The following is a 111451-nucleotide window of genomic DNA, read 5'->3' as shown; positions in this document are numbered from 1 at the left end:
CCCGTCGGATCGAGCAGATCATCAAGAACACCCAATTGACCTGGAAACCGGCTGATTCCATCGAGCTGCCGCCGCCCGAGCCTTGCTCAGCGTGCGATGGCAGCGGCATCGTGTACTGGGTGGACTGCGACGATTGCTGCGGCGATGGGGAGTTCTTGAAAGGCAGACACTACTACCGCTGCAAGGAGTGCGATGGTAAAGGCTACTTCGTAGCCAAGCATGCCAGTCACGGGGCACGCGCGCAGCCGTGCCGCATCTGCGAGGGCAGCGGCGCCAGCATCCAGCCGGTGACCGTCGGTGAGGTGCGCGTGCAGCGCAGATACCTCGCAGCCATTGCCCAGCTGCCGGGCGCACAAGTCGCCCCGAGCCACGAAGGGACACTGTTCTTCGTCTTCGATGGTGGCGGATGGGGCGCTCTGGCCCCCTTGCGATGAGGTGAGCGAGATGCCAACAGCAAAGGCCGACCTCATCGACTTCTTCACCCCCGGCGCACGCCTGGCGCTGGAGCTGGAGTGCCTGCTGATGGACACGCGCAATGACGCCGCGCAGTCGCGCTGGTGGGACTCGGCCCACGAGGCGCTGGAGCAGTGGCGGCAAGCGGTCCGGGCCATGGAAGCGTCAATCGACGCAGTGCAGCCCGAGGCATCCACCACGCTTGAGCAGGCAGATGACCATGCGCATATCTGCGGCAAGTTGGCCGAGCAGCACAAAAGCGACCCCTTGTTGTTCGCAGCGCTCACGGACGCTGCGGCCATCATCCGCGACCTGCTGCGCGACCGGCTCAGCGCAAGCGCCGCTGGCGCTGGTCAAGCGGGCCAGCCCAGCTACTCCGAACTCCTTGCGCAGAGGGATGAGCTGATGCGTCTTCTTGACCGCGCAGCCGAGTGGGCTAAAGACGCCAACTACAACGTCTACCGTGACGCCCGCGCCGCCCTCTCTCGCATCAAAGGAGCATGATATGAACCGAGACATCGCCGACTTCCCGCTGCTGACGGATCGGGAAATTGACAAGCTGCTTGAGCAATGCGCCTACGGCCTTTACTTGCGTGAGGAAGAGCATGACACCGAAGTAGCCATGGCGCGGGCTATCGAATACGCCGTCCGCGCCACGTTCCTGGCAGAGATTGAGCGGCTGCGTGAGGAATTGGCATGCGTGCGGGAAGCGCTGCCTGAGGAGTGGCGCAACAGCAAACTATCCGTTGCTGTCACGACGCTGGCAGCCGAAAACGATGCGATGCAAGCAAGGGTGGCAGAGCTGGAGAGGGTGCAGTCGCGCTGGTGGGACTCGGCCCACGAAGCGCTGGAGCAATGGCGGCAAGCGGTCCGGGCCATGGAGGCGTCAATCGACGCAGTGCAGCCCGAGGCGTCCACTACGCTCAAGGAGGCCGAAAGCCACGCACGCATCTGCGCCAAATTGGCCGAGGAGCACAAGGACGACGTGCTGGTTTGCGTGGCCCTGACCGACGCCGCGGCCATCATCCGCGACCTGCTGCGCGACCGGCTCAGCGCAAGCGCCACTGGCGCCGGTCAAGCGGACAGTGCGCGCGCCCTGCGCCTGGCCGACGACGCGGCCGAGAGCGCGATCTACGGGGAGGCGATGCGCGGCAACGCGGGCGTATGGACGCTCACGCAGGCGCAGATCGCCGCCGATCCCTATCTGGAAGACGCACTCGCACACCTGCAGTGGCGAGGCCTGGCCGATGTGGAGCGGGCGAGCGATGGCGTCACCGTGATCTTGAAGACGAGGTGAGCATGATTGCCCAAGTCGAGCTGATCGGGCGCTCCGGATGCGCCCACTTCTGGACCCTCGTCACCCGCATCCAGGTGACAAAACGGCCAGACGGGATGCCCAACCTTGAGGAACCGCAGCGCATCGCCTACGTGTGCCTGCTGTGCAGCGCCTTCCGGGAGGCCGGCTGATTTTACGGGAGTCAACATGGATTTCGTAACCCACCCTGAGACAGAGCTGATGGTGGCCACCATCACCCACGTGGGCCGCCGCTGGATGCTGATGCTGTACGACGGCCAGGGGGACCATGTCGGCACCGAGTGGCACCCGAGCCGCGAGGCCGCCCGCGACGGCATGCGCCGGCACATGCACGCCCTTGGATTGACCGCGACAGGGGATGAGCCGTGAAGATGACCAAGCAGGTGCGCGCCCGCGAGTGGGCACGCAAAGAGGTCGAGTTCTGGACGGACTCGTCGGGCCATCTCACACAGACGCCGCAGGAGATGGCCGAGCTGGGGTGGAAAGCCGGCTTCGAAGCCGGACGGCGCGAGGCTGCCGCTGCACGGAAGCAAGCGGCCCAGGCGCTGCATGCGCTGACGCGCCTGGTCGAGATCGCCGACACCGACCCCTTCGCATCAATCGGCCATGTCCTCGAGCATGTGACTCCAGAAGTCAGGGCCTTGGTGACGCAAGGAGATGCCCGTGCCTCGCAAGCTTGACCTCACCGGCCAAGACTTCGGCCGCTTGACCGTGATCGACCTGCACGGCCTCGATTCCCAGGGTCGTATCCGCTGGGAATGCCTGTGCGACTGCGGCCAACTCACGCGCGTGATGACGTGGGATTTGGTGCGGGGTCACACGCGCTCGTGCGGCTGCCTGAAGTCCGACGTGCTGCGCGAGCGCGGCCGAAGGCGTCAGACGCCCGTGAGCATCGGCAGCCGGCATGGCCTGCTGACTGTGACCGGCGAGGCCGGACGCGACCACGCCGGCCGCCTGCTGGTCACCGCAAGCTGCGACTGCGGCGGCCACACGGTGGCCCGCTGGAACAACCTGCTCACCGGCGTGACGCGCTCCTGCGGTTGCCGCAAGCGCGCAGGTCGGCGGCTGCATCGATCAGCGCAGACGGTTCTCGAAAATCGCCAGGAGTGGCGCGAAGAAGAGATGGAAGAGGAAGAGTCATGAGCCTGCTGACACAAGCCTACCTGTTGGAGAAGTACGGGCCCCGGCTGAACATGGAGCAGCTTGGCGAGGCATTGGGAATCGCCGTCTCCACGCTGCACAAGCGCATCGGTGCCCGGGACATCGACCTGCCGACCTACATCGACGGCAAGATGCGGTTTGCTGACGCCGCCGACGTGGCTGAGTACCTGGACCGCAAGCGCAAGGAAGCGCGGCTAGCGGCCTGATGGGCCTTTATGCAAATCCTCGGGGCGCAGGTTCGTGTAACGCTTCAGGTGCTGCCAGCTGCGGTGCCCAGATACCAGCGCCACCTGCTCAATCCGAAAGCCTCGCTCGAACAGCAAGCTGATGGCGTGGTGCCGCAGGTCGTGAAAGTGGAGGTCAGGGATCGCCAAGGCCCTGCAGGTCCACGTGAAGTACTTCGTGAGCGTCTGCTCGTGAATGGGAAAGATGCGGTCTGAAGTGCGCGGCTGGCGCTGCACCAGCGCCCACATGTCACCCATCGCCGTGCCTGCCAGCAGCGGCACCCACTGGTCGTTGCCGGCCTTCTGCCGTGGGTCTTTCCGGTCGCGCACCAGGATCAGGCGGCGCTTTTCGTCGATGTCTGCCCAAGTGACGCGCACGATCTCGCCCCGGCGCATGGCGGTGCCCACAGCGAAGCGCACGGCGTCGGCATACACCAGCCCGTAGGTCGCTTCCATGTGGGCGATCACTCGGGCCAGCTCGTCATCCGTGGGCCGGCGCTCGCGACGCCCACCACCCCCGATGAGCTTCAGGTGATTGAGCAGGGGGCGGGCCTGCTGCACCACGTCTGGCAGCGTCATGTGCTTGAGCGACGCCACCATCCGCATGACCGTCCCCAGCTTGGAGATTTCGGTGTTGACGGTATAGGGGCCCGCGCCCTCGTCGGCTCGACGCTGGGCGTAGCCCACCAGGTCCTCAGGCCTGAGCCTGGATGCGTCCAGATCGCCCAGGTACCCGGCCAGCCGGACGAGGTTGTAGTGCTCCGTGCTGGTATCGCGCACCGGCCGCGATGCCTCCCGCAAGCGCCGGTAGTCCTCGATCATCGCTGCTACCGTGTAGCTACCGCCGGCCACAGCGGTAGCACTGGGCCTCAGCCCCCGCTCGATGTCGGCCTCGACCTGCCGCGCCCACCGCTCGGCCTGCGCCTTGGTGTCCCAGGTCTTTGTGTAGACTGGGAAGCCCTTGCGTCGCACCTGCGCTCGCCACTTCCCCCTGTGCTGGATGATGCTAGCCATGACTGAGTGCTACCGGTAGCAGTTGGTAGCAGCAGAATAGCAAAGCATCGGATCACATCAGAGGGAATCAAGAGGCGTACAATGAGGCGTTGTCTAGGCACCCCGCCGTAGTTCAATGGATAGAACGAGCGCCTCCTAAGCGCTAGATGTGGGTTCGATTCCCGCCGGGGGGACCAGCCCCTGCCCCCGTTCAGGGTTCGGCCCCGGGCTTGCGCTTGCCCGCCGACGACGCGGTGCGGGCCCACCACTCCCCCTCGAACTGGCCCTGCAGCCACTCGATGAACCGGCTCACCTTGGCCGGCACCATGCGCGGCGAGGGGTAGACCGCGTGGATTTCCTGCTGGGGCAGTTGCCACCCCTCCAGCACAGTCTTCAGCGCCCCGGTCCGCACGGACTCGTGGGCCACATAGCGCGGCAGCGCCGCCACGCCAAAGCCCTCGCGCGCCGCCGCCAGCAGCATCGACAGGTTGTTCGAGCGCAGATTGCCGCGCACCTCGACCGACACCGCCTGGCCGCGCGCGCCGGTGAAATGCCAGCGCGCATCGCCCTGCACCGTGCTGTAGATCAGCGCGCGGTGCTGGCGCAGATCGCGCGGAGTCCTGGGCAGGCCATGCTCGTCGAGGTAGGCGGGCGAGGCCACCACCACCCAGGGGTTCAGGCCGAGATAGCGCGCGCCCAGCGTGGAGTCGGCCAGGCGGCCCATGCGGATGGCCACGTCCACGCCCAGCTCCACCAGGTCCACGTACCGGTCGTCGCAGCTCAGGTCGACGAGCAGCTGGGGGTTCATGCGCATGAACTGCATCACCAGCGGCGCCAGCACACGCCGGCCGAAGGCCACCGAGGTGTTGATGCGCAAGGCGCCCTGCACCTGCGTCTGCAGCAGGGTGGCCACCGATTCGGCTTCCTCGATGTGGTGGGCGATGAGCTTGCACTTCTCGTAGTAGAGCAGCCCGATCTCCGTGGGCGTGACGCCATGGGTCGAGCGGTGCAGCAGCCGGGCACCGAGCTGGGCCTCCATGCGCCGAACCTGCTTGGTCGCGGCCGGCTGGCCGATGCCCAGTTCGGCCGCGGCCTTGCTGAACGAGCCGAGATCGACCACACGCACGAAGAGCCGGATGGCTTGCAGACGTTCCATGCCTGCCATTCCACCATGGAATAAGCGAAATGCGCCAGTGCCGCCTTCCGGGACGCAGCCATGCAGGCCAACATCGACGCCAGTTGCAAGCCCCTTCGATCACAGGAGATCGACATGCCCAAGATGAAAGCGGCGATGGCCGCCGTGCTGGTGATGGAAAAGGAAGGCGTCACGCAGGCCTTCGGTGTGCCCGGCGCCGCCATCAACCCCTTGTATGCCCAGCTGCGCGAGCGCGGCACCATCGGGCACATCCTCGCGCGCCATGTGGAAGGCGCATCGCACATGGCCGAGGGCTACACCCGCGCCGCCCCGGGCCACATCGGGGTGTGCATCGGCACCTCGGGCCCGGCCGGCACCGACATGATCACTGGCCTGTATTCGGCCCAGGCCGATTCCATCCCCATCCTGTGCATCACCGGCCAGGCGCCGCGGGCCCGCCTGCACAAGGAAGACTTCCAGGCCGTGGATATCGCCTCGATCGCGCGGCCCGTCACCAAGTGGGCCACCACGGTGCTGGAGCCCGCCCAAGTGCCGCGCGCCTTCCAGCAGGCCTTCCACCTGATGCGTTCGGGCCGACCCGGGCCGGTGCTGATCGACCTGCCCTTCGACGTGATGCAGGCCGAGATCGAGTTCGACATCGACACCTACGAGCCGCTGCCCGTCTACAAGCCCGCGGCCACGCGCCGGCAGATCGAGAAGGCCCTGGAGATGCTGGACAGCGCAGAGCGCCCGCTGATCGTGGCCGGCGGCGGCATCATCAATGCCGACGCCTCGGACCTGCTGGTGGCCTTTGCCGAGCTCACCGGCATCCCGGTGATCCCCACGCTGATGGGCTGGGGCAGCATCCCGGACGACCATCCGCTGATGGCCGGCATGTGCGGCCTGCAGACCAGCCATCGCTACGGCAACGCCAACCTGCTGGCCAGCGACTTCGTGCTGGGCATCGGCAACCGCTGGGCCAACCGCCACACCGGCTCGCCCGAGGTCTATTGCAAGGGCCGCCGCTTCATCCACGTGGACATCGAGCCCACCCAGATCGGTCGCGTCTTTGCGCCCGACTACGGCATCGTCTCCGACGCCCGGGCCGCGCTTACGCTTTTCGTGGACGTCGCGCGCGAATGGCGGGCCGCCGGCCGCTTGAAGGACCGCTCGGCCTGGGCCGCTGAATGCCGGGCCCGCAAGGCCTCACTGGCCTATTTGCGCAAGACGAACTTCGACCACGTGCCGATGAAGCCCCAGCGCGTGTACCAGTGCATGAACGAAGTCTTCGGCCGGGACGTGACCTACGTCTCCACCATCGGACTGAGCCAGATCGCCGGCGCGCAGTTCCTGCACGTCTACGGCCCGCGCCAGTGGATCAACTGCGGCCAGGCCGGGCCGCTGGGCTGGACCGTGCCAGCCGCCCTGGGCGTGCGAGCCGCCGACCCCAAGCGCCCCATCGTGGCCTTGTCGGGCGATTACGACTTCCAGTTCATGATCGAGGAGCTGGCCGTGGGCGCGCAGTTCAAGCTGCCGTACCTGCACATCCTGGTCAACAACAGCTACCTGGGGTTGATCCGCCAGGCGCAGCGCGGGTTCGACATGGACTACTGCGTGCAGCTCGGCTTCGAGAACATCAATGCCCCTGTCGGCGAGGCTGCCGCCCAAGGCTATGGGGTGGACCACGTCAAGGTGGTCGAGGGCCTGGGCTGCAAGGCGCTGCGTGTGCACCGCGCCGAGGAACTCGCCCCCGCCATCCGGCAGGCGCAGGACTGGATGACACAGCACCAGGTGCCGGTGGTCATCGAGGTGATCCTCGAACGCGTCACCAACATCGCCATGGGCACCGAGATCGACAACATCGTCGAGTTCGAGGATCTGGCCGCGGACAAGGCCGACGTGCCCACCGCCGTGGCTCTGCTGGACTGAAGGAGAGACCGACATGCCCCGTTTCGCGGCCAACCTCAGCATGCTCTTCACCGAGCATGCCTTCCTCGACCGCTTCGAAGCTGCCGCCCGCGCGGGCTTCCGCGCGGTGGAGTTCCTCTTCCCCTATGCCTACGATGTGCAGGAGATCTGTGCGCGGCTGCGGGCCCACCGCCTGGAGCTGGTGCTGCACAACCTGCCCGCAGGAAACTGGGACGCCGGCGAACGTGGTATCGCCTGCCACCCCGACCGCGTGGCCGAGTTCCGCGACGGCGTGGAACGCGCACTGGACTGCGCCCGCGTGCTGGGCGTGCGCCAGCTCAACTGCCTGGCGGGCAAGGGCCCGGCCGGCGTGGACGAGGCGGTGCTGCGCCGCACCCTGGTGGACAACCTGCGCCACGCCGCGCAGCGCCTGCGCACTGCCGGGCTGCGGCTGCTCGTCGAGCCCATCAACACCTACGACATCCCCGGCTTCTACCTGAACCGCACGTCGCAGGCGCTGGACCTGATCGACGAGGTCGGCGCGGACAACCTCTACCTCCAATACGACCTCTATCACGCCCAGCGCAGCGAAGGGGAGCTGGCCGCCACGCTGCAGCGCCACCTGCCGCGCATCGCGCACATCCAGGTGGCCGACAACCCCGGCCGCCACGAGCCCGGCAGCGGCGAGATCGCCTACGGCTTCCTCTTCGAACACCTCGACCGCATCGGCTATGACGGCTGGGTGGGCTGCGAATACAAGCCGGCTGCCACCACCGAGGCCGGCCTGGGCTGGATGGCCGCCCTCGCCCGCTGAACCCTCGACATTTCCCCTTCATCGACCCAGGAGCACCACATGACTTCCCACCCCTTGCGCATCGGCTTCATCGGCCTGGGCATCATGGGCACGCCCATGGCTGGCCACCTCATCAAGGCCGGGCACCAGCTGTTCGTCTACACCCACGGCAAGATGCCGGCCGAGATCGCTGCCAGCTCGGCCACCCAGTGCCTGAATGCGCGCGGCGTGGCCGAGCGCGCCGACATCATCATCACGATGGTGCCCGACACGCCCGACGTGGCCGACGTGCTCTTTGCCGAGCAGGGCGTGGCCATGGGCCTGAGCCCGGGCAAGATCGTCGTGGACATGTCCTCGATCTCGCCGGTGGAGACCAAGGACTTCGCCCGCCGCATCGAGGCCCTGGGCTGCGAGTACCTCGACGCGCCCGTCTCCGGCGGCGACGTGGGCGCGCGCAACGCCACGCTGTCCATCATGGTAGGCGGCAAGCCCGAGGTCTTCGAGCGCGTGCGGCCGGTGTTCGAGGTGCTGGGCAAGAACATCACGCTCGTAGGCGGACATGGCGACGGCCAGACCTGCAAGGTGGCCAACCAGATCGTGGTGGCGCTCACCATCCATGCCGTGGCCGAGGGCTTGCTGTTTGCGGCGCGCGCCGGCGCCGACCCGGCCAAGGTGCGACAGGCCCTGATGGGCGGGCTGGCCACCTCGCGCATCCTGGAGGTACACGGCGAACGCATGATCCAGCGCCGCTTCGACCCGGGCTTCCGCATCGCCTTGCACCAGAAAGACCTGAACCTCGCGCTGAACGCCGCGAAGTCGCTGGGCCTGGCCCTGCCGGCCACGGCCACGGCCCAGCAGCTCTTCAGCGCCTGCGTGGCCCACGGCGGCGCGGGCTGGGACCATTCGGCCCTGGTGCGTGCGCTGGAGCAGCTCAACCACTTCGAGATCGGCGGCCAGCCCGGCTGACGCCTCCCCTTCGACGAGGCTCCGATGTCCCTTGCCCCGCCCCATCCCCTGCTGCGGCGCCTGTTCGACGCCGCCGTCGCCTCGGCCCAGCCTGCGCTGTGCGTGCCGCCCCACCTGCCTGCACCCGGTTCGCTGGGACGCGGACGCCTGATCGTCGTGGGGGCCGGCAAGGCCTCGGCCGCGATGGCCCAGTCCGTCGAACGCCACTGGGACGGCGCGCTGTCGGGCCTGGTCGTCACGCGCTACGGCCACGCCGTGCCCTGCGAGCGCATCGAGATCGTCGAGGCTGCCCACCCGGTGCCCGACGCGGCGGGCCTGGCGGCCGCACAGCGCATCCTGCAACGGGTGCAGGACCTGAGCGAGGACGATCTCGTGCTGTGCCTGATCTCCGGCGGCGGTTCGGCCCTGCTGCCCCTGCCGCTGCCGGGCTTGACGCTGGCCGACAAGCAAGCCGTCCACCGCGCCCTGCTGGCCAGTGGCGCCAGCATCGGCGAGATGAACTGCGTGCGCCGGCACCTGTCGGCCCTCAAGGGCGGGCGGCTTGCCGCCGCCTGCCACCCCGCCCGGGTGCTCACCCTCTTGCTGTCGGACGTGCCGGGCGACCATCCCATCGACATCGCCTCCGGCCCCACCGTAGCCGACCCCACCACCTGCGAGGACGCGCTGGCCATCGTGCGCCGCCACGGCATCGCGCTGCCGCCGGCCGTGCGCGAGGTGCTGGAAAGCGGCGCCGGCGAATCGATCAAGCCCGGCGACCCGCGTCTGGTGCGCGCGCAGACCCGTCTCGTGGCCGCACCGCAGCAGGCCCTGGAAGCCGCCGCCGCCGTGGCCCGAAAGGCCGGCTACGCGGTGCACATCCTGGGCGATGCCCTCGAGGGTGAGGCCCGCGACGTCGGCAAGGTGCTGGGCGGCATCGCACGGCAGGTGGCCGAGCGCGGCCAGCCCTTCACCCCACCGTGCGTGCTGCTGTCCGGCGGCGAGACCACCGTGACGGTACGCGGCGACGGACGCGGCGGCCGCAACGTCGAATGCCTGCTTTCACTGGCCCTGGCCGTGCAGGGCCATCCGCGCATCCACGCGCTGATGGCCGACACCGACGGCGTGGACGGCCAGGAGGAGATCGCCGGCGCGACCCTCGGCCCAGACACGCTGACGCGCGCCTGGGCCGCCGGCCTACGGCCGGCCGACCACCTGGCCCGCAACGACGGCCACGGCTTCTTCGAGGCCCTGGGCGACGAGATCCGCACCGGCCCCACGCTCACCAACGTCAACGACTTCCGCGCCATCCTCATCGAGGCGGCAGACCCAAGCCCTCCATGACCCTGCACCGCACGCGACGCGCCAAGATCGTCGCCACCCTGGGGCCGGCCAGCGCCGAGCCCGACACCATCGCCCGGCTCTTCGAGGCCGGCGCCGATGTCTTCCGTCTCAACTTCAGCCATGGCGAGCCGGCCGACCATGCGACACGCGTGGCCGTGCTGCGCGAGCTGGAGGCAGGCAGCGGCCGCCCGATCGGCATCCTGGCCGACCTGCAGGGCCCCAAGCTGCGTGTGGGCCGCTTCGAGGCCGGCGCCGTCACCCTGGAGCCGGGCCAGGCCTTCCGCCTCGACCTCGACCCCGCCCCGGGAGATGCCCGCCGCGCGAACCTGCCCCATCCGGAGATCTTCGCCGCGCTGGTGGAAGGCACCGAGCTGCTACTGGACGACGGCAAGCTGCGCCTGGTGGTGCAGCGCTGCGACGCCCGCTCGGCCGACACGCGCGTGGCGGTGGGCGGTCGCCTGTCCGACCGCAAGGGCGTGAACGTGCCCAACGTGGTGCTGCCGATCTCCGCCCTCACCCCCAAGGACCGGCGGGATCTGGACACCGCGCTGTCGCTGGGTGTGGACTGGATCGCGCTGTCTTTCGTGCAGCGGCCCGAGGACGTGCACGAGGCGCGCTCGCTGATCGGCGGGCGTGCCGGCATCGTCGCCAAGCTGGAGAAGCCCGCGGCCATCGAGCGGCTCGACGAGATCCTCGCGGCCGCCGATGCGGCGATGGTCGCGCGCGGCGATCTGGGCGTGGAACTGCCCGCCGAGCGCGTGCCGGCGCTGCAAAAGCGCATCGTGCGCGGCTGCCGCCGCCTGGGCAAGCCGGTGATCGTGGCCACGCAGATGCTGGAGTCGATGATCGAGCAGCCCGTGCCCACCCGCGCCGAAGCCTCGGACGTGGCCACCGCGATCTACGACGGCGCCGATGCGGTGATGCTGTCGGCCGAGTCGGCCGCGGGCCGGCACCCGGTGGCCGCGGTCGCGATGATGGACCGCATCATTGCGGGCACGGAGTCCGATCCGCTGTACCGGCAGCTCCTGGAGGCTGCGCACAGCCCGGCCGTGGCCGGCCAGGCCGATGCGGCGCAGGCCGTGTGCTGCGCCATGCGCCGCGCCGCCGGCCTCGTGCGGGCCGCCGCCATCGTCTGCCACACCAGCTCGGGCCACACCAGCCTGCGCGCCGCGCGGGAACGCCCGGACGCGCCCATCCTGAGCCTCACCCCCAGCCGCACGGCGGCACGCCGGCTCACCCTGGCCTGGGGCGTGCACTCGGTGCACCTCGACGACGTGCCGCAGGCCTCGCAGATGACCGAGCTGGCCTGCGAATGGGCCCGCCGCGAAGGCCTGGCCCGCCAAGGCGAGCCCCTGGTGATGATCGCCGGCCTGCCCTTCGGAGAAAGCGGCAGCACCAACCTGCTGCGCATCGCCGTGGCCTGAGAGCGCGGCCCGGACCGGGCCCCGTGAGGCTCAGTGCGCCTCGGCGGTCTTGGCCGCCTCGATCGCACCGGCCGTGTCGCCCCGCGCGCCGTTGAAGAAGAGGTTCAGCGTCACCGCGACGATGGCGGTGAGCAAGATGCCGCTTTCCAGCAGCGGATGCAGGCCATGGGCCATCTGCTGCGTCCAGCGCGGGGCCACGAGCGGGATCAGGCCGAAGCCGATGGACAGCGCCACGATGTAGAGGTTGTTGCGGCTGGTCCGGTAGTCCACCGTCGAGAGGATGCGGATGCCGGTGGCCGCCACCATGCCGAACATCACCAGGCCCGCCCCGCCCAGCACGAAGCTGGGAATGGATTCGACGAAGGCCGCCATCTTGGGCAACATGCCCAGCACGATCATGATGAGGCCGCCGGCCACGCACACCCAGCGGCTCTTGACGCCGGTGACACCCACCAGGCCCACATTCTGCGAAAAGCTCGTGTAGGGAAAAGTGTTGAAGAGGCCGCCAATCAGCGTGCCCAGGCCGTCGGTGCGCAATCCGGCGGCCAGCTCGGTCTGGCTGATGCGCCGGCCGGTGATCTCCGACAGGGCCAGGAACATGCCGGTGGATTCGATCATCACGACGATCATCACCAGCGTCATGGTCAGGATCATGACCCCATCGAAAGTCGGCATCCCGAACGCCAAAGGGGTGACGACATCGAACCAATGCGCTTGGGCCACCTTGTCGAAATTCATCTTGCCCAGGGCGATGGCGATGGCGCAGCCGGCCACGATGCCCAGCAGCACCGAGATGTTGGCCACGAAGCCGCGCGTGTACTTCACCAGCAGCAAGATGAACACCAGCACCGCGCCGGCGATCGCCAGGTTGTCCAGCGCGCCGTAGTTCGGGTTGTCCTTCATCGGGATGGGCCCGGGCAGACGGGTCAGCTCGGTGCCGGTCTGCTCGGCTGCTGCGCGGGCGCTGTCGACCATCGCCGCCAGCTGGGGCACATCCACACTCTGCGCCATCGACGCCGGCCCGCCCATCGCCCAGCCCACGCCCACGCGCATCAGGCTGATGCCGATGATGGCAATGATGCTGCCCGTGACCACCGGCGGAAAAAAACGCAGCAGCTTGCTCACCATCGGCGCCAGGATCATCGAGACAATGCCCGCACCGATGATGGCGCCGAAGATCGCGCGCGCACCGTCCACCCCGGGCATGGCCTGGGCAAAGGCCACCATCGGGCCCACGGCAGCAAAGGTCACGCCCATCATCACCGGCAGGCGGATGCCGAACCAGCGCGTCACGCCCAGGCTCTGGATCAGCGTCACCACGCCGCAGCAGAACAGGTCGGCCGAGATCAGCATCGCCACCTGCTCCGGGCTGAGCTGCAGCGCGCGTCCCACGATCAGGGGCACGGCCACGGCCCCGGCATACATCACCAGCACATGCTGCAGGCCCAGCGCGGCCAGCCGGCCGGCGGGTAGCTTCTCGTCCACGGGGTGGACCTTCGTCGTCTCGCTCATGCGTGTCTCCTTTGAGGGTGGATGACAGCGGGAGCGGAAACATGGTCCGCCCCTCGTTGTGGCGGTACCGGTCAGTGGGCGGCTGCGCCCTGCTCGAACCAGCGCTTGATGAGCGCGCGCTCGTCCTCGGTGATCTGCGTGGCGTTGTTCAGCGGCATGAGCCGCAGCACCACGGTCTGCTGATAGATGGCCTGGGCGTGCTGCCGGACCAGCTCGGGGGTGTGCAGCGCCACGTTCTTACTCTGCAGCGCTGCGTTGTGGCACATCGCGCAGCGCTGCTCGATGACCTGCTGTACATGGCCGAAGTGCACCGGCTCCGCGCCGGGCGCCTGCGCAGCCTGGGCCGCGGGCGGCGGAGCCTGCCACGCCACCAGGCCAAGCAGCAGCAGCGTGCCCGCCACCGCATGCTCCCAGGGCGTGCGCCGGCCCAGCACCTGCGCCCGATGCCGCGCCACGAAACTGTGCCGGATCAGCGCACCGGCCAGCATCAAGCCCACCAGCACCAGCCAGTTGTGCTCACCCTGATACAGCCACCCGTAGTGGTTGGACAGCATCGCCACGATCACCGGCAGCGTGAAGTAGGTGTTGTGCACGCTGCGCTGCTTGCCCCGCTTGCCGTGCATCGGGTCGGGCGCCTGGCCCGCGCGCAGCGCCGCCACCACCTTGCGCTGCCCCGGAATGATCCAGAAGAACACGTTGGCGCTCATCGCCGTGGCCAGCATCGCACCCACGAGAAGGAAGGCCGCCCGCCCAGCAAAGAGCTGGCACGCCAGCCACGAGGCGAACACGACCAAGACGAACACCAACACACCAACGACAAGGTCGCCGTTCTGCCGCTGGCCCCACGTGCGGCAGATCCCGTCGTACACCAGCCAAAAACCCACCAGGAAACCCAGCGCCGCCGCCGCGGCCACCGCTGGAGAGGACCAGGCGTACACGTTGCGGTCGATCAAAAAGGTGTGCGCCTGCCACAGATACATCAGTGCAAACAGTGCAAACCCCGTCAGCCAGGTGGAATAGCTCTCCCAGTACGACCAGTGGAGTTTGTCGGGCAGCGGCAGCCAGCGCGGAGCCACCAGGTACTTGTTGGAGTGGTAAAAGCCCCCTCCGTGCACGGCCCACATCTCGCCGTCCACGCCCTTGGCCTTCAGATCCTCGTGCTGCGGCGCGCTCAGGCTGTTGTCCAGCATCACGAAGTAAAACGACGCGCCGATCCAGGCCATCGCCGTCACCACGTGCGCCCAGCGCAGCAGCAGGCTCACCCAGTCCAGTACGTAGCTGTCCATCGATTCCTCACAGATAGGTGCACACAGCCCCGGGGCTGTGCAGGCACCTCACCACGGCGGGCTCTGTGAGGACGACAACGTCGCGACCGGCGCCAACCTCAGGGGTTGGCCAAACGGGCTCCGCGGCGACGTTCAGAAAGTGTATACAAACCAGAATACAGTCAGCCTGGGAATTTCCCTAGACCGGCAGCCTCAGGAGCCGCGGTAGGTGCCATAGGACCAGGGGCTCACGAGCAGGGGCACGTGGTAGCGCCCCGCCGCGTCGGCGATCCCGAAATCGATGGGCACCACGTCGATGAAGGCCGGCTCGGGCAGCGTCACGCCTTTGGCGCGGAAATAGTCGGCCACCTCGAAGCTCAGCCGGTAGCGGCCCACGGCCATGGTGGCCGCGTCGAGCAGCGGACCGCCGTCGTTGCGGCCGTCGTGGTTGAGCGTGAAGGTCTTCAAGGTCTGTGCGCCGCGATCGGTGATGCGCTGCAGCGTGACCTTCATGCCGGCGGCCGGACAGCCGTGCATGGTGTCGAGAACGTGGGTGCTCAGATGGCCCATGGGTGTCTCCAGGAACGAGGTGGACGGGAACAGGGAAACCGGCTTGCGCCTTCGCATTTTTTGTATACACTTTAGCACACACTTTGCGCCATCCCACCCCGCCTTGCGGCCCCCCGCCTGCCCCACACGAGTCTTGCGATGAACCCACCGTCCTCCCGCTACCCCCGAGATCTGCGCGGCCATGGCCGCCACCCGCCCCACCCCCGCTGGCCCGGCCACGCGCGCGTGGCGGTGCAATTCGTCCTCAACTACGAGGAGGGCGGCGAGAACTCGGTGCTGCACGGCGACGCCGGCAGCGAGCAGTTCCTGTCCGAGATGTTCAACCCCGCTGCCTACCCGGCCCGCCACCTGAGCATGGAGGGCATCTACGAGTACGGTTCGCGCGTGGGCGTGTGGCGCATCCTGCGCGAGTTCGAGCGGCGGGGCCTACCGCTCACCGTCTTCGGCGTGGGCATGGCCATGCAGCGCTGCCCCGAGGTGAGCGCCGCCTTCAAGGAACTCGGGCACGAAGTGGCCTGCCACGGCTGGCGCTGGATCCACTACCAGAATGTGGACGAGGCCACCGAACGCGAGCACATGCGGCTGGGGATGCAGGCCATTGAGCGCCTGCTGGGCGAGCGGCCCCTGGGCTGGTACACCGGCCGCGACAGCCCGAACACGCGGCGCCTGGTGGCCGATTTCGGCGGCTTCGAGTACGACAGCGATTACTACGGCGACGACCTGCCCTTCTGGCTGCAGGTGCGCCGCACCGACGGCTCGCTGGCGCCGCACCTGGTGGTGCCCTACACGCTGGACTGCAACGACATGCGCTTTGCGCTGCCCCAGGGCTTCAGCCATGGCGACGAGTTCTTCGAGTACCTGCGCGATGCCTTCGACGTGCACTACGCCGAAGGCGAAGACCGCCCGGCCATGATGAGCATCGGCATGCACTGCCGGCTGCTGGGCCGGCCCGGGCGCATGCGCTCGCTGCAGCGCTTCCTCGACCACATCGAGAAGCACGACCGGGTGTGGGTAACGCGGCGCATCGACATCGCACGCCACTGGAAGGCCACGCACCCCTTCGACCCCGCCACCGCCTTCCTGTGGGAGTGAGCGCCATGCCCTTGACCCTGGACCAACTCAACGCGGCCAGCCCGGCCGGATTCGTCGCGCTGCTGGACGGCACCTACGAGCACTCGCCCTGGATCGCCGAGCGCGCGGCCGCGCGGCGGCCTTTCGCCACGCTGGCCCAGCTCAAGCGCGCGCTGGTCGAGGTGGTGCGCGAGGCCGGCCGGGACGCCCAGCTCCAGCTCATCCGTGCCCACCCCGAACTGGCCGGCAAAGCCATGGTGGCCCGCGCCCTGACGGCCGAATCGACGAACGAACAGGGCCAGGCGGGCCTGACGCAGTGCACGCCCGAGGAATTCGAGACCCTGCAGCGCCTGAACGCCGAGTACAGCGCCAAGTTCGGCTTCCCCTTCATCCTGGCCGTGCGCGGCCCGCGCGGCACCGGCCTGGGCAAGGCCGAGATCATCGCCACCTTCGCGCGCCGGCTGGACAACCCGCCCGACGTCGAACTCGCCGAGGCCCTGCGCCAGATCCACCGCATCGCCGAGATCCGCCTGAACGACAAGTTCGGCATCGAGCCGGCGCTGGGCCACCTCGTGTGGGACTGGGCCGAGCGCCTGGCCGAGCACAGCGAACCGGACTATGCCGAGCGCGGCGAGCTCACCGTGACCTACCTGACCGACGCGCACCGGGCCTGTGCCCAACGCATCGCACACTGGATGAAGGCCGATTGCGGCTTCGACGAGGTGGAGATCGATGCCGTGGGCAACGTGGTCGGCCGCTATCACCCCTCGCCGGGGGCCTCGACCCGGTACCTGTTGACCGGCAGCCACTACGACACCGTGCGCAACGGTGGCAAGTACGACGGCCGGCTGGGCATCTTCGTGCCGATGGCCTGCGTGCGCGAGCTCTCGCGCCAGGGCCGGCGGCTGCCTTACGGCCTGGAGGTGGTGGCCTTCTCCGAAGAAGAAGGCCAGCGCTACAAGGCCGTCTTCCTGGGCTCGGGTGCGCTGGTGGGCCAGTTCGACATGCGCTGGCTCGACCAGGCCGATGCCGACGGCATCACGATGCGCGAGGCCATGCAGCACGCCGGCCTGTGCATCGACGACATCCCCAAGCTGCGGCGTGACCCCGAGCGCTATCTCGGCTTCGTGGAAGTCCACATCGAGCAAGGCCCGGTGCTCAACGAGCTCGACCTGCCGCTGGGCGTGGTCACCTCGATCAACGGCGGCGTGCGCTACGTGGGCGAGATCCTCGGCATGGCCAGCCACGCCGGCACCACCCCGATGGGCCTGCGCCGTGACGCCGCCGTCGCCGTGGCCGAGCTGGCGCTCTTCCTCGAAAAGCGCGCTGCCGCCGTGCCCGACCTGGTGGGCACCATGGGCATCCTGGAGGTGCCCAACGGCTCGATCAACGTGGTGCCGGGGCGCTGCCGCTTCAGCCTGGACATCCGCGCCACCACCGACCCGGTGCGCGACGACTGCGCCGCCGAGGTGCTGGCCGAGCTCGGCCGCATATGCCAGCGCCGAGGCCTGCGCTACCGCATCGAGCAGACCATGCGCGCCGCGGCCGCCCCCTCGGACCCCACCTGGCAGCGGCGTTGGGAGCAGGCCGTACAGGCCCTGGGCCTGCCGGTGCACCGCATGCCCAGCGGGGCCGGCCACGACGCGATGAAGCTGCATGAGATCCTGCCCCAGGCCATGCTCTTCCTGCGCGGCCAGAACGCCGGCATCAGCCACAACCCGCTCGAATCCATCACCAGCGACGACGCCGACCTGTGCGTGCGCGCCTTCCAGCACCTGCTCGACCACCTCTGCGCGGAACTCTCATGACCTCTCCTGCCCTGTACCAGGCCCTGGACGCCTGGATCGACGCCCATTTCGACGAGCAGGTGCGCTTCCTGCAGGAACTGGTGCGCGTGCCTACCGACACTCCGCCGGGCCACAACGCGCCGCATGCCGAACGCACGGCCGATCTGCTCGCCGGCTTCGGCCTTCCCGCCGAGAAGCACCCGGTGCCCGCCGACGAGGTGCGCGCCTACGGTCTGCAATCGCTCACCAACCTGATCGTGCGCCGCCGCTACGGCGAGGGCCCGACGATCGCACTGAACGCCCACGGCGACGTCGTCCCGCCCGGCGAGGGCTGGACCCACGACCCCTACGGCGGCGAGATCGTCGATGGCCGGCTCTACGGCCGTGCCGCCGCGGTGAGCAAAAGCGACTTCAGCACCTACACCTTCGCGGTGCGCGCGCTGGAATCGCTGGGCCGGCCCCTCAAGGGCGGCGTCGAGCTGATCTTCACCTACGACGAGGAGTTCGGCGGTGAACTCGGCCCGGGTTGGCTGCTGCGCCAGGGGCTGACGCGCCCCGACTACCTGCTGGCCGCCGGCTTCAGCTACCAGGTGGTCACGGCCCACAACGGCTGCCTGCAGATGGAGGTGACCGTGCACGGCGTGATGGCCCATGCCGCCATCCCCGACACCGGCGTCGATGCGCTGCAAGGCGCCGTGCGCATCCTCAATGCGCTGTACGCCCAGAACGAGCGCTACAAGGCCCTGCGCTCGCAGGTGCCGGGCATCAACCACCCCTACCTCAACGTCGGCCGCATCGAAGGCGGCACCAACACCAATGTCGTGCCCGGCAAGGTCGTGCTGCGACTCGACCGGCGCATGATCCCCGAGGAAAACCCGGTCGAGGTCGAGGCCGAGATCCGCCGCGTCATCACCCAGGCGGCGGCCGCCGTCCCCGGCCTCACGGTCGAGATCAAGCGCCTGCTGCTGGCCGAAGCCTGGAAGCCCGACGCGCGCAACGCCCCACTCGTGCAGGCGCTGCAACGGCATGGGGAGATGGTGTTCGGCGAACCCATCCCCACCTCGGGCACGCCGCTGTACACCGATGTGCGCCTATTCGGCGCCCAGGGCATCCCGGCGGCCATCTACGGCGCGGGCCCGCGCACCGTGCGCGAGAGCAACGCCAAGCGCGCCGACGAGCACATCGTGCTGGAGGACCTGCGCCGTGCCACCCAGGTGGTGGCGCGCACGCTGCTGGATCTGCTGGGCTGAACCGGCCAGCCAGACCAACGACGTGCAGATGCCACACGGCGCGGCCCGCTTCCGGATTCTCCACGGGTTGCAGCCACCGCAGCCAAACTCCCGTCCGAACCCAGCGGTGGCCCCCAAAAATTAACAGGCCGTTGAAAAATCCCCCTCCGACGCTGGCGTGGGCCAGTACGATCTGAAGCCATCGGCGAACGACCCCGACAAGGACGATGAGAGGCAACCCAGATTTCCAGGGGGCGATGTTCAGCTACATCAGCCTTGAAGAGCGCGTGCCGCAGACACACCCGCTGCGCAAACTGCGCGCCATGGTCGATGCGCTGCTGGCGACGATGAACCGCGAGTTGGGGGCGGTGCAGATAAATTCAAGTGCACAAGGGCCGAATCAATAGGATCCTGGCGGCAGGACCGGTTCCCAACGGCTCGCCTTGCGGATCAAGGCCTCGAACGCCTGGGCCGTCATCGGCCGGCCCAGGTAGTAACCCTGAGCTTCGTGGCAACCGTGCTCGCGCAGAAAGTCGAACTGCTCGCGCGTCTCCACCCCCTCGGCCACCAAGCCCACCTGCAGGGTGTGAGCCATCGCGATCACCGCGGCCGTCAGCCGCGTGTCGCTCGCCGACCCAGGCACTGCGCTCAGGAAGGAACGGTCGATCTTGAACTTGTCCACCGGCAGGTCGCGCAGGTAGGCCAGGCTCGAGTAGCCGATGCCGAAGTCGTCGATCGCGATCGAGATGCCCAGGGCCCGCAGCCGCGCCAGCACGGTGGCCGTCGACAACGTGTCGCGCACGATCGCGCTTTCGGTGATCTCCATCTCCAGCCGCGAGGCCGGCAGCGCTGCCGCCTCCAGGGCAAGCGAGACCGTGCTCAGCAGGTCATCGGCCTCGAGCTGGCGCGGCGAGAGGTTCACCGCCACGCGCAGCCGCTCGCCGGTGGTGTCCTCCCAGCGGCGCAGTTGCATGCAGGCCTCGCGCAGCACCCAGGCCCCGATCGGCACGATCAATCCCGTGTCCTCGGCCAGCACCACGAACTCACCCGGCGGCACCAGGCCCTGGCCGGGGCGCTCCCAGCGCAGCAGGGCCTCGGCCCCCACCAACGCCCCGCTGGCACAGTCGAACTGCGGCTGGTAGTACACCCGCATTTCGCCGCGGTCGAGGGCTTCGTGCAGGTCGTTTTCCATGCGCAACCGGTCGGCCGAATCGCGCGTCATGCTCTCGTCGTAGAGCTTGAAGTTGTTCCGCCCCGCCGCCTTGGCGTGGTACATCGCCGCGTCGGCCGCACGCATCAGCGTGGCCGGGTCGCTGCCCGCCTCGGGGAACGTCGCCACGCCGATGGAGGGCGTGACCCGCAGCACGTGCGGGCCCACCTGCATCGGGTCGCCCAGCGCCGCGATCATCTTGCGCGCCACCAGCTCGCAGTCGCCCACGTGCGAGACCTTGGGTAGCAGCACGACGAACTCGTCGCCGCCCATGCGTGCCACCGTGTCCGACGCTCGCACCGTAGCGTGCAGCCGCTCGGCCACGATTCTCAGAATGCCGTCGCCCACATGGTGGCCGAGCGAGTCGTTGATGTTCTTGAAGCGGTCCAGGTCGATGAACATCAGCGCCACGCAGTCGTTCTCGCGGCGCGCCCGCGTGAGGGCCGCACTCAGGCGCTCCTGCAGCAGCACGCGGTTGGGCAGGCCGGTCAGCGCGTCGTGGTGCGCCATGTGGCGGATGTGCTCCTCGGCACGTTTGCGCTCGGTCACGTCATAGGAGATGCCCAGGTAGCCCGCCGGTTCGCCGGCCTCGTTGCTCAGCGTGGTCATCACCAGGATCACCGGCGTGCGACGCCCGTCCTTGCGGATGCAGGTCCATTCGCGCTCATCGGGACGTCCCCGCCGCGCTCGGGCCATGAACACCTCCACGCCGGCGGGCACCGGCTCGCCCAGCTCGGCGCTGAGCTGGGCCGCTCGCAGCGTCATCTCCTGGGGATCGTGGTAGATGGCCGGCGTGGCCCGCCCGACCAGCTCATCGGCGCTGTAACCCAGCAGCATCTCGGCCGCCGGGTTCATCGCCTGGATCACGCCGCGCAGGTCCAGCGCCACGATCGCAAAGGGGGCGCTGTCGTAGATCGTGCGCCGCAGCGCGTCGGCGCGGCGCAACTGGCGCTGCGACTCCTCGATCGCCAACTCGGTGGCACGCCGCTCGCTGATGTCGCGCAGCATCGCCACGCTGTGTGGCTGACCATCGAGCTGCACGTCGCTGACGGCCAGCTCCAGCGGGAAGAGCAGCCCGTCGCGTCGCAGACCGGTCACCTCGCGCACCGGACCGGCCGCCCAGGCCAGCGCCGGGCCCGCCCCCTCGCGGGCCGTCTCGGCCGGTGGCAGCAACTCGTTGACACTGGCACCGCGCAGCTCGGCCTCGGTGGCCCCGAACATGCGCGCCGCCGCCGCGTTGACGTCGACGATGCGGCCCTCGCGATCGAAGGTGATGATGCCGTCGATGGTGCCGTCGATCACGTTGCGCAGCCGCGCCTCGCTCTCCTTGGCCTGGCGGCTCAGATGCTGGGCCAGCGCGGTGGCCCGCGTGTAGCGCCCGGCAAACACGCGCAGGGCCATCCACAGCATGATCGAACCGGCCAGCCCGCCAAGCAGCACGGTGAGCGGATAGGCCTCGGCACGCGGGTCCGTCGGCCGGCGCGTGATCACCACCTCCCACATCCGCCCGCCCACGGCCTTCACGTTGATGCGCTGATCCTCGGGATTCACGTTCTCGGGCAGCTCATAGGGATAGGACCAGACCTCGTGGCCCTGCAGCACCATCGAGCGTTCCTCCACCGGCTGCCCGCTGCGATAGCCTTCGTCTCCGATGTCAGTGATGCGCACGTGGTAGCGGCTCGCATCGTGCTCGACCAGCGCATAGCGCAGCAGGTCGGCCGAACGCAGCACGATGCTGAGCTGCCCCGTGTGGACCGGCTCGCGCGCAGCGCCGCCCGGTTCCTCTGCGGGGGCGAACAGCGCCGAGCGGATCACGAAACCGCGGGTGGGCACCGCCCCTTGCAGCAGCGTCAGCGGGGCCGACAGGGCGGGTCGGCGCGTGTCACGGGCCCGCTCGAGCGCCGCGCGCCGTGCCGGCTCGGCCGCCTGGTCGTGGCCGAACACGGTCTCGTTGCCTTCCATCGGCTCGTTGTAGAGCACCGGGAAGTACTCCTCCCGGTCGCCCGGCGGGTGGATGCGGAAGTCCGGATACCCCTGGGGCCGCAGGCTGGTGTCGGCACGCACCGAGGCCTCGAAGCGCTCCCGATCCGCGCGGGTCACGCGCGGGGCGTACTGCACCGCCTGAAGCGCCGGGTAGCGGTCCAGCGCCCGCAGCGAACGGAAATGCTCGTGGAACTCACGCCGGCTCACATGGTGGCTGGCCTCGAACAGCGCCGACAGGCTGCCGGCCAGGTCCATGTAGCGCTCCAACGAGTCCACGATGCGCGCCACCTTCTCGCTGGCCAGCGCGTCGAAGCGGCGGTCCTGGGCCTCGCGCAGGGCCTCGGCGCTCTGATGCCAGCCGTAGACGCTGGCAGCCATGCCCAGCACCAGCACCACGTCGGCCAGGCGCCGGTACAGCAACGGGCGCTCGGGTGGGTGGGGCAGGGAGAGATCCATCGGTCGGGTGTGTGGGGCAGGCTGCGCATGCTACCGTGCCTGCCCGCATCGCGCGCGCCCGCCGCCCCGAGTCCGTCGGCTTCGAGACCTTTCAACCACGCTGGCGCAGCGCGCGCGACAGCAGGATCACCGGCACCAGCCCCACCAGCACGATGGCCAGCGAGGGCAAGGCCGCCTCGCCCAGGCGCTCGTCCTTGGCCATCTGATAGGCGATCACCGCCAGAGTGTCGCTGTTGAAAGGCCGCAACACATAAGTGGCCGGCAGCTCCTTCATCACATCGACGAAGACCAGCAGCGCCGCCGCCAGCGCCGAGCGCCGCAGCAGCGGCAGGTGCACCCGGCCCAGCAGCCGCCAGCGGGTGGCCCCCAGCATGCGCGCCGACTCGTCCAGCGTCCCCGGAATGCGGGCGTAGCCCGACTCCACCGACTGCAGCGCTACCGCCGAGAAGCGCACGAGATAGGCATAGAGCAGCCCCAGCGCCGTGCCGGTGACCAGGGCCGTGGCCCCGGTGTCGGGCCAGCGCGCCTGCACCCAGCCGGCCGGCAGCAGGATGCCCACGGCGATCACCGCCCCGGGCACGGCATAGCCCAGCGACACCACCCGGGCCGCGGCCCGCAGACCGGGGCCGGGCCGCTCACGCAGCGCAAAGGCCAGCGCCAGCGCCAGCCCCACGGCCACCAAGGCCGCCCAGGCGGCCAGCCGCAAGCTCGTCCAGCCCCATTGCGCGAAGCGCGCCCAAGGGATCCCCACGTCGGCATAGCGCGCTTCCTGCCACAGCAGGTGCAGCAGCACCAGCACAGGCAGCACGAAACCCAGCAGCACGGGCAGCGCACACACGGCCCAGGCCAGGGCGGCGCGGCCGCCGCGCAACGCGATCGGGCGGGCCTCCTGCCCCTGGGCCGCCCCCGGCCGGGCGGTGGCAAAGCGCAGCCGCCGCTGGGCCCGGTGCTCTAGCCACAGCAGCACGGCCACCACCAGCAGCAGCACGGTGGCCAACTGGGCCGCCGCCACCCGATCGCCCATCGACAGCCAGGCCCGGTAGATGCCCGTGGTGAAGGTGTGTAGGCCAAAGTAGGACACCACGCCGAAATCGGCCAGGGTCTCCATGAGCGCCAAAGCGACGCCGGCGGCCAGGGCCGGACGGGCCAGCGGCAGGGCCACGGTGCGCACCCGCCGGGCCACCCCGGCCCCCAGCAGGCGAGCTGCCTCCATCAGCTGCACCCCGCGTTCGGCCAGCGCCGCGCGCGTCAGGAGATAGACATACGGGTACAGGCAGAAGACAAACATGAGCACCGCACCCCACAGGCTGCGCACATCGGGCAACAAGCGCTGCGTCGAGCCGCTCCAGGCCCGCCAGGCGGTCTCCAGCGGCCCGCCGTACTGCAGGAAGTCGGTGTAGGCATAGGCCAGCACATAGGCGGGCATCGCCAGCGGCAGCAGCAGGGCCCACTCGAACGTGCGCCGGCCCGGAAAGTCGAAGAGCGTCACGGCCGCCGCCGTGAGCCCGCCCACCGCCGCCACCCCGGCCGCCACCAGCAGCGACAGCCACAGCGAGGTCCAGGCATAGCCGGGCAGGACGGTGGCCGCCTGGTGCCGCAGCACCTCGAGGCTGGCGGCGTCGAAGCCCAGCCAGGAGCCGAAGATCGCCAGCACCGGCAGGGCCAGCACCAGGGTCACGAAGGTCAGCAGTCGCATGGCAGGAGGCGCAGGCCGGGCCGGCCGGGCCGAGCCCGCCGACGGTCCTGACCTGCGTCAGGCCGGAATGCGAAAGGGAATCATTTGTTTTGCAGGCTCTATCATAGGGGCTGTCCGGCCCGACCCTTGTGCCCTCCCGGCCAGCCCTCGCGACGCCGTCCGCCAACCCCATGTTTCTCGACATCCAGCAGCTTTGCGTGCGCTATGCCGGCGCACAGGCCTCCCATCCTGCCGTGCACGAGGTCAGCCTGGCCCTGCCGCAGGGGGAGATCGGCGCCCTGATCGGCCCCTCGGGCTGCGGCAAGACCTCGATGCTGCGCGCCATCGCAGGGCTGGAGCGCATCGCCGGCGGGCGCATCGCCATCGGCGAGCAGGTGCTCAGCGCCGCCCAGCCCGGACAGCCCGAGGTCCACCTGCCGCCCGAGCAGCGGCGCATCGGCATGGTGTTCCAGGACTACGCCCTCTTTCCCCACCTCAGCGTGAGCGAGAACGTGGCTTTCGGGATCGCCCACCGCCCGCGCCGCGAACGCGAGGCCCGTGTGGCCGAGATGCTGGAACTCGTCGGGCTGGGCCCGGTGGCCGCGCGCTACCCCCACCAGCTCTCGGGCGGCCAGCAGCAACGCATCGCGCTGGCCCGGGCGCTGGCCCCCGCCCCGCGCCTGCTGCTGCTGGACGAGCCCTTCTCGAACCTGGACATCGACCTGCGCGAACGCCTCGCCCAGGAGGTGCGTGCCATCTTGAAGCGCTCCGGTACCACCGCCTTGCTCGTCACCCATGACCAGATGGAGGCCTTCGCGGTGGCCGACCTGATCGGCGTGATGCACCAAGGCCGGCTCGAGCAGTGGGACACCGCCTATCAGCTCTACCATCGTCCAGCCACCCGCTTCGTGGCCGACTTCATCGGCCACGGCGTGTTCACCCCGGCCCGCATCGTCCTGCGGCCCGACGGCCCCGTGGTGCGCACCCCGCTGGGCGACCTGGTCGACTTGGAAGAGTGCCCCCTGCCCAATGCCTATCCGGGCGGCGAATGCGACGTGCTGCTGCGCGCCGACGACATCGTCCACGACGACGACGCCCCGGTGAAGGCGCGCATCGAGCGCAAGGCCTTTCGCGGCTCGGAATTCCTCTACACCCTCAGGCTGGCCAGCGGAGAGACCATCCTGGCCCACGTGCCGTCGCACCACGACCACGCCATAGGCGACTGGGTGGGCATCCGCCCCGAGGTCGACCATGTCGTGACCTTTCCCCGCCAAACTTGAGGGAATCCGAGGGATTTGCACCTGCAACTTTCCTGACCCTGCGAGCGTCGAAGCCGACGGGCTCACCCTATACTGAACGTTGGTGATGCCGCATGCCGGCAGCACCGTTTCGCCGGAAAGGACCACGTACGTCATGGGTGCCAAATTCAAGATCGCAGGCTGGGTGGCCATCGGTGCCCTGGCCGGTGCCCTCACCACCCTGCAGCTGCAGGCCACGGCGCGCAACTCACTCGCGCCGCTGCCGCTGGAAGAGATGCAGCAGCTCGCCGCCGTGTTTGGGATGATCAAGTCGGACTATGTTGAGCCGGTCGACGAGAAGAAGCTCATCACCGACGCCATTGGCGGCATGGTCTCCGGCCTGGACCCGCACTCCCAGTACTTCGACAAGAAGAGCTTCAAGGAATTCCGCGAGGGCACGAGCGGCCGCTTCGTGGGCGTAGGCATCGAGATCGGCATGGAAGACGGCCTGGTTCGCGTGGTCTCGCCGATCGAGGGCTCGCCCGCCTTCCGCGCCGGCCTGAAGACCGGGGATCTGATCACCCGCATCGACGACACCCCGGTCAAGGGCATGACCATCGACCAGGCCGTCAAGCGCATCCGCGGCGAACCCAACACCAAGGTGATCCTGACGATCTTCCGTAAAAGCGAAAGCCGCACCTTCCCGGTGACGATCACTCGCGAGGAAATCCGCGTGCAAAGCGTGCGCGGGCGCATCGTCGAGCCTGGCTACGCTTGGCTTCGCATCAGCCAATTCCAAGACCGCACCATTGAAGACTTCGCCCGCAAGCTCGAAGAGCTATTCAAGGCCGAGCCGAACATGAAGGGTCTGGTGCTCGACCTGCGCAACGATCCGGGCGGCCTGCTCGAAGGAGCCGTCGCGGTGTCGGCGGCCTTCCTGCCACGCGATGCCATCGTGGTCACCACCAACGGTCAGATCCCCGAGTCCAAGGCCACCTTCAAGGCCAGCCCGGAGTACTACGTCCGCCGCGGGGGCCACGACCCGCTGCGCCGCCTGCCCGAGGCGGTCAAGTCCGTGCCGCTGGTGGTGTTGGTCAATGAAGGCTCGGCCTCGGCCAGCGAGATCGTCGCCGGCGCCCTGCAAGACCACAAACGCGCGATCATCATGGGCTCTCAGACCTTCGGAAAAGGCTCGGTGCAGACGGTGCGCCAGCTCACGGCGGACACTGCGCTCAAGCTCACGACCGCGCGCTACTACACCCCAGCGGGCCGCTCCATCCAGGCCACAGGCATCGTCCCCGACCTGATGATCGACGAGACCGCCGAGGGCAACGTGTTCAGCGCCCTGCGCACCCGGGAGGCCGACCTCACGCGCCATCTCGAAAACGGCAACGGCGACAAGGATCCGGCGCGCGCCAAGGCCCGCGAGGAAGCGCTCAAGCGCCTGGAGGAGGAAGCCGCCAAGCAAGGCCAGACGCCTCAGCGGACGCTGCCCGAATTCGGCAGCGCCGAGGACTTCCAGCTCCAGCAGGCCCTCAATCGCCTCAAGGGGCAGCCGGTGAGGGTGTCCAAGACCCTGACAGAGCGCAAGCCCGAGGAAGCCAAGGCCAACTGAGCCCTCTCGAAGCACCGCGCACGCGGGGGCAGCCCGACGTCGCCTTGCGCACGCTGCAGCGCCCCTTCCCCCCCAGCCCGCCACCCGCGGGCGTTATCCCCTTATGCTGGCTGCATGAATGACGACCAGCTCCTGCGCTACAGCCGCCACATCCTGCTCGACGAGCTCGGCGTGGAAGGCCAACGGCGCCTGCTCGACAGCCATGCGCTGGTGATCGGCGCGGGCGGTCTGGGCTCGCCGGTGGCCTACTACCTGGGCACGGCCGGCGTGGGCCGCCTCACCGTGGTCGACCACGACACCGTGGATCTCACCAACCTGCAGCGCCAGATCATTCACGACCTTTCCCGCCTGGGACAGCCCAAAGCGACGTCGGCGGCGCAGCGCATCGCGGCGATCAATCCCGAGGTGCAGGTGCAGGCCCTGTGCGAGCGTGCCGACGAAGCGCGCCTGCACCAACTCGTCGCCACCGCCGACGTGGTGCTCGACTGCTCCGACAATTTCGCCACCCGCCACGCCCTCAACCGGGCCTGCGTCGCCCATGGCAAGCCGTTGGTGGCCGGGGCGGCCATCCGCTTCGACGGCCAGATCTCGGTGTATGACCCGCGCGATGCAGCCAGCCCCTGCTATGCCTGCGTGTTCCCGCCCGAGCACTCCTTCGAGGAAGTGCGCTGCGCCACGATGGGGGTGTTCGCGCCGCTGGTGGGCATCATCGGCAGCATGCAGGCGGCCGAGGCGCTCAAGCTGCTGGCCGGGGTGGGACGCTCACTGGCCGGGCGCCTGCAAATGCTCGATGCCCGTCGCATGGAATGGACCGAGATCCACATCGCGCGCCACCCCGACTGCCCCGTGTGCCGTGCGCGGCCAACGGGGTCATTGCCCGCAGCCGGGGCGGGCATCGGCTAAGCTGTCGGGCCCTTTGTCCCACGAGACCAGACGAGCCCGGCATGGACGACAAGCGCCAGGAACTCACCGCCCGCAACTTCCCCACGGCCCACGACGATGCCGCTGCGGCCGCCAGCTTGCCTCGTTACGGAGGCCCCCAAAGCGCGTACCGCCTGGCCTTCACCGACGAAGATTTCCTGCTGCGCGAAGAATTGCGCCCGGTGCGCATGCAGCTCGAGCTGCTCAAACCCGAACTGGTCCAGAAGCAGCACGGCATCGAATCGACGATCGTCATCTTCGGCAGTGCCCGCATCTTGCCCGCCGAGGCGGCCCAGCAAGCTCTGGAACAGGCCCAGCGCAGCGGGGAGCCTCACGCCGTCGCGCGTGCCCAGTCGCGGCTGCGCATGTCGCGCTACTACGAAGAGGCCCGCCGCTTCGCCGCGCTCGTCACCGAAGCCTCCCGTCGCCTGGATCCGCCGATCTATGTCGTTACCGGGGGCGGCCCCGGCATCATGGAGGCCGGCAACCGCGGAGCCCACGAAGCCGGCGGCAAGAGCATCGGCCTGAACATCGTGCTGCCGCACGAGCAGGAGCCCAACCCCTACATCACCCCCGAACTGTGCTTTCTGTTCCACTACTTTGGCCTGCGCAAGATGCACTTCTTGATGCGTGCCATCGCGCTGGTGTGCTTCCCGGGCGGCTTCGGCACCTTGGATGAGCTCTTCGAGGTGCTGACCCTGGTGCAAACGCGCAAGAGCCGCAAGCGCCCGGTGCTGCTGTTCGGCCGGGAGTTTTGGAGCCGCCTCATCAACTTCGACGTGCTCGTCGAGGAAGGCATGATTGCGCCCGAGGACATGCACTTGTTTCAGTACGTAGAGACGGCCGAAGAAGCCTGGCAGGCCATCGCCGACGCCTACGCCTTGGATGCGCCGCAAAGCACCAGCGGTGCTTATGCTGACGATTTCTGATTCGACCATGCAGCGTTCGCCCATCCCCGTGAGCCTCATCGGCGCCCCCACCGACGTGGGCGCCGGCATGCGCGGAGCCTCCATGGGCCCCGAAGCCCTGCGCGTGGCCCAATTGCAACCGGTGCTCGAGGCACAGGGCTGTGAAGTCGTCGACCGGGGCAACCTGGCCGGCCCGCCCAACCCTTGGCAGCCCCCGGTGGACGGCTACCGGCATCTCGACGAGGTGGTCGCCTGGAACCAGGCCGTGCATGAAGCCGTACATGCCGAGTTGCGGCAGGGCCGCCTGCCCATCTTGCTGGGGGGGGATCACTGCCTGGGCATCGGCTCGATCAGTGCGGTGGCGAGGCACTGCCGTGAGGCAGGCAAGAAGCTGCGCGTGCTCTGGCTCGACGCGCACGCCGACTTCAATACCAACACGCTCACGCCCACCGGCAACGTGCACGGCATGCCCGTGGCCGTGCTGTGCGGCCACGGGCCGCAAGCCCTCACCCATCTGGGCGGCCAGTGCCCGGCCATCCGCCCGCAGATGGTGCGCCAGATTGGCATCCGCAGCGTAGACGCTGGTGAAAAGCACTTCGTGCACGCCGAGAACCTCGAAGTCTTCGACATGCGCTACATCGACGAGATGGGCATGCGCCACACGATGGAGATGGCCCTGGCCCTGCTCGATGCGCAGACCCACCTGCACGTGAGCTTCGATGTCGACTTCCTCGACCCCGACGTCGCTCCGGGGGTGGGTACCACCGTGCGCGGCGGTCCCAGCTACCGCGAGGCTCAGTTGTGCATGGAAATGATCGCCGACACCGGCCGGCTGGGATCCCTCGACGTGGTGGAGCTCAACCCGGCGCTCGATGTGCGCAACCAGACGGCCGAGGTGGCCGTCGAGCTCATCGCTAGCCTGTTCGGCAAGTCCACGCTGATGCGGCGTTGAGCCCGGGGCTCGCTCCACCGGCGCCCCCGCTGCGAACTCCAGCCCCTGCGCGGATGCGCCAGTGTAAGCACCGCTCCCATGCCGTCGCCAATGGTGTATACAGTAGCGTGCACGCCACCGTTTCACCATGTCACGCACCCCTACCGCTCCGCTTGCCTCCCGTCGTCGCCCGGCGCGACGGACGGCGCCTTTGACGGACGCGCCGCTGGACCTGCTGGCCCCGGCCGCACCGGCCCGCCCACAGCGTCGGCCTGGCCGGGCCGACGCCGCAGCTGGCAATGCCACCGAACGCATCGTCACCGCCATCACGGCCGCGATCGTCGAACGCCGGCTCATGCCCGGCACCAAGCTGGCCGAGCAGAAGATCGCCGACATCTTCCAGGTCTCGCGCACCCTGGTGCGCCAGGCCCTCAACCAGCTCAGCCGCGACAAGCTCGTCACCCTGGAGCCTGCCCGGGGCGCCTTCGTGGCCCAGCCCAGCGTCCAGGAGGCCCGCCAGGTCTTCGAGGTCCGCCAGATGATCGAGTCGGCCATGATCAAACGGCTGGCCGCCTCGATCACGCCGGCCCAGGTCGCTGAGTTGCGCGAGCACCTGAAGGCCGAACAAGCCGCTGTACAACGCACCGACGTGCCCGGGCGCACCCATCTGCTGGCCGACTTCCACGTGGTGCTGGCGCGCATGCTCGGCAACGAGGTGCTGGCCGAGATGCTGCGCGACCTGGTCTCGCGCAGCTCGCTGATCTCACTGATGTACCAGTCCTCCCTGTCGGCCGAACAGTCGCAGGCCGAGCACGTGGCCATCGTCGATGCCCTGGAGCGCGGCGATGCCCGGGCCGCCACGAAGCTGATGCTCGAGCACCTGGACAGCGTGGAGCGCAACCTGAGGCTGCATCCGCGTGTGGACGACCTGGCCACCGCGCTGCGGCCGCTCGCGACCAACCCATGAATGCCCCGATGCAGGGATCCGCACCGATCCTTAAGCTGTGCACGAAACTTGCTCCAGCCGTCCCACCCTCTAGTCGGAGACCCCCCCCATGACCCCACGCCATCCCTGCATCATCAAGCGCCGCTTCCTGGGTACCGTCGCCGCCCTGACGCTGGCAGCGGCCGCCCCGTTCGTCCAGGCCCAGGACACCCCCATCAAGTTCCAGCTCGACTGGCGCTTCGAGGGCCCCTCGGCCTTCTTCCTGTGGCCGGTGGCCAAGGGGCACTTCAAGGCTGAGAAGCTCAACGTCACCATCGATGCCGGCAACGGCTCGGGCAATGCCGTCAACCGCGTGGCCTCAGGCACCTACGACATGGGCTTTGCCGACATCGCCGCGCTGATGGAATTCCATGCCAACAACCCCACCGCCCCGAACAAGCCGGTGGCGGTGATGATGGTCTACAACAACACCCCGGCGGCGGTGTTCTCGTTGAAGAAGACCGGTATCAAGACCCCGGGCGACCTGACCGGCAAGAAACTCGGCGCCCCGGTGTTCGACGCCGGCCGCCGTGCCTTCCCCATCTTCCAGAAGGCCAACCAGGTCGGCAGCGTCAACTGGATCAGCATGGACCCGCCACTGCGCGAGACCATGCTCGCACGTGGTGACGTGGACGCGATCACCGGCTTCTACTTCACCTCGCTGCTCAACCTGGAGGCGCGCGGTGTCAAGCCCGAGGACATCCACGTGATGCCCTATCCGCAGTACGGCGTGAAGCTCTACGGCAACGCCATCATCGCTTCAGAGGAGTTCGTCAAGAAAAATCCCGAGGCGGTCAAGGCTTTCCTGCGCGCCTTCACCAAAGCCGCCCGGGAGGTGCTGGCCAACCCCAAGGCAGCGATCGACGTGGTCAAGGAGCGTGACGGCATCATCAACACCGCCCTGGAGGAGCGCCGCCTGCGCCTGGCCATCACCTCGTCCATCGTCACCGACGATGCACGTGCCGACGGCTTCGGCGACGTGAGCAAGCCGCGCCTGGCGCTGATGGCCAGCCAGGTGGGCGATGCCTTCAACACCAAGACGCGCGTGGACCCCGACGCGGTGTGGAATGGCAGCTTCCTGCCCGCGGCCGCAGAGCGCGCCATCTTCCCCGCGAAGAAGTGATCCCCGGCGCCGGGCGCCCCGCGGCGGGCGCCCGGTCGCGTGCCCCTTTCTCCCCCAACCGGGCCCTTCCCCTGGCGGCAGGGTCCCCCAGCGCATGGACGCCTTCGTCGATTTCAAGAATGTCTGGCTCGCCTACAACGACGAGCTGCTCGCCCAGAACCAGTTTGCCGTCGAGGACATCTCGCTGCAGGTGCGCGAGGGTGAGTTCATCGCCATCGTGGGCCCCTCGGGCTGCGGCAAGTCCACCTTCATGAAGCTGGCCACCGGTCTGAAACGCCCCTCGCGGGGCAGCATCGTGATCGGAGGCGAACCGGTCACCGGCCCGCTGAAGATCACCGGCATGGCCTTCCAGGCGCCCTCGCTGCTGCCCTGGCGCACCACGGTGGACAACGTGCTGCTGCCGCTGGAGATCGTCGAGCCCTACCGATCGAACTTCAAGGCCAGGCGCGACGAATACGAGAACAAGGCGCGTCGCCTGCTGCAAAGCGTCGGCCTGGGCGGCTACGAGGACAAGTACCCCTGGCAGCTCTCCGGTGGCATGCAGCAGCGCGCCTCGATCTGCCGGGCCCTGATCCACGAGCCGCGCATGCTGCTGCTCGACGAACCCTTCGGAGCACTCGACGCCTTCACCCGCGAAGAACTGTGGAACACCCTGCGCGACCTGTGGACCGAACAGCGCTTCAACGTCATCCTCGTCACCCATGACCTGCGCGAAGCGGTGTATCTCGCCGACACCGTCTACGTAATGAGCAAGAGTCCGGGGCGCATCCTCGCCCGACGCGAGATCGACCTGCCCCGCCCGCGCGACCTGGAAGTCACCTACACCCCGGCCTTCTCCGAGATCGTCCACGAACTGCGCGAGCGCATCGGCGCGATCCGCCGCCACTGATGTCTGCCCTCTCATGAGCAAGAACAAGCAACTCGAACGCCTCGCCCCGTGGGTGCTGCTGGTGGCCCTGCTGGTGCTGTGGGAAGCCCTCTGCCGGGGCCTGGCCATCTCGGAATTCATCTTTCCCAGCCCGTCGCGCATCTGGGAGCAGATGGTCGAATACCGCAGCATCATCGTGCAGCACTCCTGGCGCACCTTCTGGGTCACGCTGGCGGGCTTCGGCCTGGCGATCGCCGTGGGTGTGCTCCTGGGCTTCATCGTGGGCAGCTCGCGCCTGGCCTATGCCGCGATGTATCCGTTGATGACAGCCTTCAATGCCCTGCCCAAGGCCGCCTTCGTGCCCATCCTGGTGGTGTGGTTCGGCATCGGCATCGGCCCGGCCATCCTGACCGCCTTCCTGATCTCGTTCTTCCCCATCACGGTGAACATCGCCACGGGCCTGGCCACGCTGGAGCCCGAGCTGGAAGACGTGCTGCGCGTGCTGGGCGCGCGCCGCTGGGACGTGCTCGTCAAGGTGGGCCTGCCGCGCTCCATGCCCTACTTCTTCGCCTCGCTGAAGGTGGCGATCACGCTGGCCTTCGTGGGCACCACGGTGTCGGAGATGCAGGCCTCGAACGAGGGCATCGGCTACCTGCTGGTCTCGGCCGGTTCGGCCATGCAGATGGGCCTGGCCTTCGCGGGCCTGGTGGCCGTGGGCGTCATGGCGATGCTGATGTACGAGTTCTTCTCGTGGATCGAAAAGCGCACCACGGGCTGGGCGCACCGCGGCTCGCAAAGCGTCTGACGCATGGGCTGGCACGGCCATCTGACTCTGAACTACCGCCACGAGGCGCCCCGCACCCTCGTGCACGACCGCCACGAGGGTCCGTTGCGGGTGCTGGCCAGCCTGCATCCGGAAGGACCGGGCATCTGCCACAACGTGCTCGTGCACCCGCCCGGGGGCATCGTGGGGGGCGACCGGCTGGACATCGTCGTGGACGTGGCGCACAAGGCGCATGCGTTGATCACCACCCCGGGCGCCACGCGCTTCTACCGCAGCGCGGGCGAGACGGCCGAGCAGCACCTCGTGGCACGGGTGGCCGAGGGCGCGCGGCTGGAATGGCTCCCGCTGGAGACCATCGCCTACAGCGGCACGCGCGCCCTCAACCACTTGCGTTTCGAGCTGGCTTCGGGAGCCGAGATGATCGGCTGGGATCTGCTGGCCCTGGGTCTGCCGGCCTCGAATGAGCCGTTCGTACGGGGGCGCTTCGAGCAGCAAATCGACCTGCCGGGGTTGTGGCTGGAGCGCGGCGTGCTCGATGCGGACGACCCGCATACGTCGCGGCTGCTCGACAGCCCCCTGGGTTGGGGCGGGCGGCGTGTGCTGGCCACGATGTGGTGGGCCAGCGGTCGCCCGATGGAGGCAGCGCAGCGCGAAACGCTGCTGGGGCTGGCGCGCGAATGCATCGACGCTTCAGCCGTGTTGGCAGACCACGCCGGCGTCACCAGCCCCGACAAACGCCTGATCGTGCTGAGGGCGTTGGCCGCACGCACCGAATCGGTCCAGGGTCTGCTGCTCTCCGTGTGGTCGGCCTGGCGGCAGGCCGCCTGGCGAATCGTCGCCTGCCCGCCGAGGGTCTGGCGGACCTGAAGTCCGCCCCCGTTACTTGCCGCGCTTTTCGCGCAACCGCTGGCTGAACCAGACGAAGGCGAGCAAGGCCAGGGCCGGCAGGTAGACCCAGTGCTGGGACGGCCGGTCGGTGGGCACCTTCACGGCATCCACTTCCCAGCCGGGCTCGAAGCCGCTCTTGCGGGCGCGGCTGCCGAAGCGCACGTTGGCGACCTGGACGGATTCGCCCAGCGCCACCACCGTCAATCCCGCATCGGTGAGGCGCTTGCGTCCGTCGCCGGGTTCACCCAACTGCACGGCCACGGTCTTGCGTTTGTCCTCTCCTTCGATGTCCTGCCCCTTGATGACCAGGACCAGGCGATCGTTCTCGCCGAGTTCGCCGGCCACCTTGAAGATCTCGGATGCCGGCGCTTCCTGGTAGGGTTCGTAGAGCTTGTCCATGAACCAGTCTGGACGGAACAGGGCGAAGGTCGCCACCAGCAGCAGCACGATCTCCCACCAGGTGCAGCGGATGCGAAACCAGCCCATGGTCGCGGCGGCAAACGCCAGAGACGCAATGGTGGCGGCCACGGCCACCAGTGCCACCTCCCACCAGCCGTGCACGTCGATCAGCAGCAAGGCCGGGTTGAAGACGAAGACGAAGGGCAGCACCACGGTCCGCAACGCGTACACCGACCCCTGGATGCCTGTCTTGATCGCGTCCTCGCCGGAGATGGCCGCGGCGGCGAAGGAAGCCAGACCGACCGGAGGCGTGATGTCGCCCATGATCCCGTAGTAGAAGACGAACAGGTGCACCGCGATCAGCGGGATCACCAGCCCCGATTGCGCACCGAGCTCGACGATGACGGGCGCCATCAGCGAGGCCACCAGGATGTAGTTGGCCGTGGTCGGCACCCCCAGTCCGAGCACCAGGCACACGAAGGCGGTGAACAGCAGCATCACGATCACATTGCCCTGGGACACGACCTCGACGAAGTCCGTCATGCGCAGGCCCAGGCCGGTCAACGTGATGCCGCCGACGATGATGCCGGCGGTGGCCGTGGCGATCCCGATGCCGATCATGTTGCGGCTGCCGTCGTTGAGGGCGCCGATCACCTCGCGCATGCCTGCCACCCAGGCCGCCCCGATCTCGCCCTGGCCGCGGAACCAGCGCATCAGCGGACGCTGGGTGAGCATCAGCACCGCCAGTGTGACCGTGGCCCAGAAGGCCGACAGCGAAGGTGACAGCTCCTCGATCATCAGGCACCAGATCAGCACGCCGATGGGGATGAGGAAATGCAGGCCGGAGCGCACCGTGGGCCAGGCGGCCGGCAGCACGGGGTTCTCGACGTCGATGTCGTCCGGCAGGTCCGGATGACGGCTGGCCACGCGCAGCAGCCAGACATAGACGATGAACAGCGCCGCGCTGAGCACCCACACGGCCGCCTCGCCCATCAGGGCCTTGGCGCCCAGCGCCACCCAGTAGATGAGGCTGCACACCACGATGGTGCCCGAGATGCCCAACCCCCAGCTCGTCAGCGCCTGGCTGACGGTGCGCTGGCGCACCTGGGCCATGGGCTGCAGGCCCAGGCGCAGCGCCTCCAGGTGGACGATGTAGAACAGCGCGATATAGGAGATCGCGGCCGGCAGGAAGGCATGCTTGATGATCTCGGTGTAGGGGATGCCGACGTATTCCACCATCAGGAAGGCGGCTGCCCCCATGACCGGCGGCATGATCTGGCCATTGACCGAGGACGCCGTCTCGATCGCGCCGGCCTTCACGCCACCGTAGCCGGCCTTCTTCATCAGGGGAATGGTGAAGATGCCGCCCGAGACGACATTGGACACTGAAGAGCCCGAGATCAGTCCATTGAGGCCCGACGACACCACGGCCACCTTGGCGGGCCCACCGCGCAGGTGTCCGAGCAGGGCAAAGGACACCTGCATCATGTAGTTGCCCGCGCCCGCCCGATCCAGCAAGGCGCCGAAGAGCACGAAGATGAAAATGTAGGCCACCGACACGCCCAGCGCCACACCATACACCCCTTCGGTGGTGAGCCACATGTGCGAGGCGATGCGCTGCAGCGAGGCGCCCTTGTGCGAGATCACCTCGGGCATGTAGGGGCCGAGGAAGGTGTAGGCGAGGAAGATCAGCGCCAGGACGGCCATCGGCAGGCCCACGGCACGGCGCGTGGCTTCCAGCAGCAGCACGATGCCGACCGTGGCGGTCACGATGTCCATGGAGGTGGGCTGCCCTGGCCTTTGGGCCAGCTGGTCGTAGAAGAGCAGCAAATAGGCACCACAGAAGCCCGCCACCAGGGCCAGCCCCCAGTCCAGCAGCGAGATGCGGTCACGCGCCGAGCGCTTCGTGGCCGGGTAGGCCAGGAAGGCCAGGAACAGGGCCAATCCCAGATGCAGGGCCCGTGCCTCGGTGTCGTTGAGCAAGCCGATGCCCAGGCTGAAGGGCAGCGGCGAGGCATACCAGACCTGGAACAGGGCCCAGACCAGGGCCCCGATGAACAAGACTGTCCCACCCAGTCCTCCGGCCTTGCGCGCGCCGGTATCGGCCTGTGCCACCAAGTCCTGCAGTTCGGGAGATGCTTTGTCGATATCGCTCATGAAGGACCTGCCTTCCTGTCGTCTTGGATGCAGTCGCTGTGAAAGCCAAAAGGCGGGTGGGCTTTGCATCCCACCCGCCTTTGCCGGCATTCAGGTCTGGTGGATTACTTCATCCAGCCCTTTTCCTTGTAGTAGCGCACCGCACCCTCGTGCAGCGGCGCCGACAGGCCGTTCTTGATCATCTCTTCGGGCTTCAGGTTGGCCAGCGCCGGGTGGAGCTTCTTGAAGTCCTCGAAATTCTCGAACACGGCCTTGACCACCTGGTAGATGGTTTCGGCCGGCACCTTGGACGAGCTGACGAAGGTCGCCAGCACGCCGTAGGTCTGCGTGGCCTGCGGGTTGTTGGGGTACAGGCCCGCCGGGATGGTGGCCTTGGCGTAGTAGGGCTTGTCGGCCACCAGCTTGTCGATCGCCGGACCGGTCAGCGAGACGAGTTTGGCGCCGCAGGTCGTCGTCGGATCCTGGATGTTGGCAGAGGGGTGGCCCACGGCGTAGAAGAAGCCGTCGATCTTGCCGTCGCACAACGCAGGCCCGTGCTCGTCAGCCTTCAGCTCGGCCGCCAGGCCGAAGTCGCTCAGCTTCCAGCCCATGGCACCCAGCAGCTCCTCCATCGACGCGCGCGTCCCGGACCCCGGGTTGCCGACGTTGAAGCGCTTGCCCTTGAGGTCTTCGAACTTCGTGATGTTCGCTTCCTTGCGCGTCACCACGGTGAAGGGCTCGGGGTGCAGCGAGAACACGGCCCGCAGGTCGGCGTAGGCACCGGCATCCTTGAACTGGGCCACGCCCTTGACGGCGTTGAACTGCACATCGCTTTGGGCAACGCCCATGTCGAGTTCACCGGCCTTGATCGTGTTGATGTTGAAGACCGAACCGCCCGTCGATTCGACCGAGCAGCGGATGCCGTGCTGGGCACGGTCCTTGTTGACCAGGCGGCAGATGGCGCCGCCGGCAGCGTAATAGACACCCGTCACCCCGCCGGTGCCGATGGTGACGAACTTCTGCTGGGCCATGGCCGAGCCGAAAGGCAGCGACAGCGACACCAGGGCCGCAGCCGCCAGCAGCCGGCGCAGGGGCTTGACTTGGGAGAGGGGACTCACTTCGACCTCCTGTGACGTTGGGGAAGAATGAAAGGGCGGCAGCTTACCGCAAGCTCCTGCACATGTGCGATATCGGATACCGCGTACGGGATTTCCCGGCACGCAAACGACGTGCCCAACCCTAGCACCAACGGGTCGGGGCAGCACCCCCGGAAACCCCCAGAGCACGCGGTCATATCCGCACGGACGCCACGGCCGCATCAATGGCCTGGGCCAGCCGATCGACGATCGCATCGAGCTCGTCATCGCTGACGATGAAGGGGGGGGCCAGCAGCACGTGGTCCCCCAGGCGTCCATCGATCGTGCCGCCCATGGGGTAGACCATCAGGCCGCGGGCCATCGCCTCGCGCTTGATGCGCGCGTGGAGCTGCACGGCGGGGTCGAAAGGCTCCCGGGTGGCGCGGTCGCGTACCAGCTCGATGCCGCGGAACAGGCCGCGTCCGCGCAGATCGCCCACGTGCGGATGCTCGCCCAGGCGATCCTGCAAGCGGCGCGCCAGCCCCTCGCCCTGGCGGCGGCAGGCCTCCAGCAAGCCGTCGCGGCGGATCACCTGCTGCACTGCCAGCGCCGCCGCGCAGGCCACGGCGTGGCCGATGTAGGTGTGGCCGTGCTGGAACAGCCCACTGCCCTTGGCGAACGTCTCGACCACGCGCCGCTGCGCCAGCACCGCGCCGATGGGCTGGTAGCCCCCACCCAGGCCCTTGGCAATGGTCATCAGGTCGGGCACCACCCCCTCCTGCTCGCAGGCGTGCAAGGTGCCAGTGCGGCCCATGCCGCACATCACCTCATCGAGAATGAGCAGGATGCCGTGGCGGTCGCACAGCTCGCGCACCCCCTTCAGGTAACCCGGCACCGGCGTCAATGCCCCCGCGGTGGCCCCCACCACCGTCTCGGCCACGAAGGCGATGACGTTCTCGCCGCCCAGGCGGTCGATGGCCTGCGCCAGTTCCTTCACCAGGCGCTGCCCGTACTGCTCGGCCGTCTCGCCGGGTTGCCGGTCGCGGTACTCGTAGCAGGGCGACACGTGGGTCACGTCCATCAGCAGGGGCGCAAACTGGGCGCGGCGCCACTGGTTGCCGCCTACGGCCAGCGCCCCCAGGGTGTTGCCATGGTAGCTCTGGCGGCGGGCGATGAAGTGCCGCCGCTGTCCTTGGCCGATCTCGACGAAGTACTGTCGCGCCATCTTCAGCGCCGCCTCCACCGCTTCGGAGCCGCCCGAGACGAAATAGGCATGGCTCATGCCGGCCGGTGCGTAGGCGATGAGATCATCGGCCAGGGCCTCGGCCACCTCGGTGGTGAAGAAGCTGGTGTGGGCGTAGGCGATGCGGTCGATCTGGGCATGCATGGCGGCCAGCACATCCGGGTGGCCGTGCCCCAGACAGGACACGGCGGCTCCGCCCGAGGCGTCGATGTACTGACGGCCCAGGCGGTCGGTGATGATCACCCCGCGGGCCGCCACGGCAACGGGCAGGGCGGCATGCAGATGGCGGTGGAAGACGTGGGTGGTCTGCGGGTTCATTCAGGATTTCTCCGGACGGACGGCTGGGTGCACCGGCCGCTCCCAGTAGGCCTTGCGGGCCTGCAGGAGGGCCTGGCGCCGGGCCAGGTGGTCGACGACATCGGCCCCCCCCTGCGCTGCGACGGCGGCGACGAGGGCCTCGGCCAGCGCCTGGGCCCCCGTCATCGACTGAAAAAAGGACGGCGAGGTCGCCGAGAACAGCAAGGCCTGCCGCGCGCCGCGTGCGATCGGGGACAGCGCGCTGTCGGTCAGGGCGAGCACCGGGACGCCGGCCTGCACGGCCCGCTGCACAGCCTCGACCGTCTCGCGGGTGTAGGGGGCTTGGCTCACGGCCACGAGCAAGTCGCGGGCTCCGAGGAGATCGAGCTGCTCGACCAGACCCGCGGCCGGATCGTGCAGCAGCCGTCCCCTGCCGCACAGCAGGCCGAAGGTGTAGTGCAAGTGGTAGGCGATCCCGAAGCTGGCACGCAGGCCCAGGAACGCCACCTGGCGGCTTCGCAGCATCAGCCGGGCCGCAGCCTCGATCCGGCCAGGGGCGTTGAGTTCGGTGCACGAGCGCACATCGGCCACCTGGGCCTCGTTCAAATCCGTCAACAGCGAATGCCGGGCCGCCGCCGCGCGTTGCGCGCGGTCCAGATAGGCGGACGGTTCCTCGGCCTGCCGGGCCAAGGCCCGCCGGAAGGGCTCACGCAAGGCCTCGAAGCCAGGCAGACCCAACTGACGCGCCAGCCGGGTCATCGTGGCCGCTGACACGCCAGCCTGCCGGGCGCTGGCGCGCATCGACTGCAGGCCCAAGGACGCCCCGTGCCGGACGACCCAACGCGCGGCCCGGCGCAGCTCGGGGCTGAGGCACTCGAAATGCCGCTCGATCAAGGCGTAGACGTCCTGGGGCTCCATCGGGGGCGCATCCCCGCCGGTGTGTCGGCGCAAAGCGGGGGTTTGGAACAGATGTTTCATAGTATGCCATTTGAACCATCTGTTTCACACAAACCCCTCCAAGGTCTGCGGAACCCTACACTGAGGTCTTAGAGCGTCCGAGCTTTCACATCGTGCAGCCCATGCCCTCCCCTCTTCCGTCCTCCGACAGGCCGCCTTCGACCTGGATCCTCTGGCGCGAGCGCCTGCGGCGCCGTGCCCTGCGCAGCATCAAGCGGCTCGTGCGCCCCTGGTGGATGCAACGCCTGGCGCGGCGCAACCTGGAATCCCGCGAGAGCCTTCTGGATCCGGCCGGTCCAGTGGTATCGCTCACGAGCTTCGGGCCGCGCCTGGCCAGCGTGCACTACACGATCGAAAGCATCGGTGCGGGCACGCTCAAGCCTTCGCGTCTGGTGCTGTGGCTGGAGCACGATCTGATCGAAGCCGGCCTGCCCGAAACCTTGCAGCGCCTGCAGGCCCGCGGGCTGGAGGTGCGTGGCACCGAGGACTACGGCCCGCACAAGAAGTACCTGCCGCAAGTCCTCTCCGAACCCCACCCCACCCGGCCGCTGGTGACGGCCGATGACGACGTGCTGTATCCGCGCGACTGGTTGGCCGAGCTGATGCGCGCCCACGAACGGATGCCCGAGGTGATCGTCTGCTTCCGCGCCCACCGCATCGCCTTCGATGCACAAGGCCAGCTACTGCCTTATGCCCAGTGGCCCCCCTGCGAGGACACCCGCCCGGATCACCGCCACTTTCTCACCGGCGTCTCGGGCGTGCTCTATCCGGTGCGCATGCAGCTTGCGCTGCGCGAACGGGGCCTCGCATTCCAGACGTGCTGCCCGCGCGCCGACGACATCTGGCTCAACGCCACGGCCTTGCGCACCGGCGTGCCGGTGGCGCAGATCACACCCGTGGGCCGCACCTTCTTCGAGATCCCTGGCACCCGCAGCCACGGGCTGGCGCGTAGCAACGTGCAAGGCGGCGGCAACGACGCGCAGCTGCGAGCCACCTTCAAGCCCGAAGAATTGGCGAGGCTGCGCCGGCCCTAGATGGACATGCGCTGGCGCACGCCGTCGGCCTCCATGCCGGCGCCGCGGCCCTGCATCACCACCTCGCCGCGTTCCATCAGGAGGTACTGGTCGGCCAGTTCGGCCGCGAAGTCGTAGTACTGCTCCACCAGCACGATGGCCATGGGCGGGTGGCCGTCCATGCCGGTGTCGGCCAGCCTGCGGATGACGCGGCCGATGTCTTTGATGATGGACGGCTGGATGCCCTCGGTCGGTTCATCCAGGATCAAGAGCTTGGGGCCTGCCGCCAGAGCGCGGGCGATGGCCAGTTGCTGCTGTTGCCCCCCCGAGAGGTCGCCACCGCGCCGGTGCAGCATCTGCTTGAGCACCGGAAACAGCTCGAAGAGCTGGGGGAGGATGGGCGTGCGCGCGCTCTTGTAGGCCAGGCCCATGCGCAGATTCTCTTCCACCGTGAGGCGGCTGAAAATCTCGCGGCCCTGGGGCACGTAGCCCATGCCCTTGCGCGCCCGCTCGTAGGGGGTGTCGTTCGTGATGGCCTGGCCGTCCAGCATGATCGTTCCCGCCTTGACCGGCACCACGCCCATCAGGCTCTTGAGCAGCGTGGTCTTGCCCACGCCGTTGCGGCCGAGGATCACCGTGACCTCTCCCGCCTTCGCTTCGAAGCCGACGTTGCGCAAAATGTGCGAGCCGCCGTAGTACTGGTGGATTCCTTCGACCTTCAGCATGTTCAGCGCCCCAGATAGACTTCGACGACCTTGTCGTTGGCCTGCACCTGCGCCAGCGAGCCTTCGGCCAGCACGCGGCCTTCGTGCAACACGGTCACCTTCTTGGCCGGGTTGTCGCGTGTGAGGTCGTGGATGAACTTCATGTCGTGCTCGACCACCACCAGAGAGTGACTGCCCTCCAGCGACAGAAAGAGTTCGGCGGTGCGCTCGGTCTCCTCGTCGGTCATGCCGGCCACGGGTTCATCCAGCAGCAGCAGCTTGGGGTCCTGCATCAGCAGCATGCCGATCTCCAGCCATTGCTTCTGGCCGTGCGACAGCAGCCCCGCCGTGCGCTGGGCGCAGTCGCGCAGGTGGATGAGCGCCAGGATCTCGGCGATGCGGTCGAGCTGTTCACCCGAGAGGCGGAAGAACATCGAGGCGCGCACGCCCCGGTCGGCGCGCAGGGCGAGTTCCAGGTTCTCGAACACGCTCAGATGCTCGTAGACCGTGGGCTTCTGAAACTTGCGGCCGATGCCGATGGCGGCGATCTCGCTTTCGCGCAGGCGCAGCAGATCGATGGTGGAGCCGAAAAAGGCACGACCGGCATCCGGTCGAGTCTTGCCGGTGATGACGTCCATCATCGTGGTCTTGCCGGCCCCATTGGGGCCAATGATGCAGCGCAGTTCGCCGGCGGTGATGCTCAGCGAAAGCTGGTTGAGCGCACGGAAGCCGTCGAAGCTGACGGTGATGTCGTCGAGGTAGAGAATGGCGCCGTGGGCCAGGTCCACCTCGCCTTCGCGCACCACGCGGCCATAGCTGGCATCGCGCCCGCCCGAGCCGTCGATGGGGCCGCGTGAGCGCCGCAGATGTTCTTCGCGGGTGCGTGCGCCCGCCTCCATCAGGTCGGGGGTCATGCGCGGTCCTCCGTGTGCTTGCGACGCCCGCGCAGCAGGCCGACGATGCCATGAGGCAGGAAGAGTGTCACCCCGATGAACAACGCCCCGAGGAAGTAGAGCCAGAACTCGGGGAAGGCCACGGTGAACCAGCTCTTGGCCCCGTTGACGAAGAAGGCACCGATGATGGGGCCGATCAGCGTGGCACGCCCACCAACCGCCGTCCAGATGGCGATCTCGATGCTGGCCGCCGGCGACATCTCGCTGGGATTGATGATGCCCACCTGCGGCACGTACAGGGCCCCGGCCACGCCGCACATCATGGCCGACAGCGTCCAGATCGACAGCTTGTAGCCCAGCGGGTTGTAGCCGGTGAACATCACGCGCGACTCGGCGTCGCGCACGGCCTGCAGCACGCGGCCGTACTTGCTGTTCACGATCCAGCGCCCCAGCAGGAAGAAGCCGATCAGCGTGAAGCCCGTGATCGCGAACAGCGTCACCCGCATTCCCGAGGTGGCGATCGGAACGTCGAGAATGCGTTTGAAGTCGGTGAAGCCGTTGTTGCCGCCGAAGCCGGTCTCGTTGCGGAAGAAGAGCAGCATGGCGGCAAACGTCATCGCCTGCGTGATGATGGAAAAGTACACGCCCTTGATGCGCGAGCGGAAGGCAAAGTAGCCGAACACGAAGGCCAGCCCGCCCGGCACGGCCACGACGAGCACGAGCGTGGCCAGGAATGAGTCGCTCAAGGCCCAGTGCCAGGGCAGCTCCTTCCAGTCGAGGAAGACCATGAAGTCGGGCAGTTCCGACTTGTAGTGCCCGTCGGTGCCGATCTGGCGCATGAGGTACATGCCCATCACATAGCCGCCCAGCGCAAAGAATAGGCCGTGGCCCAGCGAGAGGATGCCGGTGTAGCCCCAGATCAGGTCCATGGCCAACGCACAGATGGCGTAGCACATGATCTTGCCGAACAGGCTCACGTGGTAGTCGCTCAGATGCCAGGCGCTATCGGCCGGCACGGCGAGGTTGAGCAGCGGCACCAACACGCCCACGCACAGTGCCGCCGACATCACCGCCGCCCAACCCCGGGGCCCCAGCAGCAGGCCTCGGCGCGGCATGAGATCGAGGCTCGCAGCGCCCCCTGTCATTGCAGCGCTCATGCCTCGGCACTCCTTCCCTTCAGTGCAAACAACCCTTGCGGCCGCTTTTGAATGAAGGCCACGATGAGCAACAGCACCGCGATCTTGGCCAGCACCGCACCCTGCCAGCCTTCCAGCAGCTTGTTGAGAACCCCCAGGCCCATGGCGGCGTACACCGTGCCGGCCAGCTGCCCCACGCCGCCGGTGACCACCACCAGGAAAGAATCCACGATGTAGCTCTGACCCAGGTCCGGCCCTACATTGCCCACCTGCGACAGCGCGCAGCCGGCCAGGCCGGCAATGCCCGCCCCCAGCGCGAAGGCATAGGTGTCGATCCGCGCGGTGTTCACGCCCATGCACGCCGCCATGGGCCGGTTCTGAGTGACACCGCGCACGAACAGGCCCAGGCGCGTGCGGGCAATGATCGAGGCCACGATCACCAGCACCAAAGCAGCGAACACGATGATGGCAACGCGGTTGTAAGGCAACGTGAGGTTGGGCATGAGCGCCACCCCCCCGCTCAGCCACGTCGGGTTGTCCACCTGCACGTTCTGCGCGCCAAAGAGCGAGCGCACCGCCTGAATGAGGATCAGGCTGATGCCCCAGGTGGCCAGCAGGGTTTCCAATGGGCGGCCATAGAGCCAGCGGATCACGCTGCGCTCGAGCATCACGCCCACCAGCGCCGAGGCGAGGAAAGCCGCCGGCAACGCCGCCAGCACATACCAGTCGAACCACCCCGGCAGATGCGTGCGAAAGAGGTTTTGCACCACGTAGGTGGCGTAGGCCCCGATCATCATCATCTCGCCATGGGCCATGTTGATCACGCCCATCAGGCCGTAGGTGATGGCCAGGCCCAGGGCCACCAGCAGCAGGATGCTGCCCAGGCTCACGCCGCTGAACAGCACGCCGGCGCGCTCGCCCCAGGCCAGGCGGTTGTCCACGGCCAACAGCGATTTCTTCAGCGCCGCACGCACCTGGGCGTCGGACTCGGCGAGGCTGTCGCCCTCCTGTGCCAGCCGTTCGCGTAACAACGCACGCACGGCGGGCTGGTTGCTGCGGCCCAGCAGATGGGCTGCCTGAAGCCGCAGCGCCGGGTCGTCAGCCCTGATCAGGGCCGTGGCCCTCAAAACCTGCAGTTGCTCGCGCAGGCCGGCATCGGTCTCACGCTCCAGCCCCTTCTCGATCAGCGGGAGCTGCTCCTCGTCCAGTGTGTCGCGCTGCATCTGCGCGATGGCTTGAGCGCGCACTGCCGGGTCGTCCGAGAAGAGCTTGAGCGCGGCCAGAGCCGCCTGCAGCGCCCGGCGAATCCGGTTGCTGTTGACCACTTCCTCGGCGTTCTCAGGCAGGTTGGCCGGCTCGCCCGTGACCGCGTTGCGCACGGTGTTGCCGCGCACGATGAAGACCTGGCCGTCGCCGGCGGTGCGTACCTCGTCGGCCAGCAAAGCCTCGATGTACGGGCCCAGTGCGGGGTCGCCCGTGGCGGCCGCCTGGCTGAGCGCCTCGAGACGCTCGTCGCTGTCGCCCAGGGCCAGGATCCGGATGTGCTCTGGGCTCAGGGCCGCTGCCGGGCCCGCCAGCACCCAGGCCAGGACGGCCAGGGCGAAGCGCAGGATCCCCCATCGTGTCATCGAGCTCACGGGTGCGTCCTCGAATGCCACGCTTTACTTCTTTTCGGGCTCGTCTTTCTTGCCCTTGTTCTCGGGAATGAAGGGGCTCCAGGGCTGGGCCTTGACGGGGCCTTTGGTCTTCCAGACCACGTTGAACTGGCCATCGGCCTTGACTTCGCCGATGAACACCGGCTTGTGCAGGTGGTGGTTCTTTTCGTCCATCTTGGCCACGAAACCGCTGGGCGCCTGGAAGGTCTGTCCGGCCATCGCCGCGATCACTTTGTCGGTGTCGGTGCTCTTGGCCTTCTCGACGGCCTGCTTCCACATGTGGATACCGATGTAAGTGGCCTCCATCGGGTCGTTGGTCAGCGGGCGGTCCTTGTGGCCGGGGATGTTCTTGGCCTTGGCGTAGTCCGACCAAGCCTTGATGAAGGCATCGTTGGTCGGGTTCTTGATCGACATGAAGTAGTTCCAGGCGGCCAGGTGGCCCACCAACGGTTTGGTGTCGACGCCACGCAGCTCTTCTTCGCCCACCGAGAAGGCCACCACCGGCACGTCGGTCGCCTTCAGGCCCTGGTTGCCGAGTTCCCGGTAGAAGGGCACGTTGGAGTCCCCGTTGATGGTGGAAACCACCGCCGTCTTCTTGCCCGCCGCGGCGAACTTCTTGATGTTGGCGATGATGGTCTGGTAGTCGCTGTGACCGAAGGGGGTGTAAGCCTCCATGATGTCGCTGTCGGGGATGCCTTTGGACTTCAGGAAGGCGCGCAAGATCTTGTTGGTGGTGCGCGGGTAGACGTAGTCGGTGCCCAGCAGCACGAAGCGTTTGGCCGATCCGCCGTCCTTGCTCATCAGGTATTCCACCGCGGGAATGGCCTGCTGGTTGGGCGCCGCACCGGTGTAGAACACGTTCTTGCTGAGCTCTTCGCCCTCGTACTGCACGGGGTAGAAGAGCAGGCTGTTGAGCTCCTCGAACACCGGCAGCACCGACTTGCGCGACACGCTGGTCCAGCAGCCGAAGACCACGGCCACCTTGTCCTGGGTGATGAGCTGGCGGGCACGCTCGGCGAAGAGCGGCCAGTTCGATGCGGGATCGACCACCACCGGTTCGAGCTTCTTGCCCATCACGCCGCCCTTGGCGTTGATCTGCTCGATCGTCATCAGGGCCACGTCCTTCAGGACGGTTTCCGAGATGGCCATGGTGCCCGACAGCGAATGCAGGATGCCGACCTTGATGGTGTCGGACTGGGCATGGGCAGGCAGGCCGATGGCGGCCACGCCCAAGGCGACGGCACCCAGGGCCTGGTTGAAGTGGCGGCGGGAGGGGGACATGGCAAGCGCTCCTTTGCGATGGCTGGGCTGTGGGGAAGAGACAGCCGCAGGTTAGGCAGGCTGCAGGCGAGCGCAAATACGCCACATGGCGTAGGCGGCACCGTGTCGCGTCGCCGGTGAGCCAGCAACGTCGATCGGCGGGAGCGATGACCTCTCTCAAGCTTCGTCGATCGCCCCCCCAGCCCCTGACCAAGGCCCCCAGCGCGGGTTCAGCGATGGCCCAATTGCGGCACCCGCACCATGGCCAGCGCGGCTGCCGCGGTGCGGGTTTCCACCCCCAGCTTCTCGAAGACGTGCTCCAGGTGCTTCTTCACCGTGGCGGGGCTGGCGCCCAGGATGTCGCCGATATCGCGATTGGTCTTGCCCTGCACGACCCAGTACAGCACCTCGGCCTCGCGGGTGGTGAGCCGGAAGGCCGCCATCAGGGCTTCGAGCATCACCGCATCGTTGGCCTCGCGCAGCACCAGGAACCACTCGCCGTCGCCGGTGGGGTGATGCAGAGCCAGCGTCAGGCGACGTGCGCCTTGCACAAGAACGCGGCTGGCAGGCTCGTGGGCTGCACGGGCCTGCTCGGCCTGCTGGCGCACCCATTCGATCAGTTCGGCATCGAGGAAACCCACCGACCCCGGTCGATAGGATTCGAGATACTGGCGCGCCAGCGGAGTCTGCCAGGTGATACGACCATCGGACAAGCGAACGGCCAGCGTGGCATGACCGAACACATCCAGCGCCTGGTGTGCCTGTCGGGCTTGCCGGGCACCTTGAAGATGGGTGGCAATCCGGGCGATGACTTCCCGGGTGCGCACGGGCTTGGTCACGTAATCCACACCCCCAGCGTTGAAGGCTTCCACCACGTGTTGCGTGTCGGTGAGGCCGGTCATGAAGATGATGGGGATGCCCGCGGTGGATGGCTCGGCCTTCAGACGGCGCGCCACCTCGAAGCCGTCCATGCCAGGCATCACGGCATCCAGCAGCACGATGTCGGGCTGGGCCTGGGCGGCGCGCCGCAGCGCGCCTTCACCATGGGTGGCCACCAGCACGGTGTAGCCGGATTCATCCAGCGCGTCGTGCAGCACGGCCAAGTTGTCGGGCACGTCGTCCACCACGAGCACCACGGCATCGGCGGGCGCAAGTTCAGGCAAGGCGGGGTTCATCGAGGGCGTCTTGAAGGAGACGGGTCATGGTGTCGAACTGGAACTCGCGTGCCAGGCCCCTCAGACGAGCCACAAAGGCGGCGCAATCGGGGCGTTCGGCTTCGATCTCGTCGAGTAGACGAACGATGCCGCGGTAGTAGCCCAGCGCCACCTGGTCGGCCAGGCCGCGCAAGCGATGGGGCTCGGGCAGCGCTTGTCTCCCCGGGGCCGGTGCCATGGCCTGCGGCGCAGGCTCTGGCGCCACCACCCATTGCAGCGACAAGCGCGCGCCCAGCCAATCGAGCAGTTCGGCCACCCTCACCGGCTTGACGAGGAAGTCTTGAGGGGTGATGCCCACATCGTTGTCCAGCCCCTTGTCGAAGGCATTGGCCGAGACGATGGCCACAGGCGCCGCGCTCAAGCCTTCGCGCTGAATGCGGCGCAGGGTCTCCCATCCGTCGATGCCTGGCATGGCCAGGTCCATGAAGATCGCGTCCGGCTGGATCTGGTGCAACATCGCCAGGCACTCGTGCCCGGAGGCAGCCTGATGGATCTCGAAGCCCAACGGCTGCAGCACGCTGACCAGCAGTCCGCGGTCCACCTCCTCGTTGTCCACCACGAGGATCCGCTTGCGAGGGCCCAGGTAGCCGGTGCGCGCCGAGCGCGGCATCTCGGCCTCTGGCACCGTGGCGCGCAGTTCGGGCAGGAAGAGCCGGATCGAGAAGCAGGTGCCCACACCCGGGGTGCTGCGCACCGTCATTTCGCCGCCCATCAGGTCGGTGAGCATCTTCGCGATCGTCAGCCCCAGCCCGGTGCCGCCCACGACCGCCCCGCCCGCGGCCGACCCACGCTCGAAGGGCTCGAAGATGCGCGACAGTTCGTCGGCCGTCATGCCAGGCCCGGAATCCTCGATCTCAAAGCGCGCCATCTCCCGGGCGTACTGCAGGCGAAACACCACCTCCCCGCGGTCCGTGAACTTCACCGCATTGCCCAGCACGTTGATGAGGATCTGGCGCAGCCGCTTTTCGTCGGCCCGCACGGCTTCGGGCACACCGGTATCGAACTCGTGGCGAAAAGCGATGCCCTTGCCCACGGCTTGCAGTTCGAACAGGCGCGCGATCTCGAACATGCTGTCGCGAAAGCGCACGGCCTTGACGTCCAGCGCCAGCTTGCCGCTCTCGATGCGCGCCAAATCCAGCGTGCCTTCGATCAGCGACAACAGGTGGTCGCCCCCGCGGCGGATCACGCGCACCGCTTGCTTGCGATGCGCTGGCATGGCCTCGTCCTCGTCAAGCAGCTGGGCATATCCCAGAATGCTATTGAGCGGCGTGCGCAGCTCATGGCTGATGGTGGTGATGTAGCGGCTCTTGGCCTGGTTGGCCAGCTCGGCTTGGCGCTTGGCCTGCTGCAGGGCTTCGTCGGTGCGTCGATGCAACTCGATCTCGCGCATGAGCGCCTCGGTCTGGCGGTTGGATTCCTCCTGCGCCACCGTGCGGCTGCGGTGCGCCAGCACCACCCACCAGGCCACGATCCCCAGCACCATCAGCAGCACGGCATAGGCTTTCAAGAAGCTGGCCCGCAGCGAAGGCGCCAACGCTGCCGCCTGGTCGCCCAGCGCGCGCATCTCCTGGTGGTAAAGCAAGACGAACAACGCAGCCAGCACCGGCACGATCAACGTCATCAGCAGCAGGTACTGCGCCAGGCCCGTCTGGATATAGGGCGCAGCGCGGCGCGGCAACAGGCGGCGCAGCGCCGCAGACCATTGCGACGACAGCCGCGCCTGCGGCTTGCACAGGTCGTTGCAGCGCGCATCCAGCGTGCAGCACAAGGAACAGATGGCGCCCTGGTAGGCCGGACACTGTGCCATGTCCTCGCGCTCGTACTCACGCTCGCAGATCACGCAGCGGGTGACGGGGCGCAGGCGGCCGTAGCCGCCTTCACTTCCGGGGTCGAGCCGGGGCAGACCGTCACGCCGAGCGATGTAGTAGCGCCCCTTCGTGGCCCAGGCGATCAGCGGCGATACCACCACGGCCGTCACCAGTGCGATCAGCGCCGAGAAGGCCTGGGCCCCCTCGCCGAAGAGGCCCAGGTGGGCGGTGATCGACAGCACGGAGGCCGCCACCATCGCGCCCACGCCCACCGGGTTCACGTCATACAGGTGGGCGCGCTTGAACTCGATGCCTCGGGGCGACCAGCCCAGGGGCTTGTTGATCACCAGGTCGGCCACCACGGCCATGATCCACGAGATGGCAATGTTGGAATACAGCCCCAGCACCCCGCCCAGGGCCTGGAAGACATTGAGCTCCATGAGCATCAACGCGATCAGGGTGTTGAACACCACCCACACCACCCGCCCGGGGTGGCTGTGCGTGAGGCGCGAGAAGAAGTTCGACCAGGCCAGCGACCCCGCGTAGGCGTTCGTCACGTTGATCTTGAGCTGCGACACCACCACGAAGATCGCCGTGGCCGCCACCGCCCAGCCATAGTCGGCAAGCACGTACTCGTAGGCCGCGAGATACATCTGGTTGGGGTCCACCGCCCGTTCGGCTGGCACCATGTGGGTCAGCGCCAAGTAGGCCAGCAGCGCTCCGCCCAGCATCTTCACCACGCCCAGCACCACCCAACCCGGCCCGCCCATCAACAGAGCGCCCCACCAGCGCCAGCGGTTGGCGCGCGTCTTCTCCGGCATGAAGCGCAGGTAATCCACCTGCTCGCCCATCTGCGTGATCAGCGCAATGCCCACCGTGGTGGCTGCGCCGAAGGCCAGCCACTGGAAGGAACCACCGCGGCCGTCCTCCCCCGCATACGAAGCGAGCCCGGACAGCAGCCCCGGGTTGTGATGGAACACGTAAACGTAGGGCAGCACCAGCAGCACGAACCACAAAGGCTGGGTCCACACCTGGAAACGACTGATGATGGTCACGCCGTGGGTCACCATGGGGATCACCACGAGCGCGCACACCAAGTAACCCCAGGTGGGCGGCAGCCCGAAGGCCAGTTCCAACGCATAGGCCATCACCGCGGCCTCGAGCGCAAAGAAGATGAAGGTGAAGCTCGCGTAGATCAGCGAGGTGAGCGTGGAGCCGATGTAGCCGAAACCCGCGCCGCGCGTGAGCAGGTCCATGTCCACGCCGTGGCGCGCCGCATAGACACTGATGGGCAGACCGGCCAGGAAGATGATGAGTCCCGTCATGGCAATGGCCAGCGCGGCGTTGATGAAGCCGTACTGCACCAACAGCGTGGCCCCCACCGCCTCCAGGATCAGGAAGGAGGCCGCGCCAAACGCCGTGTGGGCCACCCGCCACTCCGACCACTTGCGAAACGACTGCGGCGTGAAGCGTAACGCGTAGTCCTCCAGGGTCTCGCGCGCGACCCATTCGTTGTAGTCGCGCCGGATCTTGATGACGCGCTGGACCGCCCCAGGAGCGGGTGGCGTGTCGGTAGAGGGCGTGGCGCTCAGGTCCATGGCGACAGCTTGCGTACAAGAATCGCACCAGCCCGGTCCGGGAGGGCTGGCATTCATCGTGCAAGAGGGTCTGCATGGAACTGACCCCGCGCGAAAAAGACAAGCTGCTGATCTTCACGGCGGCCCTGCTGGCCGAGCGTCGCAAGGCCCGCGGGCTCAAGCTCAACTACCCTGAGGCGGTGGCCCTGATCACGGCGGCCATCCTCGAAGGCGCCCGAGACGGCAAGTCGGTGGCCACGCTGATGAGCGAGGGCAAGACCGTGCTCACGCGCGCCGATGTGATGGAGGGCGTGCCCGAGATGATCCCGGACATCCAGGTCGAGGCCACCTTCCCCGATGGCACCAAGTTGGTGACGGTGCACCAACCGATTGCATGACCCCCAGCCACGCACTCGAACGGTGCGCGCCCGACCGATCCCTGAGGCCCCCCATGACCGTGAAACATTCCACCCTCCTCCTGATGGCCCTGACCTCGCTGCCTGCACTGGCCCATGAAGGGCACCACCTGCCCGGCGCCCACCACTGGCACGCCACAGACGTTTTCGGCTACGTCGCGCTGGTGGGGGTGATCGGCCTGGCCTGGTGGTTCTCGGGGAGGAAGTGATGATCCCCGGCGAACTCTTCACCGATGGCGCCGACCACGTCCTGAACCCGGGCCGGCGCACCATGACGCTGGTGGTGCAAAACGCCGCCGACCGCCCCATCCAGGTGGGCTCTCACTACCACTTCGCCGAAGCCAACGGCGCGCTGCAGTTCGATCGGGCCGCCGCGCGCGGCATGCGCCTGAACATCGCCTCGGGCACTGCCGTGCGCTTCGAGCCCGGCCAGCAACGCACGGTCGAGTTGGTCGACTATGCCGGCGACCGGGTCGTCTACGGCTTTCGCGGCCTGGTGCAAGGAAACCTGTGATGCCCACGATCCAACGACGCGCTTATGCCGAGATGTTCGGGCCCACCGTGGGCGACCGCGTGCGCCTGGCCGACACCGACCTCGTCATCGAGGTGGAGAAGGACTACACCCTGGCCGCCGGCGGCTACGGCGAGGAGGTGAAGTTCGGTGGTGGCAAGACCATCCGCGACGGCATGGGCCAGAGCCAGCGCGTCAATGGTCCCGGCGCGATGGACGCCATGGACTGCGTGCTGACCAATGCGCTCATCGTCGACCACTGGGGCATCGTCAAGGCCGACATCGGCCTCAAGGGCTCACGCATCGCCGCCATCGGCAAGGCCGGCAACCCCGACGTTCAACCGGGCGTGGACATCGTCATCGGCCCGGGCACCGAGATCATCGCTGCCGAAGGCCTGATCGTCACGCCCGGCGGCATCGACACCCACATCCACTGGATTTGTCCGCAGCAGATCGAGGAAGCCCTGACCTCGGGCATCACCACAATGATCGGCGGCGGCACCGGCCCGGCCACCGGCACCTTCGCCACCACCTGCACGCCCGGCCCCGAGAACATCAAGCGCATGCTGCAGGCCGCCGAGGCATTCCCAATGAACCTGGGTTTCTTCGGCAAAGGCAATGCCAGCCGTCCCGATGCCCTGCAGCAACAGGTGGAAGCCGGCGCCATCGGCCTGAAACTGCACGAGGACTGGGGCACCACGCCCGCCGCCATCGACACCTGCCTGGGCGTGGCCGAAAACGGTGACATCCAGGTCGCCATCCACACCGACACGCTCAACGAAAGCGGTTTCGTCGAAGACACCATTGCCGCCTTCAAGGGCCGCACCATCCACACCTTCCACACCGAAGGCGCGGGCGGCGGCCACGCGCCCGACATCCTCAAGGTGGTGGGCGAAGCCAATGTGCTGCCCTCCTCCACCAACCCGACGCGGCCCTTCACCGTCAACACCATCGACGAGCACCTCGACATGCTGATGGTGTGTCATCACCTGGACGCCTCCATCGCCGAGGATCTGGCCTTTGCCGAGAGCCGCATCCGTCGCGAGACCATCGCGGCCGAGGACATCCTGCACGACCTGGGCGCGATCAGCATGTTCTCGTCCGACAGCCAGGCCATGGGCCGTGTGGGCGAGGTCATCTTGCGCTGCTGGCAGACCGCGCACAAGATGAAGCAGCAGCGCGGTCCCTTGCCCGGGGACACGGGCCGGCACGACAACGCCCGCGTGAAGCGCTATCTCGCCAAGCTCACCATCAACCCTGCATTGGCCCATGGCATCGCGCACGAAGTGGGCAGCATCGAGGTGGGCAAGTGGGCCGACCTGGTGTTGTGGAAGCCGGCCTTCTTTGGCGTGAAACCCTCGCTCATCCTCAAGGGCGGCTTCATCGCCGCCGCCGCGATGGGCGACCCCAATGCCTCCATCCCCACGCCGCAACCCGTGCACTACCGCCCCATGTTCGGCAGCTTCGGTGGGGCCCTGTCGGCCACGTCGATCACCTTCCTGAGCGCATCGGCGCTGGCGGCCGGCGCCGCCGAACGCTATGGCCTGCGCAAGACGGTATCCGCCGTGCGAGGCTGCCGCCGCGTGAAGAAGGCCGACATGGTGCACAACGCCTACGCCCCGCACATGCAGATCGACCCGCAGACCTACCAGGTGCGTGCCGACGGGCAATTGCTGACTTGCGAACCCGCCACCGTGCTGCCGATGGCGCAGCGCTACTTCCTGTTCTGACGCCCCGCAGGCGTACCATCGCGGGCATGCTGACCGTCAACAAACTCCTCCCCCAAGGCCAGGGCCTGGCCGCCGTGCTGCTCAAGCGGGCCGCCACCGTGGCGCTCGACTGGGACGTGCGACGGAAGAGCCGCTTCGATGCCACTGACAGCCAGGGTCGCGCGCTGGGCGTGTTCCTGCCGCGCGGCACCGTCGTGCGCGGCGGCGACGTGCTCGTGGCCGAGGACGGATCGCTGATCCGTGTCGAGGCCGCGCCCCAGCCGGTGCTGCGTGTGACCGCCTGCCCCGCACACGGCTCGTCCTTCGACCTGCTGCGCGCCGCCTACCACCTGGGCAACCGCCATGTGCAGCTCGAACTGCGGGCCGATCACCTGCAGCTCGAACCCGACCACGTGCTGGCCGACATGCTGCGCCAGATGCACCTCATCGTGACCGAGGTGCAAGCCCCTTTCGAGCCGGAAGGCGGGGCCTATGCAGCGGGTGGTCATGGCCACGGCCATGGACACGCCCATGAGCACGACGCTCATGATGACCATGGCCACGTCCACGGTCCCGGCTGTGGCCACCATCACCACTGAGATGTCGGCCTACGCCACCTGGCTGCAACTGATGTGGCTGGCCTCGCCAGCCCTGCCGGTGGGCGGCTTCAGCTACTCCGAGGGTCTGGAAGCAGCGGTGGAGGCCGGCCTCGTCACAAACGAAGCCCAGGCCAGCGACTGGCTCAGCGACCAACTTCACCTTGCCTTCGGGCGGGCCGATGCCGCCGTGGTGGCCCAGGCGGTGCCCGCCTGGCAGGCCCATGATCTCGCCCGCCTCACGGTTCTGAACGACTGGATGCGCCGCACGCGCGAGTCGGCCGAGCTGCGCCTGCAGACCGAACAGATGGGGCGTTCGCTCGTGGAGTGGCTGAAAAACCGCGCGAACGATGAGCGCGTGGCCACGCTGGCCGCCTTGTCCCCCGCCCCCACCTATCCAGTGGCTTTCGCGCTGGCAGCTGCCCAGGCCGGCGCCACGCCCGAACAGGCCTTGCTGTCCTTCAGCTTCGGCTGGGCCGAAAACATGGTGCAGGCCGCCATCAAGGCCGTGCCCCTGGGCCAGAGCGCCGGCCAGCGCATCCTTGCGCGCCTGGCGGCCGAGATCCCCGACGTGGTGGCCACGGCCCTCGCGCTCGACGACGCTCATCGCCAGGCCTTCACCCCTGGGCTGGCCATCCTGTCGGCCCGGCACGAACAACAGTACTCGCGACTTTTCCGATCATGAGCACCTCCTTTCATGCCATCCCCGGCCGAACCAAGAAGCTGCCGCCCCTGCGCGTGGGTGTGGGTGGGCCCGTGGGCTCGGGCAAGACCACCCTCGTCGAGATGCTGTGCAAGACGATGCGCGACCGCTACGACCTCGTGGTGGTCACCAACGACATCTACACCAAGGAAGACCAGCGGCTGCTCACCGTGGCCGGTGCGCTGGAGCCCGAGCGCATCATGGGCGTGGAAACCGGCGGCTGTCCGCACACGGCCATCCGCGAAGACGCGTCCATCAACCTCGAGGCGGTGGACCGCCTGCTGGCGAAGTTCCCGGACGCCGACATCGTCTTCATCGAGTCCGGCGGCGACAACCTGGCCGCCACCTTCAGCCCGGAACTGTCCGATCTCACGATCTACGTGATCGACGTGGCCGCCGGCGAGAAGATCCCGCGCAAGGGCGGCCCCGGCATCACCAAGAGCGACCTCTTCGTGATCAACAAGATTGACCTTGCGCCCTATGTGGGCGCCAGCCTCGACGTGATGGCTGCCGACACCGCCCGCATGCGGCCCCACAGGGCCTGGGTGATGACCAACCTCAAGACCCGCGAGGGCCTCGACCAGGTCATCGACTTCATCGAAACGAAAGGCCTGCTGAAGAAGGCGTGAGCCCGCCGCCTCAGCGCAGCCCACCCATACCGCGCAAGGCCGCCACCATGCCCTCACCCACGGCCGCACCGAAGCGCTTGGCCAGGCGTTCAGCCACGTTTTCGCGCGGCGTATAGTCGATGATGTCCTCGGCCTTGACCACCTCGCGGGCCACGTAGTCCAGGCTGCCGTAGCGGTCAGCCAGGCCCAGGTCGATGGCCTGCTGGCCACTCCAGACCAGACCCGAGAAGGCCTCCTTCTGATCCTTCAGGCGTTCGCCCCGGCCTTCACGCACCTCGGCGATGAACTGCTGGTGGATCTGGTCCAGCAGCGCCTGGGCGTAGGCCTTGTGCTGCTCGGTCTGGGGCGAGAAGGGGTCAAGGAAACCCTTGTTCTCGCCGGCCGTGAGCAGGCGGCGCTCCACGCCCAGCTTGTCCATCAACCCGGTGAAGCCGAAGCCGTCCATCAGCACGCCGATGGAGCCCACCAGCGAGGCTTTGTCCACGAACACCTCGTCGGCCGCCGCAGCGATATAGAAGGCCGCCGAAGCGCACATCTCCTCGCACACCGCGTAGACGGGTTTGTCATGCTGCTGGCGCAGCCGCTCGATCTCGTCGTTGACCATGCCGGCCTGCACCGGGCTGCCGCCGGGCGAATTGATGCGCAGCACCACGGCCTGCGCGCCGCTGTCTTCGAAGGCATTGCGCAAAGCCGAGATCAAGTTTTCCGCACTGGCGGGCGCATCCGCCGCGATTTCACCGCGAACGTCGATCAGGGCGGTGTGCGGCGCGCTGGGCGCCGAGGCCTGCAGCCCCTGCCGGTACAGCAGCGCCAGGAGCCCCAGGGCCAGCAGCAGCCAAGCCAGGCGGAAGAACAGGCGCCAGCGCCGTTCGCGCCGTCGGTCGTCGAGATAGGCCTGGGCCAGACGGACGAGGGCTTCGTCCCCGGCCCTTCGAGGCGGGGTGGAGGCAAGAGAGGTCTCGGGTTCCATGGGATCCTGACAGAGGAGAGATTCGTCGTTGTGCACGGGACGGGGACGGGACCGCAGCTCAGTCGGCAAACGCCGGCTGCACGTCATCGCTGGGGTACCAGTAGACCTTGCCATCGCGTTCGGCCAGCGGCACCTCGATCAGACGTGAGCGCGCGCAGGGCCCCCCCACGCATTCGCCGCTGCGTGGGTCATAGACGGCACCGTGGATGGAGCAAATGATCCATTCGCGGCTGTCGTCGAGGAATTCGCCGGGCTGCCAGTCCATCTCGGCCGGCACATGGGCACAGCGGTTCACATAGGCCACGGCCCGCCCCTCGAAGCGCAGCGCAAAGGCCCGCACGTGTTCGTTCCACAGCCGCACATCGAACAGTACGGCCTTGCCGCGTTCGGTCAGCGCCTCGGAATCGCACAGCTCGATGCCGGGGTTCATGCGTGAGCCTCCAGCCAGCGGTGCAGCTCGGGCACCGAGCTGGCGATGAAGCGGGGAGCCAGCTCGCGCAGCGCCGCCGGGTCGTGGGCACCGTAGCTCACCGCCACGCCGGCCGCACCGGCATTGGCTGCCAACTGCAAGTCGTGCACGGTGTCGCCGATCATCAACGTACGCTCGGGCTCCACGCCGAATTCGCGCATCAACTCCAGCAGCATGCGTGGGTCGGGCTTGGAGGCCGTTTCGTCGGCCGTACGCGTGCCGTCGAAGAGGCCCTGGAGCTGCACGGTGCGCAGCGCCTCGTCCAGCCCCCGGCGCGACTTGCCGGTGGCCACGGCCAGCCAGTGATGGCGTTGCTTGAGCGCATGCAGCATCGCCAGGCTGCCGTCGAACAGCACCAGCTCATGCTGCTGCGCGAAGTAGTGGTGGCGGTAGCGCCGGCCCAGCTCGGGGTAGCGCTCCACCGGCAAGCCGGGCACCACCTGCTGCAGGGCATCGTGCAGTCCCAGACCGATCACGTAGGCCGCCTCACGTTCGCTGGGCACGGGCACGCCCAGGTCCGCACAGGCCGCCTGGATGCAGCGCACGATCAGCGCCGTGGAATCGAACAAGGTGCCGTCCCAATCGAAAACGATCAGGTCGAACTGGCGAGGTCGCTGGTTCATAGGTGTTGGAGCAATTCTGCGCATTCGCGCGGCAGAGGCGATTCGAGTTCAAGAGCCTCCCCGGTGGCCGGATGGTCAAAACGCAAGCGTCGCGCATGCAGGAACATGCGGTCGAAGCGGTGGCCCGCCAGGGCCTGCCCCCGCGCAAAGGCCCGGTTCAGCACGAAGTCGCCGTACTTGTCGTCGCCGACGATCGGATGGCCCTCATGGGCCAGATGCACGCGGATCTGGTGGGTGCGCCCGGTTTTGATGGTCACGTCCAACAGGGTGTACCCGGCAAAGGCCTGCGTCACTCGCACCAGAGTGATCGAGCGCCGTCCCTGTTCGGCGCCGGCAGCCACAGGGCGAACCCGCCGCTCGCCCTCGCCGGTGAGGTATTTGTGCAGCGGCACATCGATGACCTTCTTGTGCGCAGGCCAGGCCCCGATTACCAAGGCCGCGTAAGTCTTGCCCGTTGCGCGGCTGCGGAACTGGTCCTGCAGGGCCGTCAGCGCGCTGCGCCTCTTGGCGATGAGCAGCAGGCCCGAAGTCTCTTTGTCCAGGCGGTGCACCAGCTCCAGCATCTTTGCCTGCGGCCGCGCCCTGCGAAGCTGCTCGATCACACCGAAGCTCACGCCGCTGCCACCATGCACGGCCACGCCGGCAGGCTTGTCCACGGCGAGCAGGTGATCGTCCTCGTAAACGACGGGGAACTCACGCGCCGGCGTGAGCACGTCCTCACCGCGCGGAGCCAGGCGCACCGGCGGCACGCGCACCTCGTCGCCCAGGGCCAGCCGGGTGTCGGCCGCAGCCCGGCCCTTGTTCACCCGCACCTCGCCGCTGCGCACGATGCGGTAGATGAGCGACTTGGGCGCCCCCTTGAGCGTTTTGGCCAGGAAGTTGTCCAGACGCTGGCCCGCCGAGGCTTCATCGACGACGACATGGCGCACCTCGGGCCCTGGCGCTCCACCGCTGCGCGCAGCCGGCGGTTTCGCCCGTATAATCTGTTGCACCACGTTTGCGTTGTAAGTGTTTGATTTGCAAGAGTTTACCCCTCTCGCTGTGGCGGGGGCGGTCTGAGGGCTCTCGAACACCTCCAGCGCCAGCGGGTCGGCCGCCGGCGGGCACAGTCTGTGAGTGTCTGCCAGCGGCCACAAGAGTTGATGCAGCGCGGTCCCGTGGCTGCGGGTCGTCTCCCAAGGTGAGCCGACGGCAGTGGACACGGCCCGCGTCAGAGCCAACGCACACAAGAACCCAACAACAAGGTTTTCCGGCCGCAGGCCGGCGCCGCTTGCGAGACCGCCCGCGCCCCCCTGGGCGCTCCGATCTGGCAAGCACCGCCTGCAGCCTTGCGTTCAGTGATCCCATGCGGACTGCACCCCCCGGCCTCCTTCCCCCACCGCATCGCTGCGGCATGACACCGGCCCTGCGGTTGCGCCGGCACGCCCCGCGGCTCGGCGTCGGAAGGGCCTCCGGTGCACCCGGCCCAGCGTCGGCCCGGCGTCGATCGTCCGCTGTCCAGTTCACTCCTCGCACGCGCCAACGCGGCTGACCCGGCGGGGCTTCCCGCAGCGCCGGCCGTCCAGGGCGATTCCTTCCGGTTCCTGATTGCGTTCCTCGTGCATCGTTGAGCCGCCCTCCGGTCGTCGAGCCGGTAGCGGCATGTGGTTGTGCCCGTGCGAGCCCTGTGGGCCGTGCGGGTGAAGGAGTGCACATGAAACGCATGCTGATCAACGCGACGCAGCAGGAAGAGCGTCGCCTGGCCATCGTCGACGGCCAGAAGCTGCTGGATTTCGAAACCGAGATCGAAGGGCGTGAGCAGCGAAAGGGCAACATCTACAAAGCCGTCGTCACTCGCGTCGAGCCCTCGTTGGAAGCCTGCTTCGTCGATTACGGCGAGGACCGCCACGGTTTCCTGCCTTTCAAAGAGATCTCGCGCCAGTACTTCAAGGAAGGTGTGGACGTCCGCAACGCCAAGATCGCCGACGTCATCAAGGAGGGCCAGGAACTGCTGGTCCAGGTGGAAAAAGAAGAACGCGGAAACAAAGGCGCGGCGCTGACGACCTTCATCTCGCTGGCCGGCCGCTACCTGGTGCTCATGCCCAACAACCCCCGCGGCGGCGGTGTGTCGCGCCGCATCGAGGGCGAGGACCGCGAAGAACTCAAGGAAGCCCTCGACCAGCTCGAATACCCCAAGGGCATGAGCCTGATCGCCCGCACCGCCGGCATCGGCCGCAGCGTGGCCGAACTGCAGTGGGACCTCAACTACATGCTCAAGCTGTGGGCCGCCATCGACGAAGCGGCCCAGGCCGGCAAAGGTGCCTTCCTGATCTACCAGGAGTCCTCGCTCGTCATCCGCGCCATCCGCGACTACTTCACCGCAGACATCGGCGAGATCCTGATCGACACCGACGACATCTACGAGCAAGCGCATCAGTTCATGAATCACGTGATGCCCGAGATGGCGCACCGCGTGAAACGCTACCGTGACGATGCCCCGCTGTTCAGCCGCTTCCAGATCGAGCACCAGATCGAGACGGCCTTTTCTCGCACGGTGAACCTACCCTCGGGCGGGGCCATCGTGATCGACCACACCGAGGCCCTGGTGTCCATCGACGTCAACTCGGCCCGCGCCACCCGCGGCAGCGACATCGAAGAAACCGCCACGCGCACCAACCTCGAAGCGGCCGACGAAATCGCCCGCCAGATGCGACTGCGCGACCTGGGCGGTCTCATCGTGGTGGACTTCATCGACATGGAGGAGTCCAAGAACCGCCGCGAGGTCGAGCAGCGCCTGCGCGATGCGGTGCGCCCGGATCGCGCCCGCGTGCAGCTCAGCTCCATCAGCAAGTTCGGCCTGCTCGAACTCTCGCGCCAGCGCCTGCGCCCGGCTCTGAGCGAAGGCAGTCACATCACCTGCCCGCGCTGCAACGGCACCGGCCACATCCGCGACACCGAATCCTCGGCCCTGCAGATCCTGCGCATGGTGCAAGAAGAGGCCATGAAGGAAAACACCGCCGCGGTGCACGTGCAAGTGCCGGTGGAAGTGACCAGCTTTCTGCTCAACGAGAAGCGCACCGAGATCACCAAGATCGAACTCAAGCAACGCGTCACCGTCATCCTGGTTCCCAACAAGCACCTCGAGACCCCCAACTACAAGCTCGAGCGCCTGCGCCATGACGACCCGCGCCTGGAAAACCTGCAGGCCAGCTATACGATGATCGAGGAGCCCGACGACGAAGTCGGCATCACTCGCCGTCGCGACGCCAATGAGAAGGGCCGGTCCAAGCAGGAACCCGTGATCAAGGGCATCCTGCCCGAGACCCCTGCTCCCGTGGCCGCGCCCCAGCCCGAGCCTGCCGCCTCGGTGCCCGCGCCCGTGGCGGCCCCGCCCGTGGCTGCACCCGTGCCGGCCAGCGGCGGCTTCTTCGGCTGGCTGAAGAAGCTCTTCGCCGGCCGCCCCGAAGCACCGGCACCGGCCGCCGCGCCTGCGCAGGCCCAGCCTGCCGCCAAGGAAGGCAAGGCCGAGCGTGGTGAAGGTCGTCGAGGCGACGGCCGCCGTGGCGGTCGGGGGGGTGAGCGTGGCGAGCGCGGCGAACGGGGTGAAGCGCGCGGTGAGAGCCGTCGTGAAGGCCGCGGCGGCCGCGGGGACGTTCGCGGTGAGGGCCGCGACGCCCGTGCCGAAGGGCGCGGCGAGGGCCGTGGACGCAGTGGCGAAGCGCGTGCCGAGGCCGCCGAAGCCCCGCAGCAGCGCAGCGCACGCGGCGGCGAAGGCCGCAGCGAGCCGCGTGGCGAGGCGCGCCAGGATGGCCGCCGCAACACCCCCCCCCGTCCCGAGCGCGATGCCACCATGGCAGCCGCTGCGCCGCAGACCGTGGAGGACACCGCCTTCGTCGACACCGTGCCCCAGGACCAGGGTGAGGCCCCGGCAGAAGGCCCCCGCGAGGCAGGCCGCCGCCGCCGTCGTGGAGGCCGTGGCCGCCGCGAGCGCGAGGCCGGCGTGGAAGGCCTGGCGCCCGACCAGGACGGCGTGAGCCCCGAGGCCGTGGTGGAGCCCGAGGCCCCGGTCGAACCGGCGCAAGCCGAGACATCGCCGGAGGAAGCCCGCGGGGCTGAAGCGCCCGAAGGAGAGGGCCGCCGGGGCCGAGGGCGTGACCGCTACCGTCGCGAGCGCCGTCCTCAGGAAGGCGCCGAGGAGCAGGTGGAGACCGCCGCAGCCGAAGCCCCCGCCCCTGCGGTGGCGGCCCCGGTCAGCCCTGTGGTGGACACCGCACCGCCGACCCCGGTCGCAGCCGTGCGTCCCCTGCCGAAGGTGCCGCACTACGAGCTGCCCCTGTCCAGCCTCAACGAACTGGCCGCCTCAGCCGGCCTGGAGTGGGTGCATTCCGATGCGGACAAGGTGCGTGCCGCACAGGCGCTGATCGCCAACACGCCCCAGCCCATCCGCGTGCCGCGCGAGCGCAAGCCCATGGTGGCGCTGGACGAAGGCCCGCTGGTGCTGGTCGAGACCCGCAAGGATCTCTCCCAGATCACCCTACCCTTCGAGGTCGTCCAGGCCCAGCAGCAACAGCAGCAGTGAGGCTCAGGGCAGGCGCGCCAGCGCCTGCTGGTACGGCGCGTGGTACATCAGCTCGTCCCAGGCCAGCGCAGCGGCCCGGGGCAGCAGGTTCACCCGCCGCGCCTCGCTGTCGGCGCTCGGCTCCCACACGCCGCGCTCGCGGGCATCCCACAGGCCGTCCAGCAGGGTGTCCAGCGCCGCGCCGCCCTCCACCGCCGACTGGTTGCACAGCAGCACCAAGTCGCAGCCTGCCTGCAAGGCAGCCACGGCTGCCTGCACGGCATCGCCCATCACGCTGGCGCCCCGCATGCTCAGGTCATCGCTGAAGATCGCGCCGGTGAAACCCAGCTGAGCGCGCAGGATGTCCTGCAGCCAACGGCGGGAGAAACCCGCCGGCAAGGCATCGACCTTGGGATAGATCACATGGGCCGGCATCACCGAAGCCAACGAGGTGCTCAGCCACTCATAGGGCTTCGCATCATCGGCCAAGATGGCCTTGAGCGAGCGGCGGTCCACGGGGACATCCACGTGCGAATCGGCCGCCACATAGCCATGCCCGGGAAAGTGCTTGCCGCAGGACTGCATCCCCGCCAGCAGCAGGCCGTGCATCACGCTCTTGGCCAGCAGCGTCGCCACGCGCGCATCGCGATGGAAGGCGCGGTCGCCGATCACGCCGCTGGGTCCGTGGTCGAGGTCGAGCACCGGCGTGAAGCTGAAGTCCACTCCGCAGGCTCGCAGCTCTGAAGCCAGCACATAACCGCAGGCCGTGGCCGCATCGGTGGCGCGCAAGGCATCGTCCATCCACAGCTCGCCCAGCCGGCGCATCGGCGGCAAAGAGGTGAAGCCATCGGTGCGGAAGCGCTGCACGCGCCCACCCTCGTGGTCCACACAGATCAGCACGTCCGGGCGCAGCGATTTCACTTCCGCGGTCAGCTCGACGAGCTGACGGCGATCGGCCCAGTTGCGCGAAAACAGGATCAGGCCACCGGTCAGCGGGTGCTGCAGGCGGCGACGGTCATTGTCGTCCAGCGCGGTGCCGGCGATGTCGAGGACCACCGGGGCATGCTCGGGAAGCAGGCTCATCTCATTCCTTGGTTTCCACCACCACGAAGCTGGCGGCGTAGTCGGTTTCGTCGGTCACGCTCACATGGGCGCGCAGGCTGCGGGCCTCGAACCAGGCCGCCAGTTCGCCATGCAGCAGGATTTCGGGCTTGCCGCTAGGCGCCTTGACGATCTCGCAAGCGCGCCAGGTCATCGGCAGGCGCAGACCCAGGCCGATGGCCTTGGAGAAGGCCTCTTTGGCCGAAAAGCGCGTGGCCAGGTAGCGCACGCCCCGCGCCGGCACCTTGGCACGGCGCTGGCGGAACACCTCGATCTCGTGCGGGCCCAGCACCTTGATCGCAAAGCGTTCGCCATGGCGCTGCAACGCCGCCTCGATGCGGCGAATGTCGCAGATATCGGTACCGATGCCGTAGATCACGCGCCCTGCCTCGCCCGCACGGCCTCGGCCTTGAAATCGGCGATGGCCTGACGCAGGCCCACGAAGACCGCATGGCCGATCAGCGCATGGCCAATGTGCAGCTCGGCCACATCGGGCAAGGCCGCGATCGCCGCCGTGCTGCTGGGGCCGGGATGCGGCGGCGGGCGGTCCCACACCGCCAGGCCGTGGCCGGCGTTGGTCTGCAGGCCCAGCGAGCGGCCCAGGCGCAGGCCCTGTTCGATGCGGGCCAGCTCGGACTGCATCGCACCCGCGTCCCGCGCCCACCAGGCCTCGGCATAGGCGCCGGTGTGGATCTCGATGCAGGGGGCGCCGGCACGGGCACTCGCCTCGATTTGAGCGGGGTCGGCCCCGATGAAGAGCGAGACGCGGCAACCGGCCGCGGCCAGGCGCGCGCAGGCCTCCCGCACGCGGCCGAACTGTCCCACCACGTCCAGCCCGCCCTCGGTGGTGAGCTCTTGGCGACGCTCGGGCACCAGGCAGACGTGTTCCGGGCGGGTCTGCTCGATCAGGCCCAACATCTCGTCGGTCACAGCCGCCTCGAAGTTCAGCGGCACATGCAGCGCGGCCTTCAGCCGGCGCACGTCGTCATCGCGGATGTGGCGACGGTCTTCGCGCAGGTGGAAGGTGATGATGTCGGCGCCCGCCTCGACCGCCAGCTCGGCAGCCGCCACCGGGTCCGGAAAGCGGCCGCCGCGCGCATTGCGCAGCGTGGCCACATGGTCGATGTTCACGCCCAGCAGGGGCGCGTTCGCAGAGCCGGAGAGAATCATGGTTGCTGGAGTTCCATCAGGAGCTGGCGGGTGCGCAGCATGGGCGTGCCCAGATGATAGTGAAGCAGGCTGCGCAGCGCCGGCTTGAGCTCGGGCAGGGCCCGACGGCATACCTGCTGCACGGCCGCCAGCCCCTGCGCTGCGCCGGCCGTCTCCAGGGCCTGCTCGGCCTCACGCAGCCAGTCCCCGCGCAGGCCGGCCTCGCCGGGCCCGACCGACCGCACCCCCGCCTCGGCATCCAGACCGTAGCGCGCCGCATCTCGCACCGGAAGCTGGGTCAGGGTCTCGGTGTGCAGCTCGGGCAGCACGCCGATCTCGCGCAACAGCGCCAGCTCGAAGGCCCGCAAGGCCGCCTGCACGCCGACGTCTTCCCCGCCGGCCAGCGCCGGCAAGGTCGCGGCGTAGTGGTCGAACAAGCGCGGATGGGCGTCCGAGCGGGCCAGCAGCTTCATCAGCAGCTCGTTGAGGTAGAAGCCGATGAGCAGGGCCGCGCCGGTCGGCATCGGCAGCCCTCCCGCCCAGTCGGCGGCCTTCAGGGTGTGCACCTCGGCCCCGTCCTCGTCGCGGCTGCTGTAGCTCACGAGCAGACGCTGGAAGGGCAGCAGCACCGGACGCAACTGCGAATAAGGCCGCTTGGCCCCTTTGGCCACCACCGCCACGCGTCCGTGGTGGCGGGTGAAGAGGTCGAGGATCAGGCTCGACTCGCTCCAGTCGTAGTGGTGCAGCACGTAGGCCGGCTCGCCCGCCACGCGGTGCGCATGCCGCCGGCCGCCCGAGGTGCGCGTGGCCATAGGGTGCGGCGCGCGGCCTACTCGTAGCCGTAGGAGCGCAGCCGCTCCTCGTCATCGGCCCAGCCCGAACGCACCTTGACCCACAGTTCGAGGAAGATCTTCGCCTCCATGAGCTTCTCCAGCTCCTGACGCGCCTCCGTGCCGATGCGCTTGAGCCGCTCGCCGCCCTCGCCGATCACCATGCCCTTGTGGGCCTCGCGCTCGACGATGATGGTCGCGGCGATGCGGCGCAGGCGGCCCTCCTCCTCGAACTTGTCGATCACCACGGTGGAGGTGTAGGGCAGCTCGTCCCCGGTGAGCCGGAAGAGTTTCTCCCGGATCATCTCGCTGGCCAGGAAGCGCTCACTGCGGTCGGTGAGCGCCTCCTCGTCGTACCACCAGGCCTGCTCGGGCAGGTGGGGCCGCACGATCTCGAGCAGGCGCCGGACATCCTCGGGTCGCTTGGCCGACAGCGGTACGAACTCGGCGAACGGATGACGCTCCTGCATGCCCTTGAGCCACGGGGCCAGTTCGGCGCGGCGCACCACCTTGTCCAGCTTGTTGGCCACCAGGATCACCGGCTTGCCCTCGGGCAGCAAGGCCAGCACCTTGGCGTCGTCCATGCCGTAGCGGCCGGCCTCGACCACGAAGAGCACCACATCGACGTCGGCCACCGAGGACAGCACCGTGCGGTTGAGCGTGCGGTTCAGCGCGTTGCCATGCCGGGTTTGAAAGCCCGGGGTGTCGACGAAGATGTACTGGGTGTCGCCGATGGTGCGGATGCCGGTGATGCGATGCCGCGTGGTCTGAGCCTTGCGCGAGGTGATGCTCACCTTCTGGCCCACCAGGGCATTGAGCAGCGTGGACTTGCCCACGTTGGGGCGGCCCACGATGGCCACCAGGCCGCAGCGTTGGCCGCTGCGGGGTTCGGCGGGAGGCTGGTTGAGGTCTTCGAGGTTCACAACGTCAAGGCGGCCGTGCCGCCGAAATGAGCCACTCAGGGGGGCAGGGACTTCAGGTGGGCCAGCATGGCCTGGGCCGCCTGCTGTTCGGCCGCACGTCGCGAGGCCCCCTCGCCCACCCGCTCGGCTTGCAACGCCGCCACCGTGCAGCGTACGACAAATTCCTGACGATGCGCCTGACCCCGCGTTTCCACGATGGCATAGGCGGGCACCGGCAGGCGCCGAGCCTGCAGCCATTCCTGCAGCTCGGTCTTGGGATCCTTGGCCGAGGCCTGGAGGTCGCCCTGCGCCAGCACCGGTTCGAAAAGCCGGCGCACCACGGCCTGGGCGGGCTCGAAGCCGGCGTCCAGGTAGACCGCTCCGACAAGGGCCTCCAACGTGTCGGCCAGGATCGACGGGCGCCGGGCTCCACCGCTGCGGGCCTCGCCCTCGCTCAGCCGCACGCTGTCAGGCAAACCCAGGGCCAAAGCGATGCGGTACAGGGACTCCTGCCGCACCAGATGGGCGCGCACGCGCGACAGATCCCCCTCGTCGCTGCGGCCCAGACGCTCGTAGAGCAGGCTGGAGACGGCCAGCCCCAGCACCGCATCGCCGAGGAACTCCAGCCGCTCGTTGTGGTCGGCGCCGAAACTGCGGTGCGTCAGCGCAGCGCGCAGCAGCGCGGGGTTGCCGAAGCGGTGCCCCAGCCGCCGCTGCAGGGCTTCCAGGGTATCGCTCACAGGACGATGACGGGGAACGGTCGCCAACACCTCATCGCGAGCGGCCGCGGTACTTGATGAGCAGGTAGACCGGCTCGAACAGCTCGATCTCCTTGTCGTAGGCAAAGCTGACGACGATTTTCTCGTTGACCTTGGTGATCTCCAGGTCGGCCCCGGAGATCGAGGTGATGGAGTACTCGATTTGCTTCTGACGCTCGAAGGCTGCCCGGATCTCGGGCACCGTGGTGCCACCCTCCTGGGCCACCTTGTTGATCGTGCGCTGGATGGTCCAGTACTCGTTGAGGGTCGGGAACACCCGCATGGCCACCAGGGCGACGAAACCGATCAGGACCGCCCAGAACAACAGGCCGATCAGGGTCACGCCGCGCTGCCGCTGCCACAGGATAGGGATCATCGAGCTGCTCCTCGTGGTGATGACGGTGTTCTGGAGGGCCGGGCCGCTCACTGGAAGAAGGTGCCGACGCGGCTGAGATTACCGAAATTCATCCAGATCAAAAAGGCCTTGCCGACGATGTTGGCCTCAGGCACGAAGCCCCAGTAACGCGAATCCTGAGAATTGTCGCGGTTGTCGCCCATCATGAAGTAGTGCCCCTCGGGCACCTTGCAGACCACGCCCTCGGCGTTGTAGCGGCAGTGGTCGCGAAAGGGGAAGCTGTCGACGGCCAGCATGAACGGCGGCACGTCCTTGTGGGTCAGCACCCGGTGCTCCACGTCCCCCAGCTTCTCGCTGTAGAGCTGGGCGTAGCGGCGGCTGTCCTCGTCGTAGTACTCGCCCAGCGACTGCATCGGCACGGGCTGGCCGTTGATGCTCAGGCGCTTGTTCAGATAGGCCACCTCGTCGCCGGGCACGCCCACCACACGCTTGATGTAATCGATGCGAGGGTCCAGCGGATAGCGGAAGACCATCACGTCGCCGCGCTGAGGCTGGTGGTTGTCGATGATCTTGGTGTTGATCACCGGCAGACGCACGCCGTAGTGGTACTTGTTGACCAGGATGAGGTCGCCCACCAGCAGCGTGGGCACCATCGAGCCTGACGGGATCTTGAACGGCTCGAACAGGAACGATCGCACCAGGAAAACGGCACAGATCACCGGGAAGAGGCCGGCCGTCCAGTCCAGCCACCAAGGCTGCATGAGCAACTGACGACGCGCGTCCTCGACATTGTCATCCACCTGAGCGATGCCCCGGTCGGCCAGCGCCGCACGGCGCTGGGCCGCCTGCTCGACCAGCCGGGCGGCCGAGCGCTCGCGCTGGGGCCTGAAATGGAAACGCTCGGCCAGCCAGTACAGCAGCGTCACTGCGGTCAGGAGCAAGAGCACGAGCGAGAAATTGCCATGCCATTGGCCGAAATACCAACCCCCCAGGTACACGGCCAGGCAGGCGTACAGGACTGCAGTGAGCAGCGACAAGGGATTCTCCCAGCGTTTGTGTGTTCAGTCGTCCACCTGGAGGATGGCCAGGAAGGCTTCCTGCGGCACCTCCACGGTGCCGATCTGCTTCATGCGCTTTTTGCCGGCCTTTTGCTTTTCCAGCAACTTGCGCTTGCGGGTGATGTCACCGCCGTAGCATTTTGCCAGCACGTTCTTGCGCAGCGCCTTGATGTTCTCGCGCGCGATGATGTTGCTGCCGATGGCCGCCTGGATCGCCACATCGTACATCTGGCGCGGGATCTGCTCGCGCATCTTGGCGGCCACCGCGCGGCCGCGGAACTGGGCCTGCGAGCGGTGCACGATGATGGACAAGGCATCGACCCGGTCGCCATTGATCAGCAGGTCCACCTTGACTACGTCGGACGCACGGTACTCTTTGAATTCGTAGTCCATCGAGGCATAGCCGCGGGAGATGGACTTCAGCTTGTCGAAGAAATCGAGCACGATCTCGGCCAGCGGCATGTCGTAGGTCAGCATGACCTGACGCCCGTGGTAGGCCATGTTGAGCTGCACGCCGCGCTTTTGGTTGCACAGCGTCATCACCGGACCGACGTACTCCTGCGGCATGTAAAGATGCACCGTGACGATGGGTTCACGGATCTCCCGGATGCGCCCCGGATCGGGCATCTTCGAGGGGTTCTCGACCTCGATGACCGTGCCGTCGTTGAGCTCCACCTGATAGACCACGCTCGGCGCAGTGGTCACCAAGTCTTGATCGAACTCACGCTCCAGCCGCTCCTGAACGATCTCCATATGCAGCAGGCCCAGGAAGCCGCAGCGGAACCCGAAGCCCAGCGCCTGCGACACCTCGGGCTCGAAACGCAGTGAGCTGTCGTTGAGCTTGAGTTTCTCCAACGCATCGCGCAACTGGTCGTACTCGCTGGATTCGCTGGGGTACAAGCCTGCGAACACCTGCGGCTGGATCTCCTTGAAGCCGGGCAGCGGCTCGGTGGCCGGACCGGCATTGTTGGGCAGCTTCTTCTCCACCGTGAGGGTGTCGCCCACTTTGGCCGCCGCCAGCTCCTTGATGCCGCAAATCACGAAGCCCACCTCGCCGGCGTTCAGTTCGGAGCGGTCCACGGACTTGGGCGTGAACACCCCCAGGTGCTCGACCGGGTAGACGGCGTTCGTGGCCATCAGCCGGACGCGCTCGCCCTTCTTCAAGCTGCCGTCAACCACCCGCACCAGCATCACCACGCCCACGTAGTTGTCGAACCAGGCGTCGATGATCATCGCGCGCAGCGGTCCGTCGGGCTGCCCCTTGGGCGGCGGCATGCGGGCCACGATGGCCTCCAGGATGTCGTCCACCCCCAGGCCGGTCTTGGCCGAACAAGGAATCGCATCGGAGGCGTCGATGCCGATGACGTCCTCGATCTCCGCCTTGGCGCGCTCGGGGTCGGCCTGGGGCAGGTCCATCTTGTTCAGGACCGGGATCACCTCCACCCCCAGGTCGAGCGCGGTGTAGCAGTTGGCCACCGTCTGAGCTTCGACCCCTTGGCTGGCGTCCACCACCAGCAAAGCCCCCTCGCAGGCCGACAGCGAGCGGCTCACTTCGTAGGAGAAGTCCACATGCCCGGGCGTGTCGATCAGGTTGAGGTTGTAGACCTGTCCGTCGCGGGCGGTGTACTGCAAGGCGGCCGTCTGGGCCTTGATCGTGATGCCCCGCTCCTTCTCGATGTCCATCGAGTCCAGCACCTGCGCCTCCATCTCGCGCTCGCTCAAACCGCCGCAGCGCTGAATGATGCGATCGGCCAGCGTGGACTTGCCGTGGTCGATGTGGGCAATGATGGAGAAGTTGCGAATGTGCTTCATGGAAACCTGTATGCGCTGCCTGACGCCAGGCCCCAGCGCATCAAAACCAGCGCGATCGCCAACAAAAAAAAGGCGCGTCGAATCGGCGACGCGCCTTCCAACAAAAGGCTTGGCAACTGCTTTGTTGGGCTTTCATTGTAGCCAAAACCACCCCCTTGGAAACCGCGCCAGTCGGGGCTTGCAGCACGTTGCACGCCACCAACAGAGCGATTATCAACATGATATCCACAATCTCTTGTGGATGGCCTGGGGATAGTCCAGGCCGCTCCGGGGATCCTTCCGCCACTGCGTTGAAAGAGCGTCGAACCACCCTGAATTCTACCGAAGCGCCAGCACAATCCCGGTCGCTCCGAACATTGTGAGTCTCCACTCACGTTCTGAAGTGACGACTTATCAACACCCGTGCAGCTCGCGTCGCCGTGCGCCATTCCGGGTTTGTTCTCGCGATACGAAAAAACCCGGCGCCCTTGTCGGGTGCCGGGTCGGCTGGGCCCAGTGCCCGATCGCCCGACACCGGGCGCCTGCGAAGGCTCAGCGCGAGGGGCGGATCACGGTGTAGTGAGCCCACTCACCTCGGCGAAAGAACACATTGAAGGGTCGCCCCTTGTCGAGCTTGGCCACCACGGCCTCGAACTGGCGCACGTCGACGACTTCGGTATTGGCGATGGCCAAGATGATGTCGCCTTCGCGCAGTCCTGCGCGGGCAGCCGCGCCGTCGGCGGCTTCCACTCGCACCCCGCCCTTGACGCCGAGCGCAGTTTTCTGGGCCTCGGTGAGATTGGCCACCGTCAGGCCCAGGCTCTGGGCCGCCCCGTTGCCCGGCGCGTTGCGAGGTTCACCGCCGGCGATGCGGCGCGGCGGGTCGGGCTCGAACTCGCCGACCACCACGCTGAGGTCGCGGTAGCTGCCGCGACGGAAGACTTGCACGGTCGCCTTGGTGCCAGGCTTGGTGTTGCCCACGATGCGAGGCAGTTCACCGGCCTTGTCGATCACCCGGCCGTCGAAGCGTGTGATGATGTCGCCCGCCTCGATGCCGGCCTTGGCGGCCGGCCCATTGGGCTCCACGCTGCGCACCAGGGCCCCAGTGGGCTGGCCCAGCCCAATGGATTCGGCCACGTCCTTGGTGATCTGGTCGATCTGCACCCCGATGCGCCCACGGATCACGCGGCCCGTCGATCGCAACTGGTCGGCCACCCGCATGGCCTCGTCGATGGGAATGGCAAACGAGATGCCCATGAAGCCGCCGGAGCGGCTGTAGATCTGCGAGTTGATGCCCACCACCTCGCCGCGCAGATTGATCAACGGGCCGCCGGAGTTGCCCGGGTTGATCGCCACGTCGGTTTGGATGAAGGGCAGGTAGTCGCCGGTGTCGCGCGCCTTCGCGCTGACGATGCCGGCGGTCACGGTGTTCTCCAAGCCGAAGGGCGAGCCGATGGCCATCACCCACTCGCCCACGCGCAAGCGGTTGACGTCGCCGATGCGCACGGCCGGCAGGCCGGTGGCGTCGATCTTGACCACGGCCACATCCGTGCGGCGGTCGCTGCCGATGATGCGCGCCTTGAACTCGCGCTTGTCGGTGAGGGTCACGTAGACTTCGTCGGCGCCTTCGACCACATGGGCGTTGGTCATCACGAAGCCGTCCGAGCTGATCACGAAACCCGACCCCACGCCGCGCGGCACCTCTTCCTGCTGGCCCTGGCGCGGGCCGCCTCGCGGCGCGGGCGTGCCCGGCAGCGGCACGCCGAAGAAGCGCCGGAAGAACTCTTGCATTTCCTCGTCCATCTGCGGGCCTGCCCCGGGCGCAGCGGCGCGTGCGCGCTCGGTGGTGCGGATGTTCACGACCGACGGGCCCACCCGCTCGGCCAAATCGGCGAAATCAGGCAGCGCAGCGGCTTGCGCCTGCACGGCAACAGGGGTCGCCGCCAACACAAAGGCGGCAGCCAGGGCCATCAAAGCGGCCAAGACACGTTGGGACATCGCCATCCTTGCGGTTCTCATCTCTCACCTCAACACTGGGCCCGCAGTGCGCCCGGCCACGCCCTCGCGACGGCCGTTCACTGCGGTTTCTTGCGCTCCAGGCCGCGGACGAACTCGTTGAGCGTCGCGGCCGGCACCTCACCCACGGCGGTCACCCACCAAGCCCCGTGACGCCTCATGAGCGTGTGGGTCGCCCCCATGCTCATCAGCACTTCCTTGCGATGCCGGCTGGCATCATAGGGTTCCACGAAGATCGAGACATGCGCCAGGCCGTCGGAGAAGATGGTCTGCAGCATGCTGCTGCGCTCGCCGCCGTCGGCCGCTCCCTCGGCGCCTGGTCCCCCATCCACGGCGTTGCTGCTGCGCTTGACGCAACTCACATGGCGGAAACCCGGCACGATGCGCCGATACACCCAGCCTTCGTCCTCATAGAAAGTGGGGGTGATGACCGGGCGCTCGACGCGGTAGCCCTTCAGGCGCTTGAGCGGTTGGATCACCGTCTCGGGCTGGGGCTTCACGCCGATCGAAATCTCCGAGAAGGCCGAAGATTCGATCACCTCGCCGGCACCGTTGATCACGTCGGCCCGCAGCAGCAAGCCCGAATCCTTCTCCGACCACAAGCGGTAACCGTAGCGCATCGCATCGCGCGGCACGAGCAGCAGCAGCCGGGCTTCGTGTCCGGCCACACGGTCCATCCCCTTCTTGCGCACGTCATAGTGCTCGACGATGCGATCGCCGTCGTGGTCCACCAGCCGCGGGAAGGTGTTGGCCGTCTCGCGCTGCTCGATGAGCGCAGTGCGCTGGTTGGGCCACAGCGTGGCCACGAGGGTGTTGTGGCGCAGCACGCGGCGGGGTTGGCCGTCCAGGGTCTCGATGCGCTCGAACTGCTCGTTGCCTTCCCAGTAGTGGGCAATGCGCGCGCTGGTCATCTGGCCACCCGAGCTCACCACGAAGATGCCCTGAAAGTTGCGGGTCTGAGCCGCCTCGTGGATGCGCAGCAGCCAGGAACGCACCTCCGACTTGTCGAGGGACGCTTCGGGCGGCAGCGTCTGCGCGAGGCCCGAGCCAGCCAGTGCGATCAGGCTTGCGCCCATCCAGGGGGCAAGCCAGCGACGGAAATGCATGCGCGTCCTCACACTCAACGGCCAGGTTCTTCGTGGGCAGCGTTGCGCAGGAAGACGGACGGTCCGGCACCCAGGGCCGAGCCGCCGCCGAACTGCTTGTGCGCTGCCAGGTATTGGTCCAGGCGTGCATCGCGGATCAGGGTTTGGTCTCCATGGACCACCCGCAGCTCGGTCGTGGGGGCCGGGGACGGCGCCACCGCCGGCGCCACCGCCGTGGCTGCCACCGGCGACGGCGGCGCCTGCTGGACCAGCAAGCTGCTACCCGAAGGCACGCCCAGACCGGCATCACCCAAGCGCAGCACGATCAACGCGCCGGCAACCGCCGCCACACCCGCCGCAGCGGCTACGGGCGTACGCCAGCGTCGGCGCCCACGCAGAGCCGGTGCGCCTGCCACGGATGGAGCGACGATCACCGGCTCGTGTTGCAGACGTTGGCGCACGCCCTGCAGGAATACATCGCCCCGCGAGCCGCTGGCCAAGTCCTCAGAGCGCATCACGTCACCGATCAGGTGGTAGAGATGCCAGGCTTCGCAGTCCTGACGGCGCCGCTCGGGATCTCCCTGATGCGAGGCCAGCCACTCGTCGAACTGCGAGGCAGTGGCCTCGCCATCGAGCAAGGCGGACAGGCGCTCGCGTGAAGTCGCCTGGTCGCCCGCACTGTCCATCCGTTGCGCAGACATCACTCACTCTCCTGATCACCAACGTTTGCCATCGGGCGTGTCCAGCAAAGGACGCAGACGCTGCGCGATGGCCTCACGCGCTCTGAATATGCGCGATCGCACCGTGCCGATCGGGCAGTTCATGACCTCGGCGATTTCCTCATAGCTCAACCCTTCGATCTCGCGCAAGGTGATGGCTTGGCGCAGATCGTCGGACAAGGCCTCGATGGCCGCGTTCACGGTGGCGGCCACTTCCTTGCTGGCCAGCACGGCATCGGGGGTTTCGCCGTCGGTTAGTTCGTTTTCCACCCGGGAAGTTTCGTCCTCCTCGTCGGCCGACATCCGGGCCGATTCGGTGACCAGCGGGTCGCGCTTGAGCTCGACCAGGCATTTCTTGGCCGTGTTGACGGCGATCCGGTACAGCCAGGTGTAGAAGGCGCTATCGCCCCGGAACTGGGGCAGCGCGCGGTAGGCGCGGATGAAGGTCTCCTGCGCGATGTCCTGGATCAGGTCGGTGTCGCGCACCATCCGCGCGATCAGGCGCTCGATCTTGCGCTGGTACTTGATCACCAGCAGGTCGAACGCCTTCTGGTCGCCGCGCTTGACACGCTCAATCAGCAGGGCATCGGCGTCAGCGGTCATGCGGTGGAGGAGGTGGATCCGGCCAGGGGGGCGGCTGCGCGAGTGGGCGAATATACCGCACAGCGCAGGGCATGCCAGCGCGGCTCCAGCCCGGCACGCTGCACAGGCAGCCAGACCGCGAAGCGGCCATCGTGCGCCACGAGCTGCAGCAGCATCCAGTCCCCCAGGTCGATGCGGGCGATGGCTCGCCCACGGTATTCGTGAACCTGTTCACGCTCACGCCAGTGCCAATCCTGTCCGTCCCAGCGCAGCAGGAAGCCGGGCCGGCGCCAGTGGCGGCCCACCAAGCCCCAGGCCCCCAAGAGCAGTCCCGGCGCCAGGGCCAGCACCGCCCATCCGCCCAGATGCCCGGCAGCCCAGACCCCCAGGACCAGCCCTACGGCCAGCACCAGCGCCAGCAGCGCGGTGCGCCACAGGGCGTAGCGGTGCACCACCACCGTCACCGGTGGAGCGGTGCGCTGGCGCATGGGGTCGGACGTCGCAGGAGCCGCTGGCCCAGGTGTTCAGATGCGCTTGAATACCAGCGAGCCATTGGTGCCGCCAAAACCGAAGTTGTTCTTCAGCGCCACGTCGATCTTCATCTCACGCGCGGTGTTGGCGCAGTAATCCAGGTCGCATTCGGGATCCTGGTTGAAGATGTTGATCGTCGGCGGGGACACCTGGTGGTACACCGCCAGGGCTGTGAACACCGATTCGATGCCGCCGGCGCCGCCCAGCAGGTGGCCGGTCATCGATTTGGTGGAGTTGACCACCAGGCCCTTGGCATGCTCGCCGAAGGCCAGCTTGATGGCGTTGGTCTCGTTCACATCGCCCAGCGGCGTGGAGGTGCCATGGGCGTTGAGGTAGTGCACCTGGTCCGGGTTCACCCCGGCGTTGCGCATCGCGGCTTGCATCGAACGGCGCGGCCCATCGACGTTGGGGGCCGTCATGTGGAAGGCATCGGCACTCATGCCGAAGCCAGCCAGCTCGGCGTAGATCTTCGCACCGCGCTTTTTGGCGTGCTCGTACTCTTCGAGCACCATCACACCGGCACCTTCACCCAGCACGAAGCCGTCGCGGTCCTTGTCCCAGGGGCGCGAGGCCGTCTTGGGATCATCATTGCGCGTCGAGAGAGCGCGCGCCGCGGCAAAGCCCCCGATGCCCAGGGGCGAGACGGTGGATTCAGCCCCTCCGGCGATCATCACGTCGGCGTCGCCGTACTCGATGAGGCGCCCAGCCTCGCCGATGCAATGCAGGCCCGTGGTGCAGGCCGTGACGATGGCCAGGTTCGGGCCCTTGAAGCCGCACTGGATCGACACATGGCCCGAGATCATGTTGATGATCGAAGCTGGCACGAAGAAGGGCGAGATGCGACGCGGTCCGCGGGCGCTGAGCTCCTGCTGGGTCTCCTCGATCATCGGCAGACCGCCGATGCCCGAGCCCACCATGCAGCCGATGCGCTCGGCCATCTCCTCGCTCAACGCATCACCGGTGGGCAGGCCCGCATCCCGCACGGCCTGCAGCGAAGCCGCCAGGCCGTAATGGATGAAGGTGTCCATGTGGCGGGATTCCTTGGCCGGGATGTAGTCTTCGATGTTGAAGCCCTTGACCTCGCCGGCAAAGCGACAGGCGAAGTTCGAGGCATCGAACCGAGTGATGGTATCGATGCCGGACTGGCCAGCGACCAGGTTGCTCCAGGACTCGGCCACCGTGTTGCCCACGGGGGTGACGAGCCCCAGGCCGGTGATGACAACGCGGCGACGGGTCATGTGTGACGGGGGTTGCGGAACCAGGAACCCAGACCGACCGATCAGGCCTTCTGGTGCTTCAGGGCGTAGTCGATGGCGAGCTGCACGGTGGTGATCTTCTCGGCTTCCTCGTCAGGGATCTCGATGCCGAATTCGTCTTCCAGGGCCATCACCAGTTCCACGGTGTCCAGCGAATCGGCGCCCAGATCGGCGACGAAGGCCTTCTCGTTGGTGACCTCCGATTCCGCCACGCCGAGTTGCTCGGCAATGATCTTCTTGACGCGTGCTTCGATATCGCTCATGACTCCTCCAAGAGGGTTTTCCAAAACAGCCCGTGATTCTACGACCGTTAGGGTGACAACTCTAAGCACCCTGGCGGCCGGGGTTCCGGACGGGCTCGAACCGGTCGGCGCCCGGACGGGGCACCTCCAACGCCTTCAATTCATGAACATGCCGCCGTTGACATGCAACTCGGCTCCCGTGATGTAGCCGGCCTGCGGCGAGGCGAGGTAGGCCACGGCGTGGGCGATGTCCTCGGGGCGGCCCAGGCGGCCCAGCGGGATCTGCGACATCAGGGCCTGGGTCTGCTGTTCGGACAGCGCGCGTGTCATGTCGGTCTCGATGAAGCCGGGGGCCACGCAGTTCACCGTGATGCCGCGGCTGCCCAGTTCACGAGCCAGCGAGCGGGTCATGCCGGCCACACCGGCCTTGGCGGCCGCATAGTTGGCCTGACCGGCGTTGCCGCTGGCCCCCACCACGGAGGTGATGTTGACGATGCGGCCGTAGCGCTGCTTCATCATCGGGCGGATCACCGCGCGGCTGAGGCGAAACACCGCCTTGAGGTTGGTGTCCAGCACGGCGTCCCAGTCCTCGTCTTTCATGCGCATGGACAGGGTATCGCGCGTGATGCCGGCATTGTTGACCAGCACATGCAGTGCGCCATGCTCCTTCACCATCGCATCGACCAGGGCCTCGACGCCGGGGGCATCGTTCACGTCGAGCCGATGGCCGCGGCAGCCCGGGAAAGCCGAGAGGGCCTCGGTGATCGCGGCCGCCCCCGCATCGGAGGTGGCCGTGCCCACGACCTTGAGTCCGTGCCGGGCCAACTCGAGCGCGATGGCGCGGCCGATGCCGCGCGTGGCCCCCGTCACCAGGGCGACTTGGTCTTTGAAAGCGATCTCGTTCATGCGAGCAGCTCCCTCACCTCGGCCAACGTGGCCGGATCGTACAGCGCGGCGCTGACGAGCTCCGCGTCGATGCGCTTGACCATGCCGGCCAGCACCTTGCCTGGCCCGCATTCCACCACGTGGGTGGCGCCGCGCGCGCGCAAGGCCTGAATGCACTCGACCCAGCGCACCGGACCGAAGGCCTGTCGATACAAGGCGTCACGGATGGCATCGGGCTCGTTGACCACCGCCACGTCGATGTTGTTGACAACGGGGATGCGCGGCCTCGCCCACGGTGTGGCCGCCAGCTTCTCTTTCAGGCGCTCGGCCGCGGGCTTCATCAGGCTGGAATGGAAGGGGGCCGACACCGGCAACGGCAGTGCCCGCTTGGCGCCCGCCGCCTTGAGCGCCTCGCAGGCCTTCTCGACCCCGGCCTTGCTGCCGGCGATCACGGTCTGCTTCGGGTCGTTGAAGTTCACGGCCTCGACGACCTCGCCGCTGGCCGCCGCCACCTCGGCGCAGTGACGGCGCACCTCGTCGGCCTCCAGGCCCAGGATGGCGGCCATGCCGCCCGTGCCCACCGGCACGGCCTCCTGCATGGCCTGGGCACGAAAGCGCACCAGGGGCAGGGCATCGGCCAGGCTCAAAGCGCCGGCGGCCACCAAGGCGGTGTATTCCCCCAGCGAATGCCCGGCCACCAGGGCCGGCTCGGCCCCGCCTTCGGCACGCCAGGCACGGTAGCAGGCGATGCCGGCCACCAGCATCACGGGCTGGGTGTTGGTGGTGAGGTCCAGGGCCTCCTTGGGGCCCTCGGCGATCAGGCGGGCGACGTCCTCGCCGAGCGCGGCGCTGGCTTCGTCCAGCGTCTGGCGCACGGCGGCATGGTCGCCCCAGGCGTTGAGCATGCCCACGGCCTGGGAGCCCTGGCCGGGAAACACGAAGGCGAAAGTGCTCATGGCGTTCGAGGTCGGAGATCTTCAGGAATTGCGGGAAATGGCGACGGCGCCGGACCGGCTGCGTTCTTCAGTAGTCGAGCAGCACCGCGCCCCAGGTGAAGCCACCACCGACCCCTTCGAGCATCAGAGTGTCACCCCGGCGGATGCGGCCTTGACGCACGGCGTGGTCCAGGGCCAGCGGGATGGAGGCGGCCGAGGTGTTGCCGTGCTCGTCCACGGTCACCACCAGCTTGTCCAGCGGCAGCTTCAGCTTCTTGGCCGTGCCCTGCATGATGCGGATGTTGGCCTGGTGCGGGATCAGCCAGTCGATGTCGCTGTCGTGGCGGCCGGCCTTTTCGAGCACGGCCCGGGCGACCTCGTCGAGCACCTTGACGGCCAGTTTGAACACGGCCTGACCGTCCATCTTGAGGAAGGGCTCGCCCAGCACCTGGCCGCCGCTGACCGTGCCCGGTGTACACAGCACCCCGGAATGGCTGCCGTCGGCATGCAACTCGGTGGCCAGGATGCCCGGGCGGTCGCTGGCTTCGAGCACGACGGCACCGGCACCGTCCCCGAAGAGCACACAGGTGGTGCGGTCTTTGAAGTCGAGGATGCGCGAAAAGACCTCGGCCCCCACGACCAGGGCGCAATGCGCGGAACCGGCCTTGATCATGGCATCGGCCACGCTCAGCGCGTAGACGAAGCCCGAGCACACGGCCTGCACGTCGAAGGCCGGACAACCGGCCACGCCGAGCTTGTGCTGCAGCAGGCAGGCGGTGGACGGAAACACCATGTCCGGGGTGGACGTGGCCACGATGATGAGGTCGACGTCGGCCGCGGTGCGCCCGGCCGCCTCCAGGGCATGTCGGGCCGCAGGCAGGGCCAGGTCGCTGGAGCTGACCTCGGGCGCGGCGAAATGGCGCGCCCGGATGCCGGTGCGCTCGACGATCCAGGCGTCGGAGGTCTCGATGCCTTGCCGGGCCAGCTCGGCGGCCAACTCGGCATTGGTCACCCGGCGCGGCGGCAAGTAGCTGCCGGTGCCGGCGATGCGGGAATAGCGGTCAAAAGAGAGGGTCATGCCGTCTGGGCGACCGGCCCCGGCGCCGCAGCCTCGTCCGTGGCGGGCAAGGCCTGCAGGGTTTCGACGATCCGATCGTGCACCCGGTCGAGCAACCGGTTTCGGGCCGCATCATACGCCCGATTCAGCGCCTGCTCGAACGCGAAGGCGTCGGCCGAACCGTGGCTCTTGAAGACGAGGCCGCGCAGTCCGAGCAGCGCCGCACCGTTGTAGCGGCGATGATCCACCCGGTTTTTGAAGTGATTTAACACCGGAAGCGCGACGATCGCAGCCAGTTTCGTAAAGATGTTGCGAGTGAACTCCTGCCTGATGAAGCTGGAGAGCATCGAGGCCAGCCCTTCGGCCGTCTTGAGGGCCACATTCCCCACGAAGCCGTCACACACGACGATGTCGGTGCGACCGGTGAAGATGTCATTGCCCTCGACATTGCCGTAGAAGTTCAGATGACCGGCATTGGCGGCCGATCGCAGCAGTTCACCAGCTTTCTTGATGGTTTCGCTGCCCTTGATCGCCTCCTCACCGATGTTGAGCAGGCCCACGCTGGGCTGAACCTTGCCTTCCACCGCGCTGACCAGGGCGCTGCCCATGAGGGCGAACTGCAGCAGGTGCTCGGGCTCGCAATCGACATTGGCCCCCAGGTCGAGGACGGTGGTGTAGCCGTCCTTCTGGTTGGGCATCACGGTGGCGATGGCCGGACGGTCGATGCCCTGCAGGGTCTTGAGCACATAGCGCGAAACCGCCATCAGGGCGCCGGTGTTGCCAGCCGAGACGCAGGCGTCGGCCGCCGAGCGGCCGTCCTCGCCAGGCTTGACCTGGCTGATGGCCACGCGCATGGACGAATCCTTCTTGCGGCGCAGGGCCACCTCCACCGGGTCGTCCATTTCGACCACCTCGCTGGCCTCGATCAGGGTGCAGCGCGGCCAGTCGCGCGCCGCAGCCAGGGCTTCGGCGCGTCCGACGAGCAGGAGTTCGGCCTCGGGATGCGAGGACAGGAAGGCCCGGCAGGCCGGCAGGGTGATCGAGGGGCCGTGGTCCCCCCCCATGCAATCGACGGCCAGGCGCACAGCCCGCGCCGCGACAGGCGCCATCGGACCGGACGCCACAGTCTGGGATGAGAAGTTCATGGCAGGCGGGGGCGGGCCAGCGTCGAAACGGCCATCCGGGTGCCAAGGCTCCCCTCAGCGCAAGGCCGCACCGCCCTCGGGTTGAACCAGACAACGGCCAGGCAGGCACGCGCCGCCGGCGCCCAGCCGGGCATCGGCAACCGATGCAACTGCACCGCCATGACGCCTCAGGATCAGGCGTCGGCCTTGGTCTTGAGGACCTTGCGGCCGCGGTAGAAACCGTTGGGGCTAATGTGGTGACGCAGGTGAACTTCGCCGGTGGTGGGTTCGATCGCCGTGCCCGGAGGGGTCAGGGCATTGTGCGAACGGTGCATCCCACGCTTGGAAGGCGACTTCTTGTTCTGTTGAACGGCCATGGCTCGCTCCTTGGAAAACCCAAAATTCTAGCATGGCCGCAAACCGCCCGGTCAGGTGGCCTGGCGCCTCGGCTGCACCATCTCAGGTGAGGTCGCGCTTGAGGGCCGCCAGGACTGCAAACGGGTGGGGACGCTCCAAAGCGGCGTCGTGAGCCGCCTGCTGCGGCTCGGCCTGAGGATGTTCGGGATGGCGGCAATCGGTGTGCCGGGGCACCAGCGGCAACGCCAGGATGAGTTCGTCCTCGACCAGTTCCTGCAGGTCCAGGCTGCGGCCAAGCACGAGGATGTCCTCCTCCACCTGGGCGTCGAGTTCGGCGGCTTCGCGCTCGTCGCGCACGAAGCGGAAGCTGCGGTCGACCTCCAGCATCACGTCGACCGGGCGCAGGCAGCGCTGGCACTCCAGCCGCACGGTAGCACGGGCCCCCAGATGCAGCCAGACTTCGGCCGGCGCCCCCACACGCTCGAAGCGCTGACCCTGGGCCTCCCAGAAAACCTCCCATCCTGCCGGGGCGGTGCCGTCGACCTGGCTTTCGGCCAGCCGCGGCAGGGCCGTGAGCAGCCAGCGGCCCTGCAACTGGCCGGCATCGCGGGCGAAGCGCTCCATGTCCAGGCGCTGGGGGTCGAAGGGCTTGGCGGACTTCATGTCTGCAGTGTAGCCCGGCGGCGAGAGACAATCGCGGCATGTCTGTGCCGTCCCTTCCCCGCCCGCTTGTCCTTGGCTCGACCTCGCCTTACCGCCGCGAGCTGCTGCAGCGTCTGCGACTGCCCTTCGAGGTCGAACCCCCTCGCGTCGATGAAACCCCGCGGCCTGAGGAGACGCCTGCACTGCTGGCACTGCGCCTGGCCCTGGCCAAGGCCCACGAGGTAGCCGCCCGTCACCCCGGGGCCGTGGTGATCGGCTCGGACCAAGTGGCGGATCTCGATGGGCACCCCCTGGGCAAGCCAGGCCATCACGCCCGAGCCGTCGCGCAGTTGCAGGAGATGAGTGGGCGCACCGTGATCTTCCAGACCGCCGTGGCCGTGGTCTGCCGGGACACCCGGTTCGAGCGGGCCTCGCTGGTGCCTGTGACGGTGAAGTTCCGTCAGCTATCCCTGGCCGAGATCGAGGCCTATCTCGCCGCCGAGCAACCCTACGACTGCGCCGGCAGTGCCAAGGTCGAGGGTCTGGGCATCGCCTTGCTGCGCGCCGTGGAGAGCGATGATCCCACGGCCCTGATCGGGCTGCCGCTGATCCGCACCTGCGAGCTGCTGCGGGCCGCCGGGGTGCCGGTGCTGGGGAGCAGCCTTCCATGAGCCCGGGCACGCTGTGGCTGGTGCCCACCCCGCTGGACTTCGGCACCCTGGATGGCGGCAGGCCGGCACCGGACCTGCGCGAGGTGCTGCCGATGGGCACGCTGCGCGCGGCCGCCGGCCTGACGCACTGGGTGGTGGAAAACGCAAAAACCGCACGTGCCTTCCTCAAGCGGGTGCATGCGGTGGTGCCGCTGGCCCAACCGTTGCAATCGCTGCAGATCCATGAACTGCCACGCCCGCCCAAGGGGCAGCGCGGGGCGGCACCGGCCCTGCCCGACGCCCTGCTGCGACCGGCCCTGCAGGGACTGGACATGGGCCTGATGTCGGAGGCGGGCATGCCGGCGGTGGCCGATCCGGGTGCCGAGTTGGTGCGTCGCGCCCAGGCCCTGGGCCTGACCGTCACCCCCCTGGTCGGCCCCTCGGCGCTGCTGCTGGCGCTGGCGGCCAGCGGCCTGAACGGGCAGAGCTTCGCCTTCGTGGGCTATCTGCCGGTGGACGAGGCGGCGCGAGCCGCTCGGATCCGTGAGCTGGAGGGTCTGTCTCGACGGCTGGGACAGACGCAGCTGATGATCGAGACGCCCTACCGAAATGCCGCCCTCTTCCATGCGCTGCTGCAGCACTTGCAGCCGACCACTTGGCTCTCGGTGGCCAGCGGGCTGACCCTGGAGGACGGCTGGAACCACAGCGCACCGGTGGTGCAGTGGCGCGAGGGCCTCGGCCTGGCCGCCCGGCGAGCGCCGGCGGACCGCCCGACCGTCTTTGCGCTGCTGGCGCGCTGAGCGGCTTCAGGCGCCTTGTTTCTTGCCGCCGCTGCCACCCAGCAGCGTGGCCACTTTGCGCTTGGGCCGGATGTAGGCCGAGAGCGACTTCGGGCTGGGCACCGGCACGGCGCTGCGTTCACGCTCCCAGGCGGGTGGCTCACGGGTCGCGGCCGGCGGTTCGTAAGGCTTGCTGAAAATGGGGTCGCTGGTCACGGACCGCGACGCAGCATCGCGGAGCGCCCCCCCGGCTCCTGCAACACCGGCCATCGGGGTGTCGTCGTCTTCGCGACGGCGGGGCCGACGCGGCCGGTCGTCTTCCAGGTCCAGCGGCTCGATGTCGATCTTCTTCTTCAGCAGCTTCTCGAGCTCGGCGACCAGGCGCTGGTCGCCGCGCGAGACGAAGGACATCGCCAAGCCGGAGGCCCCGGCGCGGCCAGTGCGGCCGATGCGGTGCACGTAGTCTTCGGCGTTGAAAGGGATGTCGTAGTTGAAGACGGCGGGCAGGTCGGCAATGTCGAGGCCTCGGGCGGCCACGTCGGTGGCCACGAGCAACTCGACCTCGCCGCGCTTGAAGGCGTCCAGGGCCTTGAGACGCTCGTCCTGGGACTTGTCGCCGTGCAACGCCGTGGTTTTCAAGCCGTCGCGCTCGAGGGCGCGGGCCAGGCGGGCCGCGCCGAGCTTGGAGTTGACGAAGACGATGGCCTGGGTGAGGGCACGCTCGCGCAGCAGCTGGCGCACGGCACGGCGCTTGTCGTCGTCTTCGACGCTGTAGAAGCGCTGCTCCACCGTGGCGGCCGTGGCATTGGGCCGCGCCACCTCGACGAGCACTGGGTCGTGAAGGTAGCTTTGCGCGAGCTTCTTGATTTCGGGCGAGAACGTGGCCGAGAACAGCAGGGTCTGGCGCTGCTTGGGCAGGTAGCTCAGGATGCGCTGCAAGTCGGGCAGGAAGCCGATGTCGAGCATGCGGTCGGCTTCGTCTAGCACCACGTACTCCACCTGGCCGAGGTTGCAGTTCTTGGCTTGGATGTGGTCGAGCAGTCGGCCGGGCGTGGCGATCAGCACTTCGACGCCGGCCTTGAGTTCGGCTTCCTGAGGCTTCATGTCGACACCGCCGAAGACGCAGGCCACGCGCAGCTGGGTGTGGCGGGCGTAGGCCTTGACGTTATGGGCCACCTGGTCGGCCAGCTCGCGCGTGGGCGCCAACACCAGGGCTCGCACGGGGTGGCGGGCCGGCGACATGCTGGCGTTCTGGTGGCGCAGCATCTTCTGCAAGAGCGGCAGCGAGAAAGCCGCCGTCTTGCCGGTGCCGGTTTGGGCCGCGCCCATCACGTCGCGGCCGGCCAGGACGATGGGAATCGCCTTGGCCTGGATGGGCGTCATGCGGGTGTAGCCCTGGTCCGCGATGGCCTTCTGGAGCAACGGGTCCAGGGGCAAGAGCGAGAACTCGCCGGGCTCGGCGGTTCCGGTGGATGGGTCGGTCATGCAGCGAATTATCCGCCACCGGGCGGTGCGCTGTCCGCACGGGCCGTACAAGACCCTGCATCGGTGGGCTCAGCCGGCTCGCCGGCCGGCCGGTACTCCGGCACATGGCGGCGCAGCCAGGCCCGCACCTCGCGGTCGTCGCCGTCGGCCAGCAGTTCCACCGAGCGGGCCAGTTCGGTCACCCAGGCCTCGTCACCCTGCAGGCCGAGTCGGGCAATGCGCAGGCGTGCAAACCGCGTGGGCAGGGTGGTGTCTGCGTCGGCCAGCAGTTCCTCGTAGAGCTTCTCGCCAGGGCGTAGGCCGGTGTAGACGATGGGGATCTCTTCCAGGCTGTGACCCGACAAGCGGATCAGATCCTGGGCGAGCTGAGCGATGCGCACCGGCTCGCCCATGTCGAGCACGAAGACTTGGCCGGACTCGCCGATCACCGCAGCCTGGATGACCAGGCGCGCAGCCTCGGGAATGGTCATGAAGTAGCGGGTGATCTCCGGGTGCGTGACGGTGACCGGCCCGCCTCGGGCGATCTGGGCCTGGAATTTGGGCACCACCGAGCCGCTGGAGCCCAGTACGTTGCCGAAGCGCACGGCCATGAAGCGGGTGGCGTGGCCCTGGGCGGCGAGTTGGGAGAGCACCATCTCGGCCGCGCGCTTGGTGGCGCCCATCACGTTGGTGGGATTGACGGCCTTGTCGGTGGAGATGAGCACGAAACGCGCCGCGCCCGCCTCGGCGGCGGCGCGGGCGGCATGGAGCGTGCCCAGGGTGTTGTTGCGCAGGGCCGCCCAGGCGTTGTGCTCCTCGGTGAGCGGCACATGCTTGTAGGCCGCCGCATGGAAGACGATCTGCGGCCGCCAGGCCAGGCAGCAGCGGCGCAACTGGGCGGCATCGCGCACGTCGCCCAGCAGGCGCACCAGCGGGATGTGCGGAAAGCGCCGGCCGAGTTCCTGCTCGATGGCGTAAAGGGCATATTCGCTCTGCTCGAACAACACCAGACGCGCCGGACCGTAGTGGGCAATGCGCCGGCACAGCTCGGATCCGATGCTGCCGCCCGCACCGGTGACGAGCACCGTGGTGCCGGACAGCGCCTCGGCGATGCCAGCCTCGTCGAGCTGCACGGGCTCGCGGCCCAGCAAGTCTTCAGGCTCGATCTCGCGCACCCGGCCCACCTGGGAGCCTTCGATGAGCTCTTGCATCGTGGGCACCGTGAGCACCGGCAGGCCGCTGCGGCTGGCCAGCTCGATCACGCGGCGGCGCTGGGGCAGGCGCAGTGAGGGCATCGCCACGATGAGGTGGGTGATGCCCAGGCGGGCGGCATGGTCGTTCAGGCTCGCCAGCGGCCCCAGCACCGGCACGCCCCCCAAGCGGGCGCCGTGCTTGGCCGGATCGTCGTCGAGCAGACCCAGCACGACATAGCCTTGGTGCTGGATGCCCGCCAGCAGCAACCGCGCCGCCTGGCCGGCGCCCAGCACCAGCGCCCGGCGCGGCGCCCGGCCGCCCAGGGACAAGCGTTCGCGCAGGTGTTCATAGAACATGCGGTAGGCGATGCGCACCGCGATCAGGCCCATCAGCGTGACCAGGGGGTGCAAGGCCAGCACCGAGCGCGGGATCTTGCTCCAGCCGGCCATCAGCACCACCACCGCCGCGACGAGGCCCGCGCCGGCACAGGCCCAGGCCAGGCGGCGCACTTCGGCAAAGCCGGCAAAGCGCCACATCGCCTGGGGCACACGCATGAGCACGAGGGCCAGCAGGTACAGACCGATCACGCCGGCCATCACCCAGACGTCGTAGTCGGCGCGGGCGCTGATCCAGCGCTCGAAGCCCAGGCGGAAGAGGTAGGTGAGGTTCCAGGCCGCGGCGATCACCACGGCGTCGATCGCCAGCGACAGCCCCTGCCGGTGGGACCGCACGCGTGCGAGGGCTCGTTCGATGGCAAGCCACAAACGGGTGTTCATGCTCAGCGCCTCGCCATCAAGGTGCGCAGGGTGCGCCACAGCACGCGCAGATCCTGGGAGAGCGAGGCATGGTCCACGTAGTGCTCGGCCTGACGCAGTTTGACCGGCAGGATCTCCTCGACATAGGTGCGCTCGGGATCGCTGGAGCGGCCCAGGCGCTCACTTTCGTCGAGGTGGGCGAGCGAGGCCGGGTCGGTCAGGCCGGGGCGCACCGACAGGAGCTTGTCGCGCAGGTGTTCGGGGTAGTGCGCCACATAGCGCGGCACCTCGGGCCGGGGCCCCACCAGGCTCATCTCGCCGCGCAGCACGTTCAGCAGCTGAGGCAACTCATCGAGCTTGTGGCGGCGCAGGATCCGGCCGGCGCGGGTGATGCGGGCGTCCTCGCCCACGGTGAGGGGCAGCCCCGTCGCCCCAGGCTCATGCACCATGGTGCGGAACTTGTGGATGCGAAAGAGCCGCCCACCACGGCCCACGCGTTCCTGACGGAAGAAAACCGGCCCGGGAGAATCCAGCTTGACCCACAGCGCCAGGGCCAGCAGCAGCGGCGAGAGCATTACCAGGCCCAGCAGGGCCGCGGTGAGGTCGAAGACGCGCTTGAGCATGCTCACGCCCCGAGCGCCTCGTGCAGCGCGGCCACCACGCGATCGACGTCGGCCTCGCGCATGCGGGTGTACAGCGGCAGGCTGAGCATGGATTCGAAGGCGTGCTGGCTGTGCGGAAAGTGCTCGGGGCGCAGATCGTAGCGCTCGCGCCAGTACGGGTGCAGGTGCAGCGGGATGTAGTGCACGCTGCAGCCGATGCCCGCGGCGTACAGCCGCTCGATCAGGGCGTCGCGCCCGATCGGCGCATCATCGCGCAGGCGCAGCACGTACAAATGCCAGGCATGGCGCTCGCCGGCCGGGGCCCGGGGGGGCAGGATCACCGGCAGGCCTGCCAGGGCGGCGTCATAGCGCGCGGCCAGGGCCTCGCGGCGCTGCTGGAAGGCATCCGCACGCTTCAACTGGTGCAGGCCGAGGGCAGCAGCGATGTCGGTGAGGTTGTACTTGAAGCCGGGCGCGACGATCTCGTAGTGCCAGTTCGGGCGCTTGGCGGTGAAGCGGTCGAAGGCGTCGCGGTCGATGCCGTGCAGGCGCATCACGCGGGCGCGCTTGGCCAGCGCTTCGCTGCGCGTGACCAGCATGCCACCCTCGCCGGTGGTGATGGTCTTGTTGGCATAGAAGCTGAAGACCGTGGCATCGCTGTCGAGCGTGCCGACGAGCCGGCCGCCGCTCGTGGTAGGCAGGGCGTGCGCGGCGTCTTCGACGATCTTCAGGCCATGACGGCGCGCGATGGCGGTGAGCGCGGGCATGTCGGCCGCAAGACCCGCGTAGTGCACCGGGATGAGAGCCTTGGTGCGTGGGGTGATCGCGGCTTCCACCGCGGCAGGGTCCAGGTTGAGCGTGGCCGGGTCGATGTCCACCAGCACGACATCGGCCCCGAGGTAGCGCACGACCTCGGCGGTGGCGGTGAAGGTGTGGGTGGTGGTGATGACCTCGTCGCCGGGGCCGATGCCCAGGGCTTCGAGCGCCAGGTGCAGGCCGGCGGTGGCGGAGTTGACCGCGATGCAATGCAGGCCGGGCTCGCCCAGGTAAGCGGCGAAAGCCTCCTCGAAACGGCGCGCCTTGGGGCCGGTGGTGACCCAGCCCGAGCGCAGGGTGTCCACCACCTCGGCAATTTCCTCGTCGCCGATCTCGGGCAGGGCGAAAGGCAGGAAGGGCGTGTCGGTGGCATTCATGCGGGTTTGGCGATCCAGGCCAGGACGTGGGTGCGCAGCAGCGGCAGAGCGTTGGCCACAGTGTAGGCAGACGGGTGCAGCCGCACGAGAGCCCGGGCCAGCGGCGGGGCCAGCGTGAGGCGGCGGGCTTCGATCCGACCCTGAGGAAAAAGCGCACGAACCCGCGTCAGCGGCACACCACGCACGTCCGGGTTGCGCGGGTTGTTCACGGTGAAGTCGTACCAGAGCACGCCGCCGCCCGGACGCACCCAGCGCCACATCGCATCGGCCAGGTTCTGCTGGGCCGTGTCGTCGAGCAGGGAGGAAAACACCGTGGACTGCAGCACCACGTCCTGGCTGGCGGGCTCGATGGGTGCGGCGCTGGCATCGCCCTCCAGGACGCGCAGGGCCGCCGGCAGGCGCTCGCGGGCGCGTGCGGCCCGCTCGGGCAGCAGCTCCAGGCCGGTGAGATGGGCGGGGTCGAAGCCGAGCTGCAGGGCATCGAGCAGCAGGCCGCCCGTGCCGCAGCCCACCTCGACCAGGCGGCGCTGTGACAGATCATGCCAGCCCAGCCGCCGGAACAGGGCGGCAATGGCGCGCTGACGCTCCTGCCAGGCCGCCAGGGCCGCCGGGTTGAGCAGGCTGTAGCGGGGGTCTTCGGGCCTGCGGCGGGCATAGCGTGCACGCACGGCGTCCAGTTCGTCGGGTGCAGTCATCGCCTCCTCAACGGCTGAGCCGCCCCATGCGTGCACGGGGCCGCTGCCCGCGCCAGGCATCGAGGCCCCCGAGCAGGAAGCCCAGGCCGTAGCCCAGGTGGCAGGTTGGGATCACCAGTGGCAGCCAGCGCAGGTGCGACCAGCGCGTGCGGACCGCGATCGCGAGCGAGGCCGCCAGCACCGCCGCCAGGTAGAGCCCGGGCAGCAGCACGCTCGCCCAGCCCGGGGCGCCAAGCAGACTCGACAGCGCACTGCCCGCCAGGCCCAGCACCAGAGCGCCGGGCAGCCAGTGACGCCATGAGGCCGCTCCGCCGTGCTTGCGGATCACGAAGGGCTTCCAGTAGCCGTACTGCTGGTACTGCCGCCACAGCGCCGCCAGAGAATCACGCGGGCGGTAGGCGCTGCGGATCGCGGCGGACTGCCAGATGCGCCCGCCGCCGCGCGTGATACGCAGGTTGTGCTCGTCGTCCTGGTTGCGCACGAGTGTCTCGTCGAAGCCGCCGAAGCGCTCGAAGGTGGCGCGCGGCCAGCAGCCCAGGTAGACGGTGTCGACCCAGCCGCTGTACTCGACCTGGCGGGAGCGGGCGCCGCCGGCCAGCCAGCGCGACTGGAAAGCCGCAGCGATGGCCGAGGACAGCCCGCCCTCGCCTTGCGCCCGCCAGGGGCCGCCCACATTGTCGGCCCCGCTGGTCTGCAAGGCCGCCAGGCATTGGGCGATGTAGTCGCCGGCATAGGTGGTGTGCACGTCCATGCGCACGATCACCTCGCCCCGGCTCGCCGCCAACGCGCGGTTCAAGCCGGTAGAGACGATGCGCCGAGGGTTGTCCACCACTTGCAGTCCGTAGTGGCTGGCGTTCGCGTCCAGCCAGGCGCGGCTGCCATCGTCGCTGTCGCCGTCGGCCACCAGCACCTCCATCGTCCAGCCCTCGGGGAGCTGCTGAGCACGCAGCGAGGCGCAGAAGGCCTCGAGGTGGGCGCGCTCGTTGCGGCAAGGCACGATCACCGAGACGGTGGGCATCACCGCCCCCCCTGGGCCAGCAGCTGGCGGTACAGCGTGGCCATGCGGTCCATCTGCTCGTCGCGCGACACCTCGGGCACCACGCGGCGGCGGTTGTGGCGGCCCATGGCCTGCAACGCCTGCCCGTCGCCGGCGAGTTCGACCAGGGCCTGGGCCAGCGCCTCGCCGTCGCCCACCGGCACCCGGCGCCCGCCGCGGCCATCGACCCACTGGCGGTTGGCCGGCAGGTCGGAGACGATCACCGCCAGGCCGGCAGCCATGGCTTCCAGCAAGGCCACCGAGGTGGCGTCGCTCTCGGGCACCGAGACGGCCAGATGGGCGTGGCGCACGATCTCGGCCAGGCGGTCTTCATCGACCCGGCCGTGCCAATGCACCACACCTTGCAGGCCCAGCGATTCGGCTTGGGCGCGCAGCGCCGACTCCAGCGGACCGCCGCCACACAGGTGCAGCTCCACGGGCAGCGCCGGCCGGCGCTCGCGCAGCTGGGCCACGGCGTGCAGAACGAGGTCGATGCGGTAGTTGGGCTCCCAGTTGCGCAGGCTCACCACGCGCAGCGGGCTCGGCGCCTTGTGGACCGCGACGAACTTGGTCGTGTCCACCCCCCAGAGCACCTGGTGAAGGGCCGCGCGCGGGCGGTAGGCGGCAATGGCCTCGAGCATGTCCTGGCTGTCGGCGGTGACGAGGTCGGCGCGGCGCAGCGTCCAGCCGGTGAGCGCGTGCACGAGGCGGCTCGCGCGCGGGCTCACCAGCACGTCCGAGCCCCAGGCCGACAGCACCAGGGGATGGTGGCCCACGCAAGCCGCCCAGAAGCCGTAGGAGGTGAGGTAGTGGCCGTGCACCAGGTCGGGCCGCAGCGAGCGGGCCAGCGCGCGCACGCGCGGCAGCGCTGCGAACCAGGGCCAATGGCCGTCCGGTGTGTCCAGCGCATGCACTTGCGCGCCCGGCACCTCGCCTGCATGGCGCGAGATCACGCTGCAGCGAAAGCCGCGCTGTGCGATCGCGCCCACCCAGCGGCGCGTGTGCACGCTGGTGGCATCGGCCACGAACAGCAGGTGGGGGTCGTTCATCGTCCAGGCCAGCCCTGGCCGCAATAAGTGGCCTGGGCCTGCGGGTAGCGCTCGATCCAGGCGGCGTCGCCGTCTCGCACGTCGCCGACCACGCGGGCCGGCTGGCCCGCCACGATGGCGTAGTCGGGGAACTCGCCGTCCACGTAGCTGAAGGCGCGCACCAGCACGCCCCGGCCCAGGCGGCTGCCGGGCATGACAACGCTGTGGGCGCCGATGAAGCAATAGGGGCCGATCACGGTGGGTTGGCGCACGAAGCCCAAGGGCTGCGGGTCGCCGAAATAGTCGCGCCCCATCAGCCGGGTGGCGCGGTGACTGGAGTGCGTGAGTACCGAGACATGGTTGGTGATCTGCGTGCCCTCGCCGATGCTGAGCCCCCCCGAGGCATCGATGAAGTTGTGGTGCCCGATGAAGACATGGTCGCCAAGGTCCAGCCGCTCGGGGCTTTCCAGCTCGGTGGTGCTGCCGATGCGGGTGTGGGCCAGCCAGGCCCCCGAGGGGTGGCGATGGCCGTAGAGCATGCGCGGTCGCAGCAGCACACGCAGGGCTCGGGTGATCCAGGTCTTGATCGACATCATGGCAAACGGCAGGCGCCACAGTCTACCGGGATGGCCGCAACAGGTCGCGCCAGCGCAAGCCCGCGTGGCGCCGGAACAGGGCCAGGCCCCAGGCAATGGCCAGCCCATAGGACAGCGAGGTGGCGATGGCCGCGCCGGTGGCGCCCAGACGCGGCACGAGCAACAGGCAGGCCCCCACGTTGATCAGCAGCGAGACCCCGGCCACCGCCGCCGACAGGCGCGGCTTGCCCAGGAAGTTGGTGTAGTAGGCCGACAGTGTGGACGCGCAGCCATAGGCCCACACGCCGGGCAGCAGCCACAGCATCAGCGGCACGGTGTCGGCGTAGGGCTCGCCCAGCACCCGCGGCAGCGCCCAGGCAGCCAGCCCCAGCAGCACCGGCGAGGCGACCAGCAGCACCCCCAAATTGAAGTGCACCAGGCGCACGGTCAGCCTCGCGGCGGCCTCGCGGTCGGGCTGGCCGATGCGGCCATAGGCAGCGGCGCTCACCGACGACGAGATGAACCACAGCAACTCGGTCACCGTCACCGCGATGGCGTAGACGCCCGTGGCCGACAGCCCGCCGTAGGCCTCGACGATGAAGAGATCGATGCGGTAGTTGAGCCAGCTGATGAGATTGGTCAGGCCCAGCATGGCACAAAAACCCGCCTGGGCCCGCCAGGCCGGCCAATCGGGGGCCTGACCGCGCTGGTCGTGCCAGGCCCAGGCCGCCCCGGCCAGGCCCACGAGGACACGGGCGCCCAGCCAGGCGATCACGACGGTCCACAGGGTCAGCGCCTGCCCGACCAGCGCCCCGGCCCCCAGTGCCAGGAGCGCCAGCGCGGGAGGGGCGACCGTGAGGGCATTGATGGGCCCCATGCGTCCAAGCCCGAGGTACAGGCCCGACACCGTGGGCGTGAGCAGCAGCCACGGTGCCGCCAGGGCCAGGGCCGGCAGGTAGCGGTAGGCCGGCGCATCGGCCAGCGCCCCGCCCGCGGCCCAGAACGCCAGCGCGCCCACACCGCCAGCGCCCAGCGCCAGCCCCAGAGCCCCGCCCAGCCATCGGGCGGCCGCCTCGCGGTGATGGGACACCTGGCGCGCCACCACCAGGCCGAAGCCGGAGAAGAGGGCGGCATAGACCGCCTCGGTGGCCACCAGCAGCGAGAACACCCCCTGCTCGGCCGGCCCCCCTCGGGCCGCCAGCCCCAGCAGAACCAACCCCAGGCCCACGGCAGCCAGCCTCGACAGGAAGTGGCCGAGGGCCGAACGGGTCAGGGACGTGGGCATCGGGCAAGGGCGGGTCGGTGGCCGGCGGCAGGCAGGAGACGGCCGGATGATACGGGCGCCAGCCCGGTAAAATCGCGCGTTTTCCCGCCTTTTCGCCCCATCATGACCGACCGCGCGACGCCCGCCGCCGCCGAGGCTGCCGCCCCGGCCACCGACACGAACCAGTTGATCGCCGAGCGCCGCGAGAAGCTCGCCGCGATCCGCCGCCAGGGCGTGGCCTTCCCGAACGACTTCAAGCCCCAGCACCGCGCCGCCGCCCTGGTGCAGCAATATGGCGACAAGTCCAACGAGGAACTCGAATCGCTCCAGCTCAACGTCAGCGTGGCCGGGCGCATGATGCTCAAGCGCGTGATGGGCAAGGCCAGCTTCTGCACGCTGCAAGACGCGACCGGTCGCCTCCAGTTGTACGTCACCCGTGACGGCATTGGCGAGGAAGCGTACGCCGCCTTCAAGCACTGGGACCTGGGCGACATCCTGGGCGCCGAAGGCCAGCTCTTCAAGACCAAGACGGGTGAGTTGTCGGTGCATGTGACGCGGCTGCGCCTGCTCACCAAGAGCCTGCGCCCTCTGCCGGACAAGTTCCATGGCATGACGGACCAGGAACAGAAGTACCGCCAGCGCTACGTCGACCTGATGACCGACGAGGAGGCGCGGCGCCGCTTCGTGGCGCGCAGCAAAGCCGTGAGCTCGATCCGCGACTTCATGAGCCGCCATGGCTTCCTGGAAGTGGAGACGCCCATGCTCCACCCCATCCCCGGCGGGGCGAACGCCAAGCCCTTCGTGACCCACCACAATGCGCTCGACCAGCAGATGTTCCTGCGCATCGCGCCGGAGCTCTATCTCAAGCGGCTGATCGTGGGCGGCTTCGAGCGGGTGTTCGAGATCAACCGCAACTTCCGCAACGAAGGCATCTCGGTGCGCCACAACCCCGAGTTCACGATGATGGAGTTCTATGCGGCCTACTGGGACTACCACGACCTGATGGACTACACCGAGGCGCTGATTCGTCAGGCCGCGTGCGAGGCGACTGGCTCGGCCACCCTCACCTACCAGGGCCGTGTGGTGGATCTCGCGCAGCCCTTCGCGCGCCTGAGCATCCGCGAAGCCCTGCTCAAGCACGCCCCGCGGCTCGATGATGCCCAGCTCGACGACCCGGCCTACCTGCGCGAGGAGCTCAGACTGCTGGGCCAGGAGGCGCCGCCCCATTGGGGCCTGGCGCAGCTTCAGTTTGCCGTCTTCGAGGAACTGGTGGAGGACAAGCTCTGGGAGCCCACCTTCATCATCGACCACCCGGTAGAGGTGTCGCCACTGGCGCGGGCATCCGACACCGACCCGACCAAGACCGAGCGCTTCGAGCTCTACATCACCGGCCGGGAGATCGCCAACGGCTTCTCGGAGCTCAACGACGCCGAGGACCAAGCTGCGCGCTTCCAGGCCCAGGTGGCCCAGAAAGATGCGGGCGACGAGGAAGCCATGTACTTCGACGCCGACTTCATCCGTGCCTTGGAATACGGCATGCCCCCGACCGGGGGGTGCGGCATCGGCATCGACCGACTCGTCATGCTGCTGACCGACAGCCCCAGCATCCGCGACGTGATCCTCTTCCCGGCCCTGCGGCGGGAACATTGATCTGCGCTCCATGACCCGCGACGAACGCCCCGCCACACTCGCCGCCGTCGAGGCGGCGGTGTGGCAGGAGCTGGTCCACGCCGCACAAGACCGCCGGCACGCCTGGCGCACGCCGGTGCTGGCCACGGGGCTGGCCGATGGCGCCGATGCCCGCGTCGTGGTGCTGCGCGAGGTCGACGCCCCCACCCGCACCCTGGTCTTCTACACCGACACCCGCTCGGGCAAAGTGGCCCAGCTGCTCGAACAGCCCGCCGCCACCGTGGTGATGTGGTCGCCCGCGCTGGGCTGGCAACTGCGCTGTCGCGTGCAGCTCCACCTCGACACGCAAGGCGTGAGCGTGCTGTCGCGCTGGGCGCGGCTGAAGCTCTCGCCAGCGGCCCAGGACTATCTCTCGCCGCTGCCGCCGGGCAGCGTGATCGACACCCCGACGCCTGCGGTGTTGTCGCGTGACGACCGCGGACACTTCGGCGTGATCTACGCCCGTGTGCGCAGTCTGGACTGGTTGGAGCTGCACCCCGACGGCCACCGCCGTGCCCGTTTCGATGCCGAGGGCGCGCGCTGGCTGCAGCCCTGAGCCCGTTCAGGGCTGGCGCAAGAAGGACGCCTGCAGCGAACGCGCCAACAGGGTGCGGCTGTCCTCCAGATGAGCCCGTGTGGCTAGCGACAGGCCGGGACGGCGCACGGCCCGGTCGAGCCCGACCAGCAACTGGCGCGCCAGCAGGCGCTGCAGGCTCAGGGCATCGCCCGGCAACGCCCCCGGCCCCCGCGTGAGCAGCCCGGACAGGCGCTGCAAGTGCTCGCGCTGCAGCTGGCGGCGCAAGGGCGCGATCTCGCCGCCACTGCGCAGCTCGCTCCACACCGCTTCTTGCAGCCCGCGATAGACCTCGTCCAGACCCAGCACCCGTTCCCCTGCCTTCGCATACAGCGGGGCCTCCAGCACCCTGGCGGCCGTGCCCGCACTGAGCAGGCGATCGAGCACCGTGGCCTGCACGCCGCGCACCAGCTCGGGCACCGACACCGGCCCGGCGACCTGGCGGTCGAGGTAGTCGGTGGGCAAGCTGCGCAAGAACTCGGGGCGGAAGCGGAAGTTGTCCTGGCTGAACAAGTGCCGTGTGAGGAAGGTGAGCGCCCGGCGCTGCTCGGCCGCGGCCACCGGCGTGTAGGTGGGCCGCGCCTGCGGGCCGGGCAGGTCGCGCACCTGCACCAGACCGCCTACGTACTTGGCAGCCAGATCGGCCGCCATGCGCAGCGGGCCGAAGCCACTGAGCATCGCTCGTCGCGAACGCAGCGGATCCTCGCCCGCACGGGGCGAGCGCGTCTGCAGGCGCTGCCACAGCTCTTGCGACAGCACGAGGCGGCGCTCGTAGTAGGTCAGCGGATCGTCGCCGAGGTCGAAACGGTTGGCCAGCGGGTCGAAGCTCTCGAAGCCGCCCAGTCCTCCGGCGTCGAAGTCGTCGGCATAAGCCAGCGCGGGCTCGCGGCTGCGCGAAGCGATGCGTTCCAGGCCTTGCGCTTCCTCATCGGCAGCAAAGGGCCGGTAGGCGTACTCGATGGCCCAGTAGTCGTAAGGCCCGAGCGTGGTGTTGACGATGGCACCCTGCGGCTGCCCCGCCGGCGCGAGGTTGTAGGCGTTGTAGTCCATCACCGAGCCCGAAATGCCCTGCGCGGCGGTGTAGGCTGCATCGCCCAGCCGTGCGAACGGCACCGCGGTGGAGGCCTTGAAGTTGTGCTTCAGGCCCAGGGCATGACCCACCTCGTGCATCACCACGTCCTTGATGACCGCCCGCACGAAGGCCTCGGCCTCGGGGCCGTCGGGCGCGATGTCGCCGCGGGCCTCCAGCAGCTCCCAGGCAAACTGGGCCTCGGCAGCCACCTCGTGGGCATAGTGACAAGCCCCCGGGGTGGCTTCACCGCGCCAGGCCGCGGTGAGTTCGGCCAGCCGCTCCTGGCTGCCGGCCCGCGGCGTGTCGACGATGAAGCGGCGCGCCCCGCGCGCAAAGAGGTCGGCGATGGCGATGTCCGCGTCCAGGATCTCGCCGGTGCGCGGGTCGGCATGGTGAGGTCCGCGCGCCGAGGCCGCATCGATGCCGACGAACCAGCGAATCGATGCATGGCGGGCGTCGAGGGTATCCCAGTTGGCATCCTCGGGCTGCTGGCGGGCTTCGATGGCCCCGACGAAGCCAATGCGCTCGAAGGCCCGGTTCCATTCCAGCACCCCCTCGCGCACCGCCTGGCGGTAGCGTTCGGGGATGTTGCGGTCCAACCAGAAGACGATGGGCTCGCGCGGCGGCGAGCGCTCGGCCTGCGGATCGGCCTTCTCCAGCCGCCAACGCGCGATGTGGTGCACGCGCGGCTGCACGGGCAGGTCGCGCGTGAGGTCGGTGTGCGCATGGGTGAAATGCCCCAGGCGCGGATCGGCCGCACGCGGGCGCATCGGCTCGGGCGGCAAGGCCAGGAAGTTGTAGACCAGATCGACGAAGAAACTGCGCGCATCGGGCAGCACCGTAGGCGGCGCCGGTCGTACCGCCGGCGCCGGCCCGGCGGCCGGCGGCAGCACGGGAATGCGCGGCACCATGTGGTGCTGGCGCACCCTCACCGCCGTGAGCCGGCCGGACTGGTGCACGTGCTCGATCTGAGAATTGGCGCGATCGAGCGCGTAACTCAGGCGAAAGGCCGACTCGATCGCACTGCCATAGCCGGCGATGTCACCCAGCAGGAAGCTGGCATCCACCAGCACCGCCTGGTGCTCGGGATGCGGCGCGCTGGCCGGCGGCAGGGCCGCGAGCAGGCTCTCGGAATAGCCCTCGCGCACGGCGCGACTCAAGGCGGCGTCGCCTTGCGCCTGCACAGCCGTGTTCAGCGCCACCAGCTGGAGGCGCTCGCCCGCACGGCGCCACTCCACCAGCCAGTACCGGCCCATCTGGCCGGCGTACAGGCCTCGCTGCCCCACCGAGCCGGCCACGTTGATGCTCAGCAGGAAGGGCCGGCCCAACCGGGCCGGCGACAGCTCGAACCAGACCTTGTCCTCACGCCGCCAGACCGGCAGGTGGCCGTCCTCGCGTGTCGCGCCCTTGGTCACTTCGGCAAAGGCCGGCGGGGCGCCGGAGGCGGGACGCATTGTGGGGGCCGCCGAAGCGGCGGAGACCGGCGCAGAGGCCGCAGCGGGGGGCTTCGAACCGGTGCCCGCGCAAGCCGCCAAAGCCAGCGCAGCCCCCAGCACGGCCCAGCGGGCGGGAGACACGATCGCATGCATAGACGCATCATGCCCCCGACATGGGGCCTCCCGGATGCAAAACCCTTCACGCTCGCCCCCGGGGCAAACCCCAGGTGAAGACCCCTTCCGTCCCGCCCGGCTTAGACTGCGACGCTTTGCCGCCGGCCTTTGCTGTCACGATGTCCCGCCGCGACCTGTTGTACCTCCATGGCTTCCGCTCCTCGCCGCGCTCGGCCAAAGCGCAGCAAATGGGCGCGTGCATCGCGCGCCGGCAGGCCCGGGGCGAAGACTGGACCTGGCGGTGCCCGCAGCTACCGCCGTCGCCGGCGCAGGCATGGTCGCTCATCGAGGCCACCCTGGGCAGCCTGCCCAAGGAGCGGCGGGCCGTGATCGGCTCCTCGCTGGGGGGCTTCTACGCCACAGTGGCGGCCGAGCGCCTGGGCTGCCCGGCCGTGCTGATCAACCCGGCCGTGGACCCGGCGCGTGACCTGGCCCGCTACATCGGCGAGATCACCGCCTGGCACAGCGAAGAACGCTTCTGGTTCCGCCCCGAGTTCATCGATGAGCTGCGTGCCCTCACGCCGGCAGCCCTCACCCAGCCCGATCGCTACTTCGTGCTCATCGCCAAGGGCGACGAGGTGCTGGACTGGCGCGAGATGGCGGCGCGCTATGCCGGCACGCGGCTCACGGTGCTCGAAGGCGGCGACCACGCGCTCAGCAGCTTCCCCGATCACCTCGACGACATCCTCTCCTTCCTGGAGCACGCATGAGACTGCAAGACAAGACGGCCATCGTCACCGGCGCGGCCCAGGGCATCGGCCTGGCCACGGCCCTCAAATTCGCACGCGAAGGCGCGCGCGTGATGGTGTGCGACATCCGCCGCGAGGCCGTGGACGCCGCCGTGGCAAGGTGCCGCGCCCTGGGCGCCCAGGCTGAAGGCCAGGTGGTGGACGTGACCTCGCGCGAGCAGGTCCAGGCGATGGCCGACGCCACGCTGAGCCGCTTCGGCCGCATCGACGTGCTGGTCAACAACGCCGGCATCACGCAAGACGCGCGGCTGCAGAAGATGACTTTGGAGCAGTTCGACCGCGTCATCGACGTGAACCTGCGCGGCGTCTTCCACTGCGCGCAGGCCGTGCTGCCGGCCATGCTCGAACAAGGCGCCGGCGTGATCCTCAATGCCTCCTCGGTGGTGGGCATCTATGGCAACTATGGCCAGACCAACTATGCGGCCAGCAAATTCGGCGTGATCGGCTTCACCAAGACCTGGTCGCGCGAACTCGGGCCCAAGGGCATCCGCGTCAACGCGGTGGCGCCGGGCTTCATCGAAACGCCCATCCTCGCCACCATCCCCGACAAGGTGCTCACCGCGATGCGCGAGGACGTGCCGCTCAAGCGCCTGGGCCGTCCCGAGGAGATTGCCAACGTCTACGCCTTCCTGGCCAGCGACGAGGCCTCCTACGTGAACGGCGCAGTGCTGGAAGTCTCCGGCGGCCTGACGGTCTGAGGCCGGCGGCCGAACAGGCGACAATCGGGGCATGTTCGCCCTGTTTGAAGATGCCGGCAAATTCCTGGCCGGCCGTGTGATGTCCCAGGCCGAGGCTTCGGTGCAGATCGAGCTCGACTCCGGCAAGCGCGTGAAAGTCAAGTCGGCCCACGTGCTGCTGCAATTCGAGCAGCCCGCGCCTGCACAACTGCTCGCCCAGGCCCAGGCCCTGGCCCAGGAGATCGACCTCGATCTGGCGTGGGAATTCGCCCCCGAGGACGAGTTCGGTTTCGCCGACTTGGCGCGCGACTATTTCGACGCCCATGCCGACGCGGTGCAGCAGGCCGCGGCGCTGCTGCGCCTGTTCGAGGCCCCCCACTATTTCCGCCGCGTCGGCAAGGGCCGCTTCAAGAAGGCGCCCGAGGAGATCGTCAAGGCCGCGCTGCTTGCCATCGAGCGCAAACAGCAGCAGCAGGCCCAGGTCGAGGCCTGGGCGACCGAGCTGGCCGCGGGGCGCTGCCCCGAGCCCGTGCGCGAGCAGCTTTACAAAATTCTCTTCAAGCCCGACAAGAACGCCCTGGAGTACAAGGCGGTGGTCGAGGCCAGCAAGCGGACCCACCACAGCGCGCTGGATCTGCTCAAGGCGGCCGGGGCCATCGACAGCCCCTACCAGTTCCACTGGCGACGCTTCCTGTTCGAGCACTTCCCCAAAGGCTATGGCTTCCCGGCCCTCGCCGCCCCGCCCGTCACCGATGAGCTGCCGGTGGCCCCCGTGCAGGCCTTCAGCATCGACGACTCGGCCACCACCGAGATCGACGACGCGCTGTCGGTGCAGGGCCTGGGCACCGGCACCGTGGTCTTCGGCGTGCACATCGCCGCACCCGGCCTGGCGATCGCCCCGGGCGATGCGCTGGACCAGGTCGCGCGCGCACGCTATTCCACGGTGTACATGCCGGGCTACAAGATCACCATGCTGCCCGACGAGGTGGTGCAGGCCTACACCTTGCAGGAAGGGCGCGACTGCCCGGCCGTGTCGATCTACTTCACGATCGACGAAGCCACGCTCGAAGTGCGCGGTCACGAGACACGCCTGGAGCGCGTGCCGATCGGCGCCAACCTGCGCCACGACCAGCTCGACGGCGTGATCACCGCCGATACGCTGAGCGGTGCCGCCGCGGCCGCCTACCCCTTCCCGGCCGAGCTGGCCTTCTGCTGGCGCCTGGCGCGCCACCTGAAAGCCCAGCGGGAAGTGGTGCGCGGCAAGCCCGAGACCTTCACCCGCCCCGACTACAGCTTCCGCCTGGCAGACCACGACGGCCGCGAACCCACCGGCCGGGAGACCGTGCTGATCACCACGCGCAAGCGCGGCGAGCCGCTGGACCTGATCGTGGCCGAGGCCATGATCCTGGCCAACGCCACCTGGGGCGGCTGGCTGGCCGAGCTGGGCGTGCCTGGCATCTACCGCAGCCAGGCCAGCCTGCAGCCCGGGGTGAAAGTGCGCATGAGCACCAAGCCCCTGCCCCACGCCGGCATGGGCGTGAAACAGTACACCTGGGCCACCTCGCCGCTGCGCCGCTACGTCGACCTCGTCAATCAGTGGCAGATCATCGCCTGCGCGCGCCATGGCCGCACCGCCGCGCTGGCTGCGCCCTTCAAGCCCAAGGACGCCGAGCTGTTCTCGGTGATCTCCGGCTTCGATGCGGCCTACACCGCCTACAACGACTTCCAGCACGGCATCGAGCGTTACTGGACGCTGCGCTACCTCGTGCAAAACGACCTGCAGGAACTCACCGCCGCCGTGCTCAAGGACGGACTGGTGCGTGCCGACACCCTGCCCCTGGTCTTCCGCGCCGCCGGCACCGAGAACCTGCCGCGCGGCGCCCACGTGCGGGTGCGCATCACGGGGGTGGACGAACTCACGCTGGACGTGCATGCCAACTTCGTCGAACGCCTGGACGAGGTCGTCTCCGAGGCGGTGGAAGACGAAGGCGAGGAGGAGGACACCGCCGGCCCGATCGCCCTGGCCATCGAGATCGACGAGGGCGACAATGCTGCGCCAGCCGCCGACCCTGCCGGCGCCGCCGCCTGACCCCGCACCGACCCGATGCTCAAGAAGCTCAGCACCCTGCAGATCGCCCTGGCCATCTCGCTGGGGGTGCATGCCCTGCTGTTGACCGTGCGCTTCGTCGATCCCGAAGCCTTCAACCGTGTCTTCGAGGACACCCCGCTGGAGGTCATCCTCGTCAACGCGCGCTCCGCCGAGCGCCCTGAGCAGGCCCAGGCCATCGCCCAGGCCAACCTGGCCGGCGGCGGCAACGTCGAGCGTGGCCGCGCCAGCTCGCCCCTGCCGCCGTCGGCCGTGCTGGAAACCGGCAACGCCTTCGAAGACGCGCAGCGCCAGATCGAGACCCTGATGGAGCAGCAAGAGCGCCTGCTGGCCAGCCTGCGCCGCGAACTGGCCCAGCTGCCCACGCCCGACCCCCGCAGCCACCAAGGCAGCCAAGAGGCGCAATCGCAAGAGGAAAAGCGCCGCCAACTGCTGCGCATGCTGGCCGAGATCGAAAAACGCATCAACGAAGAGAACGCGCGGCCCAAGCGCCGCTACATCAGCCCCAGCACCCGCGAGGAGGCCTACGCGATCTACTACGACCAGCTGCGCCGCAAGATCGAGGACCGCGGCACGCGCAACTTCCCCGAGCACCAGGGCAGGAAGCTCTATGGCGAGCTCACCATGATCGTCACCGTCGACGCCCAAGGGCGCGTGGTCGATACCGAGGTCGTGCAGCGCTCCGGCCAGCCGGTGCTCGACCGCCAGGCCGTGGCCATCGTGCACGCCGCCAGCCCTTTCGGCCCCTTCACCCGTGAGATGCGCGCCAAGGCCGATCAGATCGTGGTCGTCTCGCGCTTTCGCTTCACGCGCGAACAGGCCCTGGAAACCACCCTCACCGGCAACTGATGGACACCGCCGCCCGACCCGACCGCTATGCGGTGATCGGCCACCCCGTGGCCCACAGCAAATCGCCCGACATCCACGCCCGCTTTGCGGCGCTGATGGGGCAGCACCTCGTGTACGAGCGCGTGCTGGCGCCACTCGACGGTTTTGCGGCCACGGTGCGTGACTTCGCCGGCGCCGGCGGCCGCGGCTGCAACGTCACCGTGCCCTTCAAGTTCGAGGCCCACGACCTCGCCCCTCGGCGCAGCCAGCGGGCCTTGCTCGCCGGGGCGGTCAACACCCTGCGCTTCGATCCCGACGGCTGGTTCGGCGACAACACCGACGGGGCCGGTCTCGTGCACGACTTGCAGCACAACGCCGGCCTCGACCTGGCCGGCCGCGACCTGCTGCTGCTGGGTGCCGGCGGAGCCAGCGCCGGCGTGCTGGGCCCGCTGCTGGCCGAGCGGCCGCGCCGCGTGGTGGTGGCCAACCGCAGCCCATACAAGGCCCAGGCCCTCGTCGCGCGCCATGCCGCCTGGGCCCAGGCCTACGGCGTGGCACTGTCAGCTTGCGGCCTGGACGACTGCGGCACCGGCTACGCCCTCGTGCTCAACGCCACGGCGGCCAGCCTGCAAGGCGCCGGCAGCCCGGTGCCGGCCGCCGTGCTGGGCCCGGGGGCCCTGGCCCTGGACATGATGTACGGCCCAGCCGCCGAGCCCTTCCTGCACTGGGCGCGCGAGCACGGTGCGGCCGCGCGTGATGGCCTGGGCATGCTGGTGGAGCAAGCAGCCGAAGCCTTCTGCCTGTGGCGCGGCGTGCGCCCCCCCACCGCCGACATCCTGCGCGAGCTGCGCGCGAGCCTGGCTCGCTGAGGAGCCCCCGATGCGCACCCTGCTCGCCTGGACCTGGCGCTTTGGCGCCCTCCTTGCAGTCTGCGCCCTGTCGCTGCAGTTGTATTTCCTCGCCCGGGTGGGGCTGATGCTCGTCATCGACCCGCAGTCCACCACCTTCCAACGCAGCCAGGCCTGGCGCATCACCCTGGAGCACGGCCGCCTGCCCTGGCGCCAGGAATGGCGCGATGCCGACCGCATCTCCGACCACCTCAAGCGCGCGGTGATCGCCGCCGAGGACGCCAGCTTCGCCGAGCACGACGGCGTGGACTGGGACGCCATCGAACGCGCCTGGGAGCGCAACCAGCAGGCCCTGGAACGAGCCGAGCGCCTGGCCCGGCAGCGCCCCGGCGCGCCGACGCGGCCGGTGCGCATCGTCGGCGGCTCGACGATCACCCAGCAACTGGCCAAGAACCTCTTCCTGTCGGGCGAACGCAGCTTCCTGCGCAAGGGGCAGGAGATCATCATCACCTACATGCTCGAGCACGTCCTGAGCAAGCGCCGCATCCTGGAGCTCTACCTGAACCATGTCGAATGGGGCGAAGGCGTGTTCGGCGCCGAAGCCGCCGCACGGCACTACTTCGGCGTCGGGGCCGACCAACTCACCCCCTGGCAAGCGGCCCGGCTGGCGGTGATGCTGCCCGCGCCTCGCCGCTACGAGCAGCGTCCCCACTCGCCCTACCTGCAGCGCCGGGCGCAGACCATCCTCGCCCGCATGGGAGCCGTGACCCTGCCCTGAACCTGCCAGCCCCCCGCGGGTCTGACCGCCATGCCCCCCTCCGACCTCACCGCCGAAATCGCCGCCGCCGCCGCCCGCCTCATCGTCGAAGACGGGATGGAGTACGGGCCGGCCAAGCGCCGCGCCGCCAAGCTCGTGGCCTCGCGCCGCAGCGGCCCAGTGGACCTGCCCGACAACGCGATGGTCGAAGACGAAGTGCGCGCCTACATCGAACTCTTCTGCGCCGACACTCAGCCGGTCGAACTCGCCGCGCTGCGCAGCGTGGCTCTGCGCTGGATGGAGCGCCTGGCCGGCTTCGACCCGCACCTGACGGGTGCCGTCTGGAACGGCACCGCCACGCGCCACAGCGACGTCTGGATCAACCTTTTCTGCGACGACCCCAAATCGGCCGAGATCACCCTGCTCAACCTGCGCATTCCCTATGACGTGGGGCAGACCCAGGGCTGGCGCGGCGAGCCGGTGGACGTGCTGACCGTCACCGACCGGCACCCCACGTTGACGCAGCCGGTGCTCGTCCACCTGGGCATCTACGACCGAGACGACCTGCGCGGGGCCCTGCGTCGTGATGCCCGGGGCCGCAGCGAAAGAGGATCGCTGGCGGCCGTGCGCGCCCTGATGGACCCTGCGACTTCGACCCCCCGATGAACCGACGGCACTTCCTTCTGTACGCTGGCGCGGCCGGCACCGCCGCCCTGGGCGGGGCGGGGCTGGCCTGGTGGCGCCTGCGCCCCGCCGCCGCGGCCGCCGACGCCGCGGCCACCCTGTTCGCCCAGACCTTCGAGGCCCCCGATGGCAGCCGCGTGGCCCTGCGCCAGTTCGCCGGCCGGCCGCTGGTGGTCAACTTCTGGGCCACCTGGTGCCCGCCGTGCGTGAAGGAGATGCCCGAACTCGACCGCTTCCACCGCAGCCACCGCACCCAGGGCTGGCAAGTGCTCGGCCTGGCCATCGACCGGCCGGAAGCGGTGCGCGAGTTCCTGGCCAAAATCCCGGTGAGCTTCCCGATCGCCATCGCCGGCTTTGCAGGCACCGAACTGGGCAAGACCCTGGGCAACACCGCCGGCGCCCTGCCCTTCACGGTCGCGCTCAACGCCGCTGGCGAAATCACGCACCGCAAACTCGGGGAAACCAGCTACGATGAGTTGCTGAGCTGGATGCACCCCACCGCCTGAGCCTCAGCGCTCGGCCCCCACCAGCCCAGGGCGGCAAGACGAAGGCAGCGCAGCAGCGGACCACCCGCCCATGCGACCGACGGGGTCGATTGAAACAATTTCTCGACTTCTGACGTGATTTGCGCTTAAAGTCACGCCTTCGTCACCAAAATCTGGCCTCATCGCCCCGTCTCGCATGTCGATCCTCGTCCTTCACGGCCCCAACCTCAACCTGCTCGGCACCCGCGAGCCGCAGGTCTACGGATCGACCACTTTGGAGCAAATCAACGCAGATCTTGCAAAGATCGCGCAAGATCACGGCCAGATGCTGGTTTCGTTTCAGAGCAACCACGAAGGCGCGCTGGTCGACCGCATCCATGCCGCCCGCCAAGACGGCACCCGCTTCATCCTGATCAACCCCGCCGCCTACACCCACACCAGTGTGGCCCTGCGCGACGCCCTGGCCGCGGTGGCCCTACCCTTCGTCGAGGTCCACCTGTCCAACATCCACCGCCGCGAGGCCTTCCGCCATCACTCCTACCTGTCGGACTTGGCCGAAGGCGTGATCTGCGGCCTGGGGGCCAGCGGCTACCGACTCGCGCTCCACTACGCCCTCGAGCGCTTGGCCCGGACCCCCGCCTGATTTTCATCATATAAAAAAAGATCGGTGCACAATGCGCGCCGATCACAACAATCCACCTCGAAGTCTGTTGGAGAGAGCCACCATGGATCTACGCAAGCTCAAAACCCTGATCGATCTGGTGTCCGAGTCGAACATCTCGGAGCTGGAGATCACCGAAGCTGACGGCAAGGTCCGCATCGTGAAGTCCGACGGCCAGGCCCCGGCCCTGGCGCCCGTGGTGGCCGCTCCGGTGCTGGCTCCGGCGCCGGTGACGGCGATGGCCGCCGCGCCCGCCCCGACCCCCGCGACCAGCGCCGCCCCGGCACCGGCCGCCCCGGCGGGCCATGCGGTCAAGTCGCCCATGGTGGGCACCTTCTACCGTGCATCCAGCCCCGGTGCCAAGCCCTTCGTCGAAGTGGGCCAACAGGTCAAGGAAGGCGACCCGATCTGCATCATCGAGGCGATGAAGATCATGAACGAGATCGAGGCCGACAAGTCCGGCACGGTCACCCAAATCCTGTGCGAGAACGGACAGGCCGTGGAATACGGCCAACCGCTGATGATCATCGAGTGAGGCGCACTCGATGTTCAAGAAAATCCTGATCGCCAACCGCGGGGAGATCGCCCTGCGGATCCAGCGCGCCTGCCGCGAGATGGGCATTCAGTCGGTGGTGGTCTACTCCGAGGCCGACCGAGACGCCAAGTATGTCAAGCTGGCCGACGAGGCCGTGTGCATCGGCCCGGCGCCTTCCTCGCAAAGTTACCTGCACATGCCGGCCATCATCTCGGCCGCCGAAGTGACCGACGCCGAAGCCATCCACCCCGGCTATGGCTTCCTGTCCGAGAACGCCGACTTCGCCGAGCGTGTCGAGCAAAGCGGCTTCACCTTCATCGGCCCCACGCCCGAGTCCATCCGCATCATGGGTGACAAGGTCTCGGCCAAGGCCGCGATGATCAAGGCCGGCGTGCCTTGCGTGCCGGGCTCCGAAGGCGCCCTGCCCGAGGATCCGAAAGAGATCATCCGCATCGCCCGCTCGATCGGCTATCCGGTCATCATCAAGGCCGCCGGCGGCGGGGGCGGGCGGGGCATGCGCGTGGTGCACACCGAGGCCGCGCTGATCCATGCCGTACAGACCACCCGGGCCGAGGCCGGTGCTGCTTTCGGCAATTCCGCGGTCTACATGGAGAAGTTCCTCGAGAACCCCCGCCACATCGAGATCCAGGTCCTGGCCGACCAGCACCGCAACGCCGTCTACCTGGGTGAGCGCGACTGCTCGATGCAGCGCCGCCATCAAAAGATCATCGAGGAAGCGCCGGCGCCGGGCATCCCGCGCCGCGTGATCGAACGCATCGGCGCGCGCTGTGCCGATGCCTGTAAGAAGATCGGCTACCGTGGCGCCGGCACCTTCGAGTTCCTCTACGAGAACGGCGAGTTCTACTTCATCGAGATGAACACCCGCGTGCAGGTGGAGCACCCGGTGACCGAGCTCGTGACCGGCATCGACATCGTCCAGATGCAGATCCGCGTGGCCGCCGGCGAGAAGCTGCCCTTCTCGCAGCGCCACATCGAGATGCGCGGCCATGCCATCGAGTGCCGCATCAACGCCGAGGACCCGTACAAGTTCACCCCCTCCCCCGGGCGCATCACGATGTGGCATGCCCCCGGCGGCCCCGGCGTGCGCGTGGACTCGCACATCTACACCAACTACTTCGTGCCGCCGCACTACGACTCGATGATCGGCAAGATCATCGTTCACGGAGACACCCGCGAACAGGCGCTGGCACGCATGCGCATCGCGCTGTCCGAGACCCTGGTCGAGGGCATCCAGACCAACATCCCGCTGCACCGCGAGCTGATGGTCGATTCCAAGTTCATGGAAGGCGGCACCAGCATCCACTACTTGGAAGGCTGGATGGCACAACACCAGCGTTGAGATCATGGTCGAGCTCATCGTGCTGGCCGCCGAAGCCGACGTCGAGACGGTGTCCGACGCGCTGATGGAGCTCGACGCGCTGTCGGTCTCCGTCGAGGACGCCGACGCCGACAGCGCAGCCGAGCAGGCCCTGTTCGGCGAGCCCGGCCTGCCGGCCCCCCGTGCGGGCTGGCAGCGCTCCACGGTCAAGGCCCTCTACCCCGACGAGGACGCCGCGCTGGAAGCCGCCACGCTGCTGCTGGCGCAGGAGTGGGCCGGCAACGTGCACGTCGTCGCGATCCAGGACGTGCCGGACGAAGATTGGGTGCGCCTGACGCAATCGCAGTTCGCGCCGGTGGAGATCACGCCCAGCTTCTGGATCGTCCCCACCTGGCACGAGCCGCCGGCGCAGGCCGAGAGGATCATCCGCCTCGACCCGGGCCTGGCCTTCGGCACGGGCACCCATCCGACCACGCGCATGTGCCTGCGCTGGATCGCCACGCAGGCGCCGTCCCTGGGCGGCCAGTGGAGGCGTGTGCTCGACTACGGCTGCGGCTCGGGCATCCTGGCCATCGGCGCGGCGCTTCATGGGGCCCAGCACATCGACGCCGTGGACATCGACCCGGCCGCCGTCGAAGCGACCCGCCGCAACGCGCAGGCCAATGGCGTGGTGCTCCACGCCGGGCTGCCCGAGCAGGCCCAGGGGGCTTATCCACTCGTGCTGGCCAACATCCTGGCCACGCCGCTCAAGCTGCTCGCCCCCCTGCTGTGCGGCCACGTCGAACGCGGCGGCCACCTGGTGCTCGCCGGCATCCTGGAGCGTCAGGCCGACGAACTTCGCGCCGCCTATGCCCCCTGGCTGCACCTACAAGTCAGCGACCGGGACGAAGGCTGGATCTTGATGACCGCCCGCCGTGACTGAGCCCCGCGACCGACAGCGCGGACCCCTCATCGTGGCATCATTCGCGCCATGAGCCTGGCCACCCGCTGCCCCGCCTGCCATACCGCCTTCCGCGTGGTGCAGGACCAGCTCAAGGTGTCCGAGGGGTGGGTGCGCTGCGGTCGCTGCAACGAAGTCTTCAACGCCCTCGAGGGGCTCTTCGACCTCGAACGCGACCCGGCTCCCACCAGCGGCACGGCCCCGGCCTCCAGCCCCCCGGAAGGCAGCCCGACTGCCGCCGTGCAGGCCGGCCTGGGCGCCTTGCTGTCGCGGGCTTCGAGCGATGTGGCCCCGCTGCCCGCCCACGCCCCTCCCCCGGCTGCCGCCCGCCCTCCCGCTCCAGCCTGGCGGGATGCGGCCGGCGAGGACGACGCCCCCACCACCTCCGAGGTGCTGGACTCGCGCTTCCTCGACCGCAGCACTTACGGCGCCCAGCACGAAGGGGACGTGGAACACGAGTTCGCCGATGCCCGCCTGGACAGCCGCCTGCATGGCGAGGACGATGCCGACGCGCCGCGCCCCGCGGCCTGGACGCCCCGGGCCGCTGCGCCTCCCGCGCCGCTCACGCGGCGCCGCAGCCCGCGCGAGCGAGGCGCCGCGCAGGACGAGCCAGCCGCCGCCACCCCGAGCTTCCTGCGCCGGGCCGAGCGCGAGGCCCGCTGGCGCCACCCCGTGGTGCGCGCTGCGCTGGGCCTGGCCGCCCTGCTCCTGATGGTTGGGCTGGCCCTGCAATGGGCCCACCACGAACGCCACTGGCTCGCCGCCCACCATCCGGGCACACGCCCCTGGCTGGAGCAGCTATGCGCCTGGACCGGCTGTCGAATCGGCCCTTGGCCCTCCATCGAGCACGTCGTGGTGGACAGCAGCAGCCTGTCCCCTGGCAACACGCCGGACAGCTATCGTCTCTCGGTGCAACTGCGCAACCGCGCCGACGTGCCGCTGGCCGTGCCGGCCATCGAACTGGCACTGACCGACCTGCAAGGCCAGCTCGTCGCGCGCCGCGCGTTGCTGCCCTCGGACTTCCGCAGCGGCGACACCCTCGCGGCGCGCGGCGACCTCACCTTGCGCCTGGACTTCCGCACCCCCGGTCATCGCGTGGCCGGCTACACGGTCGAAGCCTTCTACCCCTGAACCCTGACGATCCCCAGCCCCGGAGCCCGTCCATGCCTGCACTGATCTGCGGTTCCCTCGCGTTCGACACCATCACCAACTTCCACGGGCGCTTTCGCGATCAGATCCTGCCGGAACAGATCCACATCCTGAACGTCTCTTTCCTCGTGCCCACACTGCGCCGAGAGTTCGGCGGCTGCGCTGGCAACATTGCCTACACGCTGCACCAGCTCGGCGGCACCCCGCTGGTGATGGCCGCGCTCGGCAGCGACGGGCAGGACTATCTCCAGCGCCTACGCGACTGGGGCGTGTCCACCGAGTACGTGCGCGTGGTCGAGGACCACTACACCGCCCAGGCGATCATCATGACCGACCTGGACAACAACCAGATCACCGCCTTCCACCCGGGCGCGATGGCGCAGGCCCACCATATCCGCGTCCCCGCCCGCCAGGACATCGCTCTGGCCATCATCGCGCCGGACGGACGCGAGGCCATGCTCGAGCACGCCGAACAGCTCGCCGCGGCCGGCATCCCCTTCATCTTCGATCCAGGCCAAGGCCTGCCGATGTTCAACGGCGAGGAACTGAGCCGCTTCGTGTCGCAGGCCACTTGGGTCGCGCTGAACGACTACGAGGCCCGCATGCTGTGCGAACGCACCGGCCAGGATCTGGCCGCGCTGTCGCGTTCCCACCTGCGCGGCGTGGTGGTCACGCTCGGCGAGCACGGCTGCGAGGTCTGGATCCAGGGCGAGCGTCAGCACGTCCCCGGCGTGAAGGCCCAGGCCGTGATCGACCCCACCGGCTGCGGCGACGCCTTCCGCGCCGCGCTGCTCTATGGCCTGGAGCGCGGCTGGCCGCTGACGCGCTGCGCCGAACTGGGCAACCGGCTGGGTGCGCTGAAGATCGCCTGCAGCGGCCCCCAGAACCACCGCATCGACCGGGCCACGCTCGGCCT

The 111451-nt window shown here is 68.4% G+C and carries 106 protein-coding genes, 1 tRNA gene and 2 pseudogenes; 55 read left to right on the top strand and 54 right to left on the bottom strand.

Going from position 1 to position 111451, the window contains the following annotated elements:
• The 8 genes and pseudogenes from ACK4ZD_RS03290 to ACK4ZD_RS03255 all read left to right on the top strand — a co-directional run.
• Positions 1-434: pseudogene (locus ACK4ZD_RS03290) on the top strand (hypothetical protein); the annotation flags it as partial.
• Between the two features lie 10 nt (positions 435-444).
• Positions 445-957, top strand: a complete 513-nt coding sequence (locus tag ACK4ZD_RS03285; protein ID WP_409658754.1) for a hypothetical protein — start codon at positions 445-447, stop codon at positions 955-957.
• Position 958: 1 nt separating this feature from the next.
• Positions 959-1750 (top strand): hypothetical protein, encoded by a 792-nt coding sequence (locus ACK4ZD_RS03280; RefSeq protein WP_409658751.1) that lies wholly within the window; start codon positions 959-961, stop codon positions 1748-1750.
• Between the two features lie 2 nt (positions 1751-1752).
• Complete coding sequence (locus ACK4ZD_RS03275; RefSeq protein ID WP_409658748.1) at positions 1753-1920, top strand: hypothetical protein; 168 nt, start codon at positions 1753-1755, stop codon at positions 1918-1920.
• 16 nt (positions 1921-1936) lie between these two features.
• Complete coding sequence (locus tag ACK4ZD_RS03270; protein ID WP_409658745.1) at positions 1937-2137, top strand: hypothetical protein; 201 nt, start codon at positions 1937-1939, stop codon at positions 2135-2137.
• Positions 2134-2448 carry a hypothetical protein gene (locus tag ACK4ZD_RS03265; protein ID WP_409658743.1) on the top strand — a complete coding sequence of 105 codons (315 nt, stop codon included), beginning with the start codon at positions 2134-2136 and terminating at the stop codon, positions 2446-2448. Before ACK4ZD_RS03270 ends, ACK4ZD_RS03265 begins: the two co-directional genes overlap by 4 nt.
• Positions 2432-2911, top strand: coding sequence for a hypothetical protein (locus ACK4ZD_RS03260; protein WP_409658740.1), 480 nt, complete (start codon positions 2432-2434; stop codon positions 2909-2911). The genes ACK4ZD_RS03265 and ACK4ZD_RS03260 overlap by 17 nt, the downstream gene beginning before the upstream one ends.
• Positions 2908-3135, top strand: a complete 228-nt coding sequence (locus tag ACK4ZD_RS03255; protein ID WP_337878401.1) for a hypothetical protein — start codon at positions 2908-2910, stop codon at positions 3133-3135. Before ACK4ZD_RS03260 ends, ACK4ZD_RS03255 begins: the two co-directional genes overlap by 4 nt.
• Here the strand turns inward: ACK4ZD_RS03255 and ACK4ZD_RS03250 are convergent.
• Entirely contained in the window at positions 3124-4167 is a 1044-nt protein-coding gene (locus ACK4ZD_RS03250; protein WP_409658737.1) for a tyrosine-type recombinase/integrase, read from the bottom strand. The genes ACK4ZD_RS03255 and ACK4ZD_RS03250 overlap by 12 nt on opposite strands.
• 100 nt (positions 4168-4267) lie before the next feature.
• On the opposite strand from ACK4ZD_RS03250, the gene ACK4ZD_RS03245 reads away from it, so the two are divergent.
• A tRNA-Arg gene (locus tag ACK4ZD_RS03245) sits at positions 4268-4343 on the top strand.
• Between the two features lie 14 nt (positions 4344-4357).
• Here ACK4ZD_RS03245 and ACK4ZD_RS03240 read toward each other — a convergent pair.
• Positions 4358-5302 (bottom strand): LysR family transcriptional regulator, encoded by a 945-nt coding sequence (locus tag ACK4ZD_RS03240; RefSeq protein WP_409658734.1) that lies wholly within the window; start codon positions 5300-5302, stop codon positions 4358-4360.
• Between the two features lie 114 nt (positions 5303-5416).
• On the opposite strand from ACK4ZD_RS03240, the gene gcl reads away from it, so the two are divergent.
• The 5 genes from gcl to pyk are packed head-to-tail and all read left to right on the top strand — an operon-like array spanning position 5417 to position 11692.
• Positions 5417-7210 (top strand): glyoxylate carboligase, encoded by a 1794-nt coding sequence (gene gcl, locus ACK4ZD_RS03235; RefSeq protein ID WP_409658731.1) that lies wholly within the window; start codon positions 5417-5419, stop codon positions 7208-7210.
• A 13-nt stretch (positions 7211-7223) separates the two neighbouring features.
• Positions 7224-8003, top strand: a complete 780-nt coding sequence (gene hyi / locus ACK4ZD_RS03230; protein ID WP_409658728.1) for a hydroxypyruvate isomerase — start codon at positions 7224-7226, stop codon at positions 8001-8003.
• 39 nt (positions 8004-8042) lie between these two features.
• Entirely contained in the window at positions 8043-8948 is a 906-nt protein-coding gene (locus ACK4ZD_RS03225) for a 2-hydroxy-3-oxopropionate reductase (RefSeq protein ID WP_409658726.1), read from the top strand.
• A gap of 24 nt (positions 8949-8972) precedes the next feature.
• On the top strand, positions 8973-10268 hold the full coding sequence (locus tag ACK4ZD_RS03220; protein ID WP_409658723.1) for a glycerate kinase: 1296 nt from the start codon (positions 8973-8975) through the stop codon (positions 10266-10268).
• Positions 10269-10270: 2 nt separating this feature from the next.
• Positions 10271-11692, top strand: coding sequence for a pyruvate kinase (gene pyk / locus ACK4ZD_RS03215; RefSeq protein ID WP_409658769.1), 1422 nt, complete (start codon positions 10271-10273; stop codon positions 11690-11692).
• A gap of 30 nt (positions 11693-11722) precedes the next feature.
• Here pyk and ACK4ZD_RS03210 read toward each other — a convergent pair whose 3' ends face one another.
• The 3 genes from ACK4ZD_RS03210 to uraH form a co-directional block, all read right to left on the bottom strand.
• The gene (locus ACK4ZD_RS03210; protein WP_409658720.1) at positions 11723-13204 is read right to left on the bottom strand and encodes a nucleobase:cation symporter-2 family protein; all 1482 of its coding nucleotides are present in this window, start codon (positions 13202-13204) and stop codon (positions 11723-11725) included.
• A gap of 71 nt (positions 13205-13275) precedes the next feature.
• A complete protein-coding gene (locus ACK4ZD_RS03205; RefSeq protein WP_409658716.1) occupies positions 13276-14490 on the bottom strand; it encodes a urate hydroxylase PuuD in 1215 nt (404 codons plus the stop codon).
• Positions 14491-14682: 192 nt separating this feature from the next.
• Positions 14683-15039 carry a hydroxyisourate hydrolase gene (gene uraH, locus ACK4ZD_RS03200; protein ID WP_409658713.1) on the bottom strand — a complete coding sequence of 119 codons (357 nt, stop codon included), beginning with the start codon at positions 15037-15039 and terminating at the stop codon, positions 14683-14685.
• A 138-nt stretch (positions 15040-15177) separates the two neighbouring features.
• Between uraH and puuE the strand changes: the two genes are divergently transcribed.
• The 4 genes and pseudogenes from puuE to ACK4ZD_RS03180 all read left to right on the top strand — a co-directional run.
• A complete protein-coding gene (gene puuE, locus ACK4ZD_RS03195) occupies positions 15178-16131 on the top strand; it encodes an allantoinase PuuE (protein WP_409658710.1) in 954 nt (317 codons plus the stop codon).
• Positions 16132-16136: 5 nt separating this feature from the next.
• A complete protein-coding gene (gene uraD / locus ACK4ZD_RS03190; RefSeq protein WP_409658707.1) occupies positions 16137-17918 on the top strand; it encodes a 2-oxo-4-hydroxy-4-carboxy-5-ureidoimidazoline decarboxylase in 1782 nt (593 codons plus the stop codon).
• Positions 17915-19147 carry a M20 family metallopeptidase gene (locus ACK4ZD_RS03185; RefSeq protein WP_409658704.1) on the top strand — a complete coding sequence of 411 codons (1233 nt, stop codon included), beginning with the start codon at positions 17915-17917 and terminating at the stop codon, positions 19145-19147. The genes uraD and ACK4ZD_RS03185 overlap by 4 nt, the downstream gene beginning before the upstream one ends.
• 206 nt (positions 19148-19353) lie before the next feature.
• Positions 19354-19497: pseudogene (locus tag ACK4ZD_RS03180) on the top strand (IS5/IS1182 family transposase); the annotation flags it as partial.
• 29 nt (positions 19498-19526) lie between these two features.
• Here the strand turns inward: ACK4ZD_RS03180 and ACK4ZD_RS03175 are convergent.
• Entirely contained in the window at positions 19527-22775 is a 3249-nt protein-coding gene (locus tag ACK4ZD_RS03175) for an EAL domain-containing protein (RefSeq protein WP_409658701.1), read from the bottom strand.
• A gap of 91 nt (positions 22776-22866) precedes the next feature.
• The gene (locus tag ACK4ZD_RS03170; protein WP_409658698.1) at positions 22867-24471 is read right to left on the bottom strand and encodes an ABC transporter permease; all 1605 of its coding nucleotides are present in this window, start codon (positions 24469-24471) and stop codon (positions 22867-22869) included.
• 170 nt (positions 24472-24641) lie between these two features.
• Here ACK4ZD_RS03170 and ACK4ZD_RS03165 point away from each other — a divergent pair, with 170 nt between their 5' ends.
• From ACK4ZD_RS03165 to ACK4ZD_RS03120, 10 genes are all read left to right on the top strand, one after another.
• On the top strand, positions 24642-25730 hold the full coding sequence (locus ACK4ZD_RS03165; protein WP_409658695.1) for an ABC transporter ATP-binding protein: 1089 nt from the start codon (positions 24642-24644) through the stop codon (positions 25728-25730).
• 133 nt (positions 25731-25863) lie between these two features.
• Positions 25864-27303, top strand: coding sequence for a S41 family peptidase (locus ACK4ZD_RS03160; protein ID WP_409658692.1), 1440 nt, complete (start codon positions 25864-25866; stop codon positions 27301-27303).
• 114 nt (positions 27304-27417) lie between these two features.
• Positions 27418-28206: a HesA/MoeB/ThiF family protein gene (locus tag ACK4ZD_RS03155; RefSeq protein WP_409658689.1), complete on the top strand. Its 789-nt coding sequence runs from the start codon at positions 27418-27420 to the stop codon at positions 28204-28206.
• 41 nt (positions 28207-28247) lie between these two features.
• Positions 28248-29153, top strand: coding sequence for a TIGR00730 family Rossman fold protein (locus tag ACK4ZD_RS03150; RefSeq protein WP_409658686.1), 906 nt, complete (start codon positions 28248-28250; stop codon positions 29151-29153).
• A gap of 7 nt (positions 29154-29160) precedes the next feature.
• A complete protein-coding gene (gene rocF / locus ACK4ZD_RS03145; RefSeq protein ID WP_409658683.1) occupies positions 29161-30084 on the top strand; it encodes an arginase in 924 nt (307 codons plus the stop codon).
• A gap of 190 nt (positions 30085-30274) precedes the next feature.
• Positions 30275-31030: a GntR family transcriptional regulator gene (locus tag ACK4ZD_RS03140; protein ID WP_409658680.1), complete on the top strand. Its 756-nt coding sequence runs from the start codon at positions 30275-30277 to the stop codon at positions 31028-31030.
• Between the two features lie 109 nt (positions 31031-31139).
• Positions 31140-32171 carry an ABC transporter substrate-binding protein gene (locus ACK4ZD_RS03135; protein WP_409658766.1) on the top strand — a complete coding sequence of 344 codons (1032 nt, stop codon included), beginning with the start codon at positions 31140-31142 and terminating at the stop codon, positions 32169-32171.
• A gap of 94 nt (positions 32172-32265) precedes the next feature.
• Positions 32266-33060 (top strand): ABC transporter ATP-binding protein, encoded by a 795-nt coding sequence (locus tag ACK4ZD_RS03130; RefSeq protein WP_409658677.1) that lies wholly within the window; start codon positions 32266-32268, stop codon positions 33058-33060.
• A 13-nt stretch (positions 33061-33073) separates the two neighbouring features.
• Entirely contained in the window at positions 33074-33844 is a 771-nt protein-coding gene (locus ACK4ZD_RS03125; RefSeq protein ID WP_409658674.1) for an ABC transporter permease, read from the top strand.
• A gap of 3 nt (positions 33845-33847) precedes the next feature.
• Positions 33848-34690, top strand: a complete 843-nt coding sequence (locus ACK4ZD_RS03120; RefSeq protein WP_409658671.1) for an urease accessory protein UreD — start codon at positions 33848-33850, stop codon at positions 34688-34690.
• Between the two features lie 12 nt (positions 34691-34702).
• Here the strand turns inward: ACK4ZD_RS03120 and ACK4ZD_RS03115 are convergent, their stop codons facing one another.
• From ACK4ZD_RS03115 to ACK4ZD_RS03100, 4 genes are all read right to left on the bottom strand, one after another.
• Positions 34703-37267: a TRAP transporter permease gene (locus ACK4ZD_RS03115; protein WP_409658668.1), complete on the bottom strand. Its 2565-nt coding sequence runs from the start codon at positions 37265-37267 to the stop codon at positions 34703-34705.
• A gap of 104 nt (positions 37268-37371) precedes the next feature.
• A complete protein-coding gene (locus ACK4ZD_RS03110; RefSeq protein ID WP_409658665.1) occupies positions 37372-38364 on the bottom strand; it encodes a TAXI family TRAP transporter solute-binding subunit in 993 nt (330 codons plus the stop codon).
• A 172-nt stretch (positions 38365-38536) separates the two neighbouring features.
• Positions 38537-39883 (bottom strand): aspartate aminotransferase family protein, encoded by a 1347-nt coding sequence (locus tag ACK4ZD_RS03105; protein WP_409658662.1) that lies wholly within the window; start codon positions 39881-39883, stop codon positions 38537-38539.
• A complete protein-coding gene (locus tag ACK4ZD_RS03100; RefSeq protein WP_409658659.1) occupies positions 39884-40840 on the bottom strand; it encodes a MurR/RpiR family transcriptional regulator in 957 nt (318 codons plus the stop codon).
• 101 nt (positions 40841-40941) lie between these two features.
• On the opposite strand from ACK4ZD_RS03100, the gene ACK4ZD_RS03095 reads away from it, so the two are divergent.
• On the top strand, positions 40942-41853 hold the full coding sequence (locus ACK4ZD_RS03095) for a hypothetical protein (protein ID WP_409658656.1): 912 nt from the start codon (positions 40942-40944) through the stop codon (positions 41851-41853).
• On the opposite strand, the gene urtE is transcribed toward ACK4ZD_RS03095, so the two are convergent.
• The 7 genes from urtE to ACK4ZD_RS03060 form a co-directional block, all read right to left on the bottom strand.
• A complete protein-coding gene (gene urtE / locus ACK4ZD_RS03090) occupies positions 41850-42557 on the bottom strand; it encodes an urea ABC transporter ATP-binding subunit UrtE (RefSeq protein ID WP_409658653.1) in 708 nt (235 codons plus the stop codon). The two genes, ACK4ZD_RS03095 and urtE, sit on opposite strands and share 4 nt — an antisense overlap.
• A 2-nt stretch (positions 42558-42559) precedes the next feature.
• Positions 42560-43450 carry an urea ABC transporter ATP-binding protein UrtD gene (gene urtD / locus ACK4ZD_RS03085; protein ID WP_409658650.1) on the bottom strand — a complete coding sequence of 297 codons (891 nt, stop codon included), beginning with the start codon at positions 43448-43450 and terminating at the stop codon, positions 42560-42562.
• Positions 43447-44586 (bottom strand): urea ABC transporter permease subunit UrtC, encoded by a 1140-nt coding sequence (urtC, locus tag ACK4ZD_RS03080; RefSeq protein ID WP_409658647.1) that lies wholly within the window; start codon positions 44584-44586, stop codon positions 43447-43449. The genes urtD and urtC overlap by 4 nt, the downstream gene beginning before the upstream one ends.
• Positions 44583-46193: an urea ABC transporter permease subunit UrtB gene (urtB, locus tag ACK4ZD_RS03075; RefSeq protein ID WP_409658763.1), complete on the bottom strand. Its 1611-nt coding sequence runs from the start codon at positions 46191-46193 to the stop codon at positions 44583-44585. Before urtB ends, urtC begins: the two co-directional genes overlap by 4 nt.
• A gap of 33 nt (positions 46194-46226) precedes the next feature.
• The gene (gene urtA / locus ACK4ZD_RS03070) at positions 46227-47501 is read right to left on the bottom strand and encodes an urea ABC transporter substrate-binding protein (RefSeq protein ID WP_409658645.1); all 1275 of its coding nucleotides are present in this window, start codon (positions 47499-47501) and stop codon (positions 46227-46229) included.
• A gap of 209 nt (positions 47502-47710) precedes the next feature.
• Complete coding sequence (locus ACK4ZD_RS03065) at positions 47711-48655, bottom strand: response regulator (RefSeq protein WP_409658643.1); 945 nt, start codon at positions 48653-48655, stop codon at positions 47711-47713.
• Complete coding sequence (locus tag ACK4ZD_RS03060) at positions 48636-52100, bottom strand: ATP-binding protein (protein ID WP_409658640.1); 3465 nt, start codon at positions 52098-52100, stop codon at positions 48636-48638. The genes ACK4ZD_RS03065 and ACK4ZD_RS03060 overlap by 20 nt, the downstream gene beginning before the upstream one ends.
• A gap of 74 nt (positions 52101-52174) precedes the next feature.
• On the opposite strand from ACK4ZD_RS03060, the gene ACK4ZD_RS03055 reads away from it, so the two are divergent.
• Genes ACK4ZD_RS03055 through ureG form a run of 7 tightly spaced genes read left to right on the top strand, consistent with a single transcriptional unit; the run spans position 52175 to position 56643 of the window.
• The gene (locus tag ACK4ZD_RS03055) at positions 52175-52477 is read left to right on the top strand and encodes an urease subunit gamma (protein WP_409658637.1); all 303 of its coding nucleotides are present in this window, start codon (positions 52175-52177) and stop codon (positions 52475-52477) included.
• Positions 52478-52530: 53 nt separating this feature from the next.
• Positions 52531-52704, top strand: a complete 174-nt coding sequence (locus tag ACK4ZD_RS03050; protein WP_409658634.1) for a hypothetical protein — start codon at positions 52531-52533, stop codon at positions 52702-52704.
• On the top strand, positions 52704-53009 hold the full coding sequence (locus ACK4ZD_RS03045; RefSeq protein WP_409658631.1) for an urease subunit beta: 306 nt from the start codon (positions 52704-52706) through the stop codon (positions 53007-53009). Before ACK4ZD_RS03050 ends, ACK4ZD_RS03045 begins: the two co-directional genes overlap by 1 nt.
• On the top strand, positions 53009-54736 hold the full coding sequence (gene ureC, locus ACK4ZD_RS03040; protein WP_409658628.1) for an urease subunit alpha: 1728 nt from the start codon (positions 53009-53011) through the stop codon (positions 54734-54736). Before ACK4ZD_RS03045 ends, ureC begins: the two co-directional genes overlap by 1 nt.
• A gap of 26 nt (positions 54737-54762) precedes the next feature.
• Positions 54763-55314, top strand: a complete 552-nt coding sequence (ureE, locus tag ACK4ZD_RS03035) for an urease accessory protein UreE (RefSeq protein WP_409658625.1) — start codon at positions 54763-54765, stop codon at positions 55312-55314.
• Entirely contained in the window at positions 55247-55996 is a 750-nt protein-coding gene (locus ACK4ZD_RS03030) for an urease accessory protein UreF (protein ID WP_409658622.1), read from the top strand. Before ureE ends, ACK4ZD_RS03030 begins: the two co-directional genes overlap by 68 nt.
• A complete protein-coding gene (gene ureG / locus ACK4ZD_RS03025; RefSeq protein ID WP_409658619.1) occupies positions 55993-56643 on the top strand; it encodes an urease accessory protein UreG in 651 nt (216 codons plus the stop codon). The genes ACK4ZD_RS03030 and ureG overlap by 4 nt, the downstream gene beginning before the upstream one ends.
• A gap of 10 nt (positions 56644-56653) precedes the next feature.
• On the opposite strand, the gene ACK4ZD_RS03020 is transcribed toward ureG, so the two are convergent.
• Genes ACK4ZD_RS03020 through ACK4ZD_RS03005 form a run of 4 tightly spaced genes read right to left on the bottom strand, consistent with a single transcriptional unit; the run spans position 56654 to position 59697 of the window.
• Positions 56654-57613 (bottom strand): S49 family peptidase, encoded by a 960-nt coding sequence (locus ACK4ZD_RS03020; protein WP_409658616.1) that lies wholly within the window; start codon positions 57611-57613, stop codon positions 56654-56656.
• 58 nt (positions 57614-57671) lie between these two features.
• Positions 57672-58043: a Rieske (2Fe-2S) protein gene (locus ACK4ZD_RS03015; RefSeq protein ID WP_409658614.1), complete on the bottom strand. Its 372-nt coding sequence runs from the start codon at positions 58041-58043 to the stop codon at positions 57672-57674.
• Positions 58040-58705, bottom strand: a complete 666-nt coding sequence (locus ACK4ZD_RS03010; protein ID WP_409658611.1) for an HAD family hydrolase — start codon at positions 58703-58705, stop codon at positions 58040-58042. The genes ACK4ZD_RS03015 and ACK4ZD_RS03010 overlap by 4 nt, the downstream gene beginning before the upstream one ends.
• A complete protein-coding gene (locus ACK4ZD_RS03005) occupies positions 58702-59697 on the bottom strand; it encodes an RluA family pseudouridine synthase (protein WP_409658760.1) in 996 nt (331 codons plus the stop codon). Before ACK4ZD_RS03005 ends, ACK4ZD_RS03010 begins: the two co-directional genes overlap by 4 nt.
• A 701-nt stretch (positions 59698-60398) precedes the next feature.
• Here ACK4ZD_RS03005 and ACK4ZD_RS03000 point away from each other — a divergent pair.
• Positions 60399-63263: a ribonuclease E/G gene (locus ACK4ZD_RS03000; protein WP_409658608.1), complete on the top strand. Its 2865-nt coding sequence runs from the start codon at positions 60399-60401 to the stop codon at positions 63261-63263.
• A gap of 3 nt (positions 63264-63266) precedes the next feature.
• Here ACK4ZD_RS03000 and nagZ read toward each other — a convergent pair whose 3' ends face one another.
• The 22 genes from nagZ to ACK4ZD_RS02890 all read right to left on the bottom strand — a co-directional run bounded on the left by nagZ (position 63267) and on the right by ACK4ZD_RS02890 (position 82638).
• Positions 63267-64325 (bottom strand): beta-N-acetylhexosaminidase, encoded by a 1059-nt coding sequence (nagZ, locus tag ACK4ZD_RS02995; RefSeq protein WP_409658605.1) that lies wholly within the window; start codon positions 64323-64325, stop codon positions 63267-63269.
• A 1-nt stretch (position 64326) separates the two neighbouring features.
• A complete protein-coding gene (gene acpS / locus ACK4ZD_RS02990) occupies positions 64327-64722 on the bottom strand; it encodes a holo-ACP synthase (protein WP_409658602.1) in 396 nt (131 codons plus the stop codon).
• Positions 64719-65513, bottom strand: coding sequence for a pyridoxine 5'-phosphate synthase (locus ACK4ZD_RS02985; RefSeq protein ID WP_409658599.1), 795 nt, complete (start codon positions 65511-65513; stop codon positions 64719-64721). Before ACK4ZD_RS02985 ends, acpS begins: the two co-directional genes overlap by 4 nt.
• Positions 65510-66304, bottom strand: coding sequence for a DNA repair protein RecO (recO, locus tag ACK4ZD_RS02980; RefSeq protein ID WP_409658596.1), 795 nt, complete (start codon positions 66302-66304; stop codon positions 65510-65512). The genes ACK4ZD_RS02985 and recO overlap by 4 nt, the downstream gene beginning before the upstream one ends.
• A gap of 17 nt (positions 66305-66321) precedes the next feature.
• Complete coding sequence (gene era / locus ACK4ZD_RS02975; RefSeq protein WP_409658593.1) at positions 66322-67245, bottom strand: GTPase Era; 924 nt, start codon at positions 67243-67245, stop codon at positions 66322-66324.
• Positions 67246-67280: 35 nt separating this feature from the next.
• The gene (gene rnc / locus ACK4ZD_RS02970) at positions 67281-67964 is read right to left on the bottom strand and encodes a ribonuclease III (protein ID WP_409658590.1); all 684 of its coding nucleotides are present in this window, start codon (positions 67962-67964) and stop codon (positions 67281-67283) included.
• Positions 67965-67995: 31 nt separating this feature from the next.
• Positions 67996-68358 carry a DUF4845 domain-containing protein gene (locus ACK4ZD_RS02965; protein WP_409658587.1) on the bottom strand — a complete coding sequence of 121 codons (363 nt, stop codon included), beginning with the start codon at positions 68356-68358 and terminating at the stop codon, positions 67996-67998.
• A gap of 47 nt (positions 68359-68405) precedes the next feature.
• Positions 68406-69374, bottom strand: coding sequence for a signal peptidase I (gene lepB, locus ACK4ZD_RS02960; RefSeq protein ID WP_409658584.1), 969 nt, complete (start codon positions 69372-69374; stop codon positions 68406-68408).
• A gap of 24 nt (positions 69375-69398) precedes the next feature.
• Complete coding sequence (lepA, locus tag ACK4ZD_RS02955) at positions 69399-71207, bottom strand: translation elongation factor 4 (protein WP_409658581.1); 1809 nt, start codon at positions 71205-71207, stop codon at positions 69399-69401.
• Positions 71208-71738: 531 nt separating this feature from the next.
• Positions 71739-73205, bottom strand: a complete 1467-nt coding sequence (locus ACK4ZD_RS02950; protein ID WP_409658579.1) for a DegQ family serine endoprotease — start codon at positions 73203-73205, stop codon at positions 71739-71741.
• 56 nt (positions 73206-73261) lie between these two features.
• Complete coding sequence (locus ACK4ZD_RS02945) at positions 73262-74308, bottom strand: MucB/RseB C-terminal domain-containing protein (RefSeq protein ID WP_409658576.1); 1047 nt, start codon at positions 74306-74308, stop codon at positions 73262-73264.
• A 14-nt stretch (positions 74309-74322) separates the two neighbouring features.
• Positions 74323-74988: a sigma-E factor negative regulatory protein gene (locus ACK4ZD_RS02940; protein ID WP_409658573.1), complete on the bottom strand. Its 666-nt coding sequence runs from the start codon at positions 74986-74988 to the stop codon at positions 74323-74325.
• A 15-nt stretch (positions 74989-75003) separates the two neighbouring features.
• Positions 75004-75609: an RNA polymerase sigma factor RpoE gene (rpoE, locus tag ACK4ZD_RS02935; protein WP_409658570.1), complete on the bottom strand. Its 606-nt coding sequence runs from the start codon at positions 75607-75609 to the stop codon at positions 75004-75006.
• Positions 75606-76076 (bottom strand): hypothetical protein, encoded by a 471-nt coding sequence (locus ACK4ZD_RS02930; RefSeq protein ID WP_409658567.1) that lies wholly within the window; start codon positions 76074-76076, stop codon positions 75606-75608. The genes rpoE and ACK4ZD_RS02930 overlap by 4 nt, the downstream gene beginning before the upstream one ends.
• Before the next feature lie 36 nt (positions 76077-76112).
• Complete coding sequence (fabF, locus tag ACK4ZD_RS02925) at positions 76113-77357, bottom strand: beta-ketoacyl-ACP synthase II (RefSeq protein WP_409658564.1); 1245 nt, start codon at positions 77355-77357, stop codon at positions 76113-76115.
• 41 nt (positions 77358-77398) lie between these two features.
• Positions 77399-77638 (bottom strand): acyl carrier protein, encoded by a 240-nt coding sequence (acpP, locus tag ACK4ZD_RS02920; RefSeq protein WP_047196359.1) that lies wholly within the window; start codon positions 77636-77638, stop codon positions 77399-77401.
• Between the two features lie 135 nt (positions 77639-77773).
• Positions 77774-78523 carry a 3-oxoacyl-ACP reductase FabG gene (gene fabG / locus ACK4ZD_RS02915; RefSeq protein ID WP_409658561.1) on the bottom strand — a complete coding sequence of 250 codons (750 nt, stop codon included), beginning with the start codon at positions 78521-78523 and terminating at the stop codon, positions 77774-77776.
• The gene (gene fabD / locus ACK4ZD_RS02910) at positions 78520-79458 is read right to left on the bottom strand and encodes an ACP S-malonyltransferase (RefSeq protein ID WP_409658558.1); all 939 of its coding nucleotides are present in this window, start codon (positions 79456-79458) and stop codon (positions 78520-78522) included. Before fabD ends, fabG (ACK4ZD_RS02915) begins: the two co-directional genes overlap by 4 nt.
• Before the next feature lie 67 nt (positions 79459-79525).
• A complete protein-coding gene (locus ACK4ZD_RS02905; protein WP_409658555.1) occupies positions 79526-80515 on the bottom strand; it encodes a beta-ketoacyl-ACP synthase III in 990 nt (329 codons plus the stop codon).
• Positions 80512-81639, bottom strand: coding sequence for a phosphate acyltransferase PlsX (gene plsX, locus ACK4ZD_RS02900; RefSeq protein WP_409658552.1), 1128 nt, complete (start codon positions 81637-81639; stop codon positions 80512-80514). Before plsX ends, ACK4ZD_RS02905 begins: the two co-directional genes overlap by 4 nt.
• A 173-nt stretch (positions 81640-81812) precedes the next feature.
• Positions 81813-81995, bottom strand: coding sequence for a 50S ribosomal protein L32 (rpmF, locus tag ACK4ZD_RS02895; protein ID WP_409658549.1), 183 nt, complete (start codon positions 81993-81995; stop codon positions 81813-81815).
• 82 nt (positions 81996-82077) lie between these two features.
• Entirely contained in the window at positions 82078-82638 is a 561-nt protein-coding gene (locus ACK4ZD_RS02890; RefSeq protein WP_409658546.1) for a YceD family protein, read from the bottom strand.
• A gap of 38 nt (positions 82639-82676) precedes the next feature.
• Here ACK4ZD_RS02890 and ACK4ZD_RS02885 point away from each other — a divergent pair, with 38 nt between their 5' ends.
• Together ACK4ZD_RS02885 and ACK4ZD_RS02880 are read left to right on the top strand one after the other, a co-directional pair.
• Positions 82677-83288, top strand: coding sequence for a Maf family nucleotide pyrophosphatase (locus tag ACK4ZD_RS02885; RefSeq protein WP_409658543.1), 612 nt, complete (start codon positions 82677-82679; stop codon positions 83286-83288).
• A complete protein-coding gene (locus ACK4ZD_RS02880) occupies positions 83285-84067 on the top strand; it encodes an SAM-dependent methyltransferase (protein WP_409658540.1) in 783 nt (260 codons plus the stop codon). The genes ACK4ZD_RS02885 and ACK4ZD_RS02880 overlap by 4 nt, the downstream gene beginning before the upstream one ends.
• Before the next feature lie 6 nt (positions 84068-84073).
• Here the strand turns inward: ACK4ZD_RS02880 and ACK4ZD_RS02875 are convergent, their stop codons facing one another.
• The 9 genes from ACK4ZD_RS02875 to ACK4ZD_RS02835 are packed head-to-tail and all read right to left on the bottom strand — an operon-like array spanning position 84074 to position 93873.
• Positions 84074-85531: a DEAD/DEAH box helicase gene (locus tag ACK4ZD_RS02875; RefSeq protein WP_409658537.1), complete on the bottom strand. Its 1458-nt coding sequence runs from the start codon at positions 85529-85531 to the stop codon at positions 84074-84076.
• An 8-nt stretch (positions 85532-85539) separates the two neighbouring features.
• Positions 85540-87480 (bottom strand): polysaccharide biosynthesis protein, encoded by a 1941-nt coding sequence (locus ACK4ZD_RS02870; protein ID WP_409658535.1) that lies wholly within the window; start codon positions 87478-87480, stop codon positions 85540-85542.
• A 2-nt stretch (positions 87481-87482) separates the two neighbouring features.
• Positions 87483-88082 carry a sugar transferase gene (locus ACK4ZD_RS02865; protein ID WP_409658757.1) on the bottom strand — a complete coding sequence of 200 codons (600 nt, stop codon included), beginning with the start codon at positions 88080-88082 and terminating at the stop codon, positions 87483-87485.
• Between the two features lie 2 nt (positions 88083-88084).
• Complete coding sequence (locus ACK4ZD_RS02860) at positions 88085-89254, bottom strand: DegT/DnrJ/EryC1/StrS family aminotransferase (RefSeq protein ID WP_409658532.1); 1170 nt, start codon at positions 89252-89254, stop codon at positions 88085-88087.
• Positions 89251-89949, bottom strand: a complete 699-nt coding sequence (locus tag ACK4ZD_RS02855) for a class I SAM-dependent methyltransferase (RefSeq protein WP_409658529.1) — start codon at positions 89947-89949, stop codon at positions 89251-89253. The genes ACK4ZD_RS02860 and ACK4ZD_RS02855 overlap by 4 nt, the downstream gene beginning before the upstream one ends.
• A 7-nt stretch (positions 89950-89956) precedes the next feature.
• On the bottom strand, positions 89957-90967 hold the full coding sequence (locus ACK4ZD_RS02850; protein WP_409658526.1) for a glycosyltransferase family 2 protein: 1011 nt from the start codon (positions 90965-90967) through the stop codon (positions 89957-89959).
• Entirely contained in the window at positions 90967-92034 is a 1068-nt protein-coding gene (locus tag ACK4ZD_RS02845; RefSeq protein ID WP_409658523.1) for a glycosyltransferase, read from the bottom strand. The genes ACK4ZD_RS02850 and ACK4ZD_RS02845 overlap by 1 nt, the downstream gene beginning before the upstream one ends.
• Positions 92031-92609, bottom strand: a complete 579-nt coding sequence (locus ACK4ZD_RS02840; RefSeq protein ID WP_409658520.1) for an acyltransferase — start codon at positions 92607-92609, stop codon at positions 92031-92033. Before ACK4ZD_RS02840 ends, ACK4ZD_RS02845 begins: the two co-directional genes overlap by 4 nt.
• A 22-nt stretch (positions 92610-92631) precedes the next feature.
• Positions 92632-93873: a lipopolysaccharide biosynthesis protein gene (locus tag ACK4ZD_RS02835; protein WP_409658517.1), complete on the bottom strand. Its 1242-nt coding sequence runs from the start codon at positions 93871-93873 to the stop codon at positions 92632-92634.
• Positions 93874-93975: 102 nt separating this feature from the next.
• On the opposite strand from ACK4ZD_RS02835, the gene lysS reads away from it, so the two are divergent.
• Together lysS and ACK4ZD_RS02825 are read left to right on the top strand one after the other, a co-directional pair.
• On the top strand, positions 93976-95502 hold the full coding sequence (lysS, locus tag ACK4ZD_RS02830; RefSeq protein WP_409658514.1) for a lysine--tRNA ligase: 1527 nt from the start codon (positions 93976-93978) through the stop codon (positions 95500-95502).
• 10 nt (positions 95503-95512) lie between these two features.
• Positions 95513-96076: a pyridoxamine 5'-phosphate oxidase family protein gene (locus tag ACK4ZD_RS02825; RefSeq protein WP_409658511.1), complete on the top strand. Its 564-nt coding sequence runs from the start codon at positions 95513-95515 to the stop codon at positions 96074-96076.
• A 6-nt stretch (positions 96077-96082) separates the two neighbouring features.
• Here ACK4ZD_RS02825 and ACK4ZD_RS02820 read toward each other — a convergent pair whose 3' ends face one another.
• Complete coding sequence (locus ACK4ZD_RS02820) at positions 96083-98620, bottom strand: zinc-dependent metalloprotease (protein ID WP_409658508.1); 2538 nt, start codon at positions 98618-98620, stop codon at positions 96083-96085.
• A gap of 275 nt (positions 98621-98895) precedes the next feature.
• Here ACK4ZD_RS02820 and ACK4ZD_RS02815 point away from each other — a divergent pair, with 275 nt between their 5' ends.
• From ACK4ZD_RS02815 to ACK4ZD_RS02750, 14 genes are all read left to right on the top strand, one after another.
• Positions 98896-99486, top strand: a complete 591-nt coding sequence (locus tag ACK4ZD_RS02815; RefSeq protein ID WP_409658505.1) for a YqiA/YcfP family alpha/beta fold hydrolase — start codon at positions 98896-98898, stop codon at positions 99484-99486.
• On the top strand, positions 99483-100223 hold the full coding sequence (gene fabG, locus ACK4ZD_RS02810; protein ID WP_409658502.1) for a 3-oxoacyl-ACP reductase FabG: 741 nt from the start codon (positions 99483-99485) through the stop codon (positions 100221-100223). The genes ACK4ZD_RS02815 and fabG (ACK4ZD_RS02810) overlap by 4 nt, the downstream gene beginning before the upstream one ends.
• 31 nt (positions 100224-100254) lie before the next feature.
• Positions 100255-102291: a ribonuclease catalytic domain-containing protein gene (locus ACK4ZD_RS02805; RefSeq protein ID WP_409658499.1), complete on the top strand. Its 2037-nt coding sequence runs from the start codon at positions 100255-100257 to the stop codon at positions 102289-102291.
• 15 nt (positions 102292-102306) lie between these two features.
• A complete protein-coding gene (locus tag ACK4ZD_RS02800) occupies positions 102307-103158 on the top strand; it encodes a TonB family protein (RefSeq protein WP_409658496.1) in 852 nt (283 codons plus the stop codon).
• Positions 103158-104006 (top strand): shikimate dehydrogenase, encoded by an 849-nt coding sequence (gene aroE / locus ACK4ZD_RS02795; RefSeq protein ID WP_409658493.1) that lies wholly within the window; start codon positions 103158-103160, stop codon positions 104004-104006. Before ACK4ZD_RS02800 ends, aroE begins: the two co-directional genes overlap by 1 nt.
• A 10-nt stretch (positions 104007-104016) precedes the next feature.
• Complete coding sequence (gene mtgA, locus ACK4ZD_RS02790) at positions 104017-104763, top strand: monofunctional biosynthetic peptidoglycan transglycosylase (protein ID WP_409658490.1); 747 nt, start codon at positions 104017-104019, stop codon at positions 104761-104763.
• A 30-nt stretch (positions 104764-104793) separates the two neighbouring features.
• Entirely contained in the window at positions 104794-105408 is a 615-nt protein-coding gene (locus ACK4ZD_RS02785) for a hypothetical protein (RefSeq protein WP_409658487.1), read from the top strand.
• A complete protein-coding gene (locus ACK4ZD_RS02780; RefSeq protein WP_409658484.1) occupies positions 105405-105932 on the top strand; it encodes a TlpA disulfide reductase family protein in 528 nt (175 codons plus the stop codon). Before ACK4ZD_RS02785 ends, ACK4ZD_RS02780 begins: the two co-directional genes overlap by 4 nt.
• A gap of 175 nt (positions 105933-106107) precedes the next feature.
• Positions 106108-106554 (top strand): type II 3-dehydroquinate dehydratase, encoded by a 447-nt coding sequence (gene aroQ / locus ACK4ZD_RS02775; RefSeq protein ID WP_409658481.1) that lies wholly within the window; start codon positions 106108-106110, stop codon positions 106552-106554.
• Between the two features lie 82 nt (positions 106555-106636).
• Positions 106637-107107, top strand: coding sequence for an acetyl-CoA carboxylase biotin carboxyl carrier protein (gene accB, locus ACK4ZD_RS02770; RefSeq protein WP_409658478.1), 471 nt, complete (start codon positions 106637-106639; stop codon positions 107105-107107).
• Positions 107108-107117: 10 nt separating this feature from the next.
• Positions 107118-108467 carry an acetyl-CoA carboxylase biotin carboxylase subunit gene (accC, locus tag ACK4ZD_RS02765; protein ID WP_409658475.1) on the top strand — a complete coding sequence of 450 codons (1350 nt, stop codon included), beginning with the start codon at positions 107118-107120 and terminating at the stop codon, positions 108465-108467.
• Between the two features lie 4 nt (positions 108468-108471).
• Positions 108472-109368, top strand: a complete 897-nt coding sequence (gene prmA / locus ACK4ZD_RS02760) for a 50S ribosomal protein L11 methyltransferase (protein ID WP_409658472.1) — start codon at positions 108472-108474, stop codon at positions 109366-109368.
• A 48-nt stretch (positions 109369-109416) separates the two neighbouring features.
• Entirely contained in the window at positions 109417-110517 is a 1101-nt protein-coding gene (locus tag ACK4ZD_RS02755) for a zinc-ribbon and DUF3426 domain-containing protein (protein ID WP_409658469.1), read from the top strand.
• Positions 110518-110549: 32 nt separating this feature from the next.
• Positions 110550-111451, top strand: a 902-nt coding sequence (locus ACK4ZD_RS02750) for a carbohydrate kinase family protein (protein ID WP_409658466.1), incomplete at its 3' end; no start/stop codon positions are given.

Origin of the sequence: Caldimonas sp., from assembly GCF_046291045.1 — a bacterium.
GTDB lineage: Bacteria > Pseudomonadota > Gammaproteobacteria > Burkholderiales > Burkholderiaceae_C > Caldimonas.
This window is presented reverse-complemented; position numbering and strand designations above follow the sequence as displayed.

Coding starts and splice junctions, on each gene's coding strand:
- prmA (WP_409658472.1), top strand. CDS start 108,472: ATGGTCGAGCTCATCGTGCTGGCCGCCGAAGCCGACGTCGAGACGGTG.
- ACK4ZD_RS02885 (WP_409658543.1), top strand. CDS start 82,677: ATGTCTGTGCCGTCCCTTCCCCGCCCGCTTGTCCTTGGCTCGACCTCG.
- ACK4ZD_RS03130 (WP_409658677.1), top strand. CDS start 32,266: ATGGACGCCTTCGTCGATTTCAAGAATGTCTGGCTCGCCTACAACGAC.
- ACK4ZD_RS03170 (WP_409658698.1), bottom strand. CDS start 24,471: ATGCGACTGCTGACCTTCGTGACCCTGGTGCTGGCCCTGCCGGTGCTG.
- accC (WP_409658475.1), top strand. CDS start 107,118: ATGTTCAAGAAAATCCTGATCGCCAACCGCGGGGAGATCGCCCTGCGG.
- ACK4ZD_RS02950 (WP_409658579.1), bottom strand. CDS start 73,205: ATGAGAACCGCAAGGATGGCGATGTCCCAACGTGTCTTGGCCGCTTTG.
- ACK4ZD_RS03210 (WP_409658720.1), bottom strand. CDS start 13,204: ATGAGCGAGACGACGAAGGTCCACCCCGTGGACGAGAAGCTACCCGCC.
- ACK4ZD_RS02820 (WP_409658508.1), bottom strand. CDS start 98,620: ATGCGTCCCGCCTCCGGCGCCCCGCCGGCCTTTGCCGAAGTGACCAAG.
- ACK4ZD_RS03270 (WP_409658745.1), top strand. CDS start 1,937: ATGGATTTCGTAACCCACCCTGAGACAGAGCTGATGGTGGCCACCATC.
- ACK4ZD_RS03020 (WP_409658616.1), bottom strand. CDS start 57,613: ATGGAACCCGAGACCTCTCTTGCCTCCACCCCGCCTCGAAGGGCCGGG.
- hyi (WP_409658728.1), top strand. CDS start 7,224: ATGCCCCGTTTCGCGGCCAACCTCAGCATGCTCTTCACCGAGCATGCC.
- ACK4ZD_RS03220 (WP_409658723.1), top strand. CDS start 8,973: ATGTCCCTTGCCCCGCCCCATCCCCTGCTGCGGCGCCTGTTCGACGCC.
- ACK4ZD_RS02835 (WP_409658517.1), bottom strand. CDS start 93,873: ATGCCCACGTCCCTGACCCGTTCGGCCCTCGGCCACTTCCTGTCGAGG.
- ACK4ZD_RS03160 (WP_409658692.1), top strand. CDS start 25,864: ATGGGTGCCAAATTCAAGATCGCAGGCTGGGTGGCCATCGGTGCCCTG.
- aroQ (WP_409658481.1), top strand. CDS start 106,108: ATGTCGATCCTCGTCCTTCACGGCCCCAACCTCAACCTGCTCGGCACC.
- rocF (WP_409658683.1), top strand. CDS start 29,161: ATGCAGCGTTCGCCCATCCCCGTGAGCCTCATCGGCGCCCCCACCGAC.
- ACK4ZD_RS03165 (WP_409658695.1), top strand. CDS start 24,642: ATGTTTCTCGACATCCAGCAGCTTTGCGTGCGCTATGCCGGCGCACAG.
- rpmF (WP_409658549.1), bottom strand. CDS start 81,995: ATGGCCGTTCAACAGAACAAGAAGTCGCCTTCCAAGCGTGGGATGCAC.
- aroE (WP_409658493.1), top strand. CDS start 103,158: ATGGACACCGCCGCCCGACCCGACCGCTATGCGGTGATCGGCCACCCC.
- ACK4ZD_RS03205 (WP_409658716.1), bottom strand. CDS start 14,490: ATGGACAGCTACGTACTGGACTGGGTGAGCCTGCTGCTGCGCTGGGCG.
- ACK4ZD_RS02860 (WP_409658532.1), bottom strand. CDS start 89,254: ATGAATGCCACCGACACGCCCTTCCTGCCTTTCGCCCTGCCCGAGATC.
- ACK4ZD_RS03120 (WP_409658671.1), top strand. CDS start 33,848: ATGGGCTGGCACGGCCATCTGACTCTGAACTACCGCCACGAGGCGCCC.
- ACK4ZD_RS02840 (WP_409658520.1), bottom strand. CDS start 92,609: ATGATGTCGATCAAGACCTGGATCACCCGAGCCCTGCGTGTGCTGCTG.
- ACK4ZD_RS03055 (WP_409658637.1), top strand. CDS start 52,175: ATGGAACTGACCCCGCGCGAAAAAGACAAGCTGCTGATCTTCACGGCG.
- ACK4ZD_RS03105 (WP_409658662.1), bottom strand. CDS start 39,883: ATGAACCCGCAGACCACCCACGTCTTCCACCGCCATCTGCATGCCGCC.
- urtB (WP_409658763.1), bottom strand. CDS start 46,193: ATGACACGATGGGGGATCCTGCGCTTCGCCCTGGCCGTCCTGGCCTGG.
- ACK4ZD_RS03285 (WP_409658754.1), top strand. CDS start 445: ATGCCAACAGCAAAGGCCGACCTCATCGACTTCTTCACCCCCGGCGCA.
- ACK4ZD_RS03030 (WP_409658622.1), top strand. CDS start 55,247: ATGAGCACGACGCTCATGATGACCATGGCCACGTCCACGGTCCCGGCT.
- mtgA (WP_409658490.1), top strand. CDS start 104,017: ATGCGCACCCTGCTCGCCTGGACCTGGCGCTTTGGCGCCCTCCTTGCA.
- ACK4ZD_RS02805 (WP_409658499.1), top strand. CDS start 100,255: ATGTTCGCCCTGTTTGAAGATGCCGGCAAATTCCTGGCCGGCCGTGTG.
- nagZ (WP_409658605.1), bottom strand. CDS start 64,325: ATGAGCCTGCTTCCCGAGCATGCCCCGGTGGTCCTCGACATCGCCGGC.
- ACK4ZD_RS02845 (WP_409658523.1), bottom strand. CDS start 92,034: ATGAACGACCCCCACCTGCTGTTCGTGGCCGATGCCACCAGCGTGCAC.
- ACK4ZD_RS02880 (WP_409658540.1), top strand. CDS start 83,285: ATGAGCCCGGGCACGCTGTGGCTGGTGCCCACCCCGCTGGACTTCGGC.
- ACK4ZD_RS02855 (WP_409658529.1), bottom strand. CDS start 89,949: ATGACTGCACCCGACGAACTGGACGCCGTGCGTGCACGCTATGCCCGC.
- ACK4ZD_RS03155 (WP_409658689.1), top strand. CDS start 27,418: ATGAATGACGACCAGCTCCTGCGCTACAGCCGCCACATCCTGCTCGAC.
- plsX (WP_409658552.1), bottom strand. CDS start 81,639: ATGAACTTCTCATCCCAGACTGTGGCGTCCGGTCCGATGGCGCCTGTC.
- puuE (WP_409658710.1), top strand. CDS start 15,178: ATGAACCCACCGTCCTCCCGCTACCCCCGAGATCTGCGCGGCCATGGC.
- ACK4ZD_RS03275 (WP_409658748.1), top strand. CDS start 1,753: ATGATTGCCCAAGTCGAGCTGATCGGGCGCTCCGGATGCGCCCACTTC.
- uraH (WP_409658713.1), bottom strand. CDS start 15,039: ATGGGCCATCTGAGCACCCACGTTCTCGACACCATGCACGGCTGTCCG.
- urtC (WP_409658647.1), bottom strand. CDS start 44,586: ATGAGCGCTGCAATGACAGGGGGCGCTGCGAGCCTCGATCTCATGCCG.
- ACK4ZD_RS03015 (WP_409658614.1), bottom strand. CDS start 58,043: ATGAACCCCGGCATCGAGCTGTGCGATTCCGAGGCGCTGACCGAACGC.
- ACK4ZD_RS03115 (WP_409658668.1), bottom strand. CDS start 37,267: ATGAGCGATATCGACAAAGCATCTCCCGAACTGCAGGACTTGGTGGCA.
- ACK4ZD_RS03240 (WP_409658734.1), bottom strand. CDS start 5,302: ATGGAACGTCTGCAAGCCATCCGGCTCTTCGTGCGTGTGGTCGATCTC.
- ACK4ZD_RS03045 (WP_409658631.1), top strand. CDS start 52,704: ATGATCCCCGGCGAACTCTTCACCGATGGCGCCGACCACGTCCTGAAC.
- ACK4ZD_RS03010 (WP_409658611.1), bottom strand. CDS start 58,705: ATGAACCAGCGACCTCGCCAGTTCGACCTGATCGTTTTCGATTGGGAC.
- ACK4ZD_RS03100 (WP_409658659.1), bottom strand. CDS start 40,840: ATGAAACATCTGTTCCAAACCCCCGCTTTGCGCCGACACACCGGCGGG.
- ACK4ZD_RS03050 (WP_409658634.1), top strand. CDS start 52,531: ATGACCGTGAAACATTCCACCCTCCTCCTGATGGCCCTGACCTCGCTG.
- ACK4ZD_RS03065 (WP_409658643.1), bottom strand. CDS start 48,655: ATGAACCCCGCCTTGCCTGAACTTGCGCCCGCCGATGCCGTGGTGCTC.
- rpoE (WP_409658570.1), bottom strand. CDS start 75,609: ATGACCGCTGACGCCGATGCCCTGCTGATTGAGCGTGTCAAGCGCGGC.
- ACK4ZD_RS02780 (WP_409658484.1), top strand. CDS start 105,405: ATGAACCGACGGCACTTCCTTCTGTACGCTGGCGCGGCCGGCACCGCC.
- ureG (WP_409658619.1), top strand. CDS start 55,993: ATGAGCACCTCCTTTCATGCCATCCCCGGCCGAACCAAGAAGCTGCCG.
- ACK4ZD_RS03000 (WP_409658608.1), top strand. CDS start 60,399: ATGAAACGCATGCTGATCAACGCGACGCAGCAGGAAGAGCGTCGCCTG.
- lepA (WP_409658581.1), bottom strand. CDS start 71,207: ATGAAGCACATTCGCAACTTCTCCATCATTGCCCACATCGACCACGGC.
- ACK4ZD_RS03060 (WP_409658640.1), bottom strand. CDS start 52,100: ATGGACCTGAGCGCCACGCCCTCTACCGACACGCCACCCGCTCCTGGG.
- fabF (WP_409658564.1), bottom strand. CDS start 77,357: ATGACCCGTCGCCGCGTTGTCATCACCGGCCTGGGGCTCGTCACCCCC.
- ACK4ZD_RS03225 (WP_409658726.1), top strand. CDS start 8,043: ATGACTTCCCACCCCTTGCGCATCGGCTTCATCGGCCTGGGCATCATG.
- ACK4ZD_RS03175 (WP_409658701.1), bottom strand. CDS start 22,775: ATGGATCTCTCCCTGCCCCACCCACCCGAGCGCCCGTTGCTGTACCGG.
- ACK4ZD_RS02875 (WP_409658537.1), bottom strand. CDS start 85,531: ATGACCGACCCATCCACCGGAACCGCCGAGCCCGGCGAGTTCTCGCTC.
- fabG (WP_409658502.1), top strand. CDS start 99,483: ATGAGACTGCAAGACAAGACGGCCATCGTCACCGGCGCGGCCCAGGGC.
- ACK4ZD_RS03150 (WP_409658686.1), top strand. CDS start 28,248: ATGGACGACAAGCGCCAGGAACTCACCGCCCGCAACTTCCCCACGGCC.
- ACK4ZD_RS03095 (WP_409658656.1), top strand. CDS start 40,942: ATGCCCTCCCCTCTTCCGTCCTCCGACAGGCCGCCTTCGACCTGGATC.
- lysS (WP_409658514.1), top strand. CDS start 93,976: ATGACCGACCGCGCGACGCCCGCCGCCGCCGAGGCTGCCGCCCCGGCC.
- ACK4ZD_RS03125 (WP_409658674.1), top strand. CDS start 33,074: ATGAGCAAGAACAAGCAACTCGAACGCCTCGCCCCGTGGGTGCTGCTG.
- ACK4ZD_RS02825 (WP_409658511.1), top strand. CDS start 95,513: ATGACCCGCGACGAACGCCCCGCCACACTCGCCGCCGTCGAGGCGGCG.
- urtD (WP_409658650.1), bottom strand. CDS start 43,450: ATGACCCCCGACCTGATGGAGGCGGGCGCACGCACCCGCGAAGAACAT.
- urtE (WP_409658653.1), bottom strand. CDS start 42,557: ATGCTGAAGGTCGAAGGAATCCACCAGTACTACGGCGGCTCGCACATT.
- ureC (WP_409658628.1), top strand. CDS start 53,009: ATGCCCACGATCCAACGACGCGCTTATGCCGAGATGTTCGGGCCCACC.
- ACK4ZD_RS02870 (WP_409658535.1), bottom strand. CDS start 87,480: ATGAACACCCGTTTGTGGCTTGCCATCGAACGAGCCCTCGCACGCGTG.
- ACK4ZD_RS02785 (WP_409658487.1), top strand. CDS start 104,794: ATGCCCCCCTCCGACCTCACCGCCGAAATCGCCGCCGCCGCCGCCCGC.
- ACK4ZD_RS03250 (WP_409658737.1), bottom strand. CDS start 4,167: ATGGCTAGCATCATCCAGCACAGGGGGAAGTGGCGAGCGCAGGTGCGA.
- ACK4ZD_RS02940 (WP_409658573.1), bottom strand. CDS start 74,988: ATGTCTGCGCAACGGATGGACAGTGCGGGCGACCAGGCGACTTCACGC.
- fabD (WP_409658558.1), bottom strand. CDS start 79,458: ATGAGCACTTTCGCCTTCGTGTTTCCCGGCCAGGGCTCCCAGGCCGTG.
- ACK4ZD_RS02865 (WP_409658757.1), bottom strand. CDS start 88,082: ATGCTCAAGCGCGTCTTCGACCTCACCGCGGCCCTGCTGGGCCTGGTA.
- ACK4ZD_RS03255 (WP_337878401.1), top strand. CDS start 2,908: ATGAGCCTGCTGACACAAGCCTACCTGTTGGAGAAGTACGGGCCCCGG.
- ACK4ZD_RS02755 (WP_409658469.1), top strand. CDS start 109,417: ATGAGCCTGGCCACCCGCTGCCCCGCCTGCCATACCGCCTTCCGCGTG.
- ACK4ZD_RS02800 (WP_409658496.1), top strand. CDS start 102,307: ATGCTCAAGAAGCTCAGCACCCTGCAGATCGCCCTGGCCATCTCGCTG.
- urtA (WP_409658645.1), bottom strand. CDS start 47,501: ATGTCCCCCTCCCGCCGCCACTTCAACCAGGCCCTGGGTGCCGTCGCC.
- fabG (WP_409658561.1), bottom strand. CDS start 78,523: ATGAACGAGATCGCTTTCAAAGACCAAGTCGCCCTGGTGACGGGGGCC.
- uraD (WP_409658707.1), top strand. CDS start 16,137: ATGCCCTTGACCCTGGACCAACTCAACGCGGCCAGCCCGGCCGGATTC.
- ACK4ZD_RS02890 (WP_409658546.1), bottom strand. CDS start 82,638: ATGAAGTCCGCCAAGCCCTTCGACCCCCAGCGCCTGGACATGGAGCGC.
- ACK4ZD_RS02905 (WP_409658555.1), bottom strand. CDS start 80,515: ATGACCCTCTCTTTTGACCGCTATTCCCGCATCGCCGGCACCGGCAGC.
- ACK4ZD_RS02985 (WP_409658599.1), bottom strand. CDS start 65,513: ATGATTCTCTCCGGCTCTGCGAACGCGCCCCTGCTGGGCGTGAACATC.
- gcl (WP_409658731.1), top strand. CDS start 5,417: ATGCCCAAGATGAAAGCGGCGATGGCCGCCGTGCTGGTGATGGAAAAG.
- accB (WP_409658478.1), top strand. CDS start 106,637: ATGGATCTACGCAAGCTCAAAACCCTGATCGATCTGGTGTCCGAGTCG.
- ACK4ZD_RS02930 (WP_409658567.1), bottom strand. CDS start 76,076: ATGCGCCAGCGCACCGCTCCACCGGTGACGGTGGTGGTGCACCGCTAC.
- acpP (WP_047196359.1), bottom strand. CDS start 77,638: ATGAGCGATATCGAAGCACGCGTCAAGAAGATCATTGCCGAGCAACTC.
- ACK4ZD_RS03185 (WP_409658704.1), top strand. CDS start 17,915: ATGACCTCTCCTGCCCTGTACCAGGCCCTGGACGCCTGGATCGACGCC.
- recO (WP_409658596.1), bottom strand. CDS start 66,304: ATGGCCACGCGCACCTCGGGCGGCCGGCGGCATGCGCACCGCGTGGCG.
- ACK4ZD_RS03280 (WP_409658751.1), top strand. CDS start 959: ATGAACCGAGACATCGCCGACTTCCCGCTGCTGACGGATCGGGAAATT.
- ACK4ZD_RS02965 (WP_409658587.1), bottom strand. CDS start 68,358: ATGATCCCTATCCTGTGGCAGCGGCAGCGCGGCGTGACCCTGATCGGC.
- ACK4ZD_RS02850 (WP_409658526.1), bottom strand. CDS start 90,967: ATGCCCACCGTCTCGGTGATCGTGCCTTGCCGCAACGAGCGCGCCCAC.
- ureE (WP_409658625.1), top strand. CDS start 54,763: ATGCTGACCGTCAACAAACTCCTCCCCCAAGGCCAGGGCCTGGCCGCC.
- ACK4ZD_RS02945 (WP_409658576.1), bottom strand. CDS start 74,308: ATGCATTTCCGTCGCTGGCTTGCCCCCTGGATGGGCGCAAGCCTGATC.
- ACK4ZD_RS02815 (WP_409658505.1), top strand. CDS start 98,896: ATGTCCCGCCGCGACCTGTTGTACCTCCATGGCTTCCGCTCCTCGCCG.